The following is a 110663-nucleotide window of genomic DNA, read 5'->3' as shown; positions in this document are numbered from 1 at the left end:
GGTCCCGCCATTCGCGATCCCCGCGGCATGCCACGCATCCGCAGCCTCGGGCGACGCGGCGACGAAGCCCATCGTGCTGCCGTTGCCGTGGCTCGCCGGCTGCCCGTCGATCGGCTTGGTCAGCAGGAAACGGCCGCCAGCGTGTGCGTAGACCACCCGCCCCCATTCATCGACGACGCCCTCGGGAACGCCGAGCGCGCCCAACGCCGCGTCGTAGAACGCCTTCGAGGCCGCGATATCGTCGGCGCCGAGCATGATGTGACTGAACATGGTCCCGCCCCTCAGTAGATCACGACGGAGCGGATGCTCTCGCCGGCGTGCATAAGGTCGAAGCCCTTGTTGATCTCGTCGAGCGTCAGGCGGTGCGTGATCATCGGGTCGATCTCGATCATGCCGTTCATGTACCAGTCGACGATCTTCGGCGTATCGGTCCGGCCGCGCGCGCCGCCGAACGCGGTGCCGCGCCAGTTGCGCCCGGTGACGAGCTGGAACGGCCGCGTCGAGATCTCCTTGCCCGCCTCGGCTACGCCGACCACGATCGAGGTCCCCCAACCGCGATGGCACGCCTCGAGCGCCTGCCGCATCACCGTTGTGTTGCCGGTCGCGTCGAACGTATAGTCCGCGCCGCCATCGGTCAGCGCGACGATGTGCTGGACGATGTCGCCGACATCCTTCGGGTTGGCGAAGTGGGTCATGCCGAAGCGCCGGCCCCACTCCTCGCGGTCCGGGTTGATGTCGACGCCGACGATCATCCCCGCGCCGGCAAGTCGCGCGCCCTGGATAACGTTGAGCCCGATCCCGCCGAGCCCGAACACGACGACCGTGTCGCCCGGCTGGACCTTGGCCGTGTGAACGACCGCGCCGACGCCCGTCGTCACGCCGCAGCCGACGTAGCACGAGGTATCGAACGGCGCGTCCTCGCGGATCTTCGCGACCGCGATCTCCGGCAGGACCGTGAAGTTCGAGAAGGTCGAGCAGCCCATGTAGTGGAAGATCGGCTGGCCCTTGTAGCTGAACCGCGTCGTCCCGTCCGGCATCAACCCCTTGCCCTGCGTGGCGCGGATCGCGGTGCACAGGTTCGTCTTCTGGCTGAGGCACGACTTACACTGGCGACACTCGGGGGTGTAGAGCGGGATGACGTGATCGCCGACCGCGACGCTGGTCACGCCCGCGCCGATCTCGCGGACGATGCCGGCGCCTTCATGGCCCAGTACGCTCGGAAACAACCCTTCCGAATCAAGCCCGTCGAGCGTGTAGGCGTCGGTATGGCAGATGCCCGTCGCCATGATTTCGACGAGGACCTCGCCGAATTTCGGCCCTTCGAGGTCGAGTTCGACGATCTCGAGTGGTTTTTTTGCCTCGAAGGCTACAGCGGCGCGGGTCTTCATGAGTGGGTCTCCTTGATTGCCGCCCTGATGCCCCCCGTGCCCTGCGTCTGCAACCCATACGCGATGCAACCAATGCCGCGTTGCCGCGCTTGATCCTTTCAAATCAAGGAGATGGCGCGATGAAGGATCCGAAGAAGGGCGACGAGGTCACCTGGAAATCGCACGGCGGCGAAGCGCACGGCACGGTCGAGAAGAAGCAGACCAGCGATACGAAGATCAAGGGGCACACCGTCAAGGCGTCCAAGGAGGAGCCGCAGTTCATCGTAAGGAGTGACAAGGGCGGCAAGGCAGCGCACAAGGCGGACGCGCTCACCAAGGCGTGACCACGCGCGCAGTGCCCAACGCACGCGCGCAACAGGAAGGAATGCTTATGGCTACAGCTCCCAAGACCGGCGGCATCCACGCCCCCGTCCAGCCCTCTCCCGAGCTCGGCGAGATCGTCGGCAACGACAAGCTGCCGCGCAGCGAAGTGATCAGCAAGGTGTGGGTCTACATCAAGGCCCACAACCTCCAGAACCCCGAGAACAAGCGGGAGATTCTGGCTGACGAGAAGCTGAAGAAGGTCTTTGGGCGTGACAAGTGCACGATGTTCGAGATGAACAAGTACATCTCGCAGCACGTCAAGGCCTAACCGCCCGCACTGCACGACAAGCGGCGACGGGGCATCGTAAGCGATACCCGTCGCCCCTTGATCGAACCCCGCCTAGGGTTCGCAACATCGAGATTGTCGTCGTGGCTCGCACGTTACCGCGCACGACCGGACGCTAGCCCCGCGCTTGATCGTCCCACCCGACCGGCGTATTGCGCCCGCCAATGCCCCCGTAGCTCAGCCGGATAGAGCGACGGTTTCCTAAACCGTAGGCCGCGTGTTCAAATCTCGCCGGGGGCACCAGCTTTTCCGCCACATGCCGCTGCCGTTTTGGGTGGCATCCGGACGCCGGACGGCCGGCACTTCTATCCGCAGCAGCGTTTGGATTTCTTTCCCGAACCGCATGGGCATGGATCGTTTCGGCCGATCTTCGTCGGCGTGGCGACCGCCAGTGTGGCTGATGATGCACCCGCGTTCTGGGAATGCGCTGCACGGAGTTTCAAGACGGCGGCAACGATCTGCGCGGGGGCGTGCGCGTCGAGGGCGTTGACCTCGACGCTGTCGAGCTCGGTCTCGTTGGTGACAACTGCGATCAGGGACATGATCTGCGCCACCGCTTCGGCGGTATCGGTATCGGTGCCGTTGCCCAACGCCGTCCAGCTTTCTGGCCTGAGTGCCACCGCTTCGGCGAAACCATCGATCCAGGCTTCCCAGAGGACATCGCCATTGCGGTCGTCGGTGTCGAAGATCGGCTGAGGCTTGCCGCGGGTCAGGTCGCGAACGATCTCGGCGTAGCGTGCCATCACCGCATCGACGAACCACTGGACGTCGGCAGGATCGTCGAACGGCGGGTCGACGCTGTCGTCCGAGCCCCAGATGCTTTGGAGCCACTCGCTCTGCGGGATCGTGTCGGGGCCGACTGCCAAAGCCGTCAGGAAGCCGTCGAGTTCGGTGAGCAGCATCGGCTCCTCGAGTGGAAGATCGGCGAGCGCGCCGTCGAGGCGACGGAAACGGGAGGGAAGGTTTTTCATGGGTTCGGGTCGGCTGCCTTGGAGAATGCAGTGCGTGATAGCTGCCGATGATGGGTGCTGCCAGCGACGAGTGGTGCAAAGCCCTGCGCCAACCGGAATGGACGGGGCGCGTGACACTTGCCTCGTGCGGGCGATCCTTCCATTGCATTCGAGTCGCCCACCGGACCGGGAAATTTGTACGTGATAAGAACGCTTTGCCGTTTCGCCGTTCTGGCCTCGATCGCGACGATGGCTCCGGCGCAAACAGCCCCCTCCCCCATAGCGATCCAATCTCCGGCCAACGTTTACGGGCCACTGTTTCGGGCCGTGCAGCAAGGCCATGTGTTCGCGGACGGGAAGACATTCGTCGACGCGGTGCCGAAGCGGTCGGCGGAGGCGATCATGGCCGACTATGTGCGGACCAAACCCGCCGGCCCCGCCCTAAAGGCGTTCGTGCTCGCCAATTTCGTGGTGCCGGGGGAGAATGATCGCGGCTCGGGCGATCTGAGGACGCATGTCCGGTCGCTGTGGCCGCAACTCGTGCGCCAGCCGGTCGCACCGGTCGCTGGCAGTTCCGCGCTGCCGCTCCCTGCCCCCTATGTCGTGCCGGGCGGGCGCTTCCGCGAGATCTATTACTGGGACAGCTATTTCACGATGCTCGGGCTGAAGGTCGATGGCCAGCAGCCGCTGGTGGAGTCGATGCTCGAGGATTTCACCAGCCTGATCGAGCGGTATGGGCATATCCCGAACGGGACGCGGACCTATTATCTCAGCCGGTCGCAGCCGCCTTATTATGCGCTGATGCTCGATCTTTCGACCAACACCGATTTCGCGATCGCCAAGCGGCGGCTGGCGGCGTTGCGGGCCGAGCACGCGTTCTGGATGAAGGGCACGGGCTGCATCGACGGCAAGCCCGCGTGCCTGCGCGTGGTGCGGATGCCCGACGGGAGCATGCTGAACCGCTATTACGACGACCGCGATACGCCGCGTGACGAATCCTATGCCGAGGACGTCGCGACCGCGGCGAAGGCAGCACCCCGCCCCGCGGCCGACACGCAGCGCAATCTGCGTGCGGGGGCGGAGAGCGGGTGGGATTTTAGTTCACGCTGGCTGCGTGATCCGCGGTCGCTCGCGACGGTCCACACCACCGACATCGTGCCGGTCGATCTCAACAGTCTCTTATGGGCGATAGAGCGTCGCATCGCGGAAGGCTGTCGTGTGGCCGACGACGCACCCTGCGCGGCTGCGTTCACGACGTTGGCGGCCAAGCGTAAGACGGCAATCGACCGCTATCTCTGGCAGGCGACGACCGCCCGTTATGCCGATTGGGATCTGTCGACGCGCAAGCCCACCGCGAGCATCAATGCGGCGATGCTGCACCCGCTGTTCGTCGGTCTCGCCTCGCAAGCGCAGGCAAAGGCCATTGCCGCGACGGTGCGTAGATCACTGGTGGCCGAGGGCGGCTTGCGGACGACGACGCTAAACACGGGGCAGCAATGGGACGAACCCAATGGCTGGGCGCCTTTGCAATGGGTGGCGATCGCCGGGCTGGCGCGGAATGGCGAACCGGCGCTCGCGAAGGACATCGCCAAGCGCTGGGTCGGGACGGTCGGCGCAGCCTATGCCGAAACGGGCAAGATGCTAGAGAAATACAATATCGAGCAGCGTACGCCGGGTGGTGGCGGCGAATATCCGGTGCAGGACGGCTTCGGCTGGACCAACGGCGTCACCAGCGCGATCCTCGATCGGTATCCCGACCTGGCGCAGAAGGCGAAGTAGGGCGCGAACCCAAGCGAACGTTCCGGCGGCAATGGTTGCTTACGGCACCCGGCGCCACATATGGACGTGCAATGCTCGACCCAGCGCCCGCCAGCCAGACCGACGTCGCCGATATGCTCACACCGGATTTCGTCGTCATCGACGTCGAGACGGCATGCTCGCGAGTCAGCAGCATCTGCCAGGTCGGCATCGTCGGATTCCGCGACGGCCGCGAGATCTTCGAATACGAGACGCTGGTCGATCCGCGCGACGAGTTCAATGTGTTCAATACCCGGATCCACGGGATCACCGAGGATCACGTCATGGGCAAACCGTGCTTTGGCGACATCCACGGCATCGTCGACGGTCATTTGTCGGGCCGGACGACGGTGGCGCATTCCTATTTCGACAAGGGCGCGCTCGCCGCGGCGTGCCGCATCCATGACCGTCCCCCGATCGAGACGGTCTGGCTCGACAGCGTCCGCGTTGCGCAGCGTGCCTGGCCCGATCTGGCGAGCCACCGGCTGGGCGGCCTCGCGCAATATCTCGGGATCGCGCACAAGCATCACGACGCGCTGAGTGACGCGCGCGCCGCCGGCTGGGTGATCGTCAAGGCGATAGACCATACCGGCATCGCGCTCGACGAATGGCTGAAACCGCCGCGCAAGCCGGGGCCCGCCCCGCGCCCCGCTCCCACCGGACCGCTCAGCGGCGAACGTATCGCGATTCTCGGTGAACCTCGCGATGGCCGGCTTGCGTGCGCGATTGCCGCGCTTGGCGGACGGATCGTGTCGGCGGTTGGCAACACGACGACGATGCTGGTCATCACCGGGCGCGCGCCGTTCAGTTATTCGGTGCGCAACAGCGGCGCGTATCGCCGGGCGGAGCAGTATCGACGGCTTGGCGGAACGATCCGTGTGGTCTCTGAGGTCGAGCTCGATCTGCCGGCTATCGCGACCAGCTTTACGGAAGCCGAGCAGGCGCGTGCAGTCGGCAATGTGAAGGAATAGCGACCGTCCGTCTTGGCAAACGCCAGGTGGGGTGCGACCATCGTCCCAAAGCGATAGCGGAGGGCGATATGCGGTTGGCGACTTGGGGGATGGCGGTCGGCTTGCTGGCCGCACCGGCGACGGCGCAACGCGTGCAGGTCGCGAGCGGCGCGCTTGAAGGCACGCACGTTTCGACCGCCGCGACGCCGGTCGATGCGTATCTCGGCATCCCCTATGCGACGGCACCGATCGGCCCGCTGCGGTGGCAGCCACCGCGGCCGGCTGCGCAATGGACCGGTGTGCGCAAGGCAGACCGCTTCGGTGCGCGCTGCATGCAGCAACCGCTGTTCGCGGACATGAAGTTCCGCTCGCCGGGTATCAGCGAGGACTGCCTGACGCTCAACGTCTGGACGCCGGCGGGCGCGAAACCGGGCGCGCGGCTGCCCGTGCTGTTCTACATCCACGGTGGCGGCGCGATCGCGGGTGACGGGTCGGAACTGCGCTATGACGGCGCGGCGATGGCGCAGAAGGGCATCGTCGTCGTGACGATCAACTACCGGCTCGGCGCGTTCGGGTTCCTCGCGACCAGCGCGCTGGCGGCGGAATCGCCGACACATTCCGCGGGGAATTACGGCCTGCTCGATCAGGCTGCGGCGCTGGCCTGGGTCCGGCGCAACGCCGCCGCGTTCGGGGGCGACCCGGCCCGGATCACGATCGGCGGGGAGAGCGCGGGTTCTATGTCGGTAAGCGTGCTGATGACCTCGCCACTCACCCGGACGCAGTTCGCCGGGGCGATCGGTGAGAGCGGCGGCGTGCTGCCGCCGACCTTCCGCCCCAAGCCTCTCGCAGTGGCGACGAAGGATGGCGATGCGTTCGCGGTGGCGGCGGGGGCGCCATCGCTCGACGCACTTCGGGCGATGCCGGCCGAGGCTTTGCTTGCTGCGCAGGGGACGCAGCGGTTCCGCGCAGACTTCATCGTCGACGGGCAGTTTCTGACGGAGCCGCCGATCGACACCTACGCGGCGGGGCGCGCGGCGCGCGTGCCGTTGCTGGTCGGAGCGAACTCGCAGGAGGGAAGTTGGACCAGCATCCTCGCCGGGCAACCGCCGACGGTGGCGAATTATCGCGCGGGCGTCGCAAAGCTCTTTACCGATCCAGAAGCGCTGCTCGCCTTGTACCCGGCGAAGTCGGATGCCGACGTGCCCGTTGCGGCGACCGCGCTGGCAAGCGATGCGTTTCTTGGCGCCTCGACGTGGCAGTGGTTCGACCTGCATCGCCGAACGCGGCAGCCGACCTATTATTATCATTTCGCGCATCCCCGCCCGGCTGCGCTGCCGCCGCTGACCAATCCCGACGTGCCGCCGATCGGGGCGCTGCACAGCGCGGAGATCGAATACGCGCTGGGCAACCTCGACACGAACCCGGCCTATGCGTGGACGGCGGACGATCGCCGCATCTCGACGGTGTTCCAGGGGTATTTCGCCGCGTTCATCAAGACCGGCAACCCGAACGCGGCCGGGCTGCCGAACTGGTCGCCTGCACCGCCCGCGGGGGGCGTCATTCCGCGCCAGATCGTCGACGTACAGACGCGTTCGGAACCGTTCGTCGAGCAGGCACGGTATGTCGCGGCGACACCGTTGCTCGAACGGCGGGTGCCCTGAAGCTATATCTGGCCAACGAAGACCACACCGGGCACCGAGAGCGTCTGTCCGGTTGCAATTAGTCGGCCATCGGGTTCGATCCGGAATATCTCCAGTGTGCCGGACCGCTCGTTGCCGACGAGGACACGGCGCTGTGCTTCGAGGACCAGAAGGAAGCGCGGCCACTTGCCGCCGCTGGGGATATGCTGGAGCAGGCTCGGCACGCCTGACGCGTCGAGCGCGAAGACGGCGACGCTGTCATGGCCACGGTTCGAGACGTAGAGCCGCCGCCCGGCCTGGTCGATCGCGATATGCGCGGCCTGCGACGCGCCCTCGTACCCGCTCGGCAGCGTCGAGACCGTGTGGCGGGTCGCGAAACTGCCGTCTGCGCGGGCGCCCAGCATGATGACCGCGTTGGACAGCTCGCATACGACGTAGGCGAGTGGACGGCGTGGATGGTGGACGAGATGGCGCGGCCCCGCGCCCGGCGGCGCTCGCCATGCCGCGATCGGTTCGGCCAGTGCGCGCGCATGCGGGTCGAAGCGATAGGCGAAGATCGTGTCCGTCCCCAGGTCGACCGAATGCAGCCATCGGCGATCCGGGCTGAAGCCGACCCAGTGCGCATGCGATGCCTCTTGCCGGGCCTTGTTCGGGCCTTGTCCGGTGTGGCGGAACACGACCGGTTCACCTGGAACGCCAGTGCGCGGGTCGAGGTGGTGGAACGCCACGCTGCCGCTCGAATAATTGGCGACCGCGAGGCAGGCACTGGCGCGGTCGATCGCGACGTAACACGGGTCGGCGCCCGACGTGGCGGCCGTGCCGCGGTGCGACCAGTCGGGGGCGTAGGCAGCGATCTCGCCCGCGGCCTTCTCACGGACGAAGTAATACGCACCAGCAGGGCCGCCGCCGACGCCGAACGACGCGTCGTCGATCCCCGATACCGGCGTGCCGACCTGCCATGCGTCGCGATCCGGGTCGAACGAGATCGGATACACGCCCTTGCCGCCTTCGCGCGCGTAGGTGCCGGCGATCAACCGTACCCGCCGCTTGCCGCCGCCGGCCGCGACCGCGGGGAAGGCGAGCGTGGCCGCCATCGCGGTCAGGGCCGACCGTCGTGTCGTGGTCCAGTCGATCATGCCCGTTCCTTCGCAGCTATCGGCGCGTGTCATGCGTCAGCGGTGCCACCTAGGCAACGAACGTCGCTCAGGTTTCGACCGCGTACAGCGCGTGGTGCGTCAGGATGAACAGCGTCCGCCCATTCGTGCCGCCGAAGATCAGTTGCAGCGGGCGTTCGGGCACGTCGATCCGTCCGGTCTCGCGACCGTCGGCGTCGTGGACGAACACCTGTCCGTTCGCCAGGTAGACGCGGCCGTCCGGCCCGACTGCGACGCTTTCGCCGCCGCGGTTGGCGAACGGCTTCAGATCCGTGACGCTGCCGCCGGCGCCGACCAGCCCGCTATACGTCTTGGTTTCGGAGCCATTGCTGACGAACACGCGTTCGCCGAGCTTGGCCTTCACGAAGCCGTAGGTGTCGAGTGCGTCCGAGAAGCGCCAGCCGAGGTGGTTGGGTGGCCCCTGCTGGACGGTGCGATACGCGGGCAGGACCAGCGAGCCGTCTGGCGAGACGTATTCGCGGGGTTTGGGCAGGGCCATGTCGCGCGCGAACATCTCGCCGAGCGCCGTGAACTGGTAGGTCGTCGGATCGATCTGATCCTTGAACTCGCCATTGACCCATAAGTTGCCGGGTAGTGCTACGCGCACATCGCGGTGCGTGGCGACCGGCGTCGATGGGATCACGACGATGCTGTCCGGATCACCAGGCTTGATGCTGTAGACCGTCCCCGCCGCGCCATCGGACGACAGCACCATGAGGTTACCCGAGCGATCGACCGCGAGATTGACCGGATCGACGGGCGCATCGGCGGCGACCGTCAGCCCCTCGCTCGCCGTCCAGCCATAGATGCGGTGCGTATTATGCTCGACAAAGTAGAGCTTGCCCTTCGCATCCACCGCCGCGCCGGCGATCGAGTAGAACCCGTCTTCCAGCTTGCGAACGGCAGGACCAGTGGTCGTCGCAACCGGCGTGGCGCCGCGCTTTACGTCCAGCACCGCGAACTCGCGTTCGCGTACCTCCGCTCCGGAGGTCATATCCTGGACCGCATTCTCGTACGGGAACTTGCTTGCGCGCAGGTCGGTGCCGCAGCCCTCCGCATCGCAGAATGCCAACCCGCTCTCGCCGTTCACATGCACGTTGCGGAAGCGGATATCGTCGGAATTGTAGATCCGTACCGCCGATGGCGCCGGCTGGAGCGACCGCGTCACGCGATAGGCGTGATAGTTCGCGAACAGGATGTTGCTCGAATTGCGAACCTCGAGCGACAGCGCGTTGCGGCTCTCGCCCGCCTCTTCCTCGGTTTGCGGCGCGAGGAACTCCCAGTTCTTGACGCCGTCGAGCACGATTTCGGCGCGCGCGTGATGCTCGGCGGACATCTCGTACACATGGCCCGGCGTGCTGGTGTTCGAGACGTGGAGGCCGGCGGCGGCAAAGGTGTTGGGGGTCCACAGATTGTTGAACGTGCCGCCGCCGCCATCGGTGACCGAGAGGCTCGCATATTGCCCGTCCCAGCGCTTGCGCGGATCGGCGTCGCCGGTGTGGTCGGCATTGTACGGATCGATCCGGCTGCCATCGGCGCGGCTGGTACCATGACCGCCGTGGAAGCGGACGTCGTCGACCAGCGAGTCCGCGCCCGCCTTCCACAGCAACGCGGTCGCGCGCGAATTGATGCCGCCGGTGGTCAGGCCGATGCCGGAGACGATCGCCGCGCCACCCTTTGCGCTTTCGATCAACCCCTTGGCGGCACCGATGCCGCGGAAGGCCGGCGTGTCGTCGGCGAGCACGATCTGCGTCATGTCCGGATGCAGGCCGATCAGCACCGTTTCGGGTCGCAGCTTCAGCGTATCGGAAACGCGGTAAAAGCCGGTCGGGAAATAGACCACGCGGTGCGTGTCGATCGCGTGCTGGATCGCCGCGGTGTCGTCGGTCGCGTCGTCGCCCTTTGCGCCCGCGCTCCGGACGTCGAACCACTGCGCGACGGGCGGCAGCGAGCGGATCGCGGGCGGTATCCGCTTCGGCATTGCCGGGATCGTCGCGGCATCGACGCGCGTCTCGTACTTGCCGGTCGCGCCGAGACCCGGCAGCGTCAGGCCGTAGGTGAACGCCTTGACCCGGTATTTTGCGCCCTGCCCGGCCACGGTTTTTCCGCTGTCACGGAACCGCGCGAAGATCGGCACGGCGCTGGCAACGGCGTCCTGGAAGCCGATCTGCGTGTAGACATTGTCCTCGTTGCTGATGACGACGGCGGCGTCCGAGACGTTCTCGAACCGCACGTCGCGGCCCCATAGCCAGTCGCCATAGCCACGGTCGATCTCGATCCCGACGGGGACGTTGCGGATGCTGGTGTTGACGAGTGTCAGCCCCGCCTCGTGCTCGCGGATCGCGGCCTCGCGCTGGCCCTCGAACGACGAATCCAGCAGCGTGTACTGCCATGCGGGCGAGGTCTTCTCGCTGAGGATGCCGTAGCGTCCGCCGAAGAAGCGCAGGTCCTGCCCGACATTGCCGACCTGATAGATACCGGCGAGCCCGGAGCCGATGTGGAAGTCGACATGGCTCAGGTACGCGTGCTGCGCCAAGTGGAACCGCACCGCGGTCGCCGCGGGATTGCCGTCGCCGATCTCGAAATTGACATTGCTGAGCGCGGAATAGAACGTCCCCGAATTGGCGTCGGCGATGGTGGCGTCGAACGGTACGCTGGTCGGCGGTGGCACCGGTACCTTTAGCGGTGCGGCGCGGGTGTCGGCGCGTGAACCGGTGAAGAACAGCATGTTCGCCACGCCGGTTTGGAACCCCGGGGTTGCCGCGCCGAGCATGATGACAGGGCGCGTCTTGCCGGTTCCGAACACGCGCACGCCGGGCCAGACGAAGATCGTTCGAGAGATGCGGTAGCGGCCGGCGGGCAGGAAGACGATGCCCTCGCCGCCTTTCGCGCTCGCCGCGCTGTCGATCGCGGCCTGGATCGCGGCGGTATCGTCGGTCCGGCCGTCACCACGGCCCCGAACCGTCACCGCGCGTGGATCTGCCGGTGCGGTGAGAAATGCCGATTGAGACGGAGAGGCCGAACGGGGGGCTGCAAACGCTGGAACGGTCGTCCCCAGAAGCGCGATCGCTAGTGTCAGTTTCACAGGCTCACCCGAGATTGTTGTGGGACGCGCCGGACGATGTCCGCCAGTCTGCACCGCAGGTAGTGGCGCATGCGACCACAGGCGATCACGACCAAGGTCGTAGTAGCCGATCCCGCGCGCACGGACGATAGACGGTGACGAACCGACCGCGCGCAGCTTATGGAGAGCCAGTGCCTCCTTCCTCCGAAACGATCCCCAATCCGGCCGACGCGCTACCCTATGCCATCATCGTCATGGGCGTCAGCGGCAGCGGCAAGTCCACGCTGGGTGCCGAACTTGCGCGCCGTCTGCGCTGCGAATTCCTCGAAGGCGATGCCTTCCATAGTTCCGACAGCGTCGCGAAGATGCGGTCGGGTCAGCCGCTCGACGATCAGGATCGCTGGCCTTGGCTCGACCGGATCGCAGCCGGATTGCAATATGCGGCCCGGACGGATGGTACTGCGGTCGCGGCGTGTTCGGCGTTGAAGCGCGCCTATCGCGATCGACTGGCGGACGCCGTCGCCATGCCGTTGCTGTTCGTGTTCCTCGATACGAAGGACAGCGGCGAGCTCGCCCGGCGGCTGGTCCACCGTGCGGACCATTACATGCCGGCCAGCCTGCTCGCGAGTCAGCTCGATACCCTGGAAGAACTGGGTCCCGACGAGCGCGCCGTCACGCTCGATGCGGAGGACGCGCCCGATCGGCTCTGCGCCGAAGCGCTCGCGTGGATCGAACGCGAGATATCCGGCGCGACCAAGATACCCGAAGAGGCACGACGAAGGTCGTAATAGCCAAACCGACCGGCAAGGCCGACACTCGGCGGCAGTACTCGCGCAGGAGTGCGGTCGAGGATCGTTGATGTCGCTACGCGTTGCTTTCGCCCTCATGCTGGTTGCAGCGCCCGCCGCTGCACAGCAGGCCCCCGTCGTGGCGCTCTGGCCGAACGGCGCGCCCGGATCGGAAGCGCGGCGGACCGAAGCCGAGACGGTGAAGGACAGCTATGTCAGCAACGTCCACAACCCGACGCTGACGATCCACCGCCCCGCCCCGAGCCATGCCAACGGTGCGGCGGTGATCGTGGCGCCCGGTGGCGGTCACCGGATGCTGGTGTGGATCAACGAGGGCGAAGTGCCCGCGAAGGCGCTCAACCGCTACGGCGTCACGACGTTCGTCCTAAAATACCGCCTCGCGCGCGATCCCGGCTCATCGTACGATATCGAGCGCGACGCGGCAGCCGATCTGCGGCGTGCGGTCCGATGGGTCCGCGCGCATGCGAGCGACTACGCGATCGATCCTGCCCGGATCGGCGTGATGGGCTTTTCCGCAGGCGGCGAACTCGTGTCGCTCGTCGCCGACAACCCCGCGCCCGCACAGACACCGACGGACTCGATCGACCGGGTGAGTGCGCGGCCGGACTTCCAGGTGCTCGTCTATCCGGGGCCGCTTGGCACGCCGGCCAAGGCCGTCGCAAACGCGCCGCCCGCGTTCCTTGTCGCGGGGTCGCTCGACCAGTGCTGCGCGACATCGGCGATGGCGCTGTATTCGCAGCTTCGCTCGGCGGGCGTTTCGGCGGAGTTGCACCTTTACGCGGACACCGATCACGCGTTCAATCTCGGCACGCGGTCGGAGCGCATCTCGATCCAGCACTGGCCCGATCGACTGGCGGATTGGCTCGCCGATGGCGGCTGGCTCATTCCACGCGGATTGGCAAAGATGCTTCCAGTTTCTCGAAAGGAACCCTGATGGAATTCGGCAGGCGTGATCTCCTGGTCGCCGCGGCAACACTGGCCGCCACATCGAGCGGCATGGCGCGTGCGGCGCCCGACCGGAAGCTCGGCTATGCTATCGTCGGACTCGGCTATTACGGGTTGCAGACGATCATGCCGCAGTTCGTCAATTGCGAGCATTCGCGCGTGACTGCGCTGGTCAGCGGCGACCGGGCCAAGGCGCTCGCGACTGCGGCCAAATACGGCGTGCCCGAGCGGTCGATCTATACCTACGCCGACTTCGATCGCATCCGCGACAATCCCGACGTCGACATCGTCTATGTCTGCCTGCCCAATTCGATGCATGCCGAATACACCATCCGCGCGGCGAAGGCCGGCAAGCACGTCATGTGCGAGAAGCCGATGGCGGTCTCGGTCGCCGAATGCGAGGCGATGATCCGGGCGTGCAAGACCGCCGGCAAGAAGCTGATGATCGGCTATCGCTGCCACTTCGAACCGTTCAACCTGGAGGCGATGCGGCTCGCCAAGTCCGGTGCGGCGGGCAAGATCCGCTACGTCCGTTCGGAGCATGGTTTCGTCCAGGGCGATCCGAACAAATGGCGGTTGAAGCGCGCCTTGTCCGGTGGCGGGTCGCTGATGGACATGGGCATCTACAGCCTGCAGGCCGCGCGCTACATGACCGGCGAAGAGCCGATCGCGGTCACCGCGCGCGAATCCACCGACCGCCGCGATCCGCGCTTCCGCGAGGTCGAGGACATGATCGAATGGACGCTCGAATTCCCGTCGGGCGCGATCGCCGGATGCCAGTCGATGTACAGCGCCAACCAGAACCATATCCTGCTGATGGGCGACAAGGGCCGCATCGAGCTGGAACCGGCGACGCGCTACGACGGCAACAAGATGTGGACCGGCCGCGACGGACGCGAGACCGCGATTACCAGTCCCCCGCCCGGCCCTGGCAAGACGCAGTTCGCGGGGCAGCTCGATCATCTGGCCGAATGCATCCTCGACGGGCGCGAACCGATCGTCTCGGGCGAAGAGGGTTTGCGCGACATGCGGATCGTCGAGGCGATCTATCGATCGGTGCGCGAAGGCCGGACGGTGAAGCTGTGATGCGGCCGTTGCTTGCGGTCGTGCTGGCTATTGGCGCGACCTCCTCCCTGCCCGCACAGACTGCAGGCGATCCGACGAGCTTCGCTGCATCTGCCGACGTTCGCGCGCGGATCGTTGCGTTGGAGAAGGCGATGAAGCCGGGCCAGGGGTTCGCCATGGCGCCGCTGGTGCAGGCGGACGGGACGAGCGCCGCGCTCGAATATTGGAAGGCGCCGGGCAAGCCCGCGGTGCATCCCGACGAGGCCGAATATGCGACCGTGATGGCGGGATCGGGGACGCTCGTCTCGGGTGGTACGCTGGTCGCGCCGAAGCTGCGCTTTCCGGGGCTGGTCGAAGGTGATCGGATCGAGGGTGGCACGACGCGGAAGCTTGCGGTCGGTGACGTGTTCCTGATCCCGGCGGGGACGCCGCACTGGTTCGGCATCGATGGCAAGCTGGTCATGCTCGGAACGAAGATTCGGACGTCAGGTCAGCGGAAGCCCAGCCAGTAGAGCAAGCCGATATTGACCGCGAGCAATGGCAGCGCGGTCGGTATCTGCGCGCGGATGACCGCGTTCTTGTCCTTGAGATCGAGCAAGGCGGCGGGGACGAGATTGAAGTTCGCCGCCATCGGCGTCATCAGCGTGCCGCAGAACCCGCTGAGCATGCCGATCGCCGCGACCACCGCGGGGTCGCCACCGTAATGGCGCACGAGCAGTGGGATGCCGATCGCTGCGGCCATCACCGGGAACGCCGCGAACGCGTTGCCCATGACCATCGTGAACAGCGCCATGCCGAGCGTGTAGGCGAGCACTGCACCGATCAGGCTGCCCTCGGGGATCGCGTGGCCGGCCAGACCGCCGACGACGTCGCCGACGCCGGCGAGTGCGAACACTGCGCCGAGACTCGCGAGCATCTGCGGGAGCACGGCGGCCCAGCCGATCGCGTCCATCAACCTGACGCCTTCCGCGAGTGGTGTGGCGATGCGGGGGCGGAACCACAGGTGCATCGCGACCAGTGCGATCAGGACGCCGCAGGTCAGCGCGACGAGCGTCGCTTGCTTGGGGTCGACGAGGCTCGGGACTGTGCGGAACAGGACCGTTCCACCGAGTGCTGCGGCCGGGATGATCAGTGCGGGGAGGAATATCCGGTTGCCGTGCCGGGTGGCTTCGGCACGCCGTTCGTCGAGCGTAGTCGTAGCACGCCCGCCCCTCCCCATCGCGCCCGAGCCGGCGATCGCGACCAGGGCCAGGACGAGAACGCCGTTGCCGACGTCGCCGAGCTTCCCACCCAGCAGGAAGCTGATCGCCAGCACTGCGTAGAACGCGGCATTGCCGAAGCGCTTCGGGTTGGTGCGATCGGTTGCGCTCAGGACTGCGAACGCTGCGAACATTAGGCCGGCAACGCCGTAGATGAAGCCGGTGCCGATCATCGCGCGCGCGCCAGTCGACGGTCGAGCAGCCACAGGCGGAAGCCGTGGATCAGGAATGCGGCGATCGCGGTCGGGATCGCCCACATAGAGAGGTGGAGCGGCTGGATGACGATGCCGTATCCTTCGAGGACGCCCTTCATCAGCAGGATCGAACCGATCGCGATGAAGATGTCCTCGCCAAAGAAGAGCCCGATATTGTCGGTTGCCGCGGCCATCGCGGGGATGCGGTCGCCGCCGGGCGTGACGCCCTGCGCTTCGGCGGCGGCTTCGGCCATCGGTGCGACCAGCGGGCGGACGCTTTGTGCGGGGCCGGCGATCGAGGTCAGGCCTAGCGCTGCGGTGAGCTGGCGGAACAGGAGGTAGCCGGTGAGAAAACGCCCCACGGTCGCGCCCTTGAGCTTGCCGATCGCGAGCCGGGCGCGTTCCTGCAATCCGTGTCGTTCGAGCATCCCGATCACTGGGAGGACGATGTAGATCACGGTGACGTAGCGGTTCTCGTTGAATGCCTTCCCGAACGCGGCGAGGATCGCGAGCGGCGCGATGCCGGCGGCAAGACCGGTGACGAGCGCGGAGACGGCGACGACGAGCAGCGGGTTGAACCGGAGCAGGAAGCCCGCGACGATCACCGCGATGCCGCACAGGACCAGCATCGTCGCTCAGCGCGCCTGCTTGGCGAGGTCGGCATCGAACGCAACCTTGGCCTTCGCGACGATCTTCGGGAGCAACGTCGGATCGACGAACGCGGTCCTGTCGCCTGCTTGGCGACGTTTGCCCTTGGGTTTGACGTCGGCGAGTTCGGGGTGCGACGGGAGGACGATGTCGGCGTGCAGCGTGCCGAGCATGGCGATGCTGCGGCGGTAGTCGGCGACGATGCCGGGATAGGCATGGTTGCCGATCAGGTGGTTGCCCGCGACGCTGACGCTGCACGGGAACACGACGTCGAGCGGGCGCGGCTTGGCCGGGATCTGCATCGTCCAGGTCGTGCAGCCGAGCGTGTGCCCTGGCGTGGCGCGTGCGGTCAGCGTGGTGGTGCCGAGCGTGACCGTGTCCCCATCGCGGACGCCACGATCGACGTGGACGGGCGGGAAGCGGATGACGCCGTAGTTGGTCTCGCCGGGCGGTACGCCGGTTTCGAGCGCGCGGACATCGCGAGCGCCGGCGACCACGCGAGCGCCGGTTGCGCGCTTAAGCGCAGCGACACCCGCAGCATGATCGAAGTGCGCGTGCGTGACCAGGATCAGCTTTACGTCGCGCGGGCGTACTCCAGCGGCGGCAACGTTGCGTTCGATCATGCCCGCATTCTCGGCGAGCGTGCCGTCGATCAGGATCGCGCCGGCCCTGGTCTTGATGAGGTAGGCGGCGATACCTTCGCTGCCGACATAGGTGATCGGGCCGGCGATCGGGAACGGGGCTTGGGCGCGCGTCCAGGCAGGCGGGTCCGCCGCACCGAGTAGCAGCGGTGCGCTGGTGGCGATCGCCAGTGCGCCGATCACCGACCGTGCGCGAGAGCTTAGCGATCCTCCCCCGCAAGGGGGAGGTGACAGGCGTAGCCTGACGGAGGGGGCGGTCAGCGGTAACCTCTGCATCTTATCCTCCCCCTCCGTCTGGCAAGTGCCAGCCACCTCCCCCTTGCGGGGGAGGATTACATGCTTCGACTTATTCCCACTCGATCGTGCCGGGTGGCTTCGAGGTGTAGTCGTAGGTCACGCGATTGATGCCCTTGACCTCGTTGATGATGCGGGTCGCGACGCGCGGCAGGAAGTCGCCGGGGAACTGGAACGCCTGTGCGGTCATGCCGTCGGTGGAAGTTACCGCGCGCAACGCCAGCACGTTGTCGTAGGTGCGGCCGTCGCCCATCACGCCGACGCTGCGGACCGGGAGCAGTACCGCGAACGCCTGCCAGATCGTGTCGTAGAGCCCCGTCGCGCGGATCTCCTCGAGATAGATCGCATCCGCTTTCCGCAGAATGTCGCAGCGTTCCTTGGTGACTTCGCCGGGGATGCGGATCGCGAGGCCGGGTCCGGGGAACGGGTGACGGCCGACGAAGATCTCGGGCAGCCCGAGTTCGCGCCCCAGCACGCGGACCTCGTCCTTGAACAGCTCGCGCAACGGCTCGACGAGCTTCATGTTCATGCGCTCGGGCAGGCCGCCGACATTGTGGTGGCTCTTGATAGTCACCGACGGCCCGCCGGTGAAGCTGACGCTCTCGATCACGTCCGGGTACAGCGTACCCTGCGCGAGGAACTGCGCGCCGCCGAGCTTCTTCGCCTCGGTATCGAACACGTCGATGAAGGTCTTGCCGATGAACTTGCGCTTCAGCTCGGGATCGGTGATCCCGGCGAGGCCGCTGAGGAACAGCTCCTCGACGTTCACGTGGATCAGCGGGATGTTGTAGGCACCGCGGAACAGGCTGACGACCTGCTCGCTCTCGCCCGCGCGCATCAGGCCGTGATCGACATAGACGCAGGTGAGCTGCTCGCCGATCGCCTCGTGGATCAGCACCGCCGCGACCGCCGAGTCGACGCCGCCTGACAGGCCGCAGATGACGCGGCCCTTGCCCACCTGTGCGCGGATCTCGGCGATCTTGGTCTCGCGGAATTCGGCCATCGTCCAGTCGCCGCTCAGCCCGCAGACATGGCGCGCGAAGTTGGCGATCAGCTTGCCGCCATCGGGGGTGTGGACGACCTCGGGGTGGAACTGCACGCCGTAGAAGCGTCGCGCCTCGTCCGCGACGATCGCGTAGGGCGCGCCGGTCGAGGTGGCGACGGGGGTGAAGCCGGGCGGGATCGCGTCGACCTTGTCGCCGTGGCTCATCCATACCTGGTGGCGCTCGCCCTCCGCCCAGAGGCCGTCGAACAGCGCGCAGTTGGACTTGACCTCGATGAAGGCGCTGCCGAACTCGCCGCCGTCGCCCGAGACGATCACGTTGCCGCCGAGCTGTGCGGACATGACCTGCTGGCCGTAGCAGATGCCGAGGATCGGGATGCCGGCCTCGAAGAAGCGCTGCGGGACGCGCGGGGAGTTCTCGGTGGTGACCGATGCGGGGCCGCCGGAGAGGATGATGCCCTTGGGCTGCATCCGATCGAACGCGGCCTCGGCGGACTGGAAGGGTGCGATCTCGCTGTAGACGCCAGCCTCGCGCACGCGGCGGGCGATCAGCTGGGTTACCTGGCTGCCGAAATCGACGATGAGAATGCTGTCTGGGTGCTCCATGTCGGGCGCATAGCCGGATGAGCCCCGTAACGAAAGAGGCCGCGCTCCCCGGATGGGAAACGCGGCCTGCAATTCGAATACTACTAGGCGGGGATTATGCCGCTTCGTTGTAATCCTCGTCCGACATCACCGGACCCGAATCCTGGCCCTTTGCCGAGACGTCGCGGTCGACGAACTCGATGACGGCCATCGGCGAGGCGTCCGACATGCGGATACCGGCCTTGATGACGCGGGTGTAGCCGCCGTTGCGATCCGCATAACGGGTCGCGAGCGTGTCGAACAACTTGATCAGCTGCGCATCGTCGAGCAGCTTGCCGTGCGCGAGACGACGGTTGGACAGGCCACCCTTCTTCGCGAGCGTGATCAGCTTCTCGACGTAAGGACGCAGTTCCTTCGCCTTGGCGATGGTGGTGGTGATCTGCTCGTGCTTGATGAGCGCGGCGCTCATGTTGCGGAAGAGAGCAAGACGGTGGGCCGAGGTCCGCTGAAGCTTACGGCCGCCTACGCGATGGCGCATGTTTAATACCTTTTCGTTCGTTCAGGGGCCGTGTGAGGTACCCGGGAGCAGGCAGTGTTGCGGCCACCGCCAATCGCCGTAGTCCAAAGGTCACACTAAGGTTACGCCAACGACGCTCCCTCAGCCTTTCCCTCAATTGTCTCCCCGCGAAGGCGGGGATCCAGTCTGGGCACCCGCCTTCGCGGGTGAACAAGAGGTCGGGACCGATCTTACTCGGCCCCGAACCACTTACCCCATTATTTCCTGCTCAAGCTTCTTGGCCATCTCTTCGATGTTCTCAGGTGGCCAGCCGGGGATTTCCATACCCAGGCGAAGACCCATCGACGACAGCACTTCCTTGATCTCGTTCAAGGACTTGCGGCCGAAGTTAGGCGTACGCAGCATCTCGGCTTCGGTCTTGCCGACCAGATCGCCGATGTAGATGATGTTGTCGTTCTTGAGGCAGTTGGCCGAACGCACCGACAGTTCCAGCTCGTCGACCTTCTTGAGAAGGTAACGGTTGATCTGCTGGGTGTCGCCTGCTGGCTCCGCACCACCGGCAGCGGGTGCTGCCTGGCCGATCGGGGCCGACGAACGCGTCACCGACGAATCGTCGAAGTGGACGAACAGCGCGAGCTGGTCCTGGAGGATGCGACCGGCATAGCCGACTGCGTCTTCCGGGGTAATCGTGCCGTCGGTTTCGATCGTCAGCGTCAGCTTGTCGTAATCCAGGTCCTGACCGACGCGGGTCGGGTCGACCTTGTACGACACCTGACGTACCGGCGAATACAGTGCATCGACCGGGATCAGACCGATCGGCGCGTCGGCCGGACGGTTTGCGGTCGCGGGCACATAACCCTTACCGATGTCGGCGGTCAGCTCCATGTTGAGCGTCGCACCCTCATCGAGGTGGCAGATCACGAGATCCTTGTTCATGATCTCGATGTCGCCCGAGACAGCGATGTCGCCGGCCTTGACTTCACCCGGACCCGTTGCCGAGAGCTGGAGGCGCTTCGGCCCCTCGCCCTGCATGCGGATCGCGATCTGCTTCACGTTGAGGACGATGTCGGTCACGTCCTCGCGGACGCCGGCCAGAGACGAGAACTCATGTAGCACGTTCTCGATCTTGATCGAGGTGACGGCCGCGCCCTGCAGCGACGAGAGCAACACGCGACGCAGCGCGTTGCCGAGCGTCAGGCCGAAGCCACGCTCGAGCGGCTCGGCGATGAAGGTCGCCTTGCGCTTGGTGTCGCCACCGGCCTTTTTCTCCAGGCCGCTGGGCTTCTTGAGTTCCTGCCAGTTCTTTGCGTTGACAGACACATGCTTCCCCTAATTTGGGGGCCGACGGAAAGGACTTCCGCCGGCCATTAAAATGCATCCGCGACGCACGTTCGACCTGATCAGGGACGACCGCGCGCGGACAACGTCGGAGAAATCAGACGCGACGACGCTTCGAAGGGCGCACGCCGTTGTGCGGGATCGAGGTCACGTCGCGGATCGACGTGATCTGGAAACCGACTGCCTGAAGCGCGCGCAGTGCCGATTCGCGACCCGAGCCGGGGCCCTTGACCTCGACTTCGATCGTGCGGACGCCGTGCTCGGCGGCCTTCTTGCCGGCATCTTCCGCTGCGACCTGGGCCGCGTACGGAGTCGACTTGCGCGAGCCCTTGAAGCCCATTGCGCCGGCCGACGACCACGAGATCGCGTTGCCCTGGGCATCGGTGATCGTGATCATGGTGTTGTTGAAGCTGGCATTCACGTGAGCGACGCCAGAGGTGATGTTCTTGCGCTCGCGCCGCTTAATGCGCTGAGGTTCGCGTGCCATGGTGTATTTCCTGACCTGTATCTGCGTGACGCCGGGCGGCCCGTTGGGACCAGCGCCGGCGGAGTAATCCATTGAAAAAGTGGATTACTTCTTCTTGCCGGCGATCGGCTTGGCCTTGCCCTTGCGGGTGCGCGCATTGGTATGCGTGCGCTGGCCGCGGACCGGGAGGCCCTTGCGATGACGCAGGCCGCGATAGCAGGCGAGATCCATCAGGCGCTTGATGTTCATCGAGGTCTGGCGGCGCAGATCGCCCTCGACGGTGTGATCGGCGTCGATCGTCTCGCGGATGTGCAGGACTTCCTGGTCGGTCAGGTCCTGGACGCGTGCGGTATCGGCGATGCCGAGCTTCGCGACGATTTCCTTGGCCTTGGTCGAACCGATGCCGTGAATATAGGTCAGCGCGATCACCACGCGCTTGTTGGTCGGGATATTAACACCCGCGATACGTGCCATGAACTTGGTTCTCCTGCTCCACGAGGTCCGGCATGGCTGCACAGACCCCATCTCTTAGCGATGAACCGAAACGCACGATAGCGACGAACGCAAACAAGCGCCGCCGGAACCGTCGTGTCGGGGAGAGTTCGAATAGGCGCGCGCTAACGCAGTGTCAAGCGAGCGGTTCCGCGGCAGGCGGCACGGCTTGGCGCATCTTGAGCCAGCGGCGGAACGAGACGACCGTCCAGATCAGCTCGACCACCCCGAACGGCCACGCACCCTGGAGGAAACCGTAGATCGACCCGAGCACGCAGCCGAATGCGAAGCCGAGCGTCCACCAGTGCGAACCGGCTTCCTTGGCGTAGCATAGCAGGGTGAACGATACCGCGGCTAGGCCGAATAGAGAGAGTGCGTCCATTTGCGACGCTGTGCCCCCATTAAGAAAAAAGCGCCATGCCCTCACCCGCCATTCACCACGGGAAGTAGAGCGGCGCCACGCTATAGCGATCGAATTGACGCATTTACGAAAAAGGCCTCCGCCAACCGGCAGAGGCCTTTTCCATTACGCGAGGCGCGATTTACTTCTCGCCATTGTCCTTCACGCCGATCGTCGGAACGTCGACGGTTTCCGTCTCGGTCTTGACCTTCGGGACTTCGACCTTGGTCTTCGACGTTCCAACGACGACTTCCTTCGAGTCCATGTCGACCTTGGGCAATGCCCCGCCCTTGACCGAGACCTCGGGAAGCGCGCCACTCTTGGTGACGTTCGCGCTCCAGAAGCCGGTGGCGAACAGCAGGCCGACGATCACGACGATGACGAGCAAGACGATGGCGATCGTGGTACCCGGGCCGCGGCGTTTCACGACGACGGTATCGGTGGTGCGGTAATCTGACATTATACTCTCCCTGTTACTGTCCGGAAAACACCCGGAAGAACAGGTTGTTCCGTCGGCGCAACGGTAGGAGCGAAAGCCCGCATTTGTTCGCCGAATCTACCTTGAGTATCTTGCGCGCGCCGGGCGTTTACGGCCGGACAGCATTCCGATGTGGCCGCGCAAGTTTCACCCAAGTTAAGGCCACAATTGCAACCGCACGTGCTGACGGTGAACGTTCGGAATGGGAAGGGATGCAGACCGTCCGCTTTGGGGAGCGAACGGCTGGTTAGCTGCCGTCCCTCCGTGTAGGGTCAGGCAATGTTTGACCGATATCCGCACATCGGCAGTACTGCGTTTGACCGTGCAGGTGACGGATTCGTCTATTATTCGAACGCGTGGTCAAAAGGCGTTTTCGTCTCCGCGACCGCCCGAAACGCCTATCTTTTCGGACCTAGATCGGAATGGTTCGACGCACTTTTAGATCGTGAAGCAACGGTCGCTCGCCGACCGTATTGGCGCAGTCTTCGACGAATGCTGACGGCAATCCTTTTCCGTTACGATCCCGCTGAGGTGGATGCCTAACTCTGTTGTTGGGAAACCTCGTCGGTAGGCAGAACGTCCGAAAGTGGGCGGAAGCGGTCGTTCCCCGGCGGTTCCGGGACCTTTACTATGACCATAGAGCAAAATTCGTAAGCCGTTCACTTGCGCCCAAAAAGCTTCTCGATATCCGAATGCGCGAGCTTTACCCAGGTTGGGCGACCGTGGTTACATTGGCCCGAGTGCGGGGTGACTTCCATTTCGCGGAGGAGCGCGTTCATTTCGGGGACCGACAATATGCGGCCGGCGCGGACGGAGCCGTGGCAGGCCATCGTACCGGCTACTGCGTCTAGACGCTCCTTCAGGGAGAGGGCTTCGTCGAAGGCGGCGAGTTCGTCGGCCAGGTCGGTTACCAGGCCTTTGGGGTCGCTTTGGCCGAGCAAGGCTGGGGTTGCGCGGACGAGCATGGCGTGGGGGCCGAAGCGTTCTAGGTCCAGGCCGAATTCGGAGAGTTCTTCGGCGCGGGATTCAAGGCGGTCGCAGGCGGATTCGTCGAGTTCTACAACTTCGGGGATCAGCAGGGCTTGGCTCGCGATGGTGCCGCCGATCAGGGCTGCGCGCATGCGTTCGAGAACGAGGCGTTCGTGGGCGGCGTGCTGGTCGACCAGGACGAGGCCGTCTTCGGCTTCGGCTACTATGTAGGTTTTTGCGACCTGGCCGCGCGCTACGCCCATCGGGAAGGCTGTGGTTTGGGGTGGGGGTGCCCAGGCGGGTTCTGCACGCGCCTGCGGGGGCGCGGCGAAGAAGGTCGGGCGAGAATCGTTGACCGCGCCGTAGTGGCGATTTTCCAGCGGGAGCCTTTCGGGCGTGCCCTCACCTTCCCATCCGCTTTGCGGACGGGCCCCTTCCTCTCCCCGGGGGGGAGAGGAGTTTTCGGGTTGCCACATGGCGAGCGCGGAGTCGCTGGCGCGTTGGCTTCTGTGGCCGGCGGCGTCGAGGGCGCGGCGCAAGCCGGAGACGATAAGGCCTCTTACCATTGCGGGATCGCGGAAGCGGACTTCGGTCTTGGCGGGGTGGACGTTGACGTCGACCTGGTCGGTGGGGATGTCGAGGAACAGCGCCACCACCGCGTGGCGATCGCGGGGGAGCATTTCGGCATAGGCGCCGCGGATCGCGCCCATCAGCAGGCGGTCCTTTACCGGGCGGCCGTTGACGAAGAGGTACTGGTGGTCGGCGATGCCGCGGTTGTAGGTCGGCAGGCTCGCGACGCCGCCTAGCACGAGGACCCCGGAGTCCGTAGGGCGTTCGAGGTCGATTGCGACCGAATTGTCGGCGAGCGCGCGGTCGGTGAGCGTCGCCACCCTGCCCGGCCGGTCCTCGATCTGCATCACCGACAGCGCGCGGCGGCCGTCATGTTCCAGCGTGAAGCCGATGTCGGGGCGCGCCATCGCGAGCCGGCGAACGACGTCAAGGCAGGCGGCGTATTCGGCGCGGGGGGAGCGGAGGAACTTGCGGCGGGCGGGGACGCGCGCGAACAGGTCCTCGACGACGACGCGGGTGCCGGGTGGGAGCGCGGCGGGGCCTTCGCGCTCGACCCGGCCATTGTCGACGGTGCGTGCCCAGCCTTCGGCGCCGCGGATCCGGCTTTCGATCGTCAGCCTTGCGACGCTCGCGATCGAGGGCAACGCCTCGCCGCGAAAGCCGAGCGTCACGACCGATTCGATGAACTCGTCGGGCAGCTTGGAAGTCGCGTGGCGTTCGAGTGCCAAGGCCATGTCGGCGGGGGTCATGCCGCAGCCGTCGTCGGCGACTTCGATCCGCGACGTGCCGCCCTCAACGAGGAGAATCGCGATGCGTCCTGCCCCTGCGTCGATGGCGTTTTCGACTAACTCCTTCAACGCGCTGGCGGGTCTTTCCACCACTTCACCGGCGGCGATGCGATTGACCAGATGCTCGGGGAGACGCCGTATTGACATGGGTTTGCGTCTAGACCAAGCGACGGCATCCCGCGACCCGCAAACGCAAGCACCCGGTGAGTTAAACACCGGCGGGCCACGCGAGATTTTTGTGCGATGGGCTGCCCGTCCGGCGGCCAAGGATTACGGGACCCTGATTGAATGGCCTTCTACTCGCGTTTCTTCAAGTTCATGTCGCACGACATGGCGATCGACCTCGGCACCGCGAACACCGTCGTCTACGTCCGTGGCCGCGGCATCGTCCTGAACGAGCCGTCGGTGGTCGCGGTCGAGACGATCAACGGCATCAAGCGCGTCAAGGCGGTCGGCGACGACGCCAAGATGATGATGGGCAAGACGCCGGGCAACATCGAGGCGATCCGGCCTTTGCGCGACGGCGTGATCGCGGACATCGACGTCGCCGAGCAGATGATCAAGTATTTCATCCAGAAGGTACATGGGCCCCGCAAGTTCGCGCGCTGGCCCGAGATCGTGATCTGCGTGCCGTCGGGCTCCACTAAGGTCGAGCGCCGCGCGATCCGCGATGCCGCGTCGAACGCGGGCGCGTCGCAGGTCTGGCTGATCGAGGAGCCGATGGCGGCAGCGATCGGCGCGGACATGCCGGTGACCGAGCCGATCGGTTCGATGGTTGTCGATATCGGCGGCGGCACGACCGAAGTCGCGGTGTTGTCGCTGCGCGGTCTCGCCTACACGACCTCGGTGCGCGTCGGCGGCGACAAGATGGACGAGGCGATCGTTTCCTATGTGCGCCGCAACCATAACCTCCTGATCGGCGAAGCGACGGCGGAGCGGATCAAGAAGGAAGTCGGCATCGCCAAGCCGCCGGTCGACGGCATCGGCATGATCATCCAGATCAAGGGCCGCGATCTCGTCAACGGCGTGCCCAAGGAGATCCAGATCAACCAGGGCCAGATCGCCGAGGCGCTGAGCGAGCCGGTCGCGACGATTGTCGAGGGCGTCCGTGTGGCGCTCGAGAACACCGCGCCCGAGCTGGCTGCGGACATCGTCGACCAGGGCATCGTGCTGACCGGCGGCGGCGCGCTGCTCCAGGGTCTGGACGAAGTGCTGCGCGACGAGACCGGCCTGCCGGTGACGGTCGCCGAGGACCCGCTGACCTGCGTCGCGCTCGGCACCGGTCGCGCGCTCGAGGATCCGTTGTTCCGCGGCGTGCTGATGAGCGGCTAAGGGTTTGCTTTTGCTTTAAGACACGCGGACACGAAATCGCGCCACCGAGTCGCGGGGGATCAGCCCTCGCGCTTTGGCGGCGCCCGAGACAGGGGGACAGGCGCATGGCGCCAGCCCGCGACCGGCGCACGGGGTTTTCCCGGCGTCGGCAATATGGTGTGTTCATGGGCTATGTGCTCGCCGTCGCTGGTGCGGTGGTGGGCCTGGTGCTGCTCGTCGCGTCGACGTTCAATCCGCCCGCGTTTTCCGCGCTGCGGATGGGGGTCGCGGGGGTGACGACGCCGGTCTCGACCGGGCTCGCCACCGTGGGCACGTCGATCTCGGGCATCCCCGATGCGATCGGCAACTACTTCTTCGTGAAGCAGGAGAACGTCGCGTTGCGGGCCGATCGCGAACGGACGCGGGCGCTGCTGATGCGCGCGCGGACGATCGCGTATGACAATCGCCGGTTGCGCAGCCTGCTCGCGATCCGCGAACGCTCGACCGCGCCGGTGGTGACCGCGCGGCTGGTGAGTTCGAGTGCTTCGAGCGGGCGGCGCTATGCGCTGCTCAATGCGGGTCGCTGGAACGGTGTGCTGCCCGGCATGCCCGTTCGCGGCCCCGACGGCCTGATCGGTCGCGTGGTCGAGACCGGGCCCAACGCGGCGCGCGTGCTGTTGCTCAGCGACGGCGACAGCATCGTACCCGTCCGCCGCACCCGCGACGGCATGCCGGCGATTGCGGCGGGGCGCGGCGACGGGATGATCGACATCCGCTCGGTCAACGCCACCAACGTGCGCTTCAACGCGGGCGACCTGTTCGTGACGACCGGCACCGGTGGCATCTACGCGCCCGGCGTACCCGTCGCGCGCGTGACAAAGGCTGGGTCGGACTCGGTTATGGCGCGCGCGTTCGCCGATCCCGACACGCTCGATTTCGCACTTGTCGAGCGGATGTTCATGCCGGTGCCCCCGCCTCGTCCGGTGGCGCAGCAATGAGTCGCGCTCGCGTCGTCGACAGCGTCGACTACAAGCCGTTCGAGACCAAGATCCCGGCGGGCCGGTCGCGTGCGATACCTTGGGCAACGGTGATGGCGGGATCGCTGATCACGATCATCCCGGTGGTCGCGACGATCCCGCTGCTCCCGCCGTTCGGGTTCGTCATGCTGCTTGCGTGGCGGCTGCTCGCGCGGTTCGCGTTCAAGCCCTGGGCCGCCGCGCCGCTCGGCTTCTTCGACGATCTCGTCAGCGGCCAGCCACTCGGCAGCGCCGTGCTGATGTGGTCGCTCGCGTTCGTCGCGATCGACATGATCGAACAGCGGCTCGCCTTCCGCGACTATTGGCAGGACTGGCTGATCGCCGGCGGGCTGATCGCCGCGTGCATTCTGGTCGGCCGTTTCATCGCGGTGCCGGTCGGCGCGCATGTCGACACGATCCTGATCGCGCAGATCGCGGTCACGATCCTGATGTTCCCACTGGCGGCCCGCATCGTCGCGGCGATCCAGAACAAACGGGGCGCCGAGTGAGGAATACCCCGCGGATCGTTACCGAGATGTCGCAGGCATACAGCTTCTCGCGGCGCGCCTGGATGCTGGGCGCGGCGCAAGGCGGCGTCGGGCTGCTGCTCGCGGGCCGGATGGCGTGGCTGTCGATCGCGCAGAACGAGCGCTACACGCAAATGTCCGAGAGCAACCGCGTCAACATGACGCTGTTGCCGCCGCGCCGCGGCTGGATCGTCGATCGCCACGGCGTGCCGATCGCCAACAACCGCACCGATTTTCGCGTCGACATCATCCCCGACCGCCTGCGCGACAAGGAGCGCGTGCTGCCGCTGCTCGGCCGCATCCTCCAGTTGCCGCCCGAGGAAGTCGAGCGGATCGCGATCGACCTCGAACACGCCGCCGGGTTCCAGCCGGTCCAGGTCGCGGAGAATCTCGACTGGGAGCGGTTCGCCGCGGTCAGCGTCCGACTGCCTGAACTGCCCGGCGTCGCGCCGACGCGGGGCTTTGCACGCAGCTATCCGGCAGGGGCTGCGGTTGCGCACCTGACCGGCTATGTCGGCGTGCCCAATGCCGAACAGTACAAGAAGACGCACGACCCTCTGCTCGTCACCCCCGGCTTCAAGCTCGGCAAGGACGGGCTCGAGAAGATGCTCGAGGCCGAATTGCGCGGCGTCGCCGGCGCCAAGCGCGTCGAGGTCACCGCGCGCGGCAAACTGGTCGCCGAACTCGCGACCAAGCCCGACGTCCCCGGCAAGACCGCACGGCTGACGATCGACGTGGGGCTTCAGGAATATGCCGCACGTCGCCTCGGCACCAACTCCGGGTCGGTCGTGGTGCTCGATACCCGCACCGGCGAGATGCTCGCGATGGTGTCGATGCCGGCCTATGATCCCAACAGCTTTTCGGACGGGATCAGCCATCTCGAATGGCAGATGCTGAGCGACGACGATCACGTGCCGCTGATGAACAAGGTCACGCAGGGGCTGTATCCGCCGGGCTCGACGGTGAAGCCGATGAACGGCCTTGCGCTGATGAACGCCGGCGTCGATCCGAGCACGCGCGTCAATTGTTCGGGCGCGATGCGGCTCGGGACCAGCGTGTTCCATTGCCACAAGAAAAGCGGCCACGGTCCGCTCGATCTCAAGAACGCGATCATGCAGAGTTGCGACATCTATTTCTACGAGATGGCGCGGCGGGTCGGCTACAACGCGATCGCGCCGATCGCGCGGACGCTCGGCATGGGGCAGAAGTTCGACCTGCCCTTCTCGACGCAGCGTTATGGCACGGTCCCCGATCCGGCGTGGAAGCTGAAGAAGTACAAGCACGACTGGACCGTGGCGGATTCGCTCAACGCGTCGATCGGCCAGGGCTATGTGCTGGCCAACCCGTTGCAGCTCGCGGTGATGGCGGCGCGGCTGGCCTCGGGGCGTGCGTTGCAGCCGAGTATCCTCGCTAGCCACATCCACCGCGACTCCCCTGCACTAGCGATCGATTCCGAGCATCTCGCGCGCGTCCGCGATGCGATGTTCGGGGTGATCAACCAGGGCGGTACCGGCGGCGCGGCGAAACTGCTGATCCCCGGGGTCGCGATCGCGGGCAAGACCGGCACCGCGCAGGTGCGCCGCATCACGATGGCGGAGCGGCGCTCGGGTGTGCTCAAGAACGGGCAGCTGCCGTTCAAGATGCGCGACCATGCGCTGTTCATCGGCTTCGCACCCGCCGATAACCCGCGGTATGCGCTGGCGGTAGTGCTCGAGCATAACGGCCACACGGTGCGCAATCTCGACACGCCGATGATCGGCCGCGACATCATGACCTACATGCTCGATCGCGAGCGCGCGCTGAAATCGCTCGCCGAAGTCGAACCGACCTGGGGCGGCGATATCCGCACGCGCATGGCCGCGACCGCGGAGACGTACCGCAAGGCGCAATCCGCACCCCCGGCGGCAATCGCCACCAAGACCGACGCGGTCGTGCCCAGCGACGCTCCTGCGGTCGAGAACGCCACAGACATGGCCAACGCCACGCAGGAAGCGCTGACGGCACCAGGCGCAACCGTTGCAGAAGACGACTCGCGGGACCGCCAGCAATGACCTTAGCCGAGCGCCGCCCATGAACCGTATCGTCCCCGAACCGCTCGCCAAGCTGCCGTGGCGCGTCCTGCTGCTGGTGGTCGCGATCGGCTGTTTTGGCCAGGTCGTGCTGTATTCCGCGGCCGGCGGCTCGCTCAAGCCCTGGGCGCTGTCGCAGGGCATCCGCTTCTTCGTCCTGCTCGCCGGTGCGATCGCCTTGTCCTACGTCCCCGAGCGGACATGGAAGGCGGGCTCGCTGCCTACCTATGCGCTGATCGTCGTATCGCTGGTCGCGGTCGAGATCCTCGGCAAGGTCTCGGGCGGGTCGCAACGCTGGCTCGACCTCGGTTTCATCCGCCTGCAGCCGTCCGAGTTCATGAAGCCCGCGATCGTGCTTGCCTGCGCGAAATTCTACGACATGCTTCCGCCCGGCGAGACGCGACGGTTCAGCGCGGTATGGCCCGCGGCGCTACTGATCGGCGTCCCCGCCGCGATCGTCATGAAGCAGCCCGATCTCGGCACCGCGCTGATGATCTGCGCGGGCGGCGCGACGGTGATGTTCCTCGCGGGGATCCCGCTGCGCCTGTTCGTCGGCGGCGCGATCACCGCCGCGGTGGCGATCCCGCTCGCGATCAACTTCGCGCTGCACGATTACCAGCGCAACCGCATCCTGATCTTCCTCGATCCCGAGAGCGACCCGCTCGGCACTGGCTATCACATCAGCCAGTCGAAGATCGCGATCGGCTCGGGCGGGATCTGGGGCAAGGGCTTCCTCCAGGGCACGCAGAGCCATCTCGACTACCTCCCCGAGGGGCATACCGACTTCGTCTTCGCGACGATGGCGGAGGAATGGGGCCTGGTCGGCGGCTGCCTGCTGATCCTCGCCTTCCTGCTGGTGATCCGCTGGGGAATCGAGGTCGGCCAGCGCGCGCAGACCCGCTTCGGCCGGCTGACCGCCGCCGGGCTGTCGACGACGATCTTCTTCTACGTCGCGATCAACCTGATGATGGTGATGGGCCTCGCCCCCGTCGTCGGCATCCCGTTGCCGCTGGTGAGCTTTGGCAGCTCGGCGCAGATGACCGTGCTGCTGTGCCTCGGCATCCTGATGTCGATCGACCGCCAGAACCGCAAGACGGTCGGCTGGTGAGGCGAAAACCGGTATAATTCGCAAAAAAGCGGCGCGATCGACGAAAACGGACTCGGATCGACGAAAAGGGGGTTGCGGCCCCCGATGAGTCTGCTAACAGCGCGCCTCCAGCAGCGGGGCGCCACACCAGGGCGCCACTCAAAACCGCCCCGGAATGGACGCATAGCTCAGTTGGTAGAGCAGCTGACTCTTAATCAGCGGGTCCTTGGTTCGAGCCCAAGTGCGTCCACCATCCACCACCATGAAAACAAACGATTTTCACGATGGCGGAGCTTTGTTCTCCCGACATGTTCCGACACGGTCTTCCGACAAATGCTGGCTCGACGTCCGGCTTAATCCTGATACCCGTTTGCTCAGGGTGATGCATTCAAACGAGCGGCAAAGCGCGACTTGCTTCACACAAGCTTTGGGGTCCCGTTGAGCCACGAGACTTTTCCTATCACGTTCGTGGTTGAAACCGATTTCGCTTAGGTGCATTGTGCTTTCGGCGGGATACGCCGGAACAACCTCTCACTCTGTGTTCCAAGTAGCACAGGGGACCAAGCGGACGGCCGTCCTAGAAGTGACGACCTATCGGCCGACTGGGTTAACGGAGGCCGGGGCCCGCCAATTTACGTTTTGTAACCGAACGAATTGAATAGTGGTCTACTGGGCTCCGGCACCTCTGCTTGGTGCGTAAGCGGCCATACTGTAACGCCCATGTTCGCGATCACGCCAGATCGGTCCTTAGCCAAGACTTTCTTCAAGGCGAGAGCCGGCGCCATATCCCAATTAGGTGAGGATGCATTTGCACCCTGATAGATTGCACTCGCAATGGCGTCTGCGATTTGGCACCCCGCAACTTTCTCGGCCGGTTCTACCGTCCAGTTCTCGCGGATCAAAAATGGCTCTCGAAGCCCCATTCCTGACAGAGTGGGGCCTTTGCCATGAATTTGGCCCCTCAATCTGTCGAAATATCCGAACATCTTGTCGTAATCATGCCCGCCTCGGTTCGCGAAGATAACCTTCAAAGGCGATAATGGTATCTTCTCCTTGAGGTGCCATTGCTCTGCCCACCTCGTCACCCGTTCTAAAAGAAGCCTCATGCACCAATTATAGAACTGGTCGCCTTTGGGCATCTTTCCTAGGACTGGATTTACGTGTGATCGCATATTGCTTTTATGCGTTGCAATGCAAAATGCTCTTATTGGTAGCGAGGCCACGCCTTGGCACAAGGGAACACGTTTGTCCCGGTGGACGCGCGCATAGTGTAGTGATGTACTCTGCGTCGAACAGGCAGCCGCTTGCAAGGATTGCACCCATTCAACCGGCTCAAGATTTCGGTCCGTCCGTATAACGCACGCGGACAACGTCATCCATTCATGACGCATTTCGAGGTAGTGGAGGCCGTCACGGACCCCCGGATCTCCCGATTCGTCAATGTACACAGTCAGACTTGTCATGCCGCCAACTTAGTCAGACGGCCTCGAGAGTCGAATCGCAATGACTCGCATGTACGCGTCGCCCAGCGGACGTTGCCTTGGATAACTATTAAACGTCGGCTAGTTCTTTTAAATGGGTCCGACGCGCAGCCGCTATGCGCCTGGCCTTGTCCGCATTGGCTTTGTTGTAGATGCGCGTCACAGCCAGCGTCTTGTGACCCGAAACCGCACGCACGTCGTCCTCACCAGCGTTGCCAATCTCCGTGATCCCACCGTGTCGAAACCCGGTGAACGTCATATTCTTCGGTAGACCAGCTTCCACGCAGATCTTGCGATGGACCGACGACATGCGCCGCTCCTGGTACTTTTGCCCGCTGCGCTCCTCGAGCACGATCACCTGGGCGTCGGTAGCGACCACCTTGCGCGATCGGGCGAGCTCCTCCTCCAGTTCGGGGTAGAGCGACACCGTCTCCGGTTTGCCGTCCTCGCCCGTCACCGTGATGGAGAGCGGCAAGGTGACCGGGTTGCCGGTCTTTGACTGAACGAGGCTGATCTCCTCACCCGGCCGATAGCCCGCCCACTCAATGCCGCGGTGCTCCTTACCGTCTGGATCCTCGAACCCGAACGCATCCCAGACGCGCTGGCAGCATTCGAAGCACAGCGCCGCGGCGGTCGCCATAGACTGGAAGCCCAGCTTACGCGCCGTCTCTCGATAGAGGTTGTACTCTGCCCTGCTGGTCTCTCGATTGCCCTTAGCGGCCGTGCTGGACAGCCCCATGCCCTTGAACGGGTTCTCCTTCACCCCGGTCACGCGGTGATGACGTGCTGCCCAGGTCCAGACGAGCCGACAGACCTGCATGGCGTACGCCGCCTGTCGGTCACCCTTCTCCTTCAGCTTCTGGTACAGCTTGTCCGCGACGGTCGCGTCGACCTTGGATGCCATGCGTTTACCGAGCGGCGGCTGACCGGCTTTCGGTTCGAATGCCACCAGCATGTCCATGAGGGCCTTGTAGTCCTTGCGGGTCTTCGCCTTGTTCTTGGTGAAGCGCTCCTGCTCCCGGTACCACTGAAACAGCCAAGCGACGCTGCCTTCAGCGATACGTCCCTGTCCCATCTCGCCGGTCCGCCATTCGCGCAGCGCATCGTTCAGCGCGGCGCCCTTAGCGTGGACCTGCGCCAAGTCAGTGCCGAGCGCTGTCGAGAGCACCGGGCACGCCTGGCCATGACGCACGGCGGGTGTGAGCTTGCCGGTCTTCTGATCCTTTGTCGGCCGCGCCCAAGCCGGCAGCTCGAAATAGTAGCCGGTCTTGTCGCCGGCGAGTTTCATCGGCCGGACGTATGCCGGCAGTCGTGCGATCGCCATCAATCGAACTCGATCGCGCCATCGTCAGCGGCGGCGGCGAATAGGCTTTGCACGGCAGCATCGAGTGACGAACGTGCAGCGATCGCAGCACCACGAGGGCCACGCATGCAAAAGCGGACAGTGCCACGGCGCTCCCACTCGCGCAGCTGAGCATCGGCCACGCCGGTGTAGGCGAGCGCCATCTCTCGGGTCATCGCGACAGGCCAGTCCGGCAGCCGCTCCAGTGCGAGGCCCATCAGTGGATGCTCCCGAATGTTGACGTGGGATAGGAAGACTGGCCGGAACCCGCCCGCGGTCGCCGCGCGTTCGAACCGTTCCACCAGAGGAGCAGATCATGACCGACGGCAAGCAAACCGACCCGAGCGCAGCTGACTTCAAGGATACCGCCAAAAAGAGTGCCGAGGCTGGTATTGCAGACGAAAGCGCTGCTTACGAGCAGGCGATCGAAGGAGACGACGACAAGGTTGCCGAGGGCAAGTGGAAGTCGACGGACGACGGCAGCGGCACGAGTGAGACCGACTGACTGAGCATCCAGTGTCACGGGGCGCACACCAGGTGTCTGTGCCCCGTGACACGCTAATGACCTCAGTAGAAACGCATTTTTGGCGTTGGCATACTGCTCCGCATCTATTCCAATCTGCAGTTCCCGCGCTAATACCTGCGGAGGAACAGAACGGGGATAAGCGGCGATGGACGTTCCATGGAATGAGCTTGCAACGCTCATTCGGATCAAGGATCGAACGGGCAATACGGAAGCGGATCGGGAAATCCTTTTCGAAGGGCCGCTGTACCGAGTAATTGAGAAGGTCGCAGGCACACCGATCGAGGCAAGGCGAGGATACTCGGTTTCGTTGCCCGATCGCCGGGTGCGACCCCATACCTTCGACGGGCATGCACTTGTCGCGCTGATCGCAGACCTCAACCTTCGGCGCATCCGGAACGAGAAATCGGGCTGACTTAGCGTAGCCTTTGGGCGTGATCGCTGCGGTGTCATGCCGCGATCTTTCGGAATGGCGTAACGGTCGCGTCAGCCGTCCCGCCCTGCCCTATCCGTTCACCGTCATCCGGTCCGCCACCCGCGCCAATACGCGCGCTCCACTCTCCGCAACCGCGACTTTCGTGTGTCACAGGGAACATGGACACCGGGAACGGTGAGTTGCCCTGGACGACGCTTGGCGCCCGGCGTTGACACGTGCCTTCGTCGGCAGCGCACGACGGATCGCGCTGCGCATTTGCCAGCTTCGGCCCTGTGCGGTGCCAGTGACGGCACGACGCACACAAGTTAGCCGATCCGTTCTTCAGCATGTCGGAACCCTCCCGTCCCACTTGCCGCACTCGCTCTCTTGGTGCGTGACCGGGAAGGCGCTGGCGACGTAGAGGTCGCGCTCGATGTCGTCATATTCGGGCAGCGGTACGCTCAGGCCGGGAAGCATCCGCGCGAGCAGCGTCTCGCTGATGCGCGGCGGGTTGTACCGGCAATCGCCGAACTTCTTCGAGATGTCGCTCTCTGCATAGCGATCCCAGTGCCGGCAGGATGCACAGGTCATTCGTCGCCTCCACCGGTGGTAGCTGCGGCATCGTGGCGAGCACGCTGGGTCAGCACGCGGAGCATCATGTCGGCATCATCATGCTCGTCACCGTTTGGCCCGACCTGCGTGACAGTTCCGTCTGCCATCTGCACGAACACGCCATAGGGGTGCTCGCTGCTGTCGCATACGACACCGCCGGCGGTCATCGGGCGCGTGATGCCATCCATGCAAAGCGCCCAGCCTGACAGCGGGACCGTCCAATGCTCAGGTGTCGTATCCAACAGATAGTGGACCAGCTTCGTCCCGCGATCGGCGGGCATTATCTGGATTGGTCGGTGGAGCAGGTCCTCGAGCTCGTAGTCCGCGACCCGGATGTCCTCGCCGTTCTTCATCGTGACGATCGCAAACTTCATCTGGCCGACTGTCTGCACCAGCGGTCCGATTGCCTGTATTTTCGCTTACCGGCCGCCAGTCGGACACCATCGAACGAAAGAACTGGCTCATGCCACTGCCTCCGCTCTGCTTGCTGCATGGGCGGCGGCCGCGCGACGGTGTTCGGCACGCGCAGCCTCCTGCTCGACGAGGTAAGCAAGCAGCTCCGCGTCGTTTGGAAAACCACTGGGGTCGCACATCGTACCCACACCACGTATCGTTCCGTCCGGCATCCGTACGAAGCAGTCACCGTCCGCCGTGCCCGTTCCGCCATCGACGCCGCCGGGGGTTACCGGACGGACTTCGCCATCGACGCACAAAGCCCAGGCGACGACAGGCGTGGTGCTGAGTTCAGGAACGTCATCCTCGAGATACCAGTGGCACAGTCCGATACCCGGCTCTGCGGGCAATAGCTGGACCGGCCGCATCAGCAGGCGGTCGACGTCGTTTGCGCCGAGATCGAGCGACTTGCCGCCCTTCAGCTTCAAGGTTCGCACCGCGTAATTGCCGAAGGAGGCCGGCGCTGAGTGCTCGGGTCCGAGCTGCTCGATCTGTTCGAGGCTGTAGCCGGTCTCCGGCCAGCCGTGCGACAGCAGGCCGATCATGCGCCCTGCTCCGCCAGGCTCACGCCAGCGATGCGGGCAAGGTCCTCGATCGCGCCCCACGCCATGCGTTCATACATGCCGGACATACGCAGGCCTTCGACGAACTTGGGGTCCGCGGTGTTTGAGATCGCGAGGTCCGACCAGTCGCTGCCGTCTTGGTTCATGAATGCAACGCGGAGCTTCGCGATCGCGCCCTCGAGCGTAGTGGCGCGGGTATCGAGCACAACCATCTCGGCAGCGTCGACGCGGCCGAAGTAAGCGTCTTCCTGTTCCGTCGTCCACGGGCCTCTGTCGGCGGTCTCGAACTCGTGGCGCCTAGCCGCGAAAGCGGCAAGGAGCGGCTGGTCCGTCTGCAGGTGTGCGCCGTGCCGACCGAAGCGCCGCGCGTCGATCGTGATCCGGCGGATGACGTCGGGTGCGTACTTCAGATCCCAACCTTCGGCGCCTTCGAAGATCTTCAGCTTGATCGCCAGCTCCGACGCACTCGGTGCCGGGATCCGATAAAGCCGCTGAACCGCGTCATGCTCTGCCGTCAACAACGTATCGAACTGCTCTTGAACCTGGTCTGCGACCTTGTCCGTGACGTCCGCGTTAGCGAACGTGGGCGTATAAACGTCGCGATCGTAAGCATGCAGTGCGTGACTGGCCCCCTCATAATTGGCGTAAGCCTTCCGCCATGCGATCAGCGGGCCGCCCATGTAGCGATCGTAGCCAGCGGGGAGACCAGTCGACGTGACCTCCTCCTCGCGCGCGACACAATCTTCGCCGCGCGCAAAGCTGAACGCGCTGGTAACCGCGTGACCGATCTCGATCGACAGGGCGAGCCGGGACTTGGACACCTCCCAGGCCTTGGCGCTCAGTTCGTTCACGAGGTCCGGTATCGGCGAAAAGTTGCGCAGGTCCCTGCTCAGTCCGGCGAGCAGCTCGCCACCATTGACGTCGAACTCACCATACTTTCGATCGAACGGTCCGAACGCAGGAGCCTCAACCGTTTCGATACAGGTCAGGAGCATCCCGAACAGCAGATCGTGCACATTCTCGGCATCGACATCGCTGACCAGCGACAATGCCTTGGACGTGGCAGCGCAGCGCGCATCTCCATCGTCATCGGTCGTATAGAGCGCGCACGCGTGCGACGCAGCCTCACCCCAACGCAGGAATGCCGTATACATCGCGGGGGACAACAGATCGCGTGCTGTCTCGATCAGCGAACAGGTCATGCCCTGAATTAGCTTTACGTCAGCCGGGTCTGCGACGCCCTGGTTCCGAACCAGATCCTCGAGCGTGCCATCGCGAACGTCCGCCGGCAGCTTCGCCATCTCGTCGTGAACCGCAGCCGTTGCCTCGCCTGCGATGAAAGCGACCCGGATGTTCGGGCGCGGGGTGGGCGCCGGAGTGTATGCGAAATCGGTATGTTTGAGCTGCGTTGCCATGTGCGTTCTCCTACGAGGACGCAGGAGTGCGGCAGAGGCTTCCTATGGGAGCGTGCTGTACGGGCCTGCGATCACCGTCTGACGACCGCTAGGGTGCTCAGGTGATGACTATGTGTACGCTTAAGGCGTACACATGTCAATCTACGAACGTACAGATGTATGCGGCGACGTACTAGGGGACTAAGGCATCCGAGATGCTGATAAGCCGAGTCATTTCTTTGACGCGAGACAGAGACAGCTTTGCTACTGACTGCCCGTCAAACGACCTTATGTAGACATCGTCTCCATCCTGTCGCTCAAATGTCCCGAAGATAACCATGGCTGACGATCTGGGAAAGTCATGTTGATCTTCGTCATCAGTAGAGTCGAATATATCCGCGTCGAACTCCGCTATATGGGCGCAAACATCATCACCGAAGCGCACTGGTTCGGCGGAGTCAATAAAGATGATATCCCCTGGCTTATATCGGGGAAGCAAGGGATGACCGAATATCATTAAAGCGTAGATACCGGCGCGCCCTTGATAGCATGGTGGATGCCAAGCGTATTTAACGGGATTATCTAAGTCTAACATGTATAAACGAGCTATCGGTCCGTCTTCAGCACCAAATCGCTTTTGAATCGCAAACGTTGCTGGATAGACAGGGATATCTCGTAACAATCCGGATACTGACTTAAACTGATAGCGGTCTAAGTCGTTCTTCTTTGATGCCGTGAGGGCGAATATCTCATCCTCGTCTATTGGAGGAGATCCTCGGCCGACGAGTGCGCGCGCGAGACGCCCAGCGACGATCATGTCCAGCGACGGCGGATCATAATCTGCGTTGAAAAACTTTTGGACAGACGATCGCCCCCGATAACTGGCAGCAGCGGCAATCTCACCCATCGTGAGACCGCTGCGCTCGCGCAATGTCATGAGCTGACTACCAACTGTATCCATCAAAACGTACGAGCCTTGCATTTAGTACGCTTCAAGCGTACAGATCTAAGAATGTCGAACATCGCTATTAGCCGCTTGGGCGGCATTCGGCCACTTGCGCGAATGCTAGGCCACCGCTCGCATACGACGGTGCAGGGATGGGTTCGCCGTGGCCTTATTCCCGCGCGCCAACAGGCGGCCGTATTGAACGCAGCTCGAAACGCGGGAGTGGACCTCACCGCAAGCGATCTTATTCCGTGTTCTCGCGATCGACCTCATGGGATCGCCATAAAGCCAAAACTAAAAGTAGGCTTGGCATGACACGGACTCTGCCTTCGGAGGGCAGCGCTCTGTCGCCGCTCGATCGCGAGCCGGAAGAGCCCGCGCGGTACCCAGTAAACGTCCGGCCTGCCATTAGGAACTCGGCGAGCAGATCAGCTCCTCGCGTCGTGGCTGCCAGATCTCGGACGTCCACTCTCCCAAATAATACGGGCGTATCTGGGCTATTTTGGGGGATCGTTAGCGTAGCCGCCGACTGCGCGCAGGCACTGGTCATAGAGATCGAAATAGTACTTCCGATTGTCGGGGTTGGATTTTCCTCGGTTCTCGCCCGTAACGATGGTGATGAGAAGGTCATAAGCGACTCGCTCTTTGCTGTCCGTCTTGGGCCAGTTCGATACTCGAACGTCTTCCGCCATCGCGCTTCTCCTTCGTTTTGGTTTGAACAACGGTACGATACGCGGAAGCTGTGGGTACACAAGCGCCGCCCTGCCGGATCAATTCGGCAGACTAGCGGTAATCGCCTCGCTCGATCGTCGTGTGCAGCGATCTGCGTTAGCGCCCACCGGCAACAGGCGGCATCAGCTTCACAACATCTGCGTGGCTGCGTGATATCTCCCATTGCAGCCGCTCTGCGCGCCCCGCCTGGCGCGACGGATGTAGGGGTGATCGCGCTCCCCAAGATGCTTGCGGTCACCCCACCCTCAATCATTGATCGGCACCGTCCCGCGAACGACTTCGATAATGTCGTTCAGTACCTGCCGCGGCGTGCCGTGGATCGTCATCCAGTTCAGATGATCCAGCTCATCGAGGAACCCGTGCACGACGTCGTTCCCGAGGTCGGCGTTGCGCATCGCGTCCGTCACCGCCGCGATCAGATTGGCAATCGCGATGACCGTAAGGTCGATCCGTTGCCGCGCTTTCCTGTCTTTCACCATGCAGAGGCAATTGCCGCATGAACGCACCGTACATCCACGGACGCCGTCGTACGTTCTCCGCGTCAGCCGCGGTCGATACGCAGAACGCCGTCATTACCTCGATCAAGACCGATGACGGCGCAACATGGGGCGACATGGGTCGCGTGCTGGGCAAGTCGGAAGATCGGGCGGCGGCGTATGCCAACACCGCATCGCCGATCGACCTGCCGACGTTCCTGGCGGGTTGCCACGAATGGGGCGGCCGGTTCGCGGATCCGCTGCTGGCGCTGGTGGGCGGACGCTGGGCGGATGCGGGTGCGGTCTGCACCGGTGACGAGGCGGCGGCACTGACAATCGCCAACCTGCTTCCGGCGATTATCGCGATCGAGGCGGACAACCTGACTGAACCGCACGAGCTGCTGCCGCACGAGACGCTGATCCGTCGGGTTCATGCGCTGACCGCGATCTGGCTCGAGATGATCGCTACCGAGAAGGGATGCGGACGATGAGCCGTTCCACTGGACGCGCCGAGCGTGACGCTGCCTTCCGTCAGGCCGTCGACGAGGCCAAGCAGCGCTACAACATCAGCGACGTCGTGGCCCGCACCCGCAAGGTCGTCCGCGCTGGCAAGAACGAGAAGCGCGCCCTGTGTGCCTTCCACAACGAACGCACGCCCTCGATGCAGTTGAACGATGCCAAGGGTACGTATCACTGCTTCGGCTGTAACGCGTCCGGCGACATCGTGAAGTACGTGATGAAGACCGAGAACATCGGCTTTCTCGACGCGATGAAATGGCTGGGCGCCGCGAGCCTGCCCGGCGTGGATCCGGCGCAGCGCGCGAAAGCGGCGGCGGAGGACGAAGACGACCGGCAACGCGCCATCGATCGCGCGCAGTCGGTTTGGGACAAGGCGGTCCCTGCCCCCGACACGCCCGCCGAAGTCTATCTGCGCGGCCGCGGCATCATCATGCCGATCCCGCACACGATCAGGTTCGCGAAGACACCAGCATGGTACGACGACGACACCGGCCAACGCGGTCCCGACCTGCCCGCGCTGGTCGGCGCGGTGGTCGACGGGAACGATCAGCTAATCGGCCTGCAGCGCATCTTCCTCGCCGACGGTGGGAAGCAGAAGGCGCGCATGGAGAAGCCGAAGCGCAGCTTGGGTCGGATTAAGGGCGGCGCGCTGCGCATCAACTCCGACGCGGACAGCGTGGGCGACGAGCTGATCGTCACAGAGGGCCCAGAAGACGGACTTTCGTTGGCACAGGAACTCGGCGCCGAAGTCTGGGTGACGCTCGGCACGGCGATGATGCCGTACATCGAATACCCGCGGCGCATCGTTTCAATCGTGATCGCAGGCCAGAACGATGCCGCCGGTCGCGCCGCAGTCGAGAAGGTCGAGGAAGAACTGATTGAGCAAGGCTACTCGACCCGGATCATGTGGCCGGCCGAGGGCTTCAAGGACTGGAACGACCAGCTTCGGGGTATCCGGGCATGAGCGGCGCGTTCGAGGAGCAGTTCGCGACAGCCGAGACGGCGAGCCCGCTTTACAACGTCGAGGCCGAGATCGGCTTTCTTGGCGATCTACTCGCCAACAATCGGCTGATCGACGAGGTCGCCGATCGCTGCCGGCCGGCCGACTTCTCGGTCCCGCTGTACGGTCGCATCTACGGCAAGATGATCGAGCAATCGGCACCCGGCGCGGTCGACGTGGTGACACTTGCGCCGCACTTCGCCGAGGATGGGGAATGGCCGCGCGCATATTCGGTGCTGGCCGCAGCCAACCTCAATGCAGGACCCAAGGCGCGGACCAAGGCGTACTTCGACCAGATCACCATGCTATCGAGCCGGCGGCGGATGGTCGCAGGCCTGAAAGACGTCGTCGCCTCAGCGCGCGACCTGTCAGTGACGCGCGAGGAACTGGTTGCGAACGCCGACGAAGCAGTCGCCGAGTTGGCCGAGCAGGTCGTCACCGCGCAGGGATCCGTTGGTCAGTATGCCGACGTGGTCATCAACAGCTTCGGCAAACCGATAATTGGCGTCCGTTGCGGGACCATCAACTCGCTCGACGACGCGATCGGCGTGTTGCGCCCGTCGAACCTAGTCGTTGTCGGCGGCCGTCCCGGCATGGGCAAGACCTCGCTGGTCACGTCATACTCAATTGGCGCCGCCGGAATGGGGCACGGCGTCCTGATTTTCTCGCTCGAGATGAGCGCCGACGAACTCACCCGCCGCATGCTCGCCGACATGACATTCTCGCCACGCGGCGGCGTACCGTACGAACACGTTCGTGATGGCACAGTTCGCTCGCACGAAATGGGCGCCGTCATCGCTGCCAAAGAGCGGTTCGACGAACTGCCGCTCGAGATCAACGAAACCTCGGGCCTGACGCTCGCAAAGCTGATCCGCCAGGCGCGCAGCCACAAGCGCAGGCTGGCAGCGAAGGGCGAGAAGCTCGAACTGGTCGTCGTCGATTACCTCCAGTTGATGGCTCACAGCCGCAAGGGCATGTCACCTTACGAGCATGCGAGCGAGGTCAGCGTCGGGCTCAAGCAGTTCGCCAAGTCCGAGGGACTGGTTGTGATGGCGGTGGCGCAGCTTAGCCGCGACGTCGAGAAGCGTCCCGACAAGCGGCCGATGCCGTCTGACCTGCGCGACAGCGGACAGATCGAGCAGGACGCTGACGTGATCCTCTTCGTCTACCGCGAGGAGGAGTACCTCAAGAAGGAGGAGCCGGACCCCTTCGACAAGAAACACGAAGAGTGGCGGACGGACATGGAAGCAGTGCGCAACAAGGTCGAGTTTCTCGTCCCCAAGCGGCGCAGCGGCCCCTCCGGCAAGGCTATCGGCTGGTTCTTCGGCGCCAATTCCGCCGTCCGCGGCAGCGATTTCTACAGTTCCAGGGAAGGTGCATAACAATGCCGAACGCTGATTTGCCCGCCCCTCTCACGCCGTCCGATTGCGACCTCCGGGACTTCGCATTCATGCCGGTCGACACAGTCCGCCTGCTCGACAGTGATCTGTTCGCCTTGTCGACAGGCGATGAGTTCAAGGCCGCCATGACTCTGTGGTGCAAGGCTTGGCAGCAGGTGCCGGCCGGTAGCCTACCAGCCGACGATCGCGTGCTCGCTCACCTGTCCGGCGCGGGCACGAAATGGCAAAAGTTGAAGCCGATTGCGCTGCGAGGTTTCGTCGAGTGCAGCGACGGCCGCCTGTATCACCCTGTTGTTTGCGAGAAAGCCACCGAGGCCTGGGCTAAGAAATTATCCTACCGCGAGCGCTCCAAGAAGGGGAACAGCAAGCGGTGGGGATCCCAGAAGAATGACCAACAGCATTCCCAAAGCGATCCTTCAGGGACGGCTTTGGGAGTCCTTGAGCCTCCCAAGGGACAGGGAGAGGGACAGAAGAAAGATTCCGTTACTGACGTAACGGGCGCCGTGCCGTCGCCGATCGATCCGAAAAAGGCTTTGTTCGACGCTGGAGTGTCGCTGCTGGGGGTTGCAGGGCTGTCGGCCAAGACGGCTCGCAGCCTCATTGCCAAATGGTTCAAAAATCATGGCGAGGAGGCAACGAACGCAGCATTGCTCAGTGCTGCCGGGCGAGCCGAGCCCGTGTCGTGGATCGAGGCCCGGTTGCGAACGAAGGTCGCGGCGCAAGACGAAGCCAGGGAAGCCAGTCGGTCAACCGCGGAGCGTTACCGGCGGATGGCCATACCCGGTCCGCCAGCCGATGCTCGCAAGCTGGAGGAGCACGCGTGATCGCCGCGTGCCCCCTGCCCCGGTCATTCCTCGGGACCGCTCCGCGACGTGTCGAGATCGATGTCCTCGCCGGGGTTGCCGCCGCCAGCACTCGATCCGCTGCCGTGCACTTCGCCGGTTTTGTTGTCGATGTAGGCGCGCTTGCCAGCCTCCGGCGGGATGTCGCGACCGTCGGCGGGTTCATCCGCACCAGCGTTGTGAGCACTGTCACGGTTCTGCAGATGGCGTTCCGCTGCATGGTCGGCGCTGTCGTACTCGTCGCCGGAGTAGCCTTCGCCCTTGCCAAAACCGTCCGCGGTTCGATCGGCATCGCCCGACTTGATGCTGACGTTGTCGACGGGCTCGGGTGTGTTGCGCTCGGTCATCGAGATCTCCTTTGGTCCGGCATGTCCAACGCACAAGCTGACATGCCGGGGGCGGAGCCGTTAGCCAGCCAACAACCACTCCCTAGCTTCCGCGGGCTCGCCGCTGAAGAACTGCACGTCTCGCCGTTCTGCGGCTCGCTCGACCTGCATTCGCGCAAGCGTTTTGCTCGTGACGATCGCGATGCGCTTGGACTTGGTAGCGTGGTTGTTCAGGACCCGCTGGAACCCGGCAATCGCTTCCTGCGACTGGATCAGCATCTCTCGCATATCGACCAAGGTGATGTGCTGATTGGGGCCGCACAGAAGCTCGCGATGGGCAACGTTTCGGGCATTTTCGAACGCGTCGATGTCGGGCTGAGCGAAGAACCCGCCAATGGTGATCGTCACCAGATTGAGCGCGGGAGTTGTGGTTATAGTGAAGCGAGGGGACATACCTACCACCTAGGGCTCTCCGCTTACGAAATCGTTGCCTGCAATCTCAAAAACTTGGCCTCGGCGATCACCGTTAAACGATCGGCAGCAGACGTCTCGGCCCCCCGCCTATCCCCGGCTGCCGCTCATAGTTTTGTCGCCACCGGTTTCCGGAGTCCAGAGGTTGACCTCATCTCGTGCCCAACGGGCAAGCAAGTTGAAATAGCGCGCGCGTTCGGCGGGGGAACCGTTGATCGGATGGCCAGAAGCTCGCTGAGAGCGGCGGTCGGTCGGCATTCGGCGCTCCTGCTGAAATGGACGAACAATCAGTCGCAGAACCTAACTTCGATCTATTTAGATCGTCCTGACGTGGATTTGGTTCCCGTCCAGCGCACTTCGCTGCGCGACTGGCCAGTAAGCCGAGCAAGAAGAACAATGGCATTCACTACTCAGCGGAGGATCTGAACGATGGGTCGTGACAAAGATTGGTGCATCCTTCGAACTGGAGCGTTGCGCACACTGCCGCTGGTCGCATCTCTCGAAGCCGCTGGCTTTGATGTTTGGAGCCCGGTGCAGACACTGACGCGTCGTCGCGGTCGCGCCCGAGAGAGAGTCGAATATCAAGCGCCTATCATGCCCACGTTCGTTTTCGCTCGGGCGTACCAGCGTGATGACCTGGCAAGGTTGGCCGCCCTGCCCTTCGGTGAGCATCCTGGGTTCTCGATGTTCCGTTACCTGGGAGACATCCCGCTGATTAGTGACATCGAGGTGGCAGGCGCACGCCGCATTGAGGACAAGTGCAAGCGCGCGGCAAAAATAGGACAGCGAAAGACTTTTGCTGTGGGTGAGGCAGTCCACGTTAAAGAAGGCCCCGGTGCTGGCCTATTTGGCGAAGTCGTCGAGGCTGGCGACGGCAAGTTCGTCTTGGTCGCATGCCGCGGCATCAATCTGAAGATCGGGGCTTGGCTACTCGGAACAGATGCGGTACACGAGGTATCAGATGCTGCCTGAGCAGCCGCAACGCGCGCAGAGGTGTCCTCCCCGTTGCCCCTAATCGAAGCACTATGTGCTCGGGTGGGAAGTGCGGCGCTATGAAGGTTCAATGTCTCTAGGTGACGTCCTCAGACCGTCATTTTGAACCAGATGCCGTAAAACATGACGAGGGACCCGGCACCCCAAAATGCTGCGCTGACAAGCCGTATCCGTTGAGCGTGGTCTATCACGAGGTTGACTGGGAAGCGCCGAAGATTCGAAGCGTTGTATTTGGTGTGAAACGAGGTCTGTGCGGCGATCATGCCGCGGACGGCAAGGTTCATGATATTGAGCAGGGCAATCGTCACGACGCTCATGAGCAATTGAAACAGCGCCGTCAGAGAGCCGTGCGACAAATGCACATTCATCTCCTTCAACACCAACCCCAGTAGAGTTACGAGCGCCATCCCACCGATGATCGAGGCGACAGCGCTAGCGAGCACAACTCCGGCGCGGCTGCGCGATGAGACAACCAGAGTCCCCATGCAGACGGCAACGCAGATGATCCAAGCAAGGACGTTCATGATCGTCTCCCTATTCGGCCCCAGATCTAGCGCTCCCGTCCGTCGCTGAGGCAGTTCTTGCGAGCGCCGTACTAACGTTCAGTCAAGCGGTGGAACCTCGATCTTTCCGCTGGCTGCTTCGTTACTTCTTCCGCTGCCATATGGCGCTTTTCCTCGTCTGTAGACAAACACATTGGGGACGAGATGGCGACAGCCTACAAACCCACCACCGCTGATAACGTCGAAGCCATCGGCATGCGCATCCTTCGCATCGCTGAGGACATGGCCGCTGGGTCGCGCCATCAGGTTCGCAGCGAGCGCCTCATCGACCAAGCGGAGCAGGCTGCGATCGACCTGCGGGCAGCCGTTCGCGGCCGCTGATGGGCTGGTCGAAGATCAGCCGTCACCAGCGCGGCTATGGCACGGCACATGACAAGATGCGGGCTCTCCTGCTCGCCACCGTCGTCACCTGCGAGGGTGAGTGCAAGGCCAAGGGCATCGAGACGCTCGGCACTATCGCCGACCACATCGTCCCGCTGTCGCGTGGCGGCACCGGCGAGCGCACCAACTACCAGTTGCTCTGCAAGGACTGCTCGGACGCCAAGACGCTCGCTGACAAGGGAGCAATGGCGCGGCCTGCTGGTGGTGTGGATCGCTCAGGGCGTCCGACTAGCTTGGCGCATCCGTGGAACCTGCGGCGTTGACGCGCCCGAGTTCGATCGAGCGTTCGCGGTCTGATTTTGGGTTGGTTCTATACGACACAACTAGTGACGCCTTGCATGCGTCGCAGCCATACGTACTCGTATCGCCATTGCCACCAGTCTTTGTCACGCTTTGACCTTTGAACTGCATGAAGGACTTTTGGCCTTGACCAAAGCACCTTACGCAAAGCCAATGCGGTGGCTCGCCGTTCTCCATGCCCAACTTAGGAACGTAGGTCATGGCGCCGCGCCCAACGTCGTGAAGCTGGTAGCGCTGCTTCTCTGCCGACCAGTCTTTGAGTGCCACAATCTGCTGTTCAAGATCGCGTATGCGGCTGGTGCTCGTCGACTGCGCCTCTTGTGCCGCAAACAAGCCCTGCTGGGCATCGAGCATATGCCCTTGCAGCGTGAGCTTGACGTCATTGATGGCTGCGCCGGTCTGCATACCGTTCATGGCCTGAATGAGGTCCTTCGCCGCCTTCAGGCTGCCAAGGCCCGCGCTGATCTCTGCAATCACTGAGCTCTCCTGATTCGATCGGCCGAGGCTAGCGGTTGGGGCGCCTGAGTCCATGACCTCACCCCCCGGGTCAAAAGTCTGAGGGCCGTCGGGACCCGTACCGACCACGTGGTGCATGCGCGCTGCGACCAATTTTTGAGGGGGGAGGGTTTCGGCCCGTGCCGCCGCTGGAGACCACATGGCCGACGTCATCGAGATCGCTGGCGGTGACGGCGTTCCGCCCGAGCCGAACTGGCGCAGCATCTTCGGCCGGGCCGCGGACCGCGAGGCCGCATCGTCCTACTGGAAGAGCATCATCAGCGAGATGCGCGGCGCCGAGAAACTGGCGGTTGCCAACTCGCACGCGGTCATCCGCCTAGTCGTCGCATACGTCACGTTCGATCAGTCCGCGAAGGAGGTGATCAAATCTGGCCCGGTCATCAAGGCCAAGAAGACCGGGGTCCCGACGTACAATCCATGGTGGACGACAATGTCGAACGCCGCGAGCCAAGCTCAGGCTTTGGAGAAGGAACTTTGCATCTCGCCGCGGGAACGTGGCGCAGGTGCGAAGGTGGTCAAGAAGCAGACCCGCACCACGGGCTCGGCACGGTTTCTAAAACAGCGTGGCTAACCGCTTCCTCGCCGATCCGGATCCGACAACAGCCTGGGCGAAGGCAGCGGTCGACGGCAAGCTGTTCACGGCGGGCGAGCTCGTCCGCCATGCCGCAGAACGTCACCTTCGCGACATGCGGGACGGCGAGCGGCGCGGCATATACTGGAGGCCGGACGCTGCGGGCCACGCGCTCGACTTCCTGCCCTCGGTCTTTCAGGTCACCGACGGCCCTTCGGCGGGGCAACCCTTCTACCCTCTCGAATGGCACACGTTCGTCATGGGATCGCTGTTCGGCTGGCGCACCGCGACCGACCGCTGGCGTTTCCGATCGGGCTGGCTGGAAACCGGCAAGGGGCAGGCCAAGTCGCCGCTTATGGGCGCGATCGGCGTCTACATTATGGGCTGGTGCGATATCCAGCGCGCCCAATGCTACGCGATCGGCGAGGACAAGAAGACCGCCAACGTCCTGTTCCGTGACGCCGCGGCCATGTGCCGCGCAACGATACCCGAGCATGATGAGGGTGAAAGCCTCGAGGGGCTCGGTGAGGTCGTCATCCGCGGCGAGTTGGAGAACGCCTGGAAGATCGAGCATCCCGACAGCGGTTCGTTCTTCCAGCCGATCGCCAGCGGCGAGAGCCTGTCCGGCCCGCGCCCGAACTATGTCGCAGGCGACGAGATTCACGAGCTCACCGACGAGAACGTGTTGCAGACGTGGAAGCGCGGCATCGACAAGGTCGCCGGCCACGCGCTGATGCTGATGGGCACGAACACGCCCGCCACCTCGCAGCACGTCGGTACGTCCTATTCGGAGATGTATCAGCAGATCGCGAAGGGCGAGGCTCGTGACGATACGGCGTTCGCTTTCGTGGCGCGGATCGACGAGGCCGATCGCGAGACGGTGTTCGAGAACGAGAAGGTCTGGCAGAAATCCCTGCCCGCGCTGGGCGAGACCTTCCCGATCGAGAACATCCGCGAGACGGTGGCCTCCGCACTGCTGCGCCCGTCGACCAAGTCGAGCGTTTTGCGCCTGTACTTCGGCGTCGATACCGCATCGGCCGACTTCTGGATCGACGAGGACAAGTGGGCGGCGGTGCAAGGGCCGGTCGACGAGGCCACCATGCGCCACCGGTTCTGCCGCTTGGCGATCGATCTTTCACAGAAGAACGATCTTACCGCAGTCAGTGCAGCCTGGGAGCCGATCGGCGACGAACCGCTAGCGGTTAAAAGCTGGTACTGGACCGCAGCGGGATCCACCCCAGGGCATCTCAAGGAGAAGGGCGAGCGCGATCACGCGCCCTACGTCGAGTGGGTCGAAGACAAATATCTGGTCGCCACACCTGGTGCGACGATCGATTACACCTTCGTCGCGATGCAAGTTTCTAAGCTCTACGCCGAGCAGAAGGTCCTCGAAATGGTTGCCGATCCGGCCTTCATTTCGAGCTTCATGGATGCCTGCGCAGAGGTCGGCCTCGAGGTCTGGCTCTACGGCGGCCCAGACAAGCCAACTGGTCGAGGGCTCAAGATCGTGGCGCATGCGCAGGGTACGCGCGTGATGTTCGAAGACCGGCAGCTTTGCATGCCGCATTCGATCACGAAGATTGAAGACGCGATCCTCGACCAACGCATCATCATCGACAATTCACCGGTGACTTACAGCTGCGCTGCCAACACCGCGATCGACGCGGACGGCCAGGGCAACCGCATGTTCAACAAGAAGAAATCACGCGGACGCATCGACGGCATGGTCACCACCACGATGGCGATCGGTGCTGCAGTGTCCAGCGTGAAGCCGAAGAAGAAATCGGTCTATGAATCCCGCGGCATACGTCGGGTCTAAGGAGGGCGTATGGCGGGAATGTCGCCCACCGATTATCAGCGAGCGGCCAAGTTCCGCCGTTCGTTCTCATCGTCCCGTGAAGCGGTCGAGCAGCGTCGCGTCTACGCGTACTCGGTCCACGACATTGCCAGCGGCGATCAGGATCCAGTGCTCGGCGCGTTCCTGCGCGGCGGGCGCGAGTCTCTCACCGGCGTCGCGGTCACCGACCGCATGGCGATGCGAAACTCGGTTTATTATCGGGGTACGTCGCTGATCGCCGGATCGATGGGGATGCTGCCGCTGTCCCTGTTGCGCCGCAAGGCGGACGGCACAACCGAGAAGGCCGTCGATCACCCGCTCTATTCGGTGCTGAAGACCGACCCGCTCGGCAATGGGGCAATGTCGCCGAACGAGTTCAAGAGCTTCATGCAGCTGGCGGCGCTATTTGACGGCAACGCCTATGCCCGCGTCGTACGCCTGAACGGTGAGATCCAGGCGCTGGTCCCGTTCGAGCGCAGAACCGTCAAGAAGGAATGGAACGGCGGCAATCTGCGGTTCAAGCATACGCCGAAAAGTGGACGACCGGAGACACTAGGCCCCGAAGACGTCTTTCATTTCCGCGCGCCTGTATCGCTGGACGGATTGAACGGTCTCGGGCTGCTCGACGTTGCGGCCGATACGATCGGCCTCGCGCACGTTGCCGAGAAGGCCGTCGCGCGCATGCTCACCAAGGGCGTGATGGCCGGCGGCGCTCTCCAGATGAAGGACGAGCTCAGCGACGAGGCGTTCGCGCGACTGAAGGCAAGCCTGCGCGATGACTATTCGGGCGAGGACGCTGCCGGCGAATGGATGCTGCTGGAAGGCGGCATGGAGCCCAAGCCCTTCTCTGGCAGCGCCCGCGAAAACCAGTTGGTCGAGCTTCGGAAGTTCGAAGCGGAACAGGGATCGCGTTTCACCGGCGTTCCCCGCCCACTGCTCATGTTCGACGAAACTGCGTGGGGCAGCGGCATCGAGCAGCTGGGCCTGTACTTCGTCGTTTATTGCCTGCTGCCGTGGTTCGTCATCTGGGAAGAGGCCATCTGGCGCCTGCTGAGCCGGAAAGAGAAGCAGGCGCGCGACGGCACCGTTCTTTACGCCAAGTTCAACGAGCGCGCGCTTCTGCGCGGATCCATGAAGAACCAGTCGGACTTCCTCGCCAGCGCCCTCGGACGCGGCGGCGGTAAGCCGTTCATGGAGGCGAACGAGGCTCGCGAGGCCCTCGATATGAACCCGCACCCGGACGGCTTCGGCCTCCAACCCCGCGCAGGAACGACAGCCGCGGCCATCGTTGAGGACCAAGATGATGACGAAAAGTAGCCTCCGCGCCGTTATTGCGGCTCAGCGTCCGCCAGAGATCGCGAACGTCGGCAACGGTTCCGACTGGAAATTCGAGACGCGCGCCCTCGCCGCCGGCTTTGAAAAGATCGAGGTGACCGCGCTGGCGTCCGATCGCCCGACGATCTCCATCTTCGGTTACATCGGGGACGATGGCGACGGCGGCGGTATCACTACCGCGCGCATCGCTGGCGTGCTGCGCTCGGTTGCGGGCAAGCCTATCACGGTCGAGATCAACTCGCCGGGCGGCAACTATTTCGAGGGCGTGGCGGCCTACAACCTGCTTCGTCGGCATGACGCCGAAGTCCGGGTCGAGATCGTTGGCATCGCCGCGTCAGCTGCATCGGTCATCGCTATGGCCGGAGACGAGATCTTGATCGCGCCAAATGCCGAGATCATGATTCACGAAGCGCGCGGCCTTTTCTTCGGCACGAAGACGGAAATGCGCGATGCGTGCGAGACGTTGGCGCATATCGATACCGCCATGTGCGAGACCTATGCCGCGCGATCGGGGCGACCGATTGCCGAGTTCGAGGTCATGATCGCCGGGCGCGACGTGTTTCTGCGCGGGCAAGAGGCGATCGACGCAGGTCTCGCCGATGCTCTGATGGAGCGGGAAGCGCAGATGCCGGTCTACGCCTCCGCCGACGAGTTCCCGAGCGACAAGTCATCGCTCGACAAGTTTCTCGCGAAACATTCCGTGCCGCGCTCCGCGCGTCGCGACCTGTATCGCGCGATGGGTACGCATAACGCTACCGAACCTGCCACGCCTCGCGCTGGCGATGAACCGGAGCCCGATCTTTCGCGGCTCCTTGCTGCCCTCACCGTCTGAAGGACCAGACATGAAAACCATCACGACTCCCCGCGGCATTGCCGCGATGGGCCGGGGCCTCATCGCCGTGCGCGCCGAGGTCAAGGCCAAGCAGCCCGCCAGCATCGAAGCGCTCGCCGTAGCGTTCGAAGCGTTCAAGGACACGCACACCGCGTCGTTGGACGAGATCAAAGCCGGTAAGACCGACGTCGTCACCACCGACAAGCTCGCTAAGGTCGAAGCCGACCTCGACAAGCTTCAGGCAGCGATCGAGAGCGTCAACCTGAAAGCAGCGCTCGGCAACGACGAGGGCGAGCAGGTCCGCGATCCCGAATACACCAGCCAGTTCCAGGCGTACTTCAAGGGCGGTGCGCCGACCGCGAAGCTCGAGGAACTGCGCGCAGCCGCGACCAAGACGGACGGCGAAGGCGGTTATCTGGCGCCGATCGAGTGGGATCGCTCGATCAGCAAGCGTCAGAAACTCGTTTCGCCGATGCGTCAGAACAGTTCGGTCATCACGATCAGCGGCGCGGGCTTCAAGAAGGTCTATTCCGACGGCGTGGTCGGCAGCGGCTGGGTCGGCGAGACGGCTGCGCGCCCGCAGACGACGACGCCCGGCCTGACCTCGCTCGGCTTCACGATGGGCGAGATCTACGCCAACCCTGCGGCTTCGCAGGGCCTCATCGACGATGCCGAGATCGACATCGAGGCGTGGCTCGCCGACGAGGTGACTGGCGAGTTCGACAAGCAGGAGGGCATCGCCTTCCTGTCGGGGGACGGCTCGAACAAGCCCGACGGCGTGCTCACCTACGTCACCGGCGGCTCGAACGCCGCAAAGCACCCCTATGGCGCGATCCTCGCGCTGATGTCGGGCGATGCGACGAAGGTCACCAGCGACGCGCTGTTCGACCTTCAGGCGGACCTCCCCGCAGAGTTCCTGGCGAACGCCAAGTTCTACATGAACCGGGCGTCGCAGGCAGCCTTCCGCAAGCTGAAGACTGCGGATGGTGCCTACCTGTGGCAGCCCAGCCTTGCGCTTGGCGTCCCGCCCTCGCTCGCCGGCGAGCCGGTAGTCGACATGCCGGGCATGCCGAACGTCGGGGCCGGTAACGTCGCCGCACTCTATGGCGACATGGTCGAGACCTATCAGGTCATCGATCGCACCGGCGTACGCGTCCTGCGCGATCCGTACACCGCGAAGCCGTTCGTCCTCTTCTACACGACCAAGCGTGTGGGCGGCGGCGTCAAGAACCCGACCGCCATGCGCGCGCTGCGCATCGGCGCTGCGGCCTGAAGCTGACGGGGCCGGCCAGCGCGTCGGCCCCGAACCATGGGAGCTACCAAGATGAGTGGTACGAAATCGACGGTCGACACGACCGATATCAAGCCTTCGGACGTCCTCGGGGTGTCCGACACCAAAGGTATGACCGAAGACACGCTGACGCCCGCAACCGACGTTGCCGCCAGCGGCGCGTTCATCGAACCGGAGATCGTCGCGCGCATCGACGTCGATCACCCTGCGGTCGACAACAACCCGCGCAAGGGTCAGCCCGCGATCGCCAACCAGATCGACTTCAACGATCCGCATCTCGGCACCGAGGACGCGGTCAAAAAGAACCTCGAAGCACAGGGCTGACGCCCGCGGCATCGGCTCCGGCCGGTGCCGCCCTATTCTGCGAGGTGACCTATGGCGATCCCTGTCTCGATCGAAGACGCACGTCGGCAGATACGCCTCGATGAAGATGACGGTTCGCAAGATGCGGATCTTAACGTCTCCATCGCCGACGCTGCCGCATGGGTCGAGCGCTATACCGGTCACATTCTGGTCGCGCGCGACGTCATCGAAAGGTTCGACGGGTTCGGCCGCCTGCATCTGCGCGCATGGCCGATCAAACCCGACGCCTCGATCGGCATCGGATACACACAGGCCACAGGCGCTGCTACGAACCTGTACGGCGCGCGGATCGCGTCACACGATCGCCCGGCGCTTATCATCCCGTCGGTTGGGACTTGCTGGCCTGCGCTCGCTACTGGGGTCACCGTGTCCGTCCGCGCCGGTTACGAGGCCGCCGACGAGGTCCCCGGCAACTTCCGCCGCGCAATGTTGATCCTCATCAGCGCCTACGAGTCCGACCGTGAAGGCGGAGACATCTTCCAGAAGGCGGAGACGGCTGCGAAGTCTCTCTGTCGCGACTTTCGGGCTCGCAACCTGTGACCGTTGGGAAGGGCAAGGCAAGCCGCTACAATCGCCGCATACAGATCGAGCGGCCGGTCGCCGACACGACATTCGACGGAGCCGGGTCGGGCGCATGGGAGCCCGTAGGCTCCCCGATCGCTGCCAGCGTCGTCGATAGCCTGCCCAGTCGGAGCGAGAAGCTCGCGGAAGGCATCAACATCGCCACGCGCCCCGCCCGCGTTCGTATGCGGTTCCGCACCGATCTCGACGCCAGCATGCGGTTCGTCATGACCAAGCCGTTTCCGCGCGTGATGCAGATTATCGCCGGGCCTGCCGAAGTCGGTGTTCGTGAAGAGGTCGAGTTCATGGTCGAGGATTACTCGTCGGCTGGGAACGCCGCATGACGACGGTCACCGGATCAGGTGACGTGCGGCGCTTCATTGCGCAGCTGCCTGCCAATCTGGAGACGAGGGTTCTCCGCGGCGCCGCACGCGCCGGCGCAACAGTCATCGCCGAGGAAGCCAAGGCGAACACGAACTCGCATGAGGTCGCCGAAGCGGTGAAGGTCGCCACGAAGCGCGAGGGCGATTTGATGATCGGCGCGGTCCAGCTGAAAGGCCCCGGTGCGTATCTCGCGCCGTGGGAGGAATACGGCACCGACCCGCATTTCATCAGCGTCGACCCCAGCCAGGGCGGCGGCATGAGCGTTCGCCGGATCAACGACAAGACGAAGGAAGGTTCGCTCGTCATCGGCGGCGCGTTCGTCGGTAAGACGGTGCATCACCCCGGCGCTGGCGCTCATCCGTTCCTCCGTCCCGCCCTCGATAGCAAAGAGGGCGAGGCCTTCTCTGCCGCGCAGAATTACATCAATTCCCGCATCACCCGCGCCGGGATCGTGGGCCCTGCCGATGTCGAGGACGACGCATGAACGGCGTCGATATCATGGGCGCGCGTCTCCGCGGGGATGCGCCGCTGACCGCGATCGTCGTGGCCGCTTCGATCAAGGCGGGCGCACTCCCCGACGGCGTCATTCTGCCGGCTGTGCTGGTCCGGTCTGTTGGAAGCGCCGATCGCCAGATGCTGAAGCGGAAAGGTTTCGTCCGCGTCACCGAGCGCGTGTCCGTAGCGGTACGCGCTGCCAGCTACCGCGAGCAGGTCGCAGCGATCAAGGCGATCCGTCGGTCCAGCGCGGGCGTCATCGGCGATTATCCGCCTGTCATGCGCGTCTCGATCCTGACCGCTGGCACCGGGCCCGACATGCGAGGCCCTGCCGACAGCTTCGAGCAGACCCAAGATTTCCGCGTCAGTTACGACGAACCAGTCTGAGGAGATCGACCATGTCGACGAGCAAGAAAAAGTCTTTCGTGATTCAGGACTTCACCGACGCAGGGACCGAAACGAAGTTCGCCGCGAGCACCGAAGGCAAGCCGGAAACCCTGGTCGACATCGAGCCGGGTGCCTTCGGCAACTACGCTGCCGCAGGCCTCGTTCGTGAACCTACAAAGAGCAGCGGCAAAGCCGTCGCCTGATCCATTCCGCCCGGTTCCGGGCTGAATACCGCCGGCACCGCCCGGCCCGCCCCAGAAAGGTATTACCATGACGTCCATGACTGCGGCGGGCTCTGCGCTCGCCATCTCGGCGGCCAGCCCCGCCACGAACGACATCGCCGGGTTCACCGCCCTCACTTTCACCGAGATCGGCAACATCGAGAAGATCGGCCCGATCGGCGCGAGCTTCGCGAAGGTCGAGTTCCAGCCGCTCAAGGGCGCCAAGCAAAAATACAAGGGTTCGGCCGATTACGGCGCGCTGCAGCCGTCGCTGGCGCTCGACAGCGCCGACGCAGGCCAGACCCTGCTGCAGACGTCCGCCGATGACGAAACCCAGAAGCTCTATTCCTTCAAGGTCACCCGCCAGGACGGAACGCTTCGCTACTTCCAGGGCCGTACGTTCGGCATGCCCGAGACGATCGACGGCGCAGATACGATGGTGACGGCAGCGCCGACCGTCGAGATCTGCACGAAGATCATCAAGGCGCCCGCTGCAGCCTGATCCCCTCCCGGCTGAATAAGCCGGTTCCCTGGTATCGGCCCGCCCCGCTCGTCGCGGGTTGCGGGCGGGTCGGTGCAACCCGCGAAAAGGACTACCCATGAAGATCGCAATGCTCGCCGTATCGGCCACCGCCTTCCTGCACCTCAAGGGGCCCGATGGGGCGCTGCTGTACGACGGCAAGGAAAAGGTCGGCATCGAGCTCTACGGCCCCGGCTCGCCCGAGTTTGCGCGCGTCGAAGAGCGCCAGACCGCCCGCGCCATCAAGCGCATGCAGGACAACGACAACAAGGTCAGCCTCGCGCCGATCGAGGACCGTCGTTCGGAGGCCACCGAAGACCTCGCAGCCCTGACCGCCGACTTCCGCCACATCGAGCACGAGGACGCCGATGGGAAGCCGCTCGCCGGCGCCGCGCTGCATGCCGCCGTCTATTCCGATCCCGGCCTCGGCTGGATCAAGGAGCAGGTGACGAAATTCGTCGGTGATTGGGGAAAGTTCAAGCCCGGCTCGGCCGGGATCTAACCCTCTTCGTCCGGCAGATGGCGTGGCTACATGCCACGCCTAAGCCTGACCCCGACTCGCGTCGCGGCAAGCTCGAAAACCAACCGCCTCCGATCAGTCGGCGCGAGCAGATGAAGAAAGACGGCATCCAGCCGCAAATGCCCCCGAACCCAGCGCCGCACATCATCGGCCGATTCATCGAAATGGGCATGACACAGAGCGACGGCATGGGCCGCACGGTGCTCAGCTGGTCGGAGATATCCGCCTGGTGCGAGCGGACGATGATCAACCTGCCCCCGTGGGAATCACGCCTGATGCGCGAGCTATCCTCCGCATACCTCTCCGAGGGGCGTGCCGCGGAGAGCGAGACCTGCCCGCCTCCATGGCGCGGCATCGTGACGCAACGCGAGCGCGACGTCAGCGAAGCGAACCTAGACCGACTGCTGGGATAGCCAGCCAATAACGAAGCCGACGCTCGGGCGTCGATACACAGGGAGGCTGCTCATGAACGACGGAACTCCTACGCTCGAGGTCGGCTTCGCGATCAATTCCGGGGGCTCGGTCGATGCCCTCATGCAACTTCAGCGCGCCATGGATACGACCGAAGCAAAGGTCGTCGCCGAGGCAGGCAAGATCACCCGCGCTACGTCCGACATGGTCAACCTCGGCAAGTCGGCCGCAGAGTTCGCCTCGTTCGATATCGCTGCGACCCGCGCCCTGCAGAACGTAGCCAACCAGAAGAAGGCGACCGAGAAGGTCGGTGAGGGTCTGATCCGGCAGCTTGAGCGTGAGACCGCCGCGTTCGGCAAGACCCGCGAAGAGATGCGCGAAACCCGGATTGCCGAGATCGCGCTCACTGCCAGCAAGCAAGGCAATACGGACCTATCCGCGCGCCTCGTCGCAGCGGAGTCTGCCCTATACGACAAGCGCTTCGCCGCGGCCCGTAAGGCCCGTGCGGAGACCGATGCCCTGACTCAGGCGCAGGAACAGGCCGCCAGCCAGGCGGTGGCCGCAGCCGAGCGCCAAGCTCAGTCATTGCGCTCCGCAGCCTTTGCACACGACTTGTTCGAGGCCGCGGCACGTCGCGGCATTGCCGCCATGCGCGAGATGGAGGCTGCCGAGAGGGCCGCTGCATCGACCGCTGAAGCCACGAGGATCCGCGAGGCGGCACACGCCTACGGCTTGTTCGAGACCGCGGCGCGCAAGGGTGCGGCTGCGCAGCGCGAATTTGAGGCGGCTCAGGCGGCAACAGCGCGTGATGACGAGGCTCAGCACCTGCGATCGGCGGCATTCGCTCACGACCAGTTCGAGGCTGCCGCGCAGCGTGGCGCTGCTGCGCTACGTGCGGAAGAGGCGGCTGCCGCGAGCGATGCGGCTGCACTGTCGCGGTTGCGCGCCATGATCGATCCGGCGGCAGCGTCGCAGAACCGTTTGAATGCCGAACTCGCCGAGGCGCGGCGCGTCATGACCGCGGCGGGCGCATCGGCGGCTGAGTTGGGCCGCGCTGAAAGCGCGCTCATCGAACGCACGAGGACGGCGGCTCAGCAGCACGAGCAGATGGCCGGTTCGGCGCGTCGCAGCGGCGGCGCCCTGAAGAACATCGCTGTCCAGCTGCCCGATATCACGCAGGGCCTGCTCACTGGGCAGAAGCCATTCCAGGTGTTCATTCAGCAGGGTGCGCAGATCTTCCAGGTCGCGCAGATGAGCGAAGGTGGGCTTCGCGGCTTCGGCAAGGAGGTCGGCGCTCTCGCCCTCCGCTTCGCGCCCCTTCTGATCGGGTTCGCGGCCGTCGGTGCGGGCTTCGCCCTGTTCAACCGGTGGGTCAACGATGGCGTAAAGTCCGACCAGCTGACGCGCGACCTCGGCAAGATCACCGGCGGTGCCAATGCGACCAAGCAGGAGATCTACAAGCTCAAGGACGAGACGGTCACCTGGGCCGACACGTCCAAGGCGCTGTTCAGCGTCGTCGGCAAGGACATCTCGGACTATTTTGTTGGCGATATGAAGGGCATGTCGCGCGGCGTGAAGGGCGTTCTCGACGACCTCACGGGCTACATGCGTCAGGCCATGGCGGGCATCTATGCCGGCGTTGCGGGCACGAAGGCCTATCTCGGCGAGATCGAGAAGGGCGGCGTAGTCGGTCTCGGCAAAATGCTGATCGGCCAGGGCGACCCGAAGCTTCTCGAGAAGACCTATGGCGCGGCCTACACCGCGGCCGATCAGTATCTGACAAAGCTCGGCAAGCGTGTGAAGGTCGCGGCGATCGATAACGCTCGCGAGCGGATCGCCAAGTCGATCGGCTACAACAACATTCCGAAGCCCACGACCGACAAGCACGCCGAAATGCTCGAGCGCGATGCCGAGGCGACCGAGGCGCAGATCCGCAACCTCTATAAGCTGGCGGACGCGTACGGCGTGTCTGGCGCTGCTGCCCTTATCGCCGAGGCCCGCGTGAAGGCGGAAAGCAAGGCTATCCGACAGCAAGCGGACATCGAGGCTGCCGTCGACCGTCAGGTCCGGCTCGCGATCGCGCAGCGCGTATCTGATGCTAGCAAGTCGTCCGCGGGGATGAGGGATCAGGCCCGGGTGCAGACCGAGATCAACGGCATGGTGGCGGCGGGCAACATCCCGGCAGAGCGCGCCGCAGAGTTGCTGCAGGACCGCCTAGCCGAACTGCCGCTGTTGCAGGCAATCGAGGCGGCGCAGCAGCGCGGCCTCGGCGTTGAGGCCACGCGCGCGACACAGGCGCTGGAAGAGCAGCGGGCTGCGCAGTTGGCCGTTCGTGACGCAGCCGTCGGCGAGCGCTTCAATCAGGACGACGCCGCGGCCGAGAAACGGCTGGCGGAACTGCGCGAAGAGCTTCGTCTCGTCGGCGCGACCGACGAGGCGCGTGCGCACGCGTTAGCGACGCTTCGTGCGACGCAGGAGGCGGACACCAAGTACGCCCCCGGCGCGAACCGCGACGAGTTTATCCGCAAGCAGGTCGAAATCGCGGACAAGACCGCTGCCCTCGCCGTTGCTCAGAAGTCGTATAACGATGCCCTGACCTTCACGGCCGACAAGTGGGATATCATCGCCACCAAGGTCCAGTCGGCCGGGCAAGGCATGGCTGATGCGTTCGGTGAAGCAGGTCGTGCGATCGGCGATATGGCGTCGATCTACGCCAGCTATCAGGCCGATCGCACGCGCGCGGAGGCTGAGCATTTGGCGCGCATCAAGGAGGCTGGCGCCGACCAGGCCCAGATCGCCCGCGAGAACGCGCGCTTCGCTCTCCGGTCGTCCGGTGCGCAGGTCGCTGCGTTCGGCGACGCAGCAGCCGCTGCCAAGGGGTTCTTCAAGGAGGGTTCGTCCGGGTACAAAGCCCTGGAAGTCGCCGAGAAGACCTTCCGCGCGATTCAGTTCGCCCTGTCCCTCCGCGCGATGGCTCAGGACGCGATCGAGACCGGCACGAAGCTCGCCACCGGTGCCGCGCGCATCGCCGTCGGTGCGACCGAGGCGGTCGTCAACGCGATAAAGTCGCTGCCATTTCCGCTCAACATTGCAGCCGGGGCCGCGACGATTGCCGCGCTGGCGGGCATCGGTGTCTCGGTCGCCGGGTCTTTCGGGGGCGGCAAGAACACGCTGCCCACGTCCAACACGGGCACCGGCACGGTTCTCGGCGACACGTCGGCGAAGAGCGACAGCATCAAGAATGCGATCGATGCGCTCAAGGAGGTCGACACTGTGACCAATACCTTTGCGCGCGAGATGGCCGCTTCCTTGAAGTCGATCGACAGCCAGATCGGTGGCGTCGCGTCGCTGGTCGTGCGCTCGGGCAATATCGACGCGTCGAGCGGCGTGACCGAGGGTTTCAAGGCCAATGCCATCGGGTCGGCACTCAGCAAGATCCCGGTGATTGGCGGCATCCTCGGCGGGCTGTTCGGGTCAAAAACCAGTGTCATCGGTAGCGGCCTGTATGGCGGTGCGCAGTCGGTCGGCAGCATCCTCGGCGGTGGGTTCGATGCGTCCTATTATTCCGACGTCGAGAAGAAGAAGAAGCTCTTCGGCCTTACGACCAGCACGAAATACTCGACGCAGTACGGTGCGGCTGACGCGGGCCTTGAGAATCAATTCACGCTGATCCTGAAGTCGTTTAACGACGCAATCGCGGCAGCTGCCGGGCCGCTCGGCATTGCGACCGGCGATGTCCAGGCGCGGCTCAACGGCTTCATCGTCAACATCGGCAAGATCGACCTGAAGGGCCTTACAGGCGAGCAGATCGAAGAGAAGCTGTCGGCGGTGTTCGGTGCGGCGGCTGACGGCATGGCTGCCGCGGCGTTCCCTGGGCTCGAGCAGTTCCAGAAGGTCGGCGAAGGCGTGTTCGAGACGCTGGTCCGCGTTGCATCGACCGTTGAGGCGGTCGGCACGTCGCTCTCCCTGCTCGGCACCAACACGCAGGCCATGGGGATCGGCGTCAAGCTTGCCCTGGCCGACCAGTTCGACAGCGTCTCGGCGTTGACCGATGCTGCGAGCGCATATTCCCAGACGTTCTATTCGAAGGAGGAGCAGGCAGCCGCCAAGACCGCGCAGATGACCGGCGTGTTCGCCAGCCTCGGCTTGGCGATGCCGTCGACGTTGACAGGGTTCCGTCAGCTGGTTGAGGCGCAGGATCTGACCACCGCGGCCGGGCAGTCGACCTATGCAACGCTCCTGAAGCTGGCACCGGCCTTCGCCGAACTGCAAGCCTCGCTGGAAGGGGCAAAGAGCGCGGCGGACATCGCCAGCGAGCGGCAGGATCTGCAACGCCAGTTGCTCGAATTGGCAGGCGACACCGCAGCCCTCCGCGCCCTCGACCTTGCCAAGCTCGATCCGTCGAACCGTGCGCTGCAGGAGCAGATCTACGCGGTGCAGGACGCTCAGACGGCAGCGGCGGCAGCCAAGACGCTCGCCGACGCATGGACGTCGGTCGGCGACAGCATCACGGCCGAGATCGACCGCATCCGTGGCCTCACCGGGACCAGCACGGGCGGCGGCTTCGCCCAGCTGCTTGGGCAGTTCAACGCGGCGAACATGGCGGCGCGCGGTGGCGATCAGGACGCGGCGAAGAGTCTGCCGGGCCTGTCACAGGCGTTGCTGACAGCAGCAGCGGCATCGGCGACCAGCCGGCAGGAGCTTGACCGTATTCAGGCGCAGACGGCTGCCAGCCTCGAAGCCACGAACGCGGCGATCAAGGGCATCGCCGGGGTGGTCTCGCCATCGACGCCTAGCGGCAAGTCGAACATTACCTTCCTCGATACCGCGGCAATGACGCAGACCGCGCAGGTCTCGCCGACGGCGGCGAACGACGACCTGGCGAGCGAGATTAAATCGCTCCGCGAGGAAGTGACGCTGCTTCGGACCGAGAATAATTCGGGCCATGCAGCAACCGCCGGCAATACCAAGCGCATCGATGGCCGCCTCGAGGCGGTGACGACGCCGAACGGTGGCGAAGCGATCAGCGTGGCTAGCGCCGCGTGAAGGTCGTCACAGACGCCGGGGTTGTAATCGACCTGGGCACCGTCGAGACCGCGCCAACGATCGGCATCACCGACTATAGCCGGCGGGTGACCGACGACTATGGCGTGACGACGATCGTCGAGCGCGCCTTCTCCCGTCGCATGTCCGTGCGACTGGCGGTGCCGTTCGACGACGTTGACGATCTGCAGCGCCGTCTGACTAATCTCCGGGCAACGCCGGCGCAGTGGATCGCCGACAATCGGTTCGCCGCGCTGTCGTTCCGCGGTTTCTACAAAGAGTTTGAGATCGATCACGCGGTACCGCCGCTCAGCTATTGTACGCTGACGGTCGAGGGCCTGGCTTCGGTCGAGCAGCTGGTCGACGACGGCACGGATCCGGCGCCGATCGGTCAGGCGTCGACGCTGCAGCTGATCCAACCGGCTGCGATCACGGAAGCCACGCTCGTTGCCAGCACCATCGCAGAAACCGATCGCGCCGAATGGTCGGCGGGTGTCAGCTATGCGCTTGGCGCCCAGGTCATCAAAGCTGCGACGCACCGGATCTACGAAAGTGCGGTAGCGGCAAGCGCCGGCGACGATCCCGCGGCTGCGTCCGGCAAGTGGATCGATATCGGTCCGACAAACCGGTGGGCGATGTTCGATCAGGCGCTCGGCACGACGTCCAGCGCGGACGGCTCGATCGAGGTCACTTTAAACGTGGCTGCACGCGCGATCGCGCTACTCGACGTCGTGGCAACGTCTGTGCGGGTGCAGTCGGCCGGTTACGATCGGACGATCGCCGCCAGCGCTGGCGCCATCACGTTCCTTGATCTCCCGGCCTTTACCAGTCAGGTGACGGTGACGATCGCCGGCACCGGTACGGTGTCGGTCGGTACGCTGCTGCTCGGTCGCCTGGTCGCGCTTGGCATCACCGAGGCATCGCCGACGTCGGGCATCACCGACTATAGCCGCAAGGAGGTCGACGACTTCGGCGACGTGTCGATCGTCGAACGCGCATCAGCCAAGCGGATGACCGCGAAGTCATTGATCCGGACGGACGCGCTGGACCTAGTCGCGAACCGCATCGCGTCCGTTCGCGCGCGGCCGTCGCTATGGATCGGACAGGCGGGCATCGACAGCCTGACGATCTACGGCTTCTTCAAAGACTTCTCGATCGAGGCAGGCGAGGGCGTCAGTAAGCTGTCGCTCTCGATCGAGGGCTTCAGCACCGCGGCAAAGGTCGAACCGCTCGGCGTCGAGTGGCAGAACGTCAAGGACACCAACCCGGCAAAGCCTAAGCCCGACGACGGCGCAACCAACAGCGCGGATCCGACGTCACCGCTCGGGCCCGACGATACCGTCGGCGAGGTCCTGGACGATCTGGCGGAGGCACGGCGCAACGCAACCGCGGGGCTCGAGCAGATCGCCGCTGCCAAGGCGGCACTTGCAGCCACGCAGCGCGAGATCGACGAAGCTGTATCGTCGATCAATGCCCAGCTGGTGACGGCGCGTGCGGATCTTGCCACTACATTGGCACTTGCCAACTCTACTGCCGGCGTCGCGCGCCAAACCGTCCAGGCTGCTCTGTCCGGCCAGCTGCTCGAGCAGCGCCGAAAGGCACGGAACGACGCGTTGACCCATCTCGATGGCGTCGCCGTTGGCGTGCGCGTCCAGCAGGAAACCACTCAGCGGATCGAAGGCGAGACGGCGACTGCTACGACGTTCTCGCTGCTCGGCGCCAAGAACTCGGCTGGGACCGTCTTCGTGCTCAATCGCGATACGGTGATGGTGTCGGCTGATCAGTCGTTGGCTGAGAAGTTCGTGACGATCGAGGCGGAGTTCGTCTCTGCGGCTGGCATCACGGCCGCGGCGATCTCGCGGTTAGATACCTCGATCGCCGACGAGCGCGAAGCCCGTACGACGTCGATCACATCGCTTGATGCGCGGTTCACCAACGCCCTGGGCGCGGCGATCGGCGCGGTCACGGCCGATTATCGGGAAGCTGTCAGCAACGAGGCCGGCGCGCGCGCGACCGCCATCACTGCGGTTCAGACCGATTTCACGACCAAGATCGGCGCCGCTACCACCGCGATCACGGACCTCGCCCGTACGACGTCGAACGCCGATCAGGCGCTGGGCGAACGCCTCACTCAGGTCGACGCCAGCTTCCAGACCGCAATTGGAAAGAGCAACGCGACGATCGTCACCTTGCAGCAAGCGCAGGCAGATGAGGCTGGCGCCCGCACGACCGCGATCGCGAACCTATCGACAGCCTTCAACACTGCCTTGGGCAATGCAGTGAATGCGATAACAAGCGACTACCGCCAGGCAGTCAGCGACGAGGCTGGTGCGCGCGCGACGGCGATCACCGCAGTCCAGACCGACTTCACGACGAAGATCGGTGCCGCCACCACAGCCATCACCGACTTGGCGCGCACGACTTCGAACGCCGACCAGGCGCTCGGCGAACGGATCACCCAGATCGACGCGACCTTTCAGACCAAGCTGACCGAGGCGACCGCGTCGATCGCGACGGTACAACGCGCGATTGCGGACGAGACCGGCGCGCGAACGACGGCCGTCACAAACCTCGGCACGTCGTTCGACACCGAGCTCGGCAATGCGGTCAACGCGGTGACGACGGACTATCGTCAGGCCGTCAGCGACGAGGCGGGCGCGCGGGCGATGGCGATCACCGACCTCGGCGCTAGCTTCACGAACGCGCTGGGCTCCGCGATCAACGCCACGGCGTCGAACTTCAACCAGGCCATCGCCGATGAAGCCGGCGCGCGTGCCACGCAGTTCGGCTCGGTGACGGCGCGCTTGGATAAGGTCGGCGGCGGTACCTCATCGGTTGAGCAGCTGTTCTCCGCGCAGGCGGACGCGTTGGGGAACCTGTCCGCCCGGGCGGGGCTCGCAGTTACTGCAGGCGGGGTCGTCAGCGGGATTTTCGTCACCGCGGCAGACGGGTCGAACGGCAAGGTCAGCGATATTACGTTCGCCGCGATGACGATCAACGTCAGCACCGCGAAGCTGATCTTCAATAATGGATCCGTGATGAAAGTGCTCGGCACCGGGTTCGGTGTAGGGTCCGAGTTCATAGACTGGTTCGGGCCATCGATGCCAATTGCGCAGTGCTCGCGAACGAACGGCATAGTTTGGCAGACGGTCAGCGGTGACGCGTACTTCGGCGGCTCGCTGTCCGCTGGGGTCCTGACGAACGGTGGGCAGAGCAGCAGCGTCGGCGCCGATGTCATTGCTGATACCGGCGGCTTTGGATCCAACGGTGGCAAGATCACTGTCGTCATGACTTGGTCGTACAGTTGGTCGCTGAATGTGACGTACAGCGGCTCCGCCAGTAGCAAGCAATCGTTCGACAATGCCGCTGCTGCGTATGGCGCGACCTCTCAGGACGGCAACTTCTACACAGGCACCCGTGTAGAGACCGGCAATCCTACTCTCGTGCTTGCGCGGGAGATTGGCGGCTCGGCTCGGATCGACGTCGCGACCCCCACGATCAGCAAGGGCGTCGGCACGTTCAGTGGCTCCCGGCCGATTGCCGAGGGGGAGCCGGGGCAAGCCACCTTCACGGCGAACTGGTCGGCGAGCCTCACCTACACCGACCCCGACCGCCTCATCGCGGACCGCCGGTTTCTCGCCACACTCGCGCGCGGGTTTACTGCCGGTAATGGCTCCGTCTCGCAGCGCGTCACTATCATCACGACCGAGGAATAGCGGCTATGGCAATAGACGATCAGCTGGCCGCACTGTTGGCGCAGAACGCCGCCCTATTTGCGACCTATGAAGAGTGGTCGAACGGTCAGACGATGCTGCTCGCTGGCACGGTGGATGACCCGGCAAGTTTTAACTCCGTCGGGGGCAAGACCGGAGACCTCGGTTATTATCCGGTCGTCAATGCCAGCGGACAGACGATTTACGCCCCATGCATGGCGCGGTTGCGCCGGATCGCGCTCGATGGAGTAACCGACGCTCTTGAGTCGTCCGTCGTCAGCGGCGAAGGATTGCTGCACGCGCAAGGCGCGATCGGGGAGTTGCTCCGGCTAAACGTTCCAGCATCGACGCTGGATGATGCGCGAGCAGGTACGCGGAACGACGTCGCGCTGACGCCGCAGTCGGGTAAGGCCGCGGTTGACCAGGGCGTCGGCGGCCTTTCGGCGCTGACCGGCTTTGCGCTCGATCGCCGTATCAGGATCGATGCGCCGCAGACCTTTACCGATAGCGAGCGGAGCGTGGCCCGGGGCAATATCGGTGCGCCAGCAGCTGCGGACTTGCTTCCCATCGATCGCCGCGGGCGTCGCGCGATCGACTTCCTCACGGTGAAGAAGACGAACATCACGCTCGACATCGTGCGCTACGACATGACGTCGCTGAAGGCGTCGGGCGGTGTCGCATCGGAGGGTGTACCCAATGGCGCGATCAAAGATCACGCGACCGGCGAGTATCAGGATTGGGCCCTGAACCCGCTCAACGTGTACGGCACGAACCCACCGGCGAACTATACGGCGGGCATCCCTTGGTTGCAGGGGTTCTTTAACCGCGACCGACCGTGGAATGATCGCAACACGCGCATCCATGTCCGCAATCTCCAGCTGTGGGTAAAGTTGGCTAGCACGCAGACTTGGGAGAATCTTGTCATCGAGACAGATCCGACGGGCGCGGGCTACGTCGAAGACTTTTCGAGCAATGCCGGCATCGCGCTCGATCAGCGCTTCGAGCCCGACGGCGGTGTTTCGGTTCGTATGGTGCAGGGCTACAGCTTCCACGCATACACTCGGGAACGGCGCCTGATCCCGGTCGGCGATATCGCGGCGGTCTATTCCTCGTTTGAGGCTCGCCTAATCCTTGATGATCCGGATGGGCCGGATGATCGCGATCAGGCGAACTACGTCGCATCGGGCGGCGCGGATTACTGGCTCAATCTCACGGCTGGAAATGATCAGCCGCTAGCGAACAATAATGCCGCGATGATGGGCCGCATGAAGATCGTGACGAACGACTGGCGGCCGTTCACGTCGTGCACCCTGACGCCCGCGCAGATGACGTCGGAGACTGTTCTCCCTCCGCTTCAGCCGAACCCGGTTTCGGTCCTAGCATCAATCCAGCGGCGCGCACTCAGCCGGAGCGACGTCTACAACGCGCTCGACCGCACCACCACTGGCGGCGTTCTCGATGCACGGGCGGGTAAAGTTCTGGGCGACGCGACCAAGGCGGTCGCCGACCGTGTCAGCGTCGTCGAAGCGGTTACCGGGGGAGCCGCTTCGCGCAGCTACTATGACGGCGTGCCGACGGTCGAAGCGGCGATCAGCGGCAAGACGTTCTTCATCGATGCATCTGCGCCGATCGCGTTCCCGCTACCGGCGACCACGACGGGCGGCATGCGGTTCTCGGTCGTGCAGATGAACGCAGCTGGCCCGATCGTCTTCGCGCCTCGCGCTGGCGCCGTGGTGCTTGGTGGCAAGACGCAGACCGGCGGCCTCTTTAGCAAGTACGACGTGCTGCTCTACCGCAACGAGAACGGTACGACGGCGGAATGGCTGATCACCGGGTCTCAGCCGCTCGTCGCGGCCGAGACCACGCCTGCGCAGCCTTGGACCCCGTACAACTACGGCGCCGATCGCACCGATCTGTGGGTCGACGGCGCGTCTGCCCAAACGATCACCGCGGTCGACGGCAAAGCCTCGCGGGTCATCGACAAGGCCAGCAAGGGGCGGACGTTCTACCAGACCAATGCGACCTATCGCCCCGCGATCGGCAACCCGATCAACGGCAAGCAGGGCTTGACCAGCACGATCTCCGCACCGGCCTTCATGGCAGGCGTTGCCGGTACCGGCCTCACCACGCTCACCGACCTGTTCTTCAACGGCGGTGCGTTTCTGATCGCGACGGCGACGCTGGGCGAGACCTACTCGAACGTGCCGTACAACGCGGCAAAGATCGTCATCTGGCGCTTCTCGCCCACCGGCGGGGACATTTGGGTAAATGGCGTTCGTCAAGGCGGCTTCCCGGACAGTCGCATCTATGGGTTCACCGGCATGGCATGGGCGGTGTTCAATCCGTACAGCGCCGGCCAAAGTAGCCTTGGGCGCGTCTATCAGGCGACGGCAACCGGACCTGGACTCTTGGGTGTAGCGCCGACCAGCGGAGCGCCAAACCGATCGTCGGACATGACGCTTTACAGTCTTGGCGTCGTGAATCTGGCGAGCATCACGCTAACCGGAAGCGGCGACGCGAACGTCGAACTACTTAATGGGTGGCTCGCGGACATCTACGGGCTTCGGTCCCTGCTGCCCGCCAATCACCCGTACAAAACCACCGCGCCAACGATCGCTTGATAGCAGCCTATTTTGATCACCAGCACCATCGCGACTCATAGGGTCGCGGGAAGGGATGACGCATGACCGCGACAGCCACAAGCAACTACATCGGGGAGGCAATGCGGGCGACGTCCGCGCTGGCTCCCCCGTCCCTTGCGGATAACCCCGGCCTCCTTGCCTGGAACCTGTTCGTCATGACTGCGGCGTTTTGCCTCGGCCTCATGATGGCGGGCAGGCAAGCGCGTCGCCTATGGGCGGCGAGGAGCATCGACCATCCCACCGACCCGGTATCGATTTACCGGATCATCATCTTCCTTGCCGGATGCGCGATCGCCAGCCGGGGCGGTGCCGAAGCGGTCAGTCTGTGGTCGTGGAGCTCGGGAGATGTTGCGACGATCGAGCGCATCGCAGAACTGAAGCGCTGGCTCGATCCGCTGTCGATCGCCTGCGGGTTCACCTGGATGGGATTGCATATGCTCGCTGAGCCGATGATCGAGCATCAGCTGCGCAAGGCCCCGCTCCCCGTCGATATGTGGTCGAGGTGGCCCCAGCTACGCCGACCAGTTTTAGTCCTTGTCGTGAGTCTGCTGATGGCGACCGCTGCTGTCGGACTGCGGTAATGCGAGAGGGGGCTATCGCTGCGGTACCGAGCGTAACGGTACCGGTCATCTGGTCTGTCCTTGGCTACTCTTTCCCGGCTGGGTCTATGATCGTTGGGCTACTCGCCTGCTTCATGGTTCGGCTGTTCATCACTCTTGACGCACCTGGTCCTAAGCGCTGGATCCTCGACGGCATCGTTACCGGCCTTGCGATGCTCATCACCGCGGTCTGGATCGTCGAGCACCAGGTCGATTTGTTCGCGGCCCTCGGTACGGGGGGCGGTGCTGGCGCGGTTGGCGCGGGCATCATCACCTTCTTCAAGCGGCGCGGTCAGAGCGCGATCGACGCCCTCGATGCTGCGCTACCGGGCAAGCCTGCGGTCCCGGCAGATATGACTGCGACCCTGCGAGGGCTCAACAAGCTGCCGTAACGGCCCGCCCCTGGCGAAATCCAGGAACGAGCCGACCAGCGCATGTTGGGGTTACACCGGCCAGCTAGTTACGAGCACACCATCGTTACGGCTTCACGACGGTAACGGCCCGCCTCGATAGCCAAGAGAACACGAGGCGGGCCGACCGGGACACGTTGGAGAGACCCCCGGCACCGGTCTGAACGCCCGCAGGCCAAATCAGGTCACATCGAAAGGAATATATATGGCGACGGCATCAAAGCCGGCGACCGCCCCTGCGCGCCCTGCGCACGGGCTGGCGTCTCCGGACAAATTCTTCGCGTCGTTTCGCCCGCTGTTCGGGACGATGACGAAGGCGCAGGTCGACGGCATTGAGGCGAAGCTGGCCGCGTTCGCTGCGCAGGGCTCGCCCCTGGCTTATGTCGCGTACGGACTCGCGACCTCGTTCCATGAAACCGGCGCTAAGATGCAGCCGATTCCAGAGATCGGCCGCGGCAGAGGCAAGGCGTATGGCAAGCCGGGCAAGCATGGAGGGCAGATCGCCTACGGACGGGGCGATGTCCAGCTAACCCACGACTACAATTACGAGACTGCAGACGACGAGCTCGGGCTGAAGGGCGCGCTGACGTCGAACTATGATCGAGCGCTGGAGACCGAGATCTCCGCGCAGATCATGGTGCTGGGCATGACGGAGGGCTGGTTCACCGGGAAGCGGTTTGCCAGCTACCTCCCGGCGAAGGGGCCAGCGACGACGGTGCAGTTCACCTCGGCACGTCGCATCATCAACGGGATCGATCGTGCGGAGAAGGTTGCCGGGTACGCTATGTCGTTCCAGGCAGGGCTCGTTGCTGGCGGCTGGGCCTGACTTTTTGGTCGTAGACGCGCAATCTCAAATTGATTTGTCTTATTAATCGAGCCAAGGGGATCGAGCCTGTTTCAGGCATCCCCATCTAACTCCGGCCGGGTAACACCGGCCATTTTTTTGCCTACCGTCAGGGCATCGTCAGCGCCTGCCGCGCTGCCACAGCCATTTCTCGGAAGGCAGTTTTCCAGGTAGCGCCTGCATCTTCCCATGGGGTTCGATCTTCAACGCGGTCCATTCGGCTCTCCCACATATACGCCGCGACGTGCTCGATCACCGCGTCTTCGTCGTTGCTCGTACAGAGCCGGCATCGTCCCGCCATATCGAATCCTTGCAAGTTTGTTCCCGTTGCGTTCCATAAGCAGATGCACCGGCAAACGCGAATCACAGTCGACTTGGCGGTCCAGATCCTGCGGGATACGCTGGCGGAAACGTCGAACGGTCGCGTCGACACTGTTCCGGTGCGTTTGGCACTGCGATGCCTATGGACACACTGCCCTGAGCGCTGGCCTCTCGTGATGTTCTGGGAGGGCGCGCAGCAGGATAATCAGATAGGACGAAGCCAGAGCGTGACCGCCTCGTTCAACGGGATCATCCGCCAACTGAGACGATCCGGCGCCTACTCCGAGACAAGTACGTAATTACTGAAGAGGAGCGTCGACGATCGCGTCTACCGCTGAGGCAATCCGGCGCCAGTCTTCTACAGCCATGTTATCGTCGATGACATCGCCCAGCTGCGAGATGATGTACTTCGCGGTCAGTGTGCCATGCTCGGCAACAATCGCCCCGGCCTTCACCCATATATCTCGGTCGCTCATCATATGTCGAGGTTGCGTCCAGCGATCTTGGCAAGCAACGCGTTGGCGACCATGTCATTCGCCCGCCCCGTTGTCTGCTGGTATGCCCGAAGCAGTTCGGCGTCTGCCATCTCGCTAGGCTTTGATGTCGGTTCGTCCATTTGCGAAGCCTATGCGCGGTCGACCGATTCGGGCAACCGCTCAGCCGGCCTTCATGTTCGACGACGCATTGTTGAACGTCTTGTTGAGGCTGCTACCCAAGCCCTGCATTGCAGCGATCGCAGCAACAGCGATAAGCGCGGCGATTAGGCCGTACTCGATGGCGGTGGCCCCGCGGGAGTTCCTAAGAAGTGCAGTGATATAGTGGCGCATATTCGTTCCTTCCTTGGCGGGAGTGGACGACAAGTGTTAAAATCGGATTTGCGCGGATTGCTCCTATCTCCCTCGCAGCGGTTTGGTACGGAATGAGATGGACGAACTCACCACCTCGCGGCCGTTACGAGCGGCCTTTGCTCAGGAGTTCGGCACGCTCAGCATGCTCGGCGAGTTCGTCTAGCTTCGCAGCTGACGCCAATAACGAGGCCTTCTTTTTAGCCAGCGGCTCCTCTTCCGCAGCTGCGCGATCAACGGCCGCACGGTTGCGAAAATCCTGGCTCACTATGCTCATACTGGAGGGCTACCTTTTCAGATTATCTCGACGGGCTATGTAGTGCGCATGGACGAGCTCACCACCTCCATCGTCGGCATAGACTTCCCGAACGAGGATAAGTCGAAGAGTAACAGGCGCATGGAGTGCATGCTCTGCGCCCCGGGTGACGTCGTTGAGCTACGCCTCGAGCCGAAGAACCCGTTCGACGCGAACGCCGTTGCCATCTTCAGCGATCGCGGCACGCAGCTGGGCTACGTCAGCGCCGAGCGTGCACCCCTAATCGGCAAGAGGATGAAGGAAGACGACGCGACCGCGGTCTTTCAGGCGATGCACGGCAGCGGGGCCTATATCAGGATCAGGTTCGGAGGCGGGTTACCTACCCTGCCCGACCCGGTCCCTGATGTTCCGAAGCCCCAGCCTCCCCGCCAGATGCGGCCAGCTCAGCGACCGGTGTACGATCCCCACGCCTTCTACCCTGACGAGGAGGGGCCAGAATGGGGAGCATGAGCGATTTAGATCGGGCGCTTCAGAAGGAGTACTTGCACCTTTCGGCAGTCTGGGACGACTTTGACCGTCGTATCCTGACGATCAAAGGTTGGACTTCTGTAGGCAGCATCGCGGCAATGTTCGCATGGGCATCGAAGGCAGAGGCGAGCATGGGTTTCGCAGTCGGGCTCGCTCTGCTGATCATATCGATGTGGGTTCTAGAAGCTCAGTGGAAGGTGTTCCAGCACTCGAACGGGCCGCGGATCGACGCCCTGGAAGCTCATTTTGCGGGCACAGATGTAGTTAGGCATCCGTTCCAAAGTCATCTCAAATCCCGACGGATCCAGGAGGGGTGGGGACCGGGAGCGCTTCTCAAGTGGTTTTGGAAGCCGTTCGTTTGGATTCCCTACCTCCCCCTTTTGATAATGATCCTACTGACGATCTACGTTCGGTAATGAGGAAGACCGCGAGTTCGGCGGTTAGCAGCCGTAATAAGTCTCTTCTTCGTAAAGGGTCGGCGTGCCGTTCTTGAAGAACGTCCCATCACAGAACCGGATCGATTGCCCAGAGATCTGAGTATAACTTTCGTCCGTATACCAGACGACCCGCGACTCCTGCTTCTTCCCCTGTGCTTGAACGGGCGCGGTAACCCCGACGGCACAAAACGCTGCAAGGGCGGCTGCCGTCAGAACTTTATTGAACATGACTATCTCCCGAGTCGTGAGAGCGACATGAGAACTTTCTTACAAAGCGCTGTCAACCTCGTCAGCTCTACCATCGTACGATTTGCCTATTGCCTACCTTTCATCAGGGTGAGGAGGACCCTGCGTTCGGCGCCTGGCCGACCGCAGCATGCTGCTGCAACCGTGCTGACCCGCACGCCGCAAGCAGTCGGTCTGAAAACAAAGAGGCTGCGTCGATATCAAGCGTGGCGACGATACCGGGTGCCTCGACCAGCACCCTCCCCTCGAAAGCTGTGATCTCGAACTCATTCGGTCTCAGTACGTCAGACATTCTGTTTCTCCCGTTGCCGGGGAACGGTCATCGACCCGAAACGGTCCCGCATGATGTTAAGACGGCGTAGTATGTTTGACAGCGGGTGCTGATCGCAACGGGTCATGTTCCGTAAAGGTCGCAGAACTATTTTAGCCGCATGACCAAGACACCGGAGCAGATGCGCCAACAGGCACAGGAATACCGTGACCTTCACTCGCACATGACAGGAACCGTGCTGAGCGAGGCGATTGAGCAGGTTGCTCTTGCGCTCGACCGGTCCGCTGACGCCCTCGAGGCGGAACTAGCTGGCACTGCCTAACTGGCTTCGCTGCGATCAGCATTGCGATGCGCAGTGGGTCGGGCCAAGCTGAAGTATCAATCGCCCGGAGAGCTTGAATGTCCGATTTCTCGTGGACCCAGACCTGCACGATGCACGATCCCTCGCGTGACGTAGGCATCAAGACGACCCTGAACGCCGTTCCTGCTGCTTATAAAGCGCTGTCGGCATCGGATAAGACCCGAGCTTCTGTGACGATCGATGACCCGATTGACCTTGGTGATGGCCGCGGCAACGTCACTGAGATCGAAGGCGACGCCCTCAACCGGCTTTCCGACCTGTTCAGGCGATACCAGGCATCACTAGCACGGTAATTGAGGCGGCCGGGGCGGCATTTGCTCGAGGTGAGTCCATCTTCCGGCCGCGATCCCCACGCGTTCTATCCTGATGAGGAGGGTCCGGAGTGGGGTGCCTAATTACGGGTAATTACGACCATCCCAGGTAGTGAGCGATGCCGTCTCCCCCTACTCCGACAAGCAATGCGCCCGCCCCGCCCAATATATAGGAGAAAGGCGCGCGCTCGTACCAGGGCGGTCGCGTCTGACGTATCGCTTCGGCTACGAGGCGAATGATTGCTGCATCGTCTAATGTGACGACATCCATGCCATTGACCGTGATGCTCATGACGAACGATTGTCCTACGATCGCCGGGATCGCAACCGCGTTCTATCCTGATGAGGAAAGGCCGGAGTATGCCGCCTAGTCTGATATTCCGCGCCGCAACGCACAGCTGAGAATTTTGACCTAGCAAGGGACGGTTGGGCGCCGCAGCCTCAGCTGAGACGCCCCGCCTCATGATATCGTCTAGTTAGCTAAAAGAGTTGTGGGAAACGAAAGAGTCCGCTCCGCCTTGAATTGAGCGGCATCGATCGGCCCCCCATTCTCACATACAGCGCGCTCGACCTGATAACATTGAGCACGCGAGCTGTAGCCGAGCCCTTGCCATTTATCGCCGGCGCATGTCGTAACGGCATAATACTGGCATCCCTTCTCGTACTGAGCGGTGGCAGCCGTACTTTGGATGGATGTTAGCGCAACGGTAGCAAAAATTGCCGCTGCGGTCCGACTTGAACGCTTGTTCATCATCTTCACACTCCCATGCCAACGAGTCGTTGGTAGGTCATTCTTGTTGTCTAATTCGCGCTTGGCAAGGCCGACGGACTAAACCCAGAAATTCGCTGCAAGACGAGTGCGGTACGTCTGACCAGTGGGCGAATAACCCAACGCTGACGGGCTTGTTTTATGCGGCTGCTCAACTTTCCGGAACCCCGAACCCATTCCGACAAATGAAGCCACCCCTCGGTAGGGTAGCATGGTACGGATGCGGAATATGTCGGAGACGGCATTGAAAACATTGGAAAAACGGCTGACTCTTAATCAGCGGGTCCTTGGTTCGAGCCCAAGTGCGTCCACCATTTTCTTATAGCGCTAGATACTGGCACCGATTGGTCGCATCGGCGAGTGGCCTGCGTCAGGCAACTTCCGCAGAGCGGCGCGTCGCGCTATCGGTTGGCATGGCGCGTGTCCAGAAGTTGAAGGTGTACCGGACCGTAGCGGGTTTCTACGATGCGTATGTCGCTGCGCCGAGTCAGAAGGCGGCACTGGAGGCGTGGGGTAGCGACCGCGACTTGTTCGCGCGGGGCATTGCCGAGCAGGTCACAGATCCCGCGTTGATGGCGGAACCACTGGTCTCCCCTGGTACGGTCGTGAAGCATTCGCGTGGGACGACCGCTGAACAGATTGCGGCGCTGCCCGAACAGCGGGCGCCTGCCGCGCCGCGCGATGCCGATGCCGATGCCGATCCGAAACCTGCCGCGAAACCTCAGGCTAAACCCAAGCCGCGGCCGAAACGCGACGAGCTTGATGCGGCTGAGGAGGCTTTGACGTCGTTACAAGCAGATTTTGACCGGAAGAAGAAAGATCTCGCCGAACGCGAGGCTGCGCTTGCGCGGGATCGTCGCGCTTTGGAGCAGGTTCGGTCCTCCAGCATCGAGGCTGCGAAGGACGCGCTGCGCGGGCAAAAGCAGGCGTATGAGGAAGCCGTGCGTCGGTGGCGCGCGTCCCAAGAGTGACACCTGCTCTCGGATATCGGGCGAAGGGCGTCGGTAGTTCCGTATGTTCCGTCCGGGGGACGCCCTAGGGGGCGAATGTCCTTGTCGGGTCGACGTCGCTACCGCGATGCCGGTTCACGCTTCAGAGGTCTTGTGTAGAGCGCGCGCATTGCCGCCTCCATCTTCTCACGGTCGACGCGAAGTACGACGGTCTGCGCGCGTTCGCCGAGATGTGGGCGGTATGCGTCGTGCCACGACAGGGTATCGCCGTATCCGGCGGTCTGGCTCGTGTCGAAATCGATGTAGAGCGTCTCGGCGCGCGTGACGATGGCCGGCTCCAGCCAGGCCATCGCCGCGATCTCGTCCCACATCGGAAACCCCGGTTCGAGCCCGGTCTGTAGTGCATCGGTGAGCGCCGTGCGGGCCGGCTTGAGGCTGTCGAGGAAACCCCGCGTCCACTGCGTGCCCGTCGACGGGTCGATCGGGACCATCGTCACCTTCGGCCACGCGCCGTGCGCCATGATCCGTGCGGCTTCGGGATCCCAGCGGATGTTGAACTCGCGCCGGGGCGTATTGACGAACTCGCGCGCGAACTCTGCGGCGGCGGGCGTGTCGAGACACTGCTGCGGATTGAGGCTGCCGCCCATGTAGACGAGTTCCTTCACGTTCGCGGCGAAGCTCGGGTCGAGGCTTTGCGCGAGCGCGATGTTGGTCATCGGACCGGTGGCGAACAGCGTGATCTGGTGCGGGTGCGCGCGGACCATGCGGACGAGGAACGCGGCGGCGATCTCGCCGGACGGCTTGGTGACGGGATCGCCGATCGGCAGGCTGGGCACGACCGAAGGCGACGGTGTCCCGGGGGTGGACTGGCCCGCGCCGGCGGACGCGGGCTCCGTCCAAGGTCCCTTGAACTCGAGCCGCCCGTAGAGCCCCTCCCACCGCTCGGTCGCAGCCTCGCTGTTCACCAGCGGATAGGTTGCGCCCGGCACCACCGGTACGTCGGTCCGCCCGAGGATTTCGACGGTCCGCAACGCATAGGCCGTAGCGGTATCGCGCCAGACCGAACCACTGGTCGTGGTGATCCCCAGTACCTCGACGCCCGGTGCCTGGAGCAGCAACGCGGGCGCGCCGTTCAGACCGACGACATCGTCATCGATCAGGACGAGCCGCTTGGCTGGCGCTCCCTTCGCCGCGATGGCGACGGGCATCGCGAAAGCCAGCAGACCGAGGCCGACCGTAGAGAAGAAACGAAAGGCCATCGCGCAATTCACTGCCTGACCGGCTAGCCCGTCGCCTCATGTAAAGGCCGCGCGGAACCGACCGGTCACGCTCTCCGATCAGATCAGCACCTTGTCCAGCGTGATCGGCAGGTCGCGCACGCGCTTGCCGGTGGCGTTGTAGATCGCGTTCGCCACCGCCGCGGCAACGCCGGTGATGCCGATCTCGCCCACGCCGTGCGCGCCCATCGGCGTGTGCGGGTCGGCGATGTCGGTCCAGATCACGTCGATCTCAGGCACGTCGAGGTGCACGGGCACGTGATATTCGGCGAGGCTCGGGTTCATGATGCGGCCATTGCGCTCGTCGAACTGCGTCTCCTCCATCAGTGCCATGCCGAGGCCCATGACGATCCCGCCGCGGAACTGGCTGCGCGCGGTCTTGGGATTGAGGATACGCCCGCAATCGAATGCGCCCAGGAAGCGGCTGACGCGCGTCTCGCCGGTGACCGCGTTGACGCGGACCTCGCAGAACAGCGCGCTGTGCGAATGCATCGACCAGTGCATCAGTTCGAGCGGCTGCGACGCTTCTTCGCTGACGACGACGCTCTCGCGCTGCGCCCGTTCGAGGATCGAGACATAGCTCTCGCGGCGGGTCGGATCGTCGAGCTTGGTCAGTCCGCCATCCTCGCTGCCGACCTCGTCGGGCGACAGGCCTGCGAGTGGCGAATCATTGCCCGCGAGCTTCAGCAGTTCGGCGACCAGCGCATGATGCGCGGCGATCACGGCGGCGCCGATCGCCGCGGTCTGCTGCGATCCACCGGCCAGGATCGCGCCGGGAATGATCGAATCGCCATAGCCGACCGACACCCGGTCCAGCGGTAGCCCGAGGCGATCGGCGGCGACCATCGCGGTCGTCGTGGACGTCCCCATGCCCATCTCATGCGCGGCGATCTCGACAAGGGCATGCCCGTCACGACTCAGCGTGATCCGTGCGGCAGCGCCTGGCATACGGTAATAGGGATAGGTCCCGGTCGCGCAGCCCATGCCGATCAGCCACTCGCCGTCGCGACGTGTTCCCGGCTCAGCACGACGGTCGCTCCAGCCGAACCGCTCAGCACCACTCCGCCACGCCTGGACGATGTGGCGTGACGAGAATGGCAAGCCCGTGGTCGGATCCCTGTCCGGCTCGTTGCGGATGCGTAGCGCGATCGGGTCCATGTCGAGTTCGACCGCCAGCTCGTCGATCGCCGACTCCAGTGCGAACGTGCCGACCGCCTCGCCGGGTGCGCGCATGAAGGTGTTGGCGAGCATGTTCATCGTGACCGTCTCGACGGACAGCTTGAAGCTGTCCGCCGCATAGCCGCCGCGCGTGCCGAGGATGAACGGTTCGGGCATGTTGTTGTGCGGGGTCATCGCGGCGATGCCGGTGTGGACCAGCGCCTTGAAGCGACCATCCGCGTCCGCGCCGATCGCGACCCGCTGCTCGGTCAGCGTACGGCCGCCGACGACGCGGTACACGCCCTCGCGCGACAGAGCGATGCGGACCGGGCGCCCAGCGAGCTTGGCCGCCGCGGCGCCGAGGATCTGATGATCCCACAGGCATTTCCCACCGAACCCGCCGCCGACGAACGGCGATGTGACGCGCACCTGTGCCGCCTTTAAGTCGAACACGTCGGCGATCGTCTGCGCCTCTGCGGTGACGAGCTGCGTCGCGTCGTGGACGACCAATTCGTCGCCGATCCACGCGATCGTCGCGGCATGCGGCTCGATCGCGTTGTGATTGTGACGCGGCGTGCGATAGACCTGATCGACCTTGTGCGGCGCCGCTGCCAGCATCGCATCCGCGTCGCCGATCTCGTTGAGCAACGGCTGGCCCATGAACAGGCCCTGCTTGGGTCCTTCAGCCTTGGCTGCAGCGAGCGACGTCGTCGAAGGCTCGGCCGCGTAGGTCGCGACGATCAGCGACTTGGCATGATCGGCCTGCTCCTGCGTCTCGGCGAGCACGACCGCGATCGGCTGGCCGTTCCAGTGAACGCGGTCGTCCTGCATGACCGGCAGGTCCGCCGGTCCCGCCGCTGTGGGGGAAGAGCCGAACACCGCGGGCGGGTTCATCCGGGGCGCGTTCAGGTGCGTCATCACTACCACGACGCCCGGCGCAGCCTCCGCAGCCGCGGTATCGATCGCCGCGATCCGCCCGCGCGGAATCGTGGCATAGGCGAGCGCAGCGTAGACCATGTTCTCCAGCGGAAACTCGGCCGCGAAGGTTGCCGCACCGCGCACCTTGAGCGGGCCATCGAGCCGCGAGACCGACGTACCGATCAGCCCGTGCTGCTGGCGGATCAGCGGATCGGGCACGCCGCCCGGAACCCAGCTGTCGGGAGCGAGCGGCACCAGCTTGCTTATTGCGCCCTGGACCAGGCCCTGCGCGGTTTCCCTGACCGTATCGACGATGCTCATGCTGCTGCTCCGGCAAGGTCGCCAAGGACGGCGACGAGGGTGCGCTTGGTCAGTGCGATCTTGAAACCGTTGTCGCGCAGCGGCACGGCGTCCGCCATCTCGGCGACGGCAGCGGCGAGGAACGCCTCCTCGGTCGCGGGGCCGCCTCGCAAGGCCGCCTCAGCCTTCGACGCGCGCCACGGCTTGTGCGCGACCCCGCCGAGCGCGATCCGTACGTCCTTGATGACGCCGCCATCGATCTCCAGCGCGGCTGCGATCGAGACCAGCGCGAAGGCGTAACTCGCCCGGTCGCGCACCTTGCGATAGGTCGAGTTGGCCGCGAAATTCAGCGGCGGCAGTTCGATCGCGGTGATGAGTTCGCCCGGCTCGAGCACGGTATCGAACTCGGGATGATCGCCCGGCAGCCGATGAAGCTCGGTGAAGGGCAAGGTCCGTGCCCCACCCCGCCCGTGCAGATGTACGGTCGCATCGAGTGCAGCGAGCGCCACGCACATGTCCGACGGGTGCGTCGCGACGCACGCCGACGACGCGCCGAGAATGGCGTGTCCCCGCGTGAAACCCTCGATCGCGTCGCAGCCCGACCCCGGCGCGCGCTTGTTGCAGCGCGATCCGTCGGTGTCGTAGAAATAGGTGCACCGGGTCCGCTGGAGCAGGTTGCCGCCGACCGTCGCCATGTTCCGGATCTGTGCCGACGCTCCCGCCAGGATCGCGCGCGACAGTACCGGATAGCGCGTCCGCACCGCCAGATGCTCGGCCAGCGCGGTGTTGCGGACCGCCGCGCCGATCATCAGCCCACCGCCCTCGGTCTCCTCGATCTCGTTCGACAGTCCGGTCACGTCGACCAGCGCGCTTGGCTTGGCGACAGTCTCGCGGATCAGGTCGACCAAATTGGTGCCGCCGCCGAGATAGGCCGTCGCATTCGCCTGCCCGAGCCGGAGCGCGTCGGCCGCGTCTTCGGCCCGTGCATAGGTGAAGGGGGTCATGCCGCCATCTCCGCTGCCACGGTTTCGCGGATCGCGTCGATGATCCCGTTGTGCGCGCCGCAGCGGCACAGATTGCCGCTCATCCGCTCCTGCAATTCCTCGCGGGTCAGCGTCACGTCGGCGGTGAGATCGGCGCTGACATGGCTCGGCACGCCGCGCTTCGCCTCCGCCGCCATGCCGACCGCCGAACAGATCTGGCCGGGCGTGCAATAGCCGCACTGGAAGCCGTCGTGATCGATGAACGCCTGCTGCAACGGATGCAGCGCATCGCCGTCGGCCAGCCCCTCAATCGTCGTTACCTTGCGCCCGTCATACTGCACCGCGAGCGCGAGGCAGGACACGATCCGCTCGCCATCGACGAGCACGGTACAGGCGCCGCACGCGCCCTGGTTGCAGCCCTTCTTGGTACCGGCCAGATGCAGCCCCTCGCGCAACAGATCGAGCAGCGAGACACGGGGATCGTCGGGCAGCGCCACCGCTGACCCGTTGATAAGTATCGACATCGCCACTCTCCTGTTGAGCCGGCGGTGTCGTTGCAACCGCCGAGTCCGTATTTCAGTACCGAGCGGTATAGTCGCGCCCGGCGGGGTCTGCCAAGCGCCTGGCGGTGCGATCGTGAAGATAGATCGATGCCCTCTTGCCGCCGCGTCGCGCATCGGCGAGCATCACGCATCAAAGGGGGAGAATGTGATGATCAAGGCATGGATGATCGGGCTGACGGCAATCGTCGCGGCACCGGTAATGGCGCAGGGCAAGCCGTCGACCACGACCTATGTCCAGGCGGGCACTGTGCTCGACCGGCCCGGCCAGGCACCGCGCGGCAACACCACGATCATCGTCCGCGACGGGAAGATCGTCGAGCTGCGCGATGGCTTCGTCACGCCGGAACAGGGGGCAAGGCTGATCGACCTGCGTACCGCGTTCGTACTGCCCGGGATGGTCGACATGCACGTCCATCTCTGGGGCATCGGCGGCGATCCGATGCGCGCGCGGCTGGAAGCGCTCAACCGCGATCGGTTCGACGACGAGATGACCGCGGTTGCCAACGCCCGCACGACGCTGGCGGCAGGCTTCACCTCGGTTCGCGACCTGGGCGGCGATCCGCGCGGTATCCGGGCGCTGCGCGATGCGATCGATGCCGGTACCGTCGAAGGGCCGAGCATCACCAATGCCGGCGAGATGATCTCGGTGACGGGCGGGCACGGCGACGGCGGCAACGGGCTGGCGGAGGAGTTCGCGGACATGGTGCACGCGAAAGAAATGAACCTGTGCGACGGCCCCGACGATTGCCGCCGCGCCGTGCGCGCGCAGGTCGCGTTGGGCGCGCGAGTCATCAAGTTCGCGGCGACCGGCGGCGTGCTGTCGAACGTCAGCGGCGGCCTCGGCCGTGCGATGACGCCGGAGGAGATGCGCGCGATCATCGAGACTGCGCATGCGCTCGGCCGCAAGGTCGCTGCGCACAGCCATGCCGCCGAGGGCACGAAGGCCGCGCTGGAAGCCGGTGTGGACTCGATCGAGCACGGCACGTTCCTCGACGACGAGACGATCCGGCTGTTCAAGACCAAGGGCGCCTATCTGGTGCCGACCGAGATCGCACCCGTCGCGGCACTGGCCCAGGCACGCGGCGGTGCATTGCCGCCGGCGACGATCGTCAAGGCCGAGGCGGCGGCCGCGGCGATGGCGGCCAGCCACCGCCGCGCCTATGCTGCGGGGGTCAAGGTCGCGTTCGGCACCGATACCGGCGTGTCGACGCACGGCGACAACGCCACCGAGTTCGCGCTGATGGTCAGGAACGGGCTCACCCCGACCCAGGCGATCGCCGCCGCCACGGTGGGGGCCGCAGACCTGCTCGGGCGCGACGACATCGGCACGCTCGCACCTGGCAAGACCGCGGACATCATCGCCGTTGCGGGGTCTCCGCTGCAGGACGTCACGCGGCTGGAACACGTCGAGTTCGTCATGCACCGTGGGACGGTCGCCAAGACGCCTGCGACCGGCATCTGATTGGCCGCCGCTCAGCGCGCGCTCAGCCGATTAGCATGCGCGCGCCGAGAGCGGCGAACAGCGCTGGCGGCATCACCACCGCGCCGACCTTCAGGAATCGCCAGAAGCCGACGTCCTCGCCCTCGCGGCGGATCGCGGTCAGCCAGAGGATGGTGGCTAGCGAGCCGGTGATCGACAGGTTCGGGCCGAGATCGACGCCGATCAGCAGGCCGTCGGTGACGATCTGCGGAACGTGGGCCTGTTGCAACGTGGTGCTGGCGATCAGTCCAGCCGGAAGGTTGTTCATCAGGTTCGAACCGAATGCCAGGATCGTCCCCGCAACGCCTGCGGTCGTCGACGGCGATTGCGCCGCACCCGCCGCAAGCCAGCGCGCCAGCATCGTGATAACGCCGGTGCTCGCCAGTGCCTCGACAAGCACGAACAGGCCCGCGATCAGCGGCAGCACCGCCCAGGATACCGAGCCTAGCGTCGTAAACGGCGACTTGCGCTCCCCGATGCAGATCGCGGCCATCGTCGCGATACCAGCAAGGCAGGTCGGCAGTCCTAACTCATACCCCTGCGCCGACGCGGCGATCAGCAGAACTGCGGTCGCGACGATCCCGCCGAGCGCGATCTTGCCGCCACGCGGCAGCGTGCCGGTCTCGACGACTGTCTCGCACTGCCCGGTAAGCCGCTCGCGCTCGACCCAGCGCAGCATGAGGAAGGTAACGCCGATCGACACCAACGACGGCAGCGCGAACGACGCCATCCACGCCCCGAGCGACGGCATTTCGCCACCGTACAGCACGAGGTTCGCCGGGTTGGAGATCGGCAGCACGAAGCTCGCCGCATTGGCGATCAGCGCGCAGGCGAACAGCATCGGCAGCGGGTCGGCCTTCGCCTTCTTCGCCGCGGCGTAGACGGCGGGGGTCAGCACCACTGCGGTCGCGTCGTTCGAGAGGAAGGTCGTGACGACGATGCCGACGCCGAAAACCAGCGCGAACAGGCGGCTGGTCGATCCCTTTGCAAGCCGCACCGCGTGCTCGGCGACCCAGTCGAACAGCCCCTGCTCGCGGGCGACCTCGGATAGCAGCATCATGCCGATCAGGAACAAATAGACGTCGCCACCCTTCAGCACCGCCGCCCATGCAGCAGCGGGCGACATCAGCCCGAACACGAGCAGCACCGCAGCGCCCGCGACCGCCCAAACCGCTTCGGGCAGCTTGAACGGACGCGTGATAACGCCGAACGTCGCGACGAAGCAGATCGCCCAGATCGCGTAGGTGTGGAGCGTCATGCCGCGGGCATCCGCGAGTTGAGACGCGGGACCATCGTCATCGTTGCCGTATTCACCAATCGAGTCCGTTCTTGTTCGGGCCGCGTTGCGCGCCGTCGATACCACGATCGAGCCAAGCACCGATCGCGTTCACGTCGCGGCCTAGCGCTACGGGAGGATTGCGCTTCGGTCGTGGTCCTGTGTTGCGGACGAGGATCTCGATCCGGTCCTCGGTCCCGTCACAACGGACGGCGAGACGGTGGAGGCCATCGGCTATGCCGTCGACCGAGGCGTTCCAGAGCGAGGGCACTCCGTCGACGCGCGTAATCTGGATGGCTTGGCCGTCATCGACGTGCAGCGATACTGTATCTGCGGCGCCGAATATCTTCGCGCGGACCGTGAAGGCGCTGCCGGGCACGTTGTCGGCGCGCGCTGGGTCGGTGATCAGGCGGCGGTCGGCGGGGCTGGTGATCTGGACGAGCGGCCAGGGATCGTCGATCGCCTGGAACCGCCAGCTCGGCACGCCGTCGTCGAGCGTGACGATCGAGAAACCAGGTGCGCCCTCCTCGATCTGGCCGGTCGAGCGGGTCGCGCCGTAGATCACGCGGCCGTCGTTGAGCAGCTCGTTGTTATGCGTGTGCCCGGTGTCGACGAACGCGACGCGGTGCGCGGCGAACAGCCCGGCGATACCGTCGGGATCATCGCGCAGGTCGCCGGGATAGGCATGCATGAACACCGCGACCGGTTCGCCAGCCACCGCAGCGGTGCTCAGTTCGCGTTCTATCCAGGCACGCTGGGCCGGGTCGATCCGGAAGTCGGGACCGCCCTTCCCCGCCGAGACGATATCGAGGAACAGGCAGCGATAACCCGCGATCGTCTCTGCATAGGGCGCCATCTTCGCGGTGATCGCGCGAATCGCGGTCAGGTCGCCGGGTTCGAAATCATGATCGCCTGCCAGCACGTGCCACGGCAGCGACAGCCCCGTCATCGCGTCCGCAATCCGCGCATATTGGTCGTCGGTACCGTGATTGGCATTGTCGCCGGGCAACAGTGCGAAGTCGACCGCGTCGCCCAGATGGGCCTCGGCGCTAGCGATCAGCGTGCGAAACCGAGACAGTCCTTCATACCCATCGGCCTCGTCGACATGCAGATCGCCAAAGTGAATCCAGGTCAGGCATCCTGTCATTAAAGCTCTTTCAAGTCGTGTGGCAGATGATCCGCCGATGCAGCCCATAGCGAGGCTAAGGGTTCATCGTTCCGTGACAATAACTTCATGATTTGAGACTTAACGGGCTCGTTCAGTTTCGGTTTAGCTTTTGACTTCACTGGATAATATCAGGCCGAACAATATTTCCGCGGCGTGGAAACTTTGCCCGGTGCCGCAGCTTTAGCGATCCGACGGCGCGCAGGTTTCCCGCAGGGCACCGCGTTCGACTACACCGATATTCAGGGAATTCTCATGGCCACGACGGACACGGCATCCGCCAACAGCGGCAAGGCCAAGGGCGGGTCGGACGCTACATCCGCACCCAAGAAGACGCTCGACGCGCTGAACTTCTTCCTTGCCGACGTTCGCGATGGGCTCGGGCCGTACCTCGCCATCTACCTAGTCGCAGTGCGTGGGCCTGCGCATGGCTGGAACGAAGCGACGGTGGGGATGATCCTGACGATCGCCGGGATTGTCGGCCTGATCTCGCAGACGCCCGCGGGCGGCCTCATCGATCGCAGCCGGAACAAGCCGCGGATCGTGATGATCGCCGCGCTGCTCGTGACGCTCAGCAGCGTCTCGTTGCCGATCGTCAGCGGGTTCACAGCCGTCGCGGTAACCCAGTCGATCGCAGCGGTCGCTGGTGCTGTATTCGCGCCGGCGATCTCCGCCATCACGCTGGGGCTGGTCGGCCCGAAACTGTTCGCCAAGCGCGTCGGTCGCAACGAGGCGTTCAACCACGCGGGCAACGCCGTGTCGGCGGCGCTGGCTGGCGTGCTCGCGTGGAGGTTCGGACCGGTCGTCGTCTTCTACCTGATGGGCGCGCTGACGGTTGCGAGCATCGTGACCGCGTCGCGGATCAAGAACGACGACATCGACAACGCGGTCGCGCGCGGTCTCGATTGCGAGCCGGAGGACGATTGCGAGGAGCCGAGCGGGTGGAAGGCGCTGGTCGAGAACAAGCCGCTGATGATCTTCGCGGCGACGGCGTTCCTGTTCCATCTCGCCAACGCGGCGATGCTGACGTCGGTCAGCCAGTTGCTCGCGCGCACCGTCGGCAAGGACCAGGCGACGTCGCTGACCGCCGCGTGCATCGTCGCGGCGCAGCTTGTGATGGTACCGGTCGCAATCGTGGTCGGCCGCAACACCGAGAAATGGGGCACCAAGCCGCTGTTCCTCGTCGCCTTCGGGTTCCTCGCAGCGCGCGGCGCTTTGTATACCGTGTCGGACAACCCGTGGTGGCTGGTCGGCGTGCAGGCACTGGACGGCATCGGCGCGGGCATCTTCGGCGCGCTGTTCCCGGTCGTGATCGCCGACCTGACCAAGGGGACAGGGCGCTTCAACGTCAGCCAGGGCGCGGTGGCGAGTGCGCAGGGCCTGGGTGCGGCCTTGTCCGCGACACTGGCCGGCGCGATCATCGTCTGGGCGGGCTACAGCGTGAGCTTCCTGACCCTGGCCGTCGTGGCTGGCGCTGGATTCATGCTCTATTTCTTCGCGATGCCCGAGACGAAGCAGAAGGCGGGGTAAGCCCCCTTCGCCTCACCGGTCGACGGCGATGGTCGGTAAATACCGCGGCGCCGACCGGGCCTTGGCACGCTGTTCATAGGCATAGCCGGCACGCAGCACGGTCTGATCGGCGTACTTTGTGGCGATGAACGACAGGCCGACCGGCAACCCCCGCACGAGACCCATCGGTACGGTCAGATGCGGATAACCGGCGACCGCGGGCAACGTCGCGGCGGAGGGTCCAGCGTAGGTATCGCCGTAGACTGGGTCGCTCAGCCATGCCGCATCATAGGTCGGCTCGACTAGGATCTGCGCACCCGCCGCACGCAGCATCGCGTCGATTCCTTGCGCGCCCGCCAGCCGAAGCGATGTCGCGCGCGCGGCCTTGTACGCGGGATCGTCGAGCCCCTTGGTCTTGTCCGCATCCTCGAACAATTCCTGCGCGAAGAACGGCATCTCGGTCGCGGCGTTCGCGCGGTTGAAGTTGATCACCGCGCCCAGCGTCTTCGTCTGTACTGCCGCTGGCGTGGTCGCGAGATAGGTGTTCAGGTCCGCCTTGAGTTCGGTTTTTAGGACCATCAGTTCCGCTTCGCCCAGTCCGTCGAGCTTCGGCGTCTTTACCTCGACCAGCACGGCACCCGCTGCGCGCAGCACGTTCAGCGCCGCCGCGTAGCGACTGGTTAGATCCGCGGACATGCCGTCGGGCCGGACGACGCCGACCCGCATGCCGGACAACGCGCTGGCTGAGAGTCCCGCGGCATAATCCCTGGTCACCGCCGCCGCCGTCACGCGGTCCGCGGGATCCGCACCGACCATGCCCGACAACAGGAGCGCGACGTCGGTGACGCTGCGCGCCATCGGCCCCGGCGTATCCTGGCTGTGGCTGATCGGCACGACATGCGTACGACTGACCAGACCGATCGAAGGCTTGAACCCGACCAGACCGTTCAGCGACGACGGGCACACGACCGAACCGTCGGTCTCGGTACCGATTGCCGCCGCGGCGAAACTCGCGGCGACCGCTGCTCCCGATCCCGACGAAGACCCACACGCGGTCCGATCCAGCGCATAGGGGTTGCGCACCAGCCCGCCGACCGCGCTCCAACCGCTCATCGAATGGGTCGAGCGGATGTTCGCCCATTCCGACAAGTTGGTCTTGCCGAGGATCACCGCACCCGCGCGGCGCAGATAGGCGACCAGCGGCGCGTCCCGGCGCGTCATGTTGTCGCGCAATGCGAGGCTGCCCGCGGTCGTCGGCAGCAGATCCGCGGTCTCGATATTGTCCTTTATGAGGATCGGAATGCCGTGCAGCGGACCGCGCACATGCCCCGCCTTGCGTTCGGCATCGAGCGCCTTGGCCTGCGCGATCGCATCGGGATTGACCGCGAGGACGCTGTGCAGCGCCGGTCCCTTGCGATCCATCGCGGCGATCCGCGCGAGATAGGCCCGGGTGATGTCGACGCTGCCCGCCGCGCCGTCGTTCATCAGCGTCCTCAACCGATCGAGCGACACTTCTTCGACGACCACCGTCTTGGCGAGAACGGGCGTGGCGGCGCAGGCAAGCAGTACCGCAGTGATGAGACGACGCATGAGACCCCCGTAGACAATGTCGCAGGATGGTCCCGAGCCGTGCACCGATGCAAGCGGCATCTGCTCGACGCGTATCCCGCTGACGGCAGGCGATAAACTGCCGCCAGCGGGATGCCCGGTCAGGCTGCGACTAGGCCCGGCGCATAGTCCATCGCTTCCAGATCGGCGATCAATCCCGGACCGGTCGGGTTCCAGTCGAGTTGCGCGCGCGTCCAGTCGCTGGAGGCGAGCATGTCGAGCGAGGCGAACATCCCGAACCAGCCGAAATGATCGTTCGCCTGCTCCTGGGTCAACGATAGCGTGGGCAGGCCCAACCCTGCCGCAACCACCTCGGCGATCGCCCGGGCGCTGACGCCCTCCTCCGCAACGGCATTGTACCGCGCGCCCTTCTCGCCCTTGTCGAGGACGAGCGCGTAGAGTTTCGCCACGTCCAGCACGTGCGCAGCGGGCCAGCGATTGGCGCCGTCACCGACATAGGCGACCACGCCCTTCTCGCGCGCGATATCGATGTAGGGCGTGATCAGCCCCTGCTTGACGGTATCGTGGACCTGCGGGAGCCGCATGACACGGACGTCAAGGCCTGCCTCCAACAGCGCCTGCCCCGCCTTTTCCGACGCGATCCGCGGGTTGGGATAATCGGGATTGAACGCGGACTCGAGCGCAGGCTTGCCCGGGCCGGTATCGCCGATCCCGGTACCCGACGTGATGATCAAGGGACGATCGCTCCCCTTGAGCACATCCCCCATCGCGCCGATCACGCGGCGGTCCTTTTCGCAGTTCGCGACGAAGTTGGTGAACTCGTGGTCGAACGCCGTGTGGATCACCGCATCGGCCTGCTCCGCTCCGCTGCGCAGGCTGTCGAGATCGACGAGATCACCGCGATGTACGTCGGCGCCAGCCTCTACCAGCGACCGCGCGCCGGCATCCGACCGGGTAAGACCCAAGACCTCATGTCCGGCGCTCAGCAGTTCCGGCACGATACGCGACCCGATGAAGCCCGTCGCACCCGTCAAAAATACACGCATCCAAACTCTCCGATATTGTCCGGAGGAAGACTTGGGCGTACTTCAACACCTGTAAAAGTAGTGACCTTATCATGGTATAATCTTCAACAGGATGTCGATGTCTATCGAGACTGACAATGCGCTCGGCACGTTCCTGCGCGATCGCCGGGCACGCATGGACGCCGCGGCGTTCGGGTTCAGTGGCGGCCGGCGCCGGACGCCCGGCCTGCGCCGCGAGGAAGTCGCCCAGCGCGCTAACATCTCGGCGACCTGGTACACCTGGCTCGAACAGGGCCGCGGTGGCGCGCCGTCGGCCGACGTCCTCAACCGCATCGCCGGCGGCCTGATGCTGACCGAGCCGGAGCGCGAGCACCTGTTCGTCCTCGGTCTCGGCCATCCGCCCGAAGCGACCTATCGCGCCTCCGACGAAGTCACACCCCGGCTTCAGCGCGTACTGGATGCGCTCGAATTCAGCCCGGCGATCGTTAAGACGCCGACCTGGGACGTGGTCGCGTGGAACGCGGCGGCGGCGACGCTGCTGACGGACTATGCGACGTTGCCCCGCGACCAGCGCAACATCCTGCGCCTGATGTTCACCAATGCGAGCATCAAGGCAGCGCAGGAGGACTGGCTCAACGTCGCCCGCTATGTCGTCGGTACGTTTCGCGCAGATGCCGCGCGTGCTGGCGCGGGCGCGGAGATCAGCCAACTGGTCGAGGAACTGTCGCGGCTCAGTCCCGAGTTCGACGCATTGTGGCGCGACAACAACGTTGCCCGGCATGCTGACGGCCTGAAGCGGCTTCACCACCCGGTACACGGCCTGCTCGAGCTCGAATTCTCGGCGTTTGCGGTCGACGGTCGGCCGGACCTCGGGATGATCGTCTACAATCCGGCAACCCCGGAAACGGCGCGGCGTATCCGGTCGTTGATGGCGCCGACCGCCTGAGCCTTTCGCGCGCGGATCGGCAGCCGCTTCTTTATTTCGACGTGCCGTCCGAACTTCTGTCGGCGCTTCCCCAGCCCGCCGCCTTGCGCAACACGCGCGACAGTTGCTCGACCGAATACGGCTTGTGGAGCAGTTCGAACCCGTGCGTGCCGTCCTGCGCGAGGATATTGCTGTATCCCGACGTCAGCACGACCGGCAGGCTCGGATGATCGGCGCGGATCGCCTTGCCGAGTTCGATGCCGTTCATCCCCGGCATCACCACGTCCGAGAACACGATATCGAAGCGCGAGGCATCCTTGCCCAGCTCCGCCAGAGCCTCCTGCGCATTGGCCGCCCACACCGTCACATAGCCAAGCTCGGCCAGCGACTGCGTGGTGAACGTCCCGACTTCCCTGTTATCCTCGACGACCAGCACACAGGTTCCGTGACCGTCGGCCAGCGTCTGGACGGTGTCGTCCTCGACGGGACGGTCGCTCTCGTCGACTTGCGGCAGATACAAGGTGAAGGTCGCGCCCTCGCCCGGCGGGCTTTCGACCACGATGTCGCCCTCGGACTGTTTGGCGAACCCGAACACCTGGCTGAGACCGAGACCGGTGCCCTGCCCGACGCCCTTGGTCGTGAAGAACGGCTCGAAGATCCGCTCCAGTTTCTCGGGTTCGATGCCGGTACCGCTGTCGGTCATCGAGATCGCGACATAGCGCCCCGGCACGGCCGGGTGCGAGCGAACGGCGGGGATGAACGACGCCGACCGCACCGCGATCAGGATATGGCCCGCGCCGTCCATCGCGTCGCGCGCGTTGACCGCCATGTTCACGAGTGCGGTATCGAGCTGGCTCGGATCGACGTTGGTGAACAGCGGCGTCTCGGGCACGTCGATGTCGATGACGATTCGCGAGCCCGTCAACGTGCCCAGCATATCGGCGATGACGCGCAGGCTATGCCCGACGTCGATCACCTCGGGCTGGAGCGCCTGTCGCCGCGCGAAGGCGAGCAGCTGCCCCGTCAGTTTCGCGGCACGATCGGCGGTATCGGAGATCGCGTCGATATAGCGTTCGCGCCGTTCCGCGCTGAGGTCCGGACGCTTCAGCAGGTCGGTCGCCGAGCGAATGACGGTCAACAGGTTGTTGAAATCATGCGCGACGCCGCCGGTGAGCTGGCCGACCGCTTCCATCTTCTGCGATTGGCGCAGCGCGTCCTCGGCATGCTGGAGCTCGCCGGTCCGCGCCGCGACCTGCTGTTCGAGCGACGCGGCCAGAGCTGCAAGCTCCTGCTCCGTGCGCCGCCGCTCGGTTGCGATCCGGGTGCGCTCGGCCACTTCGCGAACGAACGCCACCTCGTCCGCACGCCACTGCCGCGCACGGCCGCTGCCGAGGTAGAGCATCGCGACCAGCCGTCCGTTTTCCATGATCGGCATGTTGACGATCGCGCGCACGGAAATCGCCTCGAGCGCGGCGACCGTCGACCGCGTTCGCGGATCGGTGTGCGCGTCTTCGATACACACTTCGTCGCCATTTTTCAGATCGTCGATGTACGTTCCGAAGCTGCGTAGATCGAAGCTGCCGAAAAGGGGCGCGACGCGCGGCGCACTCCAGTCGCGCATGATCGTGAGCGTGTCGGCGTCGATCTCGCCATAGCCCGCTCGGTCCGCCCCAACCGTTTGGCCAATGATCCGCGCCGCCGCGAACGAGATATCATCCGGTTCGTCCGTGTCACGAAACACGTCGCCCAGTTCGACGAGCGCCGCGCGCATGATCTCGCTGCGACGCTGGTCGGTGATGTCGGTCGAGACGCCGGCGATCCGCAACGCCTCGCCCTCGGTGTTAAAGAAGGGCTGGCCGCGCGAGGCGAGCCAGCGCAGTTCTCCATCCCGGCGATAGATGCGGTAGATCACGTCATAGTCGGTGCCCTCCGCGACGCAGCGACGGACTTCGGCAACGCTTTTCGCTCTATCCTCGGGATGGATCGCCTCGAGCCGGTCCTCGTAGGTGAAGGGCTCGTGGCTAGGGCGGCCGAAGATTTCCTTGCACGTATCGGAGGCAGTCAGCTGCTTGCTGGCGATCTCCAGGCTCCAGGTTCCGAAGCGGGCAGCCTTCAGCGTGAAGGCCAGCTCGCGCTCCTGCTCCTGCTGCATCCGCAATCGGTCGGTCAGCTCGGCCAGAAGCGCGGCATTGCTCGATTCCAGGCCTTGCAGCCGTTCGCGCTCGAGCGTCACATCGACCTGGCTCGCGAAGAAATAGGCGAGCACGCCTTCGGTATCGTAGACCGGCGCCAGCAACAGGCGGTTCCAGAACAGCTCGCCGTCCTTGCGGTGGTTCTGGATGTCGATCTCGATCGGCCGGACCTGCCGCACCGCCTCGCGAATCTTGACAACGGTCGCGGGATCGGTTTCCGGCCCCTGCAGGAAGCGACAATTGTGGCCGAGTATCTCCGCCCGGCTATAGCCGCTCAACCGGCAGAACGCGTCGTTGGTGAAAACGACCGGATTGTCGGGCAACCGGGGATTGGTGATGATCATCGGCATCCGCGTGGCCCGCACGGCCGCGACGAACGGATCGGTGCCGACGTCCTGCGCGATAATCTCGGCCGCGATCCGCTCGGCATCCGCCGTCATTTTCGGGGCGCTTTCGACGGCGCTGTCGATGATATCAGTCAAAACAGTCTACTCATCGATGATCACCAATCCCGATATCTAGGGTAGCAACCAAATCATCGCAACGCCGACCATCAGATACTGAGCCAAATCAGCTGCATAGGTGGCAATCGAAATTCCGGTTTTACCTTTTCGACAGGGCTCGAAGCGAGGTTTGGCACGTTCGATCCGGTAGGGAATTCGAGAGGATGACATGCTTTTCAAATATTCGGCCGCAATCCTGGCTCTCTCGCTGGTCGCCGCGCCCGTCGCGGCACGGACGCCGCCGCCCGCCGGGATCTGGGCCAACCCGCACAACACCGTCCACGTGACTTTCAAGCGCTGTCGCGATGCGATCTGCGGGACGGTCGTGTGGGCGAGCCGCACTGCGATCGAGGACGCGCAGCGCGGCGGCGTCGACCAGCTCGTCGGCGAGGAACTGTTCCGCGATTTCGTCGAGGACGAGCCTGGGCGATGGAGCGGCGAGGTCTTCATTCCCGATGTCGGCCAGACCGTGTCCGGTACGATCACGCAGATCGATGCCCGCACGTTGGTCGGCGAAGGCTGCATGTTCGCAGGGTTCGGCTGCAAAACGCAGTCGTGGAAGCGCATCAAGTAGCGGATCGCAGCCGCTCGCGACCGGTGTAAAAAATTTCGCTCGGCAATCTTGACGACCTCGGACGCGAAATTATTTCCCCGGTCGCCGGACGCGTCGATCGGTCCGGCGACTGAGGGCACCGGCTTTACCGGTGCTCCTCGTGCTCAGATTGCTCATGAGGAGGATTTGGATATGAGGACGAACTTCGACTTTACGCCTTACCGTCGTTCCACGGTCGGTTTCGACCGGCTGTTCGACTTGCTGGAAGCGACCGCACGGACCGATACGGTCGATGGCTACCCGCCGTTCGATATCGAACGCGAGAGCGAGGACAGCTATCAGATCACGCTCGCCGTCGCCGGGTTTCGCCCCGACGACATCGAGATCGTCGCGCAGAACAACCAGTTGACGGTCAGCGGGCGCAAGCCCGACGAACGCGACGATGGCCGCTTCGTCCACCGCGGGATCGCCACCCGTGCGTTCGAGCGCCGCTTCCAGCTTGCCGACTTCGTGCAGGTCCAGAATGCGAGCTTCGACAACGGCCTGCTGCGCATCGCGCTGAAACGCGAAATTCCCGAGGCGATGAAGCCGCGCCGGATCGAGATCACCGGCGCCGCAGCCAATGATCGCAGCGGCGATCGTCTCGAAGACAAGCAGGCGGAACGCTCCGCTGCGTAACGGGAATGACGACTGCCAGCCCAAATGCTGGCAGTCGCTATTTTGTTCGGGCGCTATGTATTCAAGGCGCCCGGCTTAACGCGGCGGCGGCATCTGGACGTGAATATCGGCCGCCGAGGGCACGACATGGTTCGGTCGAGCGGTCATCCGCAGCCATCCGCCGCGGACCATGACGAGTGCTACGCCCGCGGCGATAACCGCCAGACCGAACTCGATCTTGCGGAGCGTATCGCGGTTGCGATCGTCGGTATTCCAGACCTTGTCCCAGTCGTCGTCGGATCGCTGATCGCGGTGTCCCACGACGAGGTTGGAATCGTAATCGGTTTCGTAATCCGTATGATCCGTCATGCGGGTCTCCTCTCCGAAGTCCGATCGACATAGTTCTTCGGCAGCGCGACCGTGGATCACGGTCCGCACTTGCAGCGAATTGGTGTTGCGTGGTTCGCGATAAGGTCGCCGGATATTCGATCGACCAGCCGCGGATTATTTATCGGTAGCGCAACGATCGAGTGCGCTTGGCGTCGTACGTCTTCGGTAACGCGAGTAACGGTATAGCGGCGGGAGCGATCATGCGCCCCCGCCGCGACACGCCGTGGCTTACTTGCCGCGGAGCGTGTTGATCAGGGCGATACCCAGTACACCGGCAACCGCTGCGGCGGTGAACGGACGCTCCTTCGAGAACTGGCGGACATAGTCGACCAGCGGACGGATGTTCTCTTCGACGACGTCCTTGGCTTGGCCGACCGTCTTCTGGACGGTACCGGTCAGCTGATCCGCTGCGCCTTCGCTCTGCAGCGACTTGTCGCCGATCGCGCCGCCGAGGGTTTCCTTGACCTTGCCGCTGACGTCGGTTGCTGCGCCGCTGAGGGTGTCGGTGTTCATGAATGATCTCCTTCGATACGTGGATGATGGGGCTTCAAACGACGAAGCCGGCGGGAATATCCCGCGCTGCTCCGCGCTGGTGAAAACGATGGGGCCGCACGGGCAAAGGAGTTCGCGCTCCGGCAGACCCGAAACTCATATTGCCCAGAGACATAACCCATCGGACCGCGGATGTTTCCGCAGTATTCCTGCACCTGAATCAGGTACTAAACTACTATCCCGGTGATGACGGCCGGGCGTGGGAGGCCGATCAGGACGAAAGCCGATCCCGCCGCATCGTCAGCGTGATGATCACCCCGCCCGTCGACCATTCATAGGCGATCGAGCCCCCAAGCTGCCCGGCAACGGTACGGCGAACGAGCTTGCTGCCGAAGCCTTCCCCGGCATTCGGGCTTTCGACTTCCGGACCGCCGCGTTCGAGCCAGGTCAGGATCACTTCGTCGTCGGTCGCGGTGCTGGACAGGTCGAGCGTTCCGGTCGGTGCCGACAAAGCGCCGTATTTCATCGAATTGGTCGCGAGCTCGTGGATGATCAGCCCCAGCCCGGTCGCGGCGTTTTCCCCGACGCCCATGCGCTCGACCGCGACGCGGATGCGGCCCTTGAAGGCGCCCATGTCGTCATACGGGGCCAGCAACACCGAAAGCAGGTCGCCGAGCAACGCCGCGTCGCCCTGCCCGCCCGGCAACGGTCGGACGAGATCGTGCGCCCGCCCCAGCGCGCTCAACCGTTCGGTCAGTTCGCGTGCCATGTCCTGCGTATTGGGTGCGGTGCGCGAGGTTATCGTGGTCAAACCGCTCGCGATCGCCAGCAAATTCTTGACGCGGTGGCTCATCTCGCCGGCGAGCAGTTCGTTGCCCTCCTCCGCCTGCTTGCGGCCGGTGACGTCGAGGAAGATGCCGAACATCGTCCGTCCGACGATCCCGACATCCTCGCCCTGGCCGCGTGCGGAGATCCAGCGGACCTCCTCGCCGATCATGATCCGGAAGTCGGTCTCGTAGCTGCCAAGCACCGCGCGGGTGGCGGCGAAGGCGGAGTGGACGCGGTCGCGATCGGACGGATGAATATGCGCCGACAATTCCTCGAACGTGACTTCGGCGCGCCACGGGAGGCCCCAAAGCTCGAAGCCCCGCTCGTCCATCGTGAAGGCGTCGGTGTCGACGTTCCATGCCCACAGGGCAACGCCCGCGGCGGTGACCGCAAGCCGCAGATGGTCGGGGTCCCACGCATGCGCCTTGGGTATTTCGGCAGTTCCGTCCGCAATCACTTCGGCAATCCCCCGTCCGAGCGCAGAGCCCGGCCACCATGCCTAATACACACCGCGCGCGCTTTACGTTAACTTCGCGCAAGTGGCGGTGTTCGCCGCACTTACGGGTCCGCGGCCGCAGTTGAGGTCATCCGACATCGCCAATAGAAATGCGGACCACGATGGCAGATCGGCGTGCTACTCGACCGGGCACCAAGTGAACGAGGGTAGCGAAATGGACAGCATGACAGGCGATGCGCCGCGGGACACGCCGGTGTTCGCCGATGTCGTCATCGTCGGCGGCGGGCACGGCGGAGCGGCGTGTGCGATCGCGCTGCGCAAGATCGGCTTCGAGGGATCGATCCTGCTCGTCGGCAAGGAGGCCGAGCTTCCCTATGAACGGCCGCCCTTGTCGAAAGAATATCTGTCGGGCGAGAAGATCTTCGGCCGTATCCTGATCCGACAGGCGACGTTCTGGACCGAGCAGCGCATCGATCTGCGACTGGGATCGCGCATCGTATCGGTCGATCCGGTCGAGCACAGCGCGACGACGGAGGACGGTACGACGATCGGCTATGGGCGGCTGGTCTGGGCGACGGGCGGGACGCCGAGACGACTGGCCTGCGCTGGCCATCATCTCACCGGCGTCCACACCGTGCGCGACCGCGCCGACGCCGACCGGATGCTCGCCGAACTGCCGGATGTCGGAACCGCGGTCGTGATCGGCGGCGGGTATATCGGGCTCGAAGCCGCAGCGGTGCTGCGCAAGTTCGGCAAGTCCGTCATCCTGATCGAGGCGCTCGACCGGGTACTCGCGCGGGTGGCGGGCGAAGACCTGTCGCGGTTCTTCGAGGCGGAGCACCGCGCGCACGGCGTCGACGTGCGACTGGGGCAGTCGGTCGACTGCATTCTGGGCGATGACCGCGTCACCGGGGTCCGGCTGGGGGACGGCACCGTCATCGCCGCCGACATGGTGATCGTCGGCATCGGCATCCTTCCCGAAGTCGCGCCCCTGATCGACGCTGGTGCGGCGGGTGGCAACGGCGTGGCCGTCGATGGCGTATGCCGGACGAGCGTGCCGGACGTGTATGCGATCGGCGACTGCGCGTTGCACGCCAACCGGTTTGCCGGTGGGGCGGCGGTGCGCGTCGAATCGGTGCAGAACGCGAACGACCAGGCGACCGTCGTGGCGAAGGACATCGTTGGCCAGCCGGCGGTGTATGACGCGGTGCCGTGGTTCTGGTCGAACCAGTATGACCTGAAGCTGCAGACCGTCGGATTGTCGACCAGCTATGACGACACGGTCCTGCGCGGCGATCCGGCGACGCGCAAATTCTCGGTCGTGTACCTGCGCGACGGCCGCGTGATCGCGCTCGACTGCGTGGGTGCGGTCAAGGATTACGTCCAAGGGCGCAAGCTGGTTGAAGCCGGCGCGGTGATCGACCGGGCCATCCTCGCCGACCCCGACATCATGCTGAAGGACATGATGCCGCTGGAGCCGCCGACGCTTTCTTGACTCCGGTTCGGCATCGGTCGCACCTTGCGGCCGAACAGCGCGGATATCGGATCGCATGGCAATGATGAGTATCGGCGCATGACTGCGCTGGCGGGCCTGCGGGTCGTCGAGTTCGCCAGCATCGGGCCGGGCCCGCATGCGGCGATGCTGTTGTCGGATCTCGGTGCGGAGGTGCTGCGGATCGAGCGGGTCGGCGGTGGATTTCGCAATCCCGTGCTGGACCGTGGCCGCGCGCGGCTCGCGCTCGACATTCGCACGCTTGAGGGGCGCGAGCAGGCGCTTGCGATCACGGACCGCGCCGATGTCGTGATCGAGGGGCTGCGACCGGGCGTGATGGAGCGGCTCGGCCTCAGTCCGGAGGTGATGCTCGAACGCAACCCGCGGCTCGTTTATGGGCGGATGACCGGTTGGGGACAGACCGGGCCGCTCGCGCAGGTGGCGGGCCACGATCTCAATTACATTGCCCTCAGCGGAGTGCTCGCGGCGATCGGCGCGCCGGGAACGCCGCCGCCGGCGCCGCTCAACCTGATCGGCGATTTCGGCGGCGGGTCGCTGTATCTCGTTACCGGTATCCTCGCGGCGCTGCTCGAACGCGCACGATCGGGACTGGGCCAAGTCGTCGATGCGGCGATCGTCGACGGGGTCTCTTCAATGATGGCGCTGTTCGCGGGAATGGTCCCGGCCGGCGTCATGTCGATGGACCGCGACCGCAATTTGCTCGGCGGCGCAGCGCCGTTCTACCGCTGTTACACCTGCGCCGATGGGCGGTACGTCTCGGTCGGCGCGATCGAGCCGAAATTCTATGCCGAGCTGCTCGGTCGGCTGGGGCTCTCCGCCGACCTCGCGGCGGAGCAGATGGTCGTCGAGCGCTGGCCCGAAACCACGCGACGCTTCGCCGCGGTGTTCGTGACCAGATCGAGGGACGACTGGTGCGCCGCGCTCGAAGGCACCGACACATGCTTTGCGCCCGTGCTGGAACTCGACGAGGTGCCGACGCACCACCACATGGCCGATCGCGGTGTCGTCGTCGACGGCATCTGGCAGGCGGCCCCTGCCCCGCGCCTGTCCCGCACGCCGGGCCGGATCGCCCCCAGCTCCGATGGCACGGCGCTGCTGGCGGAATGGGGCGTTGGCTAAGACGACCGGATCACGCGCGCCCGACTTGCCGCAACAGATGCTCCGCGCGCGACAGATACGGTCGGTCGAGCATGCCGCCCTTGTAGCCGATCGTGCCGACGCCGGGGTTGGCCGCGAACAGATCGACGATCGCCTGCGCCTCGGCGATCTCCGCCTCGGTCGGCGTGAAGGCGGCGTTGATCACGTCGACCTGCGCCGGATGGATCGCAAGCATCCCGCGGTAACCGTCACGCCGGACCTGCTCCGCGCGCGTTTTCAACGTGTCGAGATCGCGGAAGTCGCCCTGGATCGTCTCGATCGCGGTCACGTCCGCCGCCGCGGCACCCAGCAGGCACATCGACCGCGCGAGTTCGTAGGTGAAGCGATAGCTGCCATCCGGATTGCAGTTCGCGCTCGCGCCGATCGAGTCCGCCAGATCCTCCGCGCCCCAAGTCAGTGCGACCACGCGAGGCGCGCCCTTATAGTCGCCCGTATGGAACATCGCTTCCGCCGTCTCGGTGATCAGCACGATTACCGGGGTCGACCCGATCGCGATGCCGTTCGCCGCCTCGAACGCGGAGAGGTAGTGGTCGAGCCGTTCGACATCCTGCCGTCCGGCGACCTTCGGCAGCATGATCCCGCCCGGCCGCGCCGGCATGATCGCAGCGAGATCGGTCAGCGTATATGGTCCGTCGAGCGGATTGACCCTCACCCACATTCGCGCGCGATGTGCGACATTTGCGGTCAGCACGTCGTGGACGGCCTGGCGGGCGAGCGGCTTGTTCTCGGTGGTCACCGCGTCTTCGAGATCGAACAGGACGATGTCGGCGCTGCCCTCGACCGCCTTGGTCATCTTGCGTTCGCTGTCCCCCGGCGCGAACAACCAGGAGCGCATTTTCAACGAAGCAACGGACATGGCGGCATGGTCCCAGACGGATCGAAACAGGTGCGTTGCGTACGGCGTCGATCGCGAGCGGGCAACTGCGGCGCAGGGTTCGCCGCGAAATCGTGCATGGTGCGCGGTGCCGTCATTGGCGGCATGAGATAGCGAAGCGTTCCCCGACCGAAGAATGCATTGATTGCCGACACCGCCCTGCGCCGGGCAAACGGCGCCGCGGAGACACATCATGGCGAAGACACTCACCCATCTGGAACGGCTCGAGGCGGAGGCGATCCACATCCTGCGCGAAGTCGTCGCCGAGGCCGACAAGCCGGTGATGCTGTATTCGGTCGGCAAGGATTCGGCGGTGATGCTGCACCTCGCGCGCAAGGCGTTCTACCCGTCGCCCCCGCCCTTCCCGCTGCTGCACGTCGACACGACCTGGAAATTCCAGGAAATGTACAAGTTGCGCGACCGGATGGCGGCGGAAAGCGGCATGGAACTGCTGGTCTACCAGAACCCCGAAGCTGCCGAACGCGGGATCAATCCGTTCGATCACGGTGCGCTCCACACCGACATGTGGAAGACGGAGGGCTTGAAGCAGGCGCTCAACCTGCACGGCTTCGACGCGGCGTTCGGTGGCGCGAGGCGCGACGAGGAGAAGTCGCGTGCGAAGGAACGCATCATCTCGTTCCGCACCGCGACGCATGGCTGGGATCCGAAGAACCAGCGCCCCGAATTGTGGAACCTCTACAATGCCCGGAAATCGAAGGGCGAGAGCATCCGCGTGTTCCCGATCTCGAACTGGACCGAGCTCGACGTCTGGCAATATATCCAGCTCAACGACGTGCCGATCGTGCCGCTCTATTACGCGGGCGTCCGCCCCACGGTCGAGCGCGACGGCATGCTGCTGATGGTCGACGATGATCGCTTCCGCCTCGAACCCGGCGAAGTCCCGGTCGATCGATCGATCCGTTTCCGCACGCTCGGCTGCTATCCGCTGACGGGCGCGGTCGAGAGCACGGCCTCGACGCTGTCCGAGATCATCCAGGAAACGCTGCTGACGACCACCAGCGAGCGCCAGGGCCGCGCGATCGACAAGGATGCCGGCGGCGCGGGCATGGAAAAGAAGAAGCAGGAGGGGTATTTCTGATGAGCGACATCGCAATCCAGGAATCGGCCTACCAGACCGACGCGCTGATCGCCGAAGATATCGACGCGTATCTCGACCAGCATCGCAACAAGACGATGCTGCGGTTCATCACCTGCGGATCGGTCGACGATGGCAAGTCGACGCTGATCGGCCGGCTGCTGTATGATTCCAAGATGATCTTCGAGGATCAGCTCGCCGCCCTCGAAGCGGACAGCAAGCGCGTGGGCACGCAGGGCGGCGAAATCGACTTCGCGCTGCTCGTCGACGGGCTCGCCGCCGAGCGCGAACAGGGCATCACGATCGACGTCGCCTATCGCTTTTTCTCGACTGAAAAGCGCAAGTTCATCGTCGCGGATACGCCGGGTCACGAGCAATACACCCGCAACATGGTGACCGGTGCCTCGACCGCCGACCTCGCCGTGATCCTGGTCGATGCGCGCAAGGGCGTGCTGACGCAGACCAAGCGCCACAGCTATCTCGCGCACCTGATCGGCATCCGGAACCTCGTGCTCGCCGTCAACAAGATGGACCTGATCGGCTACGATCAGGCGCGCTATGACGAGATCGTCGGGGACTATGCGGCGTTCGCGAAGAGCATCGGCATCACCGCGTTCACGCCGATGCCGATCTCGGGGTTCAAGGGCGACAACATCTCCCTCAGGTCCGAAACCATGCCGTGGTACGATGGCCCGACGCTGATGGAGCATCTCGAAGCGGTCGATGTCGATGTCGACGACGACCAGGCCAAGCCGTTCCGGATGAGCGTGCAGTGGGTCAACCGCCCCAACCTCGATTTCCGCGGTTTCTCGGGCCAGATCGCAGCGGGCACGATCAAGCCCGGCGATGCGATCCGTGTGCTGCCCGGCGGCAAGACCTCGACGATCAGCCGGATCACGACGCTCGACGGCGATCTCGACGAGGCGGTCGCGGGCCAGTCCGTCACGCTGTCGTTCGCCGACGAGATCGATTGCTCGCGCGGCAACGTCATCGCCGCGTCGGACGCGCCGCCCGAGACCGCCGACCAGTTCGAGACGACGATCGTCTGGATGGACGACGAGCCGCTGATCGTAGGTCGCTCCTACTGGCTGAAGCTCGGTACGCAGATGGTGTCGGCCACCGTTCGCGAGCCGAAATACCAGGTCAACGTCAACACGATGGAGCGGCTCGCGACCAAGACGCTCGAACTCAACGCGATCGGCGTGGCGGAGATCACCACCGATCGCGCGATCGTGTTCGAGGCTTATGCGCAGGAGGGTGCTGCGCCGAACAAGGTGCTCGGCGGGTTCATCCTCATCGACAAGATCACAAATGCGACGGTCGCGGCGGGGATGGTCCATTTCAGCCTGCGCCGCTCGCAGAACGTCCATTGGCAGGCGACCGATATCGGCCGCGAGGCGCATGCCGGGCTGAAGAACCAGAAACAGGCGGTGCTGTGGTTCACCGGGCTGTCGGGCGCGGGCAAGTCGACGATCGCCAACGAGGTCGAGAAACAGCTCAACCTGATGAACCGGCACACCTTCCTGCTCGACGGCGACAACATCCGCCACGGGCTGAACAAGGATTTGGGCTTCACCGAGGCGGATCGGATCGAGAATATCCGGCGCGTCGGCGAGGTCGCCAAGCTGATGGCGGACGCCGGGCTGATCGTGCTCACCGCGTTCATCTCGCCGTTCCGTGCCGAGCGCGACATGGTGCGCGCGATGCTGCCGGCGGGCGAGTTCATCGAGATCTTCGTCGACACGCCGCTCGATGTGGCGGAAGGTCGCGACGTGAAGGGCCTCTACAAGAAAGCACGGGCGGGCGATTTGAAGAACTTTACCGGGATCGACAGCCCTTACGAGGCGCCACTCAACGCGGAAATCCGCGTCAACACGGTCGAGATGACGCCGGTCGAGGCGGCCGCGTTTATCGTCCGCCAGATCATGCCGCTCAAGTGACGGTCATAGAAAGCGACGTCCGCCTTGCCGAACGCCTCGCCACCGAGGCGGGGGAGATATTACTCGCGTTGCAGAAAAGCAGTGGGCTGACCGGCAAGGATCTCGGCAAGGCGGGCGACGAGCAGGCCAACAGGTTCCTCATGCGGATGCTGCGCGCGGCGCGGCCCGACGATGCGATTTTGTCCGAGGAAGAGAAGGATACGGGCGATCGGTGTTCGGTACGCCGCGCTTGGATCGTCGATCCGCTCGACGGCACGCGGGAATATGGCGAGGGGCGGACCGACTGGGCGGTACACGTCGCGCTTGCGATCGACGGCGTGGCCGTCGTGGGCGCGGTCGCACTGCCGGGGCTCGGGATGACGCTGACGTCGGGTTCGCCGAAGCCGCTGGAACCGGCGGGCGATCCGCTCCGCATGCTGGTCAGCCGCAGCCGTCCGGCGCGCGAGGCGGTCGCGGTCGCCGAGACGTTGGGGGCGACGCTTGTGCCGATGGGCTCGGCGGGCGCGAAGGCGATGGCCGTGGTCCGCGGCCAGGCGGACATCTACCTCCACACCGGCGGGCAGTATGAGTGGGACAATTGCGCACCGATCGCGGTCGCGCAGGCGGCCGGGCTCCACGTCAGCCGCGTCGACGGATCGCCGCTCGTCTATAATTGCGCGGATCCGTATCTGCCCGACCTGCTGATCTGTCGGATGGAACTGGCGACGCGCGTGCTCGACCTAGTGAAGGCGCTGCCACCCGCCTGAGGGGGCGGGCGGTATCAGCCGTCGGAGGCCGCCAACTCAACGAACTCGAAGTCGTAGCGCTGCCACCCGCGTTGCGCTGCGGCCTCGGCAAGTGCGTTGCGCTTCTTCTTTGCCTCGACGAGCGACTTGGTGTGGCCCCAGAATATCTCGGTCTTGCCGTTGGCCAGCACCGCGACGATCCGCCAGTAATGCGTGAACGGTGTCGCGGTCGGGCCGATCGTCTTCACGTAACCGTCGGGCAGCGTCGCGGTGAGGTAGCGTTTCTTGGCCATGACGCTGCCGTTAGCCCTCTGCCGCCCGGACGGAAATGCTTAGTCGCTGGCGGCGTCCTTCCCGATACGATCGAGTGTCGCGATCGCGTCGGCCGGCAGCACGATGTCCCCCGCCGCAACGTTCTCGCGCAGATGACCGACCGACGCCGTGCCGGGGATCAGCAAGATGTTCGGCGAACGCTGCAACAGCCAGGCGAGCGCGACCTGCATCGGCGTCGCGTCCAGATTGCGTGCTACGTCCGACAGAGCGGTCGACTGCAATGGCGAGAACCCACCGAGCGGGAAGAACGGCACATACGCGATCCCCGCCTCCGCCAGATCGTCGATCAGCGCGTCGTCGTCGCGGTGCGCGAGGTTATACTGGTTCTGCACGCAGGCGATCGTCGCCATCGACCGCCCTTCTCTGATCTGCGTCGGCGTGACGTTGCTGAGCCCGATATGGCGGACCAGACCCTGCCGCTGGAGATCGACGAGCGTCGCGAGCGGCTCGGCGATCGAGCCCTCGGCGGGGCCATGCGCATCGAACATCGCGCGCAGATTGACGACGTCGAGCGTCTCCAACCCGAGATTGCGCAGATTGTCGTGGACCGCGCTGGTCAGGTCCGCCGCCGAGAAGGCAGGATCCCAGGAGCCCTCAGGTCCCCGCCGCGCACCGATCTTGGTGACGATCACGAGGTCGTCGGAATACGGGTGCAACGCCTCGCGGATCAGGCGATTGGTGACGTGAGGTCCGTAGAAATCGCTCGTGTCGATATGGTTCACGCCGGCCGCGACCGCCGCCCGCAGAACCGCAATCGCCCCGTCGTGATCCTTGGGCGGCCCGAACACGCCGGGGCCGGTAAGCTGCATCGCGCCGTAGCCGAGACGGTTGACGGTGCGCCCTGCGAGCGGGGCGGTGGTGGTGATACCGTGCGTGGTCATGATCCGGTCCTTTCGAAGTGTGACCTTCATATGGACCGCGTTGGCTGTTACGATAATGCGGCAGTATCGGCACGGGCTGTACGGGAGCACGCACAATGGCGGTGAATGCAGGCGATCTCTCCGCGTTCGTAACGGTCGCGCGGGCGGGCGGCTTCAGGGACGGCGCACGGATCAGCGGCGGCAGCGCGTCGGGGCTGAGCGAAGCGGTACGCCGACTGGAGGCGCGGCTCGGTATGCGGTTGCTCAACCGGACGACGCGGAGCGTGGCGCCGACCGAAGCCGGTGCGCGGCTGCTCGACCGGCTCGGCCCCGCGCTCGCCGAGATCGAGGCGGCGCTGGACGTCGTCAACGGCTATCGCGATTTGCCCGCGGGACCGTTGCGGCTGAACGTGCCGGTCAGCGCCGCGCGGCTGGTCCTGCCCGCGATCGTCCCGGCGTTCCTTGCCGCCTATCCCGATATCCGGCTGGAGGTGATCGCGGAGGATAGCTTCGTCGACATGCTCGCCGCGGGGTGCGACGCCGGTATCCGCTACGACGAGCGGCTGGAACTGGACATGATCGCGATACCGATCGGTCCGCGCGAGCAACGGTTCGCGACGGCGGCGTCGCCCGACTATCTCGCCCGCCGGGGCACGCCCCTACACCCCCGCGACCTGCTCGACCATGCCTGCATCCGCGGCCAGTTCTCCAGCGGCTCGATGATGCCCTGGGAATTCGAGCGCGACGGCGAGATCGTCAAGGTGGAGCCCGGCGGTCCGCTGATCGTCCGCGTCGGCGCGGCCACCGACCTTGCGGTCGATGCGGCGCTGGCGGGAACCGGCATCATCCACCTGTTCGAGGACTGGCTGCGGCCGCATCTCGACAGCGGTGCGCTGGTGCCCGTGCTTGAGCCGTGGTGGCAGCGCTTCTCGGGTCCGTTCCTTTATTATTCGGGACGTCGTTATCTGCCGGCCCCGCTGCGCGCGTTCATCGATTTCGTCGCAGCCAGGCGCGGGCAGCCATGAGCGGCCTCGATCGACCAACGGAAATATGCCGAACACACTTGCCTTGCAGGACGGCGGCATGATCCCTGCTTCCGTACCCGACCTTGCGAAACCCGTGCTGCTGGTGGTCGATGACGACCACATGATCCGCACGCTGCTGGCGCAGAGCCTGGGCATGCACGGCTATCAGGTCGAGACCGCGATCAATGCGCAGGAAATGGACGGCGTGCTCGCACGGTGCGCGGTGTCGCTGATCCTGCTCGACGTGATGATGCCCGGCGAGGACGGTCTGTCAGCGTGCCGTCGCTTGGCGCGGACGGGTGCGCCGCCGGTGGTGATGCTGAGCGCGCTGGGCGATGAACCCGACCGGATCCTGGGGCTGGAGATCGGCGCGAGCCATTATTTGTCCAAGCCGTGCAGCCCGCGCGAGATCCTGGCGACGGTTCGTGCCGCGCTGCGTGCACGCGAGATGCAGGATGCGGGCGACAGCCGCGCGTTCGGGTTCCTCGGCTGGCGCGTCGATTTCGCGGCGCACGAGCTGTTCGATCCCGACGGCACGCTGATCGACCTGACCGACGGCGAGTTCGCGGTGTTGCGCGCGTTCGTCGAGCGACCACGGCGCGTGCTGGCACGCGATGCGTTGCTGGAAGCGGCGCGAGGCCCCGACACCGACGCCTTCGATCGCGCGATCGACGTGCAGGTCAGCCGCTTGCGCCGCAAGCTGCGCTCGCACGACGACGAGATCATCCGGACGATCCGCAACGAGGGCTATTTCTTCGTTCCCCGCGTGGTGCGCCTGTGATGCGCCAACAGGCAGCGACAGCCGGCAAGATCGACCAGCCGATACGGCGTAACCCGCAGCGGTCCTGGCCGATGTTCCTGCGCATCTTCGTGCTGGGGCTGACGACCGTGCTGCTGGTCCAGATCCTGAACTTTGCGATCGTGCTGCTGATGCCGCCGCCTCGGCCGCAGATCTTCACGGCCAACCGCGTCGCTGCGGTGGCGCGGACTGGGCGAGACCCGACCGGTCAGCTCAAAGTCGAGATTGCGACCGGCCCACCCCGCCCGACCGACAATCCGCGCGACGCTCGGCTCGCCGAATCGATCGCCGCCGATCTCGGACTGGTGCGGACCAAGGTGACCGTCGAAACCGAGCGGTCGGCGATGCCGCTGTTCGCAGGCGCACTCCGGCCGCCGCTGCCGCTCGGCATGGGTCGTTCGGCGCACCTGCCGCAATCGTTCGACAATGCGCTGTTCGGCCCGTTCGTCGTGTCGATCGAGACGCCGAACGGGCGGTGGCACGTGATCCGGCCGACGCACACCACGATCGGCCCCTGGCGTATGCGGATCGTCCTGTGGTTCCTGGTCGCGATGGTGGTCGCCGCCGCGGTTGCCTGGGTGATGGCACGGCGCGTGGTGAAGCCCATCGCGCTGTTCGCCGCCGCCGCCGAGCGTCTCGGTCGCGACCCTCGCGCCGAACCGCTGCCGATCGTCGGTCCGCCCGAGATCGCCGAAGCGGCCACCGCGTTCAACCTGATGCAGGAGCGATTGAACCGCTATGTCGAGGATCGGACGACCCTGATCGCCGCGGTTGCGCATGATCTACGGACGCCATTGATGCGGCTGTCGCTGCGGCTCGAAAAGGCGCCCGACGATATCCGTGCAGCAAGCGAAGGCGACATCCAGGAGATGAGCGAGCGGATCGGTTCGGCGATGGCGTTCGTCCGCGACATGACCCGCCACGTCCGCCGCCAGCGGCTCGATCTCCGGTCGCTCGCCGAGAGCGTCGCGGATGACTTTGCTGATCGCGGCGATGCGGTGGCGTTGCATCCGGGCGACCCACTCGCACTGGAGGGCGATGCGCCATCGTTGAAGGCGCTGATCGCGAACCTGGTCGGCAACGCGGTCAAATATGCCGGCCATGCCGAAGTGGAGGTGCGCCGCGAGGACGGGGTCGCGATAGTCGAGATTTGCGACTCCGGACCGGGCATGGCGCCAGCGGATCTCGCCCGCGCGTTCGAGCCGTTCTTCCGCGCCGAGCAATCGCGCAACCGCGACACGGGCGGCAGCGGGCTTGGCCTCGCCAGCGTCCGCGCGGTGGCGCGCGCGCATGGTGGAGATGCGACGATCGAGAACCGCCCGGGCGTCGGGTTGCTTGCGCGCGTGACGTTGCCGATCTGAGCTGGGCCACGGTCAGCCAAAACATAGCGGCAACGACCGCCGTGTCAGACGAATATCACGACATTTCGGGAGATTGCATGCGTATTCTTTACCTCGGCATCGCCGCCGCGCTGGCCGGATGCTCGGCTCAGACGCCGCACCCTCAGGGCGGACACGGTCCGGCGCACGGCCGCGGTCAGTTGTTCATCAGCCCGATGGGCGAACCGTTCCGCGCGTCGCTGAAGCCGGGCGCCGCACAAGACTTGTGGTTCGCGGGCGCCGATACCGATGGCAACGGGCGGATCACGATGGCCGAATTCCAGCATGATGCCGCGCGCTTCTTCGCGGTGCTCGATCGCGGCAAGGATGGCGAGATCGATCCCGACGACATCGCCTATTACGAGAACGTGCTGGTTCCGGAGATCCGCGTGGCGTCCGGCGGCCGTGGGCCAAGGTCCGAAGGTGGCGAGCGCGGCCGTGGCGGACGCGGACGAGGTGGCGGCGGGTCAGGCGGCCAGGGCATGCAGTTCGGCAACGGCGACAGCAAGAAGGGCGCCACCGTCGTCCACGAACGCATCGGCGCCGCGCGCTACGGCTTTTTCGACTTGCCAGAGCCGGTGATCGCAGCCGACGCGAACCTCAATCGCGGTATCGATTCAGGCGAGTTTGCCAAGGCTGCGGTAACGCGCTTCGCCGCGCTCGACCGTAACCATGACGGCGCGCTGACCCGCGGCGAACTCCCACGCGCTGGCGGGGAGACGTGGCGGAACGGCTCGGACGAACCGGCCGTCCCGCCATCGGAACGCGCCGAGCCCTGACGCCATCGTCGCGGCATTCGGTTCAGCCAAGCATGCCCGACACGATCCAACGACGACTGACCGCGGACTTGACGATGGCCACGCCGCAGCACCGACAGGCGGAGCGCTGGATCGGCTCGCCCTTCACGTCGCGGTGCCGGGATCGCGGCATGTGGCGGCCGATTGCACAATTGCCGGGTCGTGATGGTCGAGCCTGCATACCGCTTCCTTCGTGCACCGGTCGTCGAATGATCGAGCTGATGGTGTGACAGGCGAAGTTTTCCGCGGTGTTTCGGCAGCCGCGCGTGACGGGGAATTCATGTAGCCAACGCGGCGGTTTCGGCGTTCAGTGCCGGGCACCCCTCGCAGTGTCGTGGCGTCCATTTCGACGCGACGACAGCGCGTCACCTGGAGCCGACCATGGCCGAAGCCGAACTCGTCGCCTTTTCCAATATCCAGTTGCGGCCCGACCCATCGCGGACCGTCATCCGGCCGTTCAACATCGAATATCCCGGCGCGTTCAAGGTCGAGGGCCATCCCCGCGCCGTCCGCGTGATCGACCGCGTTCTGTCGCTCTCGCCCGACGAACTCCGCGCCGAACGTCGTCGCGTGATGGAGTCGCTCGACGAACGCCACCGCGATGTCGACGAGCTTCTCCTGCACCGGTTCGGCGAGATCATGGCAGTGCTGAAGGACCCGCGCGAGATCGACCCCGACCAGAAACTGCTGATCGGCGCCTATCTCAGCGGTGAATATTCGTTCGAGGCGGCTGCGCTGTTCAACCCGAGCATGGTCCTCGACCCCGACCAGTCAAATGCACCCGAAGGCGGCCTGCGCTTCATCCTGTCGCTGCGCGGGATCGGCGAAGGTCATGTCTCGTCGGTGACGTTCCGCACCGGGAGTTGGTCGCCCGACGACGGTTTCTCGGTCGACCCGTCGAGCCAGACCGCGGTGCCGCCGCGCGTCACGCCGACCGACCAGGGCGCGACCGATGGCGGTCCCACCCGACTGGAATGTGGAGGCAGTCGCGAATTGTCGGAGACGGTGATCTTTCCGATCCTGCCGAGCCAGCATCAGGGGATCGAGGACCTGCGGCTCGTTCGGTTCGAGGACGATGGCGAGGTGCATTACTTGGGCACCTATACCGCGTTCAGCGGCTCGGAAGCGCGCTGCGAACTGCTGCGCGGCGAGGACTTCAAGACGTTCGAGATGCAGCCGATGCGCGGCGCGGTATCAGCAACCAAGGGCATGGCGCTGTTCCCGCGTAAGATCGGCGGACAGTATGCGATGCTCGGACGGCAGGACAATGAGAACATCTGGTACCTGACCTCGGACGACCTGCTGACCTGGGACGGCGGCACCAAGATCGTCGAGCCGAAATGGCCGTGGGAGTTCATCCAGATGGGCAATTGCGGATCCCCGATCGAGATCGACGAGGGCTGGCTGGTGATGACCCACGGCGTCGGCAGCGTCCGTAATTACTGCATCGGTGCATGCCTGCTCGACAAGGCCGACCCGACCAAATTGCTCGCGCGAATGACCGATCCGCTGATCGTACCGAGCCCAGCCGAACGCGACGGTTATGTGCCGAACGTCGTGTATAGCTGCGGCGGAATCGTCCATGATCGCACGCTGTTGCTGCCGTTCGGGGTGGCGGACAATTTCGCCTCGTTCGCGACGGTGGATGTCGGGCGGCTGCTTGCGGCGATGGCGTGAGGCGAACCAACTGGCAGTCGACACTAGCATGTTTCCCCGCGAAGGCGGGGACCCAGTCTGGGCTCCCGCCTTCGCGGGAGAACAATCTTACGGTGCGTTCGGCGTACTGGCCCGTTCGACGAGCAGCCCCGCCCCTGCAAAATCTTCCGCGGCAACCGCGTCGATCTGTCGCTCGATACCGCGCGTAAGCCCGGCCGGCACGGTCACCGCGAAGCCGTGTGCGATGAGTCCATCGACGGCCCAACGGACGCAGTAATCCGCCGCAACCCCAATTACCGTGACATCGGTGACGCTCCTCGCCGCCAAGTCCGCGAAAAACGCCTCGCGCTCAATAGTCGGCCGCTCGGCATCCCGCGCATCCTCGATTGCAAGCCCTGGCTCGGCCCACATGTCGAACACACCCTTCTCGATCCGCCACGCCGGGATCGCCGGGTCGACGAGCGCGACGTCGAGCATGTTGCCCCACCCCCGCGTCCCCCGCACGCAGTGGATCGGAAACATCTGCGCCTCGGGCGACCCGGCGTAGGTCTCGACGAAATGCGTGTCGAACGTGAACAGGACGCCGGCAACCTCGTCAGACGTGAGAGCCGACAGCCACGCCTGCATCGGCGCGACCAGTGCGTCGGCCCCCGCTACGCTCAGCGCGCCCTCGCCCGCCATGAAATCCCACTGCGTATCCACC

General features: G+C 64.6%; 118 protein-coding genes and 2 tRNA genes (2 of these 120 running past the window's edge). 67 read left to right on the top strand and 53 right to left on the bottom strand.

Annotated features, from left to right (window positions below):
- Both AC59GX_RS14970 and AC59GX_RS14965 read right to left on the bottom strand, forming a co-directional pair.
- A protein-coding gene (locus AC59GX_RS14970; protein ID WP_426284321.1) for a VOC family protein crosses the window boundary here: on the bottom strand, nt 1-270 show its 5' portion. Its footprint begins 114 nt before the window's first position; the window shows 270 of its 384 coding nt (coding positions 1-270); its start codon is at nt 268-270; its stop codon lies off the left edge, out of view.
- An 11-nt stretch (nt 271-281) separates the two neighbouring features.
- The gene (locus AC59GX_RS14965) at nt 282-1388 is read right to left on the bottom strand and encodes an S-(hydroxymethyl)glutathione dehydrogenase/class III alcohol dehydrogenase (RefSeq protein ID WP_497302023.1); all 1107 of its coding nucleotides are present in this window, start codon (nt 1386-1388) and stop codon (nt 282-284) included.
- A gap of 119 nt (nt 1389-1507) precedes the next feature.
- Between AC59GX_RS14965 and AC59GX_RS14960 the strand changes: the two genes are divergently transcribed.
- The 3 genes from AC59GX_RS14960 (at nt 1508) to AC59GX_RS14950 (ending at nt 2280) form a co-directional block, all read left to right on the top strand.
- The gene (locus AC59GX_RS14960) at nt 1508-1711 is read left to right on the top strand and encodes a hypervirulence associated TUDOR domain-containing protein (protein WP_056048079.1); all 204 of its coding nucleotides are present in this window, start codon (nt 1508-1510) and stop codon (nt 1709-1711) included.
- A 47-nt stretch (nt 1712-1758) separates the two neighbouring features.
- The gene (locus AC59GX_RS14955; protein ID WP_031394799.1) at nt 1759-2019 is read left to right on the top strand and encodes an SWIB/MDM2 domain-containing protein; all 261 of its coding nucleotides are present in this window, start codon (nt 1759-1761) and stop codon (nt 2017-2019) included.
- A 184-nt stretch (nt 2020-2203) separates the two neighbouring features.
- Nucleotides 2204-2280: transfer RNA gene (locus AC59GX_RS14950), tRNA-Arg, on the top strand.
- Between the two features lie 62 nt (nt 2281-2342).
- Here AC59GX_RS14950 and AC59GX_RS14945 read toward each other — a convergent pair.
- The gene (locus AC59GX_RS14945; protein WP_426284322.1) at nt 2343-3008 is read right to left on the bottom strand and encodes a UPF0149 family protein; all 666 of its coding nucleotides are present in this window, start codon (nt 3006-3008) and stop codon (nt 2343-2345) included.
- Between the two features lie 228 nt (nt 3009-3236).
- Here AC59GX_RS14945 and treF point away from each other — a divergent pair, with 228 nt between their 5' ends.
- The 3 genes from treF (at nt 3237) to AC59GX_RS14930 (ending at nt 7395) form a co-directional block, all read left to right on the top strand.
- The gene (gene treF / locus AC59GX_RS14940; RefSeq protein ID WP_426284349.1) at nt 3237-4766 is read left to right on the top strand and encodes an alpha,alpha-trehalase TreF; all 1530 of its coding nucleotides are present in this window, start codon (nt 3237-3239) and stop codon (nt 4764-4766) included.
- Nucleotides 4767-4837: 71 nt separating this feature from the next.
- Nucleotides 4838-5755 (top strand): exonuclease domain-containing protein, encoded by a 918-nt coding sequence (locus AC59GX_RS14935; protein ID WP_426284323.1) that lies wholly within the window; start codon nt 4838-4840, stop codon nt 5753-5755.
- 68 nt (nt 5756-5823) lie between these two features.
- The gene (locus AC59GX_RS14930) at nt 5824-7395 is read left to right on the top strand and encodes a carboxylesterase/lipase family protein (RefSeq protein WP_497302022.1); all 1572 of its coding nucleotides are present in this window, start codon (nt 5824-5826) and stop codon (nt 7393-7395) included.
- A gap of 2 nt (nt 7396-7397) precedes the next feature.
- On the opposite strand, the gene AC59GX_RS14925 is transcribed toward AC59GX_RS14930, so the two are convergent.
- Both AC59GX_RS14925 and AC59GX_RS14920 read right to left on the bottom strand, forming a co-directional pair.
- Nucleotides 7398-8510 (bottom strand): lactonase family protein, encoded by a 1113-nt coding sequence (locus AC59GX_RS14925; RefSeq protein WP_426284325.1) that lies wholly within the window; start codon nt 8508-8510, stop codon nt 7398-7400.
- A gap of 67 nt (nt 8511-8577) precedes the next feature.
- Nucleotides 8578-11613 (bottom strand): glycosyl hydrolase family 28-related protein, encoded by a 3036-nt coding sequence (locus AC59GX_RS14920; protein WP_426284326.1) that lies wholly within the window; start codon nt 11611-11613, stop codon nt 8578-8580.
- A gap of 170 nt (nt 11614-11783) precedes the next feature.
- Between AC59GX_RS14920 and AC59GX_RS14915 the strand changes: the two genes are divergently transcribed.
- From AC59GX_RS14915 to AC59GX_RS14900, 4 genes are all read left to right on the top strand, one after another.
- The gene (locus AC59GX_RS14915; protein ID WP_426284328.1) at nt 11784-12380 is read left to right on the top strand and encodes a gluconokinase; all 597 of its coding nucleotides are present in this window, start codon (nt 11784-11786) and stop codon (nt 12378-12380) included.
- Between the two features lie 70 nt (nt 12381-12450).
- Entirely contained in the window at nt 12451-13335 is an 885-nt protein-coding gene (locus AC59GX_RS14910) for an alpha/beta hydrolase (RefSeq protein ID WP_426284329.1), read from the top strand.
- Complete coding sequence (locus tag AC59GX_RS14905) at nt 13335-14432, top strand: Gfo/Idh/MocA family protein (protein ID WP_426284330.1); 1098 nt, start codon at nt 13335-13337, stop codon at nt 14430-14432. The genes AC59GX_RS14910 and AC59GX_RS14905 overlap by 1 nt, the downstream gene beginning before the upstream one ends.
- The gene (locus tag AC59GX_RS14900; protein ID WP_426284331.1) at nt 14432-14923 is read left to right on the top strand and encodes a cupin domain-containing protein; all 492 of its coding nucleotides are present in this window, start codon (nt 14432-14434) and stop codon (nt 14921-14923) included. Before AC59GX_RS14905 ends, AC59GX_RS14900 begins: the two co-directional genes overlap by 1 nt.
- Here the strand turns inward: AC59GX_RS14900 and AC59GX_RS14895 are convergent.
- The 11 genes from AC59GX_RS14895 to mutL form a co-directional block, all read right to left on the bottom strand.
- Complete coding sequence (locus AC59GX_RS14895) at nt 14902-15843, bottom strand: DUF979 domain-containing protein (protein ID WP_426284350.1); 942 nt, start codon at nt 15841-15843, stop codon at nt 14902-14904. The genes AC59GX_RS14900 and AC59GX_RS14895 overlap by 22 nt on opposite strands.
- Complete coding sequence (locus AC59GX_RS14890; RefSeq protein ID WP_497302021.1) at nt 15840-16493, bottom strand: DUF969 domain-containing protein; 654 nt, start codon at nt 16491-16493, stop codon at nt 15840-15842. Before AC59GX_RS14890 ends, AC59GX_RS14895 begins: the two co-directional genes overlap by 4 nt.
- A gap of 6 nt (nt 16494-16499) precedes the next feature.
- Nucleotides 16500-17336 carry a subclass B3 metallo-beta-lactamase gene (gene bla, locus AC59GX_RS14885; RefSeq protein ID WP_426284333.1) on the bottom strand — a complete coding sequence of 279 codons (837 nt, stop codon included), beginning with the start codon at nt 17334-17336 and terminating at the stop codon, nt 16500-16502.
- A 163-nt stretch (nt 17337-17499) separates the two neighbouring features.
- Nucleotides 17500-19056 (bottom strand): glutamine-hydrolyzing GMP synthase, encoded by a 1557-nt coding sequence (gene guaA, locus AC59GX_RS14880; RefSeq protein ID WP_497302020.1) that lies wholly within the window; start codon nt 19054-19056, stop codon nt 17500-17502.
- Nucleotides 19057-19150: 94 nt separating this feature from the next.
- Nucleotides 19151-19573: a 50S ribosomal protein L17 gene (gene rplQ, locus AC59GX_RS14875; protein WP_426284335.1), complete on the bottom strand. Its 423-nt coding sequence runs from the start codon at nt 19571-19573 to the stop codon at nt 19151-19153.
- A gap of 228 nt (nt 19574-19801) precedes the next feature.
- Nucleotides 19802-20872 carry a DNA-directed RNA polymerase subunit alpha gene (locus AC59GX_RS14870; RefSeq protein WP_031395236.1) on the bottom strand — a complete coding sequence of 357 codons (1071 nt, stop codon included), beginning with the start codon at nt 20870-20872 and terminating at the stop codon, nt 19802-19804.
- 115 nt (nt 20873-20987) lie between these two features.
- Entirely contained in the window at nt 20988-21377 is a 390-nt protein-coding gene (gene rpsK, locus AC59GX_RS14865; RefSeq protein WP_031395237.1) for a 30S ribosomal protein S11, read from the bottom strand.
- A gap of 84 nt (nt 21378-21461) precedes the next feature.
- Complete coding sequence (gene rpsM, locus AC59GX_RS14860) at nt 21462-21830, bottom strand: 30S ribosomal protein S13 (protein ID WP_056015521.1); 369 nt, start codon at nt 21828-21830, stop codon at nt 21462-21464.
- A 154-nt stretch (nt 21831-21984) separates the two neighbouring features.
- Nucleotides 21985-22230, bottom strand: coding sequence for a hypothetical protein (locus AC59GX_RS14855; RefSeq protein ID WP_426284336.1), 246 nt, complete (start codon nt 22228-22230; stop codon nt 21985-21987).
- Nucleotides 22231-22390: 160 nt separating this feature from the next.
- Nucleotides 22391-22708, bottom strand: coding sequence for a hypothetical protein (locus tag AC59GX_RS14850; RefSeq protein ID WP_056482681.1), 318 nt, complete (start codon nt 22706-22708; stop codon nt 22391-22393).
- Nucleotides 22709-23385: 677 nt separating this feature from the next.
- Nucleotides 23386-25200: a DNA mismatch repair endonuclease MutL gene (gene mutL, locus AC59GX_RS14845; protein ID WP_497302019.1), complete on the bottom strand. Its 1815-nt coding sequence runs from the start codon at nt 25198-25200 to the stop codon at nt 23386-23388.
- Nucleotides 25201-25341: 141 nt separating this feature from the next.
- Between mutL and AC59GX_RS14840 the strand changes: the two genes are divergently transcribed.
- The 6 genes from AC59GX_RS14840 to AC59GX_RS14815 all read left to right on the top strand — a co-directional run bounded on the left by AC59GX_RS14840 (nt 25342) and on the right by AC59GX_RS14815 (nt 31316).
- Nucleotides 25342-26385 carry a rod shape-determining protein gene (locus AC59GX_RS14840; RefSeq protein WP_055878614.1) on the top strand — a complete coding sequence of 348 codons (1044 nt, stop codon included), beginning with the start codon at nt 25342-25344 and terminating at the stop codon, nt 26383-26385.
- A gap of 104 nt (nt 26386-26489) precedes the next feature.
- Complete coding sequence (locus AC59GX_RS14835) at nt 26490-27362, top strand: rod shape-determining protein MreC (protein ID WP_426281169.1); 873 nt, start codon at nt 26490-26492, stop codon at nt 27360-27362.
- Complete coding sequence (mreD, locus tag AC59GX_RS14830) at nt 27359-27889, top strand: rod shape-determining protein MreD (RefSeq protein ID WP_082440961.1); 531 nt, start codon at nt 27359-27361, stop codon at nt 27887-27889. The genes AC59GX_RS14835 and mreD overlap by 4 nt, the downstream gene beginning before the upstream one ends.
- Nucleotides 27890-27915: 26 nt before the next feature.
- Complete coding sequence (gene mrdA / locus AC59GX_RS14825) at nt 27916-29958, top strand: penicillin-binding protein 2 (RefSeq protein ID WP_497302054.1); 2043 nt, start codon at nt 27916-27918, stop codon at nt 29956-29958.
- Between the two features lie 19 nt (nt 29959-29977).
- Nucleotides 29978-31084, top strand: coding sequence for a rod shape-determining protein RodA (rodA, locus tag AC59GX_RS14820; protein ID WP_426281171.1), 1107 nt, complete (start codon nt 29978-29980; stop codon nt 31082-31084).
- Between the two features lie 156 nt (nt 31085-31240).
- Nucleotides 31241-31316: transfer RNA gene (locus AC59GX_RS14815), tRNA-Lys, on the top strand.
- A gap of 379 nt (nt 31317-31695) precedes the next feature.
- Here the strand turns inward: AC59GX_RS14815 and AC59GX_RS14810 are convergent.
- The 3 genes from AC59GX_RS14810 to AC59GX_RS14800 form a co-directional block, all read right to left on the bottom strand.
- Complete coding sequence (locus AC59GX_RS14810; protein ID WP_497302018.1) at nt 31696-32526, bottom strand: DUF3800 domain-containing protein; 831 nt, start codon at nt 32524-32526, stop codon at nt 31696-31698.
- A gap of 88 nt (nt 32527-32614) precedes the next feature.
- Entirely contained in the window at nt 32615-33868 is a 1254-nt protein-coding gene (locus tag AC59GX_RS14805; RefSeq protein ID WP_497302017.1) for a site-specific integrase, read from the bottom strand.
- Nucleotides 33868-34104: a hypothetical protein gene (locus tag AC59GX_RS14800; RefSeq protein ID WP_497302016.1), complete on the bottom strand. Its 237-nt coding sequence runs from the start codon at nt 34102-34104 to the stop codon at nt 33868-33870. Before AC59GX_RS14800 ends, AC59GX_RS14805 begins: the two co-directional genes overlap by 1 nt.
- Nucleotides 34105-34202: 98 nt before the next feature.
- Here AC59GX_RS14800 and AC59GX_RS14795 point away from each other — a divergent pair, with 98 nt between their 5' ends.
- Together AC59GX_RS14795 and AC59GX_RS14790 are read left to right on the top strand one after the other, a co-directional pair.
- Complete coding sequence (locus AC59GX_RS14795; protein ID WP_093397053.1) at nt 34203-34391, top strand: hypothetical protein; 189 nt, start codon at nt 34203-34205, stop codon at nt 34389-34391.
- Nucleotides 34392-34557: 166 nt separating this feature from the next.
- Nucleotides 34558-34824, top strand: coding sequence for a hypothetical protein (locus AC59GX_RS14790; protein ID WP_497302015.1), 267 nt, complete (start codon nt 34558-34560; stop codon nt 34822-34824).
- Between the two features lie 342 nt (nt 34825-35166).
- Here AC59GX_RS14790 and AC59GX_RS14785 read toward each other — a convergent pair whose 3' ends face one another.
- The 5 genes from AC59GX_RS14785 to AC59GX_RS14765 all read right to left on the bottom strand — a co-directional run bounded on the left by AC59GX_RS14785 (nt 35167) and on the right by AC59GX_RS14765 (nt 38810).
- Nucleotides 35167-35415, bottom strand: coding sequence for a hypothetical protein (locus AC59GX_RS14785; protein ID WP_497302014.1), 249 nt, complete (start codon nt 35413-35415; stop codon nt 35167-35169).
- A complete protein-coding gene (locus AC59GX_RS14780) occupies nt 35412-35828 on the bottom strand; it encodes a hypothetical protein (RefSeq protein WP_497302013.1) in 417 nt (138 codons plus the stop codon). The genes AC59GX_RS14785 and AC59GX_RS14780 overlap by 4 nt, the downstream gene beginning before the upstream one ends.
- 69 nt (nt 35829-35897) lie before the next feature.
- On the bottom strand, nt 35898-36434 hold the full coding sequence (locus AC59GX_RS14775) for a hypothetical protein (protein WP_497302012.1): 537 nt from the start codon (nt 36432-36434) through the stop codon (nt 35898-35900).
- Complete coding sequence (locus tag AC59GX_RS14770) at nt 36431-37867, bottom strand: hypothetical protein (protein ID WP_497302011.1); 1437 nt, start codon at nt 37865-37867, stop codon at nt 36431-36433. Before AC59GX_RS14770 ends, AC59GX_RS14775 begins: the two co-directional genes overlap by 4 nt.
- Nucleotides 37868-38039: 172 nt before the next feature.
- Nucleotides 38040-38810: a hypothetical protein gene (locus tag AC59GX_RS14765; protein ID WP_497302010.1), complete on the bottom strand. Its 771-nt coding sequence runs from the start codon at nt 38808-38810 to the stop codon at nt 38040-38042.
- A gap of 48 nt (nt 38811-38858) precedes the next feature.
- On the opposite strand from AC59GX_RS14765, the gene AC59GX_RS14760 reads away from it, so the two are divergent.
- A complete protein-coding gene (locus tag AC59GX_RS14760) occupies nt 38859-39107 on the top strand; it encodes a carph-isopro domain-containing protein (protein ID WP_497302009.1) in 249 nt (82 codons plus the stop codon).
- A gap of 182 nt (nt 39108-39289) precedes the next feature.
- Here the strand turns inward: AC59GX_RS14760 and AC59GX_RS14755 are convergent, their stop codons facing one another.
- Together AC59GX_RS14755 and AC59GX_RS14750 are read right to left on the bottom strand one after the other, a co-directional pair.
- The gene (locus tag AC59GX_RS14755; RefSeq protein WP_497302008.1) at nt 39290-39484 is read right to left on the bottom strand and encodes a hypothetical protein; all 195 of its coding nucleotides are present in this window, start codon (nt 39482-39484) and stop codon (nt 39290-39292) included.
- A gap of 285 nt (nt 39485-39769) precedes the next feature.
- A complete protein-coding gene (locus AC59GX_RS14750) occupies nt 39770-40003 on the bottom strand; it encodes a hypothetical protein (RefSeq protein WP_497302006.1) in 234 nt (77 codons plus the stop codon).
- A gap of 17 nt (nt 40004-40020) precedes the next feature.
- Between AC59GX_RS14750 and AC59GX_RS14745 the strand changes: the two genes are divergently transcribed.
- The 4 genes from AC59GX_RS14745 to AC59GX_RS14730 are packed head-to-tail and all read left to right on the top strand — an operon-like array spanning nt 40021 to nt 43743.
- Complete coding sequence (locus AC59GX_RS14745; protein ID WP_497302005.1) at nt 40021-40491, top strand: hypothetical protein; 471 nt, start codon at nt 40021-40023, stop codon at nt 40489-40491.
- The gene (locus AC59GX_RS14740) at nt 40488-41483 is read left to right on the top strand and encodes a DUF7146 domain-containing protein (protein WP_497302003.1); all 996 of its coding nucleotides are present in this window, start codon (nt 40488-40490) and stop codon (nt 41481-41483) included. The genes AC59GX_RS14745 and AC59GX_RS14740 overlap by 4 nt, the downstream gene beginning before the upstream one ends.
- Nucleotides 41480-42901 (top strand): replicative DNA helicase, encoded by a 1422-nt coding sequence (locus AC59GX_RS14735; protein WP_497302002.1) that lies wholly within the window; start codon nt 41480-41482, stop codon nt 42899-42901. The genes AC59GX_RS14740 and AC59GX_RS14735 overlap by 4 nt, the downstream gene beginning before the upstream one ends.
- A 2-nt stretch (nt 42902-42903) precedes the next feature.
- Nucleotides 42904-43743, top strand: a complete 840-nt coding sequence (locus AC59GX_RS14730; protein ID WP_426281177.1) for a DUF1376 domain-containing protein — start codon at nt 42904-42906, stop codon at nt 43741-43743.
- 23 nt (nt 43744-43766) lie between these two features.
- Here the strand turns inward: AC59GX_RS14730 and AC59GX_RS14725 are convergent, their stop codons facing one another.
- Nucleotides 43767-44108 (bottom strand): hypothetical protein, encoded by a 342-nt coding sequence (locus AC59GX_RS14725; protein ID WP_426281178.1) that lies wholly within the window; start codon nt 44106-44108, stop codon nt 43767-43769.
- 21 nt (nt 44109-44129) lie between these two features.
- On the opposite strand from AC59GX_RS14725, the gene AC59GX_RS14720 reads away from it, so the two are divergent.
- On the top strand, nt 44130-44984 hold the full coding sequence (locus AC59GX_RS14720) for a hypothetical protein (RefSeq protein ID WP_426281179.1): 855 nt from the start codon (nt 44130-44132) through the stop codon (nt 44982-44984).
- Between the two features lie 3 nt (nt 44985-44987).
- Nucleotides 44988-45530: a transcription termination/antitermination protein NusG gene (locus AC59GX_RS14715; protein WP_426281180.1), complete on the top strand. Its 543-nt coding sequence runs from the start codon at nt 44988-44990 to the stop codon at nt 45528-45530.
- A gap of 110 nt (nt 45531-45640) precedes the next feature.
- Here AC59GX_RS14715 and AC59GX_RS14710 read toward each other — a convergent pair whose 3' ends face one another.
- The gene (locus tag AC59GX_RS14710) at nt 45641-46075 is read right to left on the bottom strand and encodes a hypothetical protein (protein ID WP_426281182.1); all 435 of its coding nucleotides are present in this window, start codon (nt 46073-46075) and stop codon (nt 45641-45643) included.
- Between the two features lie 183 nt (nt 46076-46258).
- Here AC59GX_RS14710 and AC59GX_RS14705 point away from each other — a divergent pair, with 183 nt between their 5' ends.
- Together AC59GX_RS14705 and AC59GX_RS14700 are read left to right on the top strand one after the other, a co-directional pair.
- Nucleotides 46259-46435 carry a hypothetical protein gene (locus tag AC59GX_RS14705; RefSeq protein WP_426281183.1) on the top strand — a complete coding sequence of 59 codons (177 nt, stop codon included), beginning with the start codon at nt 46259-46261 and terminating at the stop codon, nt 46433-46435.
- Nucleotides 46435-46758: an HNH endonuclease gene (locus AC59GX_RS14700; protein ID WP_426281185.1), complete on the top strand. Its 324-nt coding sequence runs from the start codon at nt 46435-46437 to the stop codon at nt 46756-46758. The genes AC59GX_RS14705 and AC59GX_RS14700 overlap by 1 nt, the downstream gene beginning before the upstream one ends.
- On the opposite strand, the gene AC59GX_RS14695 is transcribed toward AC59GX_RS14700, so the two are convergent.
- Nucleotides 46724-47272, bottom strand: a complete 549-nt coding sequence (locus tag AC59GX_RS14695; protein ID WP_426281187.1) for a hypothetical protein — start codon at nt 47270-47272, stop codon at nt 46724-46726. The genes AC59GX_RS14700 and AC59GX_RS14695 overlap by 35 nt on opposite strands.
- Nucleotides 47273-47450: 178 nt before the next feature.
- Between AC59GX_RS14695 and AC59GX_RS14690 the strand changes: the two genes are divergently transcribed.
- The 20 genes from AC59GX_RS14690 to AC59GX_RS14595 all read left to right on the top strand — a co-directional run bounded on the left by AC59GX_RS14690 (nt 47451) and on the right by AC59GX_RS14595 (nt 70272).
- Nucleotides 47451-47882, top strand: a complete 432-nt coding sequence (locus AC59GX_RS14690) for a P27 family phage terminase small subunit (RefSeq protein ID WP_426281188.1) — start codon at nt 47451-47453, stop codon at nt 47880-47882.
- Nucleotides 47875-49701 (top strand): terminase large subunit, encoded by a 1827-nt coding sequence (locus AC59GX_RS14685; protein ID WP_497301999.1) that lies wholly within the window; start codon nt 47875-47877, stop codon nt 49699-49701. Before AC59GX_RS14690 ends, AC59GX_RS14685 begins: the two co-directional genes overlap by 8 nt.
- A gap of 9 nt (nt 49702-49710) precedes the next feature.
- Entirely contained in the window at nt 49711-51036 is a 1326-nt protein-coding gene (locus AC59GX_RS14680) for a phage portal protein (RefSeq protein ID WP_497301998.1), read from the top strand.
- The gene (locus AC59GX_RS14675) at nt 51023-51886 is read left to right on the top strand and encodes a head maturation protease, ClpP-related (RefSeq protein ID WP_497301997.1); all 864 of its coding nucleotides are present in this window, start codon (nt 51023-51025) and stop codon (nt 51884-51886) included. The genes AC59GX_RS14680 and AC59GX_RS14675 overlap by 14 nt, the downstream gene beginning before the upstream one ends.
- Before the next feature lie 10 nt (nt 51887-51896).
- Nucleotides 51897-53159, top strand: a complete 1263-nt coding sequence (locus AC59GX_RS14670) for a phage major capsid protein (RefSeq protein ID WP_497301995.1) — start codon at nt 51897-51899, stop codon at nt 53157-53159.
- Between the two features lie 51 nt (nt 53160-53210).
- On the top strand, nt 53211-53501 hold the full coding sequence (locus AC59GX_RS14665; protein WP_497301994.1) for a hypothetical protein: 291 nt from the start codon (nt 53211-53213) through the stop codon (nt 53499-53501).
- 51 nt (nt 53502-53552) lie between these two features.
- Nucleotides 53553-54080: a head-tail connector protein gene (locus AC59GX_RS14660; protein WP_497301993.1), complete on the top strand. Its 528-nt coding sequence runs from the start codon at nt 53553-53555 to the stop codon at nt 54078-54080.
- Nucleotides 54077-54445 (top strand): phage head completion protein, encoded by a 369-nt coding sequence (locus tag AC59GX_RS14655; protein ID WP_497301992.1) that lies wholly within the window; start codon nt 54077-54079, stop codon nt 54443-54445. The genes AC59GX_RS14660 and AC59GX_RS14655 overlap by 4 nt, the downstream gene beginning before the upstream one ends.
- The gene (locus AC59GX_RS14650; protein WP_497301990.1) at nt 54442-54969 is read left to right on the top strand and encodes an HK97-gp10 family putative phage morphogenesis protein; all 528 of its coding nucleotides are present in this window, start codon (nt 54442-54444) and stop codon (nt 54967-54969) included. The genes AC59GX_RS14655 and AC59GX_RS14650 overlap by 4 nt, the downstream gene beginning before the upstream one ends.
- On the top strand, nt 54966-55367 hold the full coding sequence (locus AC59GX_RS14645; RefSeq protein WP_497301988.1) for a hypothetical protein: 402 nt from the start codon (nt 54966-54968) through the stop codon (nt 55365-55367). The genes AC59GX_RS14650 and AC59GX_RS14645 overlap by 4 nt, the downstream gene beginning before the upstream one ends.
- A gap of 11 nt (nt 55368-55378) precedes the next feature.
- Nucleotides 55379-55570 carry a hypothetical protein gene (locus AC59GX_RS14640; RefSeq protein ID WP_497301987.1) on the top strand — a complete coding sequence of 64 codons (192 nt, stop codon included), beginning with the start codon at nt 55379-55381 and terminating at the stop codon, nt 55568-55570.
- Nucleotides 55571-55637: 67 nt separating this feature from the next.
- Nucleotides 55638-56090, top strand: a complete 453-nt coding sequence (locus tag AC59GX_RS14635) for a hypothetical protein (protein ID WP_133020366.1) — start codon at nt 55638-55640, stop codon at nt 56088-56090.
- Between the two features lie 97 nt (nt 56091-56187).
- Nucleotides 56188-56610 carry a hypothetical protein gene (locus tag AC59GX_RS14630; RefSeq protein WP_133020367.1) on the top strand — a complete coding sequence of 141 codons (423 nt, stop codon included), beginning with the start codon at nt 56188-56190 and terminating at the stop codon, nt 56608-56610.
- A gap of 110 nt (nt 56611-56720) precedes the next feature.
- Nucleotides 56721-57041, top strand: coding sequence for a phage tail assembly chaperone (locus AC59GX_RS14625; protein WP_497301985.1), 321 nt, complete (start codon nt 56721-56723; stop codon nt 57039-57041).
- 52 nt (nt 57042-57093) lie between these two features.
- The gene (locus AC59GX_RS14620; RefSeq protein ID WP_497301983.1) at nt 57094-62085 is read left to right on the top strand and encodes a phage tail length tape measure family protein; all 4992 of its coding nucleotides are present in this window, start codon (nt 57094-57096) and stop codon (nt 62083-62085) included.
- On the top strand, nt 62082-65798 hold the full coding sequence (locus AC59GX_RS14615) for a hypothetical protein (protein ID WP_497301981.1): 3717 nt from the start codon (nt 62082-62084) through the stop codon (nt 65796-65798). The genes AC59GX_RS14620 and AC59GX_RS14615 overlap by 4 nt, the downstream gene beginning before the upstream one ends.
- A 5-nt stretch (nt 65799-65803) precedes the next feature.
- Entirely contained in the window at nt 65804-68416 is a 2613-nt protein-coding gene (locus tag AC59GX_RS14610; RefSeq protein ID WP_426281191.1) for a hypothetical protein, read from the top strand.
- Nucleotides 68417-68478: 62 nt separating this feature from the next.
- A complete protein-coding gene (locus AC59GX_RS14605) occupies nt 68479-69018 on the top strand; it encodes a hypothetical protein (protein ID WP_426281192.1) in 540 nt (179 codons plus the stop codon).
- Between the two features lie 86 nt (nt 69019-69104).
- On the top strand, nt 69105-69428 hold the full coding sequence (locus tag AC59GX_RS14600) for a hypothetical protein (RefSeq protein WP_426281194.1): 324 nt from the start codon (nt 69105-69107) through the stop codon (nt 69426-69428).
- A gap of 223 nt (nt 69429-69651) precedes the next feature.
- Nucleotides 69652-70272, top strand: coding sequence for a hypothetical protein (locus AC59GX_RS14595; RefSeq protein WP_426281196.1), 621 nt, complete (start codon nt 69652-69654; stop codon nt 70270-70272).
- Nucleotides 70273-70910: 638 nt separating this feature from the next.
- Here the strand turns inward: AC59GX_RS14595 and AC59GX_RS14590 are convergent.
- From AC59GX_RS14590 to AC59GX_RS14575, 4 genes are all read right to left on the bottom strand, one after another.
- The gene (locus AC59GX_RS14590; protein ID WP_497301979.1) at nt 70911-71087 is read right to left on the bottom strand and encodes a hypothetical protein; all 177 of its coding nucleotides are present in this window, start codon (nt 71085-71087) and stop codon (nt 70911-70913) included.
- A complete protein-coding gene (locus AC59GX_RS14585; protein WP_426281199.1) occupies nt 71087-71227 on the bottom strand; it encodes a hypothetical protein in 141 nt (46 codons plus the stop codon). The genes AC59GX_RS14590 and AC59GX_RS14585 overlap by 1 nt, the downstream gene beginning before the upstream one ends.
- A gap of 40 nt (nt 71228-71267) precedes the next feature.
- Entirely contained in the window at nt 71268-71438 is a 171-nt protein-coding gene (locus AC59GX_RS14580) for a Flp family type IVb pilin (protein ID WP_426281201.1), read from the bottom strand.
- Nucleotides 71439-71562: 124 nt separating this feature from the next.
- Nucleotides 71563-71733 carry a hypothetical protein gene (locus tag AC59GX_RS14575; protein WP_426281202.1) on the bottom strand — a complete coding sequence of 57 codons (171 nt, stop codon included), beginning with the start codon at nt 71731-71733 and terminating at the stop codon, nt 71563-71565.
- Nucleotides 71734-71781: 48 nt separating this feature from the next.
- On the opposite strand from AC59GX_RS14575, the gene AC59GX_RS14570 reads away from it, so the two are divergent.
- Both AC59GX_RS14570 and AC59GX_RS14565 read left to right on the top strand, forming a co-directional pair.
- On the top strand, nt 71782-72222 hold the full coding sequence (locus AC59GX_RS14570; protein WP_426281203.1) for an HIRAN domain-containing protein: 441 nt from the start codon (nt 71782-71784) through the stop codon (nt 72220-72222).
- The gene (locus AC59GX_RS14565) at nt 72219-72656 is read left to right on the top strand and encodes a hypothetical protein (protein WP_497301977.1); all 438 of its coding nucleotides are present in this window, start codon (nt 72219-72221) and stop codon (nt 72654-72656) included. The genes AC59GX_RS14570 and AC59GX_RS14565 overlap by 4 nt, the downstream gene beginning before the upstream one ends.
- 24 nt (nt 72657-72680) lie before the next feature.
- On the opposite strand, the gene AC59GX_RS14560 is transcribed toward AC59GX_RS14565, so the two are convergent.
- A complete protein-coding gene (locus tag AC59GX_RS14560; RefSeq protein ID WP_497301975.1) occupies nt 72681-72905 on the bottom strand; it encodes a hypothetical protein in 225 nt (74 codons plus the stop codon).
- Nucleotides 72906-73008: 103 nt separating this feature from the next.
- The gene (locus AC59GX_RS14555) at nt 73009-73215 is read right to left on the bottom strand and encodes a hypothetical protein (protein WP_497301974.1); all 207 of its coding nucleotides are present in this window, start codon (nt 73213-73215) and stop codon (nt 73009-73011) included.
- 139 nt (nt 73216-73354) lie between these two features.
- On the opposite strand from AC59GX_RS14555, the gene AC59GX_RS14550 reads away from it, so the two are divergent.
- Together AC59GX_RS14550 and AC59GX_RS14545 are read left to right on the top strand one after the other, a co-directional pair.
- Entirely contained in the window at nt 73355-73516 is a 162-nt protein-coding gene (locus tag AC59GX_RS14550) for a hypothetical protein (protein ID WP_426281208.1), read from the top strand.
- Between the two features lie 77 nt (nt 73517-73593).
- Nucleotides 73594-73848: a hypothetical protein gene (locus AC59GX_RS14545; protein ID WP_426281209.1), complete on the top strand. Its 255-nt coding sequence runs from the start codon at nt 73594-73596 to the stop codon at nt 73846-73848.
- A 112-nt stretch (nt 73849-73960) separates the two neighbouring features.
- On the opposite strand, the gene AC59GX_RS14540 is transcribed toward AC59GX_RS14545, so the two are convergent.
- The gene (locus AC59GX_RS14540) at nt 73961-74158 is read right to left on the bottom strand and encodes a hypothetical protein (protein WP_497301972.1); all 198 of its coding nucleotides are present in this window, start codon (nt 74156-74158) and stop codon (nt 73961-73963) included.
- An 890-nt stretch (nt 74159-75048) separates the two neighbouring features.
- Here AC59GX_RS14540 and AC59GX_RS14535 point away from each other — a divergent pair.
- Nucleotides 75049-75606 carry a hypothetical protein gene (locus tag AC59GX_RS14535; RefSeq protein ID WP_497301970.1) on the top strand — a complete coding sequence of 186 codons (558 nt, stop codon included), beginning with the start codon at nt 75049-75051 and terminating at the stop codon, nt 75604-75606.
- A gap of 98 nt (nt 75607-75704) precedes the next feature.
- Here the strand turns inward: AC59GX_RS14535 and AC59GX_RS14530 are convergent, their stop codons facing one another.
- The 4 genes from AC59GX_RS14530 to AC59GX_RS14515 form a co-directional block, all read right to left on the bottom strand.
- Nucleotides 75705-76844 (bottom strand): nucleoside hydrolase, encoded by a 1140-nt coding sequence (locus AC59GX_RS14530; protein ID WP_426281211.1) that lies wholly within the window; start codon nt 76842-76844, stop codon nt 75705-75707.
- Nucleotides 76845-76922: 78 nt separating this feature from the next.
- Entirely contained in the window at nt 76923-79259 is a 2337-nt protein-coding gene (locus tag AC59GX_RS14525) for a xanthine dehydrogenase family protein molybdopterin-binding subunit (protein ID WP_497301968.1), read from the bottom strand.
- Entirely contained in the window at nt 79256-80242 is a 987-nt protein-coding gene (locus tag AC59GX_RS14520; RefSeq protein ID WP_426281214.1) for an FAD binding domain-containing protein, read from the bottom strand. Before AC59GX_RS14520 ends, AC59GX_RS14525 begins: the two co-directional genes overlap by 4 nt.
- On the bottom strand, nt 80239-80745 hold the full coding sequence (locus AC59GX_RS14515; protein WP_426281215.1) for a 2Fe-2S iron-sulfur cluster-binding protein: 507 nt from the start codon (nt 80743-80745) through the stop codon (nt 80239-80241). Before AC59GX_RS14515 ends, AC59GX_RS14520 begins: the two co-directional genes overlap by 4 nt.
- A 187-nt stretch (nt 80746-80932) precedes the next feature.
- Between AC59GX_RS14515 and AC59GX_RS14510 the strand changes: the two genes are divergently transcribed.
- Complete coding sequence (locus AC59GX_RS14510; protein WP_497301966.1) at nt 80933-82246, top strand: metal-dependent hydrolase family protein; 1314 nt, start codon at nt 80933-80935, stop codon at nt 82244-82246.
- 22 nt (nt 82247-82268) lie between these two features.
- On the opposite strand, the gene AC59GX_RS14505 is transcribed toward AC59GX_RS14510, so the two are convergent.
- Entirely contained in the window at nt 82269-83522 is a 1254-nt protein-coding gene (locus tag AC59GX_RS14505) for an arsenic transporter (protein WP_497301964.1), read from the bottom strand.
- Nucleotides 83523-83574: 52 nt separating this feature from the next.
- A complete protein-coding gene (locus AC59GX_RS14500; RefSeq protein ID WP_497301962.1) occupies nt 83575-84687 on the bottom strand; it encodes a metallophosphoesterase family protein in 1113 nt (370 codons plus the stop codon).
- Nucleotides 84688-84960: 273 nt separating this feature from the next.
- Here AC59GX_RS14500 and AC59GX_RS14495 point away from each other — a divergent pair, with 273 nt between their 5' ends.
- Complete coding sequence (locus AC59GX_RS14495; RefSeq protein ID WP_426281220.1) at nt 84961-86235, top strand: MFS transporter; 1275 nt, start codon at nt 84961-84963, stop codon at nt 86233-86235.
- Between the two features lie 12 nt (nt 86236-86247).
- Here the strand turns inward: AC59GX_RS14495 and AC59GX_RS14490 are convergent, their stop codons facing one another.
- Nucleotides 86248-87804, bottom strand: a complete 1557-nt coding sequence (locus AC59GX_RS14490) for an amidase (RefSeq protein WP_497301961.1) — start codon at nt 87802-87804, stop codon at nt 86248-86250.
- A gap of 119 nt (nt 87805-87923) precedes the next feature.
- Nucleotides 87924-88829 carry an SDR family oxidoreductase gene (locus tag AC59GX_RS14485; protein ID WP_426281222.1) on the bottom strand — a complete coding sequence of 302 codons (906 nt, stop codon included), beginning with the start codon at nt 88827-88829 and terminating at the stop codon, nt 87924-87926.
- Nucleotides 88830-88926: 97 nt separating this feature from the next.
- Here AC59GX_RS14485 and AC59GX_RS14480 point away from each other — a divergent pair, with 97 nt between their 5' ends.
- The gene (locus AC59GX_RS14480) at nt 88927-89754 is read left to right on the top strand and encodes a helix-turn-helix transcriptional regulator (RefSeq protein WP_497301959.1); all 828 of its coding nucleotides are present in this window, start codon (nt 88927-88929) and stop codon (nt 89752-89754) included.
- Between the two features lie 31 nt (nt 89755-89785).
- On the opposite strand, the gene AC59GX_RS14475 is transcribed toward AC59GX_RS14480, so the two are convergent.
- Nucleotides 89786-92407, bottom strand: coding sequence for a PAS domain-containing protein (locus AC59GX_RS14475; RefSeq protein ID WP_497301957.1), 2622 nt, complete (start codon nt 92405-92407; stop codon nt 89786-89788).
- Nucleotides 92408-92597: 190 nt separating this feature from the next.
- Here AC59GX_RS14475 and AC59GX_RS14470 point away from each other — a divergent pair, with 190 nt between their 5' ends.
- Together AC59GX_RS14470 and AC59GX_RS14465 are read left to right on the top strand one after the other, a co-directional pair.
- Nucleotides 92598-93002: a DUF2147 domain-containing protein gene (locus AC59GX_RS14470; RefSeq protein ID WP_207897080.1), complete on the top strand. Its 405-nt coding sequence runs from the start codon at nt 92598-92600 to the stop codon at nt 93000-93002.
- 171 nt (nt 93003-93173) lie between these two features.
- A complete protein-coding gene (locus tag AC59GX_RS14465; protein WP_056489325.1) occupies nt 93174-93659 on the top strand; it encodes an Hsp20 family protein in 486 nt (161 codons plus the stop codon).
- A 75-nt stretch (nt 93660-93734) separates the two neighbouring features.
- Here AC59GX_RS14465 and AC59GX_RS14460 read toward each other — a convergent pair whose 3' ends face one another.
- From AC59GX_RS14460 to AC59GX_RS14450, 3 genes are all read right to left on the bottom strand, one after another.
- Entirely contained in the window at nt 93735-94007 is a 273-nt protein-coding gene (locus AC59GX_RS14460; protein WP_426281225.1) for a hypothetical protein, read from the bottom strand.
- Between the two features lie 249 nt (nt 94008-94256).
- On the bottom strand, nt 94257-94541 hold the full coding sequence (locus AC59GX_RS14455; RefSeq protein WP_056057800.1) for a CsbD family protein: 285 nt from the start codon (nt 94539-94541) through the stop codon (nt 94257-94259).
- A 250-nt stretch (nt 94542-94791) separates the two neighbouring features.
- Nucleotides 94792-95805: a sensor histidine kinase gene (locus tag AC59GX_RS14450; RefSeq protein WP_426281226.1), complete on the bottom strand. Its 1014-nt coding sequence runs from the start codon at nt 95803-95805 to the stop codon at nt 94792-94794.
- A 214-nt stretch (nt 95806-96019) separates the two neighbouring features.
- Here AC59GX_RS14450 and AC59GX_RS14445 point away from each other — a divergent pair, with 214 nt between their 5' ends.
- The gene (locus tag AC59GX_RS14445) at nt 96020-97300 is read left to right on the top strand and encodes an NAD(P)/FAD-dependent oxidoreductase (RefSeq protein ID WP_426281227.1); all 1281 of its coding nucleotides are present in this window, start codon (nt 96020-96022) and stop codon (nt 97298-97300) included.
- Nucleotides 97301-97378: 78 nt separating this feature from the next.
- A complete protein-coding gene (locus AC59GX_RS14440; protein ID WP_426281228.1) occupies nt 97379-98437 on the top strand; it encodes a CaiB/BaiF CoA transferase family protein in 1059 nt (352 codons plus the stop codon).
- Nucleotides 98438-98447: 10 nt separating this feature from the next.
- Here AC59GX_RS14440 and AC59GX_RS14435 read toward each other — a convergent pair whose 3' ends face one another.
- Nucleotides 98448-99311, bottom strand: a complete 864-nt coding sequence (locus AC59GX_RS14435) for an HpcH/HpaI aldolase/citrate lyase family protein (RefSeq protein ID WP_426281229.1) — start codon at nt 99309-99311, stop codon at nt 98448-98450.
- A gap of 232 nt (nt 99312-99543) precedes the next feature.
- Between AC59GX_RS14435 and cysD the strand changes: the two genes are divergently transcribed.
- The 3 genes from cysD to AC59GX_RS14420 are packed head-to-tail and all read left to right on the top strand — an operon-like array spanning nt 99544 to nt 103132.
- Nucleotides 99544-100449 (top strand): sulfate adenylyltransferase subunit CysD, encoded by a 906-nt coding sequence (gene cysD / locus AC59GX_RS14430; protein WP_192974743.1) that lies wholly within the window; start codon nt 99544-99546, stop codon nt 100447-100449.
- On the top strand, nt 100449-102386 hold the full coding sequence (cysN, locus tag AC59GX_RS14425) for a sulfate adenylyltransferase subunit CysN (RefSeq protein WP_426281230.1): 1938 nt from the start codon (nt 100449-100451) through the stop codon (nt 102384-102386). Before cysD ends, cysN begins: the two co-directional genes overlap by 1 nt.
- Nucleotides 102383-103132, top strand: a complete 750-nt coding sequence (locus AC59GX_RS14420; RefSeq protein WP_426281231.1) for a 3'(2'),5'-bisphosphate nucleotidase CysQ — start codon at nt 102383-102385, stop codon at nt 103130-103132. Before cysN ends, AC59GX_RS14420 begins: the two co-directional genes overlap by 4 nt.
- Before the next feature lie 14 nt (nt 103133-103146).
- Here the strand turns inward: AC59GX_RS14420 and AC59GX_RS14415 are convergent, their stop codons facing one another.
- Together AC59GX_RS14415 and AC59GX_RS14410 are read right to left on the bottom strand one after the other, a co-directional pair.
- Nucleotides 103147-103404 carry a hypothetical protein gene (locus AC59GX_RS14415; RefSeq protein WP_426281233.1) on the bottom strand — a complete coding sequence of 86 codons (258 nt, stop codon included), beginning with the start codon at nt 103402-103404 and terminating at the stop codon, nt 103147-103149.
- A gap of 39 nt (nt 103405-103443) precedes the next feature.
- Nucleotides 103444-104325, bottom strand: a complete 882-nt coding sequence (locus tag AC59GX_RS14410; RefSeq protein WP_426281234.1) for an aldo/keto reductase family oxidoreductase — start codon at nt 104323-104325, stop codon at nt 103444-103446.
- Nucleotides 104326-104420: 95 nt separating this feature from the next.
- On the opposite strand from AC59GX_RS14410, the gene AC59GX_RS14405 reads away from it, so the two are divergent.
- The 4 genes from AC59GX_RS14405 (at nt 104421) to AC59GX_RS14390 (ending at nt 108286) form a co-directional block, all read left to right on the top strand.
- Nucleotides 104421-105329, top strand: coding sequence for a LysR family transcriptional regulator (locus AC59GX_RS14405; RefSeq protein ID WP_426281236.1), 909 nt, complete (start codon nt 104421-104423; stop codon nt 105327-105329).
- 58 nt (nt 105330-105387) lie between these two features.
- Nucleotides 105388-106110, top strand: coding sequence for a response regulator (locus AC59GX_RS14400; protein WP_426281838.1), 723 nt, complete (start codon nt 105388-105390; stop codon nt 106108-106110).
- Entirely contained in the window at nt 106110-107489 is a 1380-nt protein-coding gene (locus AC59GX_RS14395) for a sensor histidine kinase (protein WP_426281238.1), read from the top strand. The genes AC59GX_RS14400 and AC59GX_RS14395 overlap by 1 nt, the downstream gene beginning before the upstream one ends.
- A gap of 77 nt (nt 107490-107566) precedes the next feature.
- Nucleotides 107567-108286 (top strand): EF-hand domain-containing protein, encoded by a 720-nt coding sequence (locus tag AC59GX_RS14390; RefSeq protein WP_497301952.1) that lies wholly within the window; start codon nt 107567-107569, stop codon nt 108284-108286.
- Nucleotides 108287-108308: 22 nt separating this feature from the next.
- Here the strand turns inward: AC59GX_RS14390 and AC59GX_RS14385 are convergent, their stop codons facing one another.
- A complete protein-coding gene (locus AC59GX_RS14385) occupies nt 108309-108437 on the bottom strand; it encodes a hypothetical protein (protein ID WP_426281242.1) in 129 nt (42 codons plus the stop codon).
- A gap of 248 nt (nt 108438-108685) precedes the next feature.
- On the opposite strand from AC59GX_RS14385, the gene AC59GX_RS14380 reads away from it, so the two are divergent.
- Nucleotides 108686-109981: a glycoside hydrolase family 130 protein gene (locus AC59GX_RS14380; protein WP_426281244.1), complete on the top strand. Its 1296-nt coding sequence runs from the start codon at nt 108686-108688 to the stop codon at nt 109979-109981.
- An 87-nt stretch (nt 109982-110068) separates the two neighbouring features.
- Here the strand turns inward: AC59GX_RS14380 and AC59GX_RS14375 are convergent, their stop codons facing one another.
- A protein-coding gene (locus AC59GX_RS14375) for an isochorismatase family protein (RefSeq protein ID WP_426281246.1) crosses the window boundary here: on the bottom strand, nt 110069-110663 show its 3' portion. The gene runs 20 nt beyond the window's last position; only the last 595 of its 615 coding nucleotides appear in the window; the start codon falls outside the window, past its right edge — the gene reads right to left on this strand; the stop codon is at nt 110069-110071.

It is taken from the genome of Sphingomonas sp. 320_CC (assembly GCF_059691795.1).
This window is presented reverse-complemented; position numbering and strand designations above follow the sequence as displayed.

Bases quoted from the DNA above. Each gene is read 5' to 3' on its own strand.
- mreD (WP_082440961.1), top strand. From the start codon at position 27,359: ATGAGTCGCGCTCGCGTCGTCGACAGCGTCGACTACAAGCCGTTCGAG.
- AC59GX_RS14400 (WP_426281838.1), top strand. From the start codon at position 105,388: ATGATCCCTGCTTCCGTACCCGACCTTGCGAAACCCGTGCTGCTGGTG.
- AC59GX_RS14565 (WP_497301977.1), top strand. From the start codon at position 72,219: ATGAGCGATTTAGATCGGGCGCTTCAGAAGGAGTACTTGCACCTTTCG.
- AC59GX_RS14535 (WP_497301970.1), top strand. From the start codon at position 75,049: ATGGCGCGTGTCCAGAAGTTGAAGGTGTACCGGACCGTAGCGGGTTTC.
- AC59GX_RS14710 (WP_426281182.1), bottom strand. From the start codon at position 46,075: ATGAACGTCCTTGCTTGGATCATCTGCGTTGCCGTCTGCATGGGGACT.
- AC59GX_RS14785 (WP_497302014.1), bottom strand. From the start codon at position 35,415: ATGACCTGTGCATCCTGCCGGCACTGGGATCGCTATGCAGAGAGCGAC.
- AC59GX_RS14645 (WP_497301988.1), top strand. From the start codon at position 54,966: ATGAACGGCGTCGATATCATGGGCGCGCGTCTCCGCGGGGATGCGCCG.
- AC59GX_RS14890 (WP_497302021.1), bottom strand. From the start codon at position 16,493: ATGCTGGTCCTGTGCGGCATCGCGGTGATCGTCGCGGGCTTCCTGCTC.
- AC59GX_RS14850 (WP_056482681.1), bottom strand. From the start codon at position 22,708: ATGTCAGATTACCGCACCACCGATACCGTCGTCGTGAAACGCCGCGGC.
- AC59GX_RS14930 (WP_497302022.1), top strand. From the start codon at position 5,824: ATGCGGTTGGCGACTTGGGGGATGGCGGTCGGCTTGCTGGCCGCACCG.
- AC59GX_RS14670 (WP_497301995.1), top strand. From the start codon at position 51,897: ATGAAAACCATCACGACTCCCCGCGGCATTGCCGCGATGGGCCGGGGC.
- rpsM (WP_056015521.1), bottom strand. From the start codon at position 21,830: ATGGCACGTATCGCGGGTGTTAATATCCCGACCAACAAGCGCGTGGTG.
- AC59GX_RS14520 (WP_426281214.1), bottom strand. From the start codon at position 80,242: ATGACCCCCTTCACCTATGCACGGGCCGAAGACGCGGCCGACGCGCTC.
- AC59GX_RS14720 (WP_426281179.1), top strand. From the start codon at position 44,130: ATGTCCAACGCACAAGCTGACATGCCGGGGGCGGAGCCGTTAGCCAGC.
- treF (WP_426284349.1), top strand. From the start codon at position 3,237: ATGGCTCCGGCGCAAACAGCCCCCTCCCCCATAGCGATCCAATCTCCG.
- AC59GX_RS14750 (WP_497302006.1), bottom strand. From the start codon at position 40,003: ATGGTGAAAGACAGGAAAGCGCGGCAACGGATCGACCTTACGGTCATC.
- AC59GX_RS14735 (WP_497302002.1), top strand. From the start codon at position 41,480: ATGAGCGGCGCGTTCGAGGAGCAGTTCGCGACAGCCGAGACGGCGAGC.
- AC59GX_RS14575 (WP_426281202.1), bottom strand. From the start codon at position 71,733: ATGAGCATAGTGAGCCAGGATTTTCGCAACCGTGCGGCCGTTGATCGC.
- AC59GX_RS14530 (WP_426281211.1), bottom strand. From the start codon at position 76,844: ATGGCCTTTCGTTTCTTCTCTACGGTCGGCCTCGGTCTGCTGGCTTTC.
- AC59GX_RS14755 (WP_497302008.1), bottom strand. From the start codon at position 39,484: ATGGCGGAAGACGTTCGAGTATCGAACTGGCCCAAGACGGACAGCAAA.
- AC59GX_RS14480 (WP_497301959.1), top strand. From the start codon at position 88,927: ATGTCTATCGAGACTGACAATGCGCTCGGCACGTTCCTGCGCGATCGC.
- AC59GX_RS14460 (WP_426281225.1), bottom strand. From the start codon at position 94,007: ATGACGGATCATACGGATTACGAAACCGATTACGATTCCAACCTCGTC.
- AC59GX_RS14965 (WP_497302023.1), bottom strand. From the start codon at position 1,388: ATGAAGACCCGCGCCGCTGTAGCCTTCGAGGCAAAAAAACCACTCGAG.
- AC59GX_RS14585 (WP_426281199.1), bottom strand. From the start codon at position 71,227: ATGGACGAACCGACATCAAAGCCTAGCGAGATGGCAGACGCCGAACTG.
- AC59GX_RS14395 (WP_426281238.1), top strand. From the start codon at position 106,110: ATGCGCCAACAGGCAGCGACAGCCGGCAAGATCGACCAGCCGATACGG.
- AC59GX_RS14570 (WP_426281203.1), top strand. From the start codon at position 71,782: ATGGACGAGCTCACCACCTCCATCGTCGGCATAGACTTCCCGAACGAG.
- rodA (WP_426281171.1), top strand. From the start codon at position 29,978: ATGAACCGTATCGTCCCCGAACCGCTCGCCAAGCTGCCGTGGCGCGTC.
- AC59GX_RS14490 (WP_497301961.1), bottom strand. From the start codon at position 87,804: ATGCGTCGTCTCATCACTGCGGTACTGCTTGCCTGCGCCGCCACGCCC.
- AC59GX_RS14455 (WP_056057800.1), bottom strand. From the start codon at position 94,541: ATGAACACCGACACCCTCAGCGGCGCAGCAACCGACGTCAGCGGCAAG.
- AC59GX_RS14380 (WP_426281244.1), top strand. From the start codon at position 108,686: ATGGCCGAAGCCGAACTCGTCGCCTTTTCCAATATCCAGTTGCGGCCC.
- AC59GX_RS14390 (WP_497301952.1), top strand. From the start codon at position 107,567: ATGCGTATTCTTTACCTCGGCATCGCCGCCGCGCTGGCCGGATGCTCG.
- AC59GX_RS14465 (WP_056489325.1), top strand. From the start codon at position 93,174: ATGAGGACGAACTTCGACTTTACGCCTTACCGTCGTTCCACGGTCGGT.
- AC59GX_RS14745 (WP_497302005.1), top strand. From the start codon at position 40,021: ATGAACGCACCGTACATCCACGGACGCCGTCGTACGTTCTCCGCGTCA.
- AC59GX_RS14500 (WP_497301962.1), bottom strand. From the start codon at position 84,687: ATGACAGGATGCCTGACCTGGATTCACTTTGGCGATCTGCATGTCGAC.
- AC59GX_RS14605 (WP_426281192.1), top strand. From the start codon at position 68,479: ATGACCGCGACAGCCACAAGCAACTACATCGGGGAGGCAATGCGGGCG.
- cysD (WP_192974743.1), top strand. From the start codon at position 99,544: ATGGCGAAGACACTCACCCATCTGGAACGGCTCGAGGCGGAGGCGATC.
- AC59GX_RS14505 (WP_497301964.1), bottom strand. From the start codon at position 83,522: ATGACGCTCCACACCTACGCGATCTGGGCGATCTGCTTCGTCGCGACG.
- mrdA (WP_497302054.1), top strand. From the start codon at position 27,916: ATGTCGCAGGCATACAGCTTCTCGCGGCGCGCCTGGATGCTGGGCGCG.
- rpsK (WP_031395237.1), bottom strand. From the start codon at position 21,377: ATGGCACGCGAACCTCAGCGCATTAAGCGGCGCGAGCGCAAGAACATC.
- AC59GX_RS14385 (WP_426281242.1), bottom strand. From the start codon at position 108,437: ATGCCGCGATCCCGGCACCGCGACGTGAAGGGCGAGCCGATCCAGCGC.
- guaA (WP_497302020.1), bottom strand. From the start codon at position 19,056: ATGGAGCACCCAGACAGCATTCTCATCGTCGATTTCGGCAGCCAGGTA.
- AC59GX_RS14700 (WP_426281185.1), top strand. From the start codon at position 46,435: ATGGGCTGGTCGAAGATCAGCCGTCACCAGCGCGGCTATGGCACGGCA.
- AC59GX_RS14545 (WP_426281209.1), top strand. From the start codon at position 73,594: ATGTCCGATTTCTCGTGGACCCAGACCTGCACGATGCACGATCCCTCG.
- AC59GX_RS14730 (WP_426281177.1), top strand. From the start codon at position 42,904: ATGCCGAACGCTGATTTGCCCGCCCCTCTCACGCCGTCCGATTGCGAC.
- AC59GX_RS14935 (WP_426284323.1), top strand. From the start codon at position 4,838: ATGCTCGACCCAGCGCCCGCCAGCCAGACCGACGTCGCCGATATGCTC.
- AC59GX_RS14440 (WP_426281228.1), top strand. From the start codon at position 97,379: ATGACTGCGCTGGCGGGCCTGCGGGTCGTCGAGTTCGCCAGCATCGGG.
- AC59GX_RS14760 (WP_497302009.1), top strand. From the start codon at position 38,859: ATGTCGAACATCGCTATTAGCCGCTTGGGCGGCATTCGGCCACTTGCG.
- AC59GX_RS14900 (WP_426284331.1), top strand. From the start codon at position 14,432: ATGCGGCCGTTGCTTGCGGTCGTGCTGGCTATTGGCGCGACCTCCTCC.
- AC59GX_RS14405 (WP_426281236.1), top strand. From the start codon at position 104,421: ATGGCGGTGAATGCAGGCGATCTCTCCGCGTTCGTAACGGTCGCGCGG.
- AC59GX_RS14650 (WP_497301990.1), top strand. From the start codon at position 54,442: ATGACGACGGTCACCGGATCAGGTGACGTGCGGCGCTTCATTGCGCAG.
- AC59GX_RS14960 (WP_056048079.1), top strand. From the start codon at position 1,508: ATGAAGGATCCGAAGAAGGGCGACGAGGTCACCTGGAAATCGCACGGC.
- AC59GX_RS14905 (WP_426284330.1), top strand. From the start codon at position 13,335: ATGGAATTCGGCAGGCGTGATCTCCTGGTCGCCGCGGCAACACTGGCC.
- AC59GX_RS14515 (WP_426281215.1), bottom strand. From the start codon at position 80,745: ATGTCGATACTTATCAACGGGTCAGCGGTGGCGCTGCCCGACGATCCC.
- AC59GX_RS14495 (WP_426281220.1), top strand. From the start codon at position 84,961: ATGGCCACGACGGACACGGCATCCGCCAACAGCGGCAAGGCCAAGGGC.
- AC59GX_RS14525 (WP_497301968.1), bottom strand. From the start codon at position 79,259: ATGAGCATCGTCGATACGGTCAGGGAAACCGCGCAGGGCCTGGTCCAG.
- AC59GX_RS14445 (WP_426281227.1), top strand. From the start codon at position 96,020: ATGGACAGCATGACAGGCGATGCGCCGCGGGACACGCCGGTGTTCGCC.
- AC59GX_RS14840 (WP_055878614.1), top strand. From the start codon at position 25,342: ATGGCCTTCTACTCGCGTTTCTTCAAGTTCATGTCGCACGACATGGCG.
- AC59GX_RS14725 (WP_426281178.1), bottom strand. From the start codon at position 44,108: ATGACCGAGCGCAACACACCCGAGCCCGTCGACAACGTCAGCATCAAG.
- AC59GX_RS14810 (WP_497302018.1), bottom strand. From the start codon at position 32,526: ATGACAAGTCTGACTGTGTACATTGACGAATCGGGAGATCCGGGGGTC.
- AC59GX_RS14665 (WP_497301994.1), top strand. From the start codon at position 53,211: ATGAGTGGTACGAAATCGACGGTCGACACGACCGATATCAAGCCTTCG.
- mutL (WP_497302019.1), bottom strand. From the start codon at position 25,200: ATGTCAATACGGCGTCTCCCCGAGCATCTGGTCAATCGCATCGCCGCC.
- AC59GX_RS14595 (WP_426281196.1), top strand. From the start codon at position 69,652: ATGGCGACGGCATCAAAGCCGGCGACCGCCCCTGCGCGCCCTGCGCAC.
- AC59GX_RS14775 (WP_497302012.1), bottom strand. From the start codon at position 36,434: ATGATCGGCCTGCTGTCGCACGGCTGGCCGGAGACCGGCTACAGCCTC.
- AC59GX_RS14470 (WP_207897080.1), top strand. From the start codon at position 92,598: ATGCTTTTCAAATATTCGGCCGCAATCCTGGCTCTCTCGCTGGTCGCC.
- AC59GX_RS14620 (WP_497301983.1), top strand. From the start codon at position 57,094: ATGAACGACGGAACTCCTACGCTCGAGGTCGGCTTCGCGATCAATTCC.
- cysN (WP_426281230.1), top strand. From the start codon at position 100,449: ATGAGCGACATCGCAATCCAGGAATCGGCCTACCAGACCGACGCGCTG.
- AC59GX_RS14770 (WP_497302011.1), bottom strand. From the start codon at position 37,867: ATGGCAACGCAGCTCAAACATACCGATTTCGCATACACTCCGGCGCCC.
- AC59GX_RS14410 (WP_426281234.1), bottom strand. From the start codon at position 104,325: ATGACCACGCACGGTATCACCACCACCGCCCCGCTCGCAGGGCGCACC.
- AC59GX_RS14790 (WP_497302015.1), top strand. From the start codon at position 34,558: ATGGACGTTCCATGGAATGAGCTTGCAACGCTCATTCGGATCAAGGAT.
- AC59GX_RS14540 (WP_497301972.1), bottom strand. From the start codon at position 74,158: ATGAGCATCACGGTCAATGGCATGGATGTCGTCACATTAGACGATGCA.
- AC59GX_RS14435 (WP_426281229.1), bottom strand. From the start codon at position 99,311: ATGCGCTCCTGGTTGTTCGCGCCGGGGGACAGCGAACGCAAGATGACC.
- AC59GX_RS14855 (WP_426284336.1), bottom strand. From the start codon at position 22,230: ATGGACGCACTCTCTCTATTCGGCCTAGCCGCGGTATCGTTCACCCTG.
- AC59GX_RS14610 (WP_426281191.1), top strand. From the start codon at position 65,804: ATGGCAATAGACGATCAGCTGGCCGCACTGTTGGCGCAGAACGCCGCC.
- AC59GX_RS14805 (WP_497302017.1), bottom strand. From the start codon at position 33,868: ATGGCGATCGCACGACTGCCGGCATACGTCCGGCCGATGAAACTCGCC.
- AC59GX_RS14835 (WP_426281169.1), top strand. From the start codon at position 26,490: ATGGCGCCAGCCCGCGACCGGCGCACGGGGTTTTCCCGGCGTCGGCAA.
- AC59GX_RS14590 (WP_497301979.1), bottom strand. From the start codon at position 71,087: ATGAGCGACCGAGATATATGGGTGAAGGCCGGGGCGATTGTTGCCGAG.
- AC59GX_RS14715 (WP_426281180.1), top strand. From the start codon at position 44,988: ATGGGTCGTGACAAAGATTGGTGCATCCTTCGAACTGGAGCGTTGCGC.
- AC59GX_RS14635 (WP_133020366.1), top strand. From the start codon at position 55,638: ATGACGTCCATGACTGCGGCGGGCTCTGCGCTCGCCATCTCGGCGGCC.
- AC59GX_RS14555 (WP_497301974.1), bottom strand. From the start codon at position 73,215: ATGTCTGACGTACTGAGACCGAATGAGTTCGAGATCACAGCTTTCGAG.
- AC59GX_RS14680 (WP_497301998.1), top strand. From the start codon at position 49,711: ATGGCGGGAATGTCGCCCACCGATTATCAGCGAGCGGCCAAGTTCCGC.
- AC59GX_RS14415 (WP_426281233.1), bottom strand. From the start codon at position 103,404: ATGGCCAAGAAACGCTACCTCACCGCGACGCTGCCCGACGGTTACGTG.
- AC59GX_RS14690 (WP_426281188.1), top strand. From the start codon at position 47,451: ATGGCCGACGTCATCGAGATCGCTGGCGGTGACGGCGTTCCGCCCGAG.
- AC59GX_RS14795 (WP_093397053.1), top strand. From the start codon at position 34,203: ATGACCGACGGCAAGCAAACCGACCCGAGCGCAGCTGACTTCAAGGAT.
- AC59GX_RS14625 (WP_497301985.1), top strand. From the start codon at position 56,721: ATGAAGAAAGACGGCATCCAGCCGCAAATGCCCCCGAACCCAGCGCCG.
- AC59GX_RS14510 (WP_497301966.1), top strand. From the start codon at position 80,933: ATGATCAAGGCATGGATGATCGGGCTGACGGCAATCGTCGCGGCACCG.
- AC59GX_RS14705 (WP_426281183.1), top strand. From the start codon at position 46,259: ATGGCGACAGCCTACAAACCCACCACCGCTGATAACGTCGAAGCCATC.
- AC59GX_RS14675 (WP_497301997.1), top strand. From the start codon at position 51,023: ATGACGAAAAGTAGCCTCCGCGCCGTTATTGCGGCTCAGCGTCCGCCA.
- AC59GX_RS14925 (WP_426284325.1), bottom strand. From the start codon at position 8,510: ATGATCGACTGGACCACGACACGACGGTCGGCCCTGACCGCGATGGCG.
- AC59GX_RS14560 (WP_497301975.1), bottom strand. From the start codon at position 72,905: ATGTTCAATAAAGTTCTGACGGCAGCCGCCCTTGCAGCGTTTTGTGCC.
- AC59GX_RS14660 (WP_497301993.1), top strand. From the start codon at position 53,553: ATGGCGATCCCTGTCTCGATCGAAGACGCACGTCGGCAGATACGCCTC.
- rplQ (WP_426284335.1), bottom strand. From the start codon at position 19,573: ATGCGCCATCGCGTAGGCGGCCGTAAGCTTCAGCGGACCTCGGCCCAC.
- AC59GX_RS14550 (WP_426281208.1), top strand. From the start codon at position 73,355: ATGACCAAGACACCGGAGCAGATGCGCCAACAGGCACAGGAATACCGT.
- AC59GX_RS14800 (WP_497302016.1), bottom strand. From the start codon at position 34,104: ATGGGCCTCGCACTGGAGCGGCTGCCGGACTGGCCTGTCGCGATGACC.
- AC59GX_RS14600 (WP_426281194.1), top strand. From the start codon at position 69,105: ATGATCGTTGGGCTACTCGCCTGCTTCATGGTTCGGCTGTTCATCACT.
- AC59GX_RS14945 (WP_426284322.1), bottom strand. From the start codon at position 3,008: ATGAAAAACCTTCCCTCCCGTTTCCGTCGCCTCGACGGCGCGCTCGCC.
- AC59GX_RS14580 (WP_426281201.1), bottom strand. From the start codon at position 71,438: ATGCGCCACTATATCACTGCACTTCTTAGGAACTCCCGCGGGGCCACC.
- AC59GX_RS14485 (WP_426281222.1), bottom strand. From the start codon at position 88,829: ATGCGTGTATTTTTGACGGGTGCGACGGGCTTCATCGGGTCGCGTATC.
- AC59GX_RS14955 (WP_031394799.1), top strand. From the start codon at position 1,759: ATGGCTACAGCTCCCAAGACCGGCGGCATCCACGCCCCCGTCCAGCCC.
- AC59GX_RS14640 (WP_497301987.1), top strand. From the start codon at position 55,379: ATGTCGACGAGCAAGAAAAAGTCTTTCGTGATTCAGGACTTCACCGAC.
- AC59GX_RS14910 (WP_426284329.1), top strand. From the start codon at position 12,451: ATGTCGCTACGCGTTGCTTTCGCCCTCATGCTGGTTGCAGCGCCCGCC.
- AC59GX_RS14740 (WP_497302003.1), top strand. From the start codon at position 40,488: ATGAGCCGTTCCACTGGACGCGCCGAGCGTGACGCTGCCTTCCGTCAG.
- AC59GX_RS14895 (WP_426284350.1), bottom strand. From the start codon at position 15,843: ATGATCGGCACCGGCTTCATCTACGGCGTTGCCGGCCTAATGTTCGCA.
- AC59GX_RS14630 (WP_133020367.1), top strand. From the start codon at position 56,188: ATGAAGATCGCAATGCTCGCCGTATCGGCCACCGCCTTCCTGCACCTC.